The organism is Microbacterium resistens, assembly GCF_031456305.1.
GTDB classification, from domain to species: Bacteria; Actinomycetota; Actinomycetes; order Actinomycetales; family Microbacteriaceae; genus Microbacterium; species Microbacterium resistens_A.
In genome coordinates, this window is record NZ_JAVDUM010000017.1 from 1 (window position 1) to 102,795 (window position 102,795).

Here is a 102,795-nt window from a genome sequence, read left to right on the forward strand (position 1 = left end):
CGAACAGGAGAGCATCCCCGAACTCATCGCGGCATAATCAAAACAGCTGACCTCGCCGGTGTTGACAATCTCCACCACTCAGAGGGACGCCACCGGTCTATGGGATCTCTCGCCGATCCCAAGGTTGCTTTCACCCTGCACCTAGACACGGACGAGCCGATACAATCTTTCAGCTTTTCGTTACTCACTCGTTATCCGGTGAGTGCAGGTTCCCTCACACTTCCCGAGACGCTGGACTGCACCTTGTCGGACTCGGCGGCGCACCAGTCCTCGTCGACTTTGACCGCAATGCCAACGGTATCGGGCGCCCGGCGCGGGATAAGCACGGCGCAGGCGCGTCGACCTCACCCAGCCCAAACACGCAGAAGCATGATGTCGACGATGCCCGTCGCCACTTGAGTTGCAGACGTTCAAGATGCAGGCGGCCAACTTGATGGGGTTCAGGAATTGCCACATCGCAACTGCCTGACGGTCGGATAGCGTGCTCGCACAAGTCGCGACCGCGAAGAATGTCGTAGTGATCATCACCTCCAGGCTCGCGGTGCGGCGTCGAGCTACCTGAGGCACGCGTTGGCCCTCCCATGCCAGCAATGTGGGTCGGCCGCGGCGGTTGGCTACGGAATCTGCAGCAGCTGCGGCCGGCCCTTCGTCACCGGGATCTAGCCGATCAGCTGCTGACGCTTAGAACGCACGCTTTACCGTCAGCGACCCGAATACGCACGTCCGGAGTCCACGCTTTGTCGCTCCCCGAAGCCAAACCGGGAACGCTTAGCGTCGCGACGAAGTAGTCGCCATCTGAGTCGGACGGTGGGTCAGAATCCACCGGCACCTCTCCGATGGTGTACTTGTAAGCCTCTTCTCGCCTGTGGTCGAAGGTGCCGCTACCTTCAATGCAGGGCGGCTTTTGTGCCTTTCCGCCTGGGACGAAGCGGTACGGGAGCCGGTCGTCTCGCTGGCTCACGGGTTCGATGAGGGGATCAGCATCGTCGCAACACTGCGCAGCGGAACCATCACGGACACACGCCCTGCCGACGAGTAGACAGGAGCGGCATCCGACGCTCCTGGCGGGCCTTCTCACGGGGCCGACCGTTCGGACCAGAGGCGGATCCGCTCCCCGTCCAGGCCGAGGAGGATCATGCCCGACTCGTCCGTGCGGAGGATCCGGGCGCCGACATGACGAAGGATCTCCAGGGTCTCCCGCCGTGGATGTCCGTAGTCGTTCCCTGCCCCGACCGAGACGAGCGCGACGGCTGGGGCCAGCGCCGCGTAGAGCGCCGGATCCTGATCGGCGCTCCCATGATGGGCGACCTTGACGACGGCATATCCATGAGGGTGCACTCGCCGCCCGAGCACGGCCTGCGACTCGGCGGACATGTCCCCCAGGAAGATCGACCGGGGAACCCCTCCGCCCTCGACCTCCAGGACGACGCTCAGGTCGTTGCCCGGCGGGAAGGCCGGCTCGACCCGCCGCGGCCAGAGCACCCGCCAACGCGCCTCGCCGAGCAGACCTTCCTGCCCGGCTGCCGCCGCGGTCACCCGTGCACCGCCTTCGCTCAGACGGCGCAGCAGTCGCTCGTCCTGCGCGCCATCGGGCGGACCGTGCCTGACCTCATCCACCCGACCGGTCAGCGCGGGCGCTCCGCCCGCATGGTCCTTGTCGAAGTGCGTGAGGACGAGCAGATCGACTCGGGCGAGGCCGAGATGGGCGAGGCATCTGCGCAACAGCTCCGGATCGGGGCCGGTGTCGATGAGCAGCACCCGACCTGAGCTCCGGACGAGCACGGCGTCCGCTAACCTGAACGGTATGCACACACGCCAGACCGCCCGCCTCCGGGCCGTGCTCTACCTCCGCCTCTCCCGAAAGGCTGAGGCCTCCACCTCAATCGTCCGGCAGAACGAGGAGCTTCTGGCACTCGCCGAGCGCGAGGACTGGGACGTGGTCCTGACGCTGACCGATGATGGCAAGAGCGGCGGGAAGCAACGCGCGAACGCCCAGCATGCTCTAGCCATGCTCCGGCGCGGCGAAGTAGATATCCTAGCCGTCTACGCCGTAGACAGGTGGTCCCGCATGGGCATCGGCGAGGCTGGCCCGATTATCGCTGCCGTAGACGCCAGCGGCGGACGCTTCGTTGCGGCACGCGAGTCCATCGACTCCGGCGCGGACCCTGACTACTGGAAACTCCGCCTGGCCTTCTCCCTGGACACCGCCGAGAAGGAGCGCCGCAACACCATCGCCCGCGTCAGCTCATCCCAGCGCTACCTCAAGGAGCAGGGCTACTGGGAGGGCGGGCGCGTGCCCTTCGGATACGCTGCCGTCCCGCACCCTGAGAACCCGAGCAAGCGCACCCTGGTCATCCGCGAGCGCGAGGCCGCCATTGCCCGGGAGCTGGCCCAACGGCTGGCAAACGGCGAGCTACCGAGCCACCTGGCAGTGGAGCTGACGGACCGGGGCGTCCCGACCGCGACCTCCGGCTATAGGCGCGCCGAGACACTGACGATAGCCGGACGGCCCCTGCCCTCCGACCTGGACACCGAAGACCGCGGCTTCTGGCACACGCAGAGCGTCCAGAGCATCATGACCGGAGACACCCTCCTGGGCCGCCGTCACGAGTGGGTAGTGGATCGCTCCAACGACGAGACCGGCACGCCCCGCGAGAAGAAGACCGCGCTCCGAGTCATGCGTGACGCCTCCGGTGCGCCCCGCCAGTGGTGGCCCGCGATCCTCACCCCCGCCGAGCTGGAGGCCATCCGCGCCCACGTCAACAACCCCGACGACCGTGGGAAGTACCGCCCCAGAGTCGCTCAGCGCCAGAAGGCAACGCGCTTGCTCTCCGGGCTAGTCGTGTGCGCTACTTGCGGATCAAAGCTCTACGCGGTCAACCGGCGCATGCAGGACGGCCATACCCGTCGGGCGGACTACCGCTGCAATGAGAACACCTCCAAGTGCCGCGAGAAGGCCACCATCGGCGCAGACATCCTGGAGGCCTACGTCATCGCCGACCACCTGGCCGAGTTCGGGGACCTGGAAGTGTTCACCGAGACGACCAAGAACGATGCCCTGGCCACCCACGAGGCCGCGCTGGCCGACGTGCTGGCTGCCATCCGAGAGGCAACGATCCTCCTCGCCGAGGATGCCACGCCCGACCGCTTCACGGCCCTCCAGTCCCTCCAGGCGCAGCGCGACCACCTCCTGGCGTCTCGGCCGCCGACGGAAGCCGTCTATGTGCCTACAGGCCGTTCGCATGCCGAGGAGTGGGCGACGGCGGTGGCTGACGGCGACATCGCCTACCAGCGCGACCTCCTCAGCCAGCACTACCAAGAAATCCGTATCACCAAGGGGCGGGCAGCCATAGAGACGCGCGTCTCACTGGTCGAGCATGTCGTCCGAGACCACCCCTACGTAGAGGATGACGACCTCTATACGGGCGCGTAGACCCCGCACGCCCCCTCGCCGACGCTGGAAACGCCGTAAGGAGTGCGCCTGACGCCGCGACGGTGCGCCGGAGGGGATGCCCATAACGGTCCGGTCACAGCCGTAAGGCTCCTTACGAGCCGCGCTACGATCACTAGTCTGACGTTCTGACGGAACTACCGTCATTTCTCTATCCAGCTTCTAGGTTCTCTCTCTCTCAAGGCTGGATAGGGATATGACGATAGTTCCGTCACTCCGTCATACCCTCCCTACGTCCCAAGCAACCGGAGATTGCAGCGCCATGCCAAAGAGGCCACCCCACCCACCAAGTCCCGCCCACTCCCTCGCACGCCCGGTCCCTTCATGCCAAATCTGAACGCAGTAGAGGAAGCCGCCCGGGACCACGTCTACCACCTCCGGCACCGAGAGTTCCCCCTGCATACCCACGGCCCAGAGGACTACATCCAGACCCCACTCCTGAGAAACCTGGACCACGCCCTGGCTGCCCTGCTGGAGCACCTGACCGACATCGGGGGCGGGGTTGAGGGCATCACCAACACCTTTGCCATCCTCGCGGACCACGCCATGCGCCTCCCTGGAGCCGCGCTCGCCGCCGCCGAGGATTGGACCCCTGCCCTGGAACTGGCATACTCCTCGCTCCGCTTCGAGGACCTCCTAGGCAGCACCCAGCCAATCCCGATCCTCCGACTCTGAGTCGGGGCCTTCGGGCTCCCGCTTGCGTAAGGAGCCTTGCGCATGTAGTCTGCTATACATGCCCGCCGCAGCCACCACCTTCCAACGGCGTCGTCTACTTCACCGGCACCAATGGCCGCCGCTACGGCCTCAACCGCCTGGACCACCTCCGCTTCGCCTGACTATATCCCCACCACGCAAGGAGCCTTCCGTGAACACCCTCCCCGCTGCCTCCACCTGCCGCGTCCTGGTCACCGTCCCGATCCCGCTCCACCGCGACACGGACGACGACCTCCTGGAGGAGTCGCGCGAGCGCCGCGTCCATCACGACCCCCGCCCTGCCCTCCGCGACCCGCTCGCCTCTCCGGCGTACCGCGCCCGCTTCGGTGCTAGCTGGCGTGCCGAGCAGCGCGGGACGCGCCACCTCAAGGCGGCGGTGGCATGACCTCCAACTTCACCCCCACCTCCATCTCTCACTACCCCGAAGGGCACACCGTGACCATCTCCACCCAGATCATCGACATGACGCCCGAGCAGGCTGAGCGCCTACTGGCCGCGAACGTACGCAATCGAAACGTCCGCCCGGACACTGTCAAGTTCCTGGCCGCACAGATGAAGGCGGGGGCGTGGAGGCTGACCCACCAGGGTGTCGCGGTCGCCACGGACGGGGTCCTCCTGGATGGCCAGCACCGCCTCTACGCCGTCGTGGAGGCGGGTGTGACCGTCCCCATGCTCCTGACCACCGGCATCGTCCCCGAGGCCATGACCGTCGTGGACACCGGCGCGCGGCGCTCCTTCGCCGACGTGCTCAAGATGAAGTTTCCCGACCTGACCATGGTCGCCAGCGTAGCCGCCGCCACTGCCGTGCTCGCCAAGTGGGACCAGGGCGCACGCGGGGCCGAGCTGACCCACGGGGGGCTGGCCACCAAGTACCGGCTCAGCCACGCCGCGCTCCTGGCGTACTACGAGGAGCACGCGGCCCACATCCAGCACTGCGTGACCCTCGCCAACCGAGTGCGTAAGAGTCGCCCGAGCTGGAAGTGCCCGAGCACCGTTTACGCGCTCATCATCCACATCTTCGAGGGGCTGGACATCGCAGACGCCGCCGCCTACTTCGAGCACCTCCGCTCAGGGGCGGGGCTGGACTTCGACCACCCGATCCTGGCCGCCATCCGTTGGGCCGACCGCCTGGAGAGTGCCCGGGACAAGAAGCCGGGGGCCGACGTATGGGCCGCCATCTTCATCAAGGCTTGGAACAAGTACCGCGACGGCGACAAGTGGACCATGGCCATCTACCGCAAGGGCGGCGCGGCCGCCGAGACCTTCCCGGAACCCCGATGACCCAGCCCACCGCTCCCCGAAAGGCCTTCACATGACCCGCCCGCCCCAGACCTTCTACACTTCCGACCTCCATCTAGGCCACGACAAGGTTGCCGCGATCCGGGGCTTCGAGTACCCCGGTGACCACGACGAGGCCCTGGCGCTCAACTGGGTAGCCAACGTCCAGCCCGAGGACACCGTCTACGTCCTGGGCGACGTCACCGGCACGAGCGCAACGGCCAAGGTAGAGGCCGCTCTGGGGGTGCTCACCCGCCTCCCCGGCAAGAAGCACCTGATCGCGGGCAACCACGACCCGGTCCACCCGATGCACCGCTCCACCTTCGCCAAGTGGTTCCCGCGCTACGCCGAGGTCTTCGAGACGATCACCCCCTTCCTCCGTCGGCGCATCGGCGGCCACGAGGTGGCGCTCTCGCATTTCCCCTATGCCTCCTACGGCGAGGGGCCGCACCGCGGCGGGACCAAGGCCAGCCGACACAACCAGTGGCGACTCCCGGACCTCGGTCTCCCGATCATCCACGGGCACACACACCAGCCCGAGCGCGAGCACATGGAGGGCGGCGATAACCACCGCCTGGAGTTCGACGGGACCCGCTCTTACTACGTGGTCCGACCCTCCCGCGGCATCCACGTCGGCGTAGACGCCTGGGACTTCGCCCCAGCGCCCCAGGAGGCCCTCATCGCGATCCTGGACGGCTGGGCCAAGGCATGACCAAGCGCTGGTTCCGCCTCCCCGAAGACCCACCGCTGGGCTTCTACGTCATGGTCGCCCTGGCCCTGTTCGTCTACTTTTTCCTCCCCTTTCCTGAGAGGACCCACCCATGACCCACGCCAACAGCCCAGATGACGCCCTGCCCGTCCACGCCGCCATCGCCCGCGCGGTCGCCGACTACCGGCGCATCTTCCCCGCCCCGCTCCCCCTCGCGCCGAACCTCACCCTGGCCGTTCGGGCGCTGGCCGAGCGCGACGCCCTGGCCGCCAAGCTGGCCGCCGTCGAGAAGCTCGCTGAGGGCTGGGACTCCCGGCGCGCGCTCTTCCGGGCGCAAGGAGCCTACGAGGCGGCGGGCTTCCTAACCCGTGTCATCACCCAACTCCGCGACATCATCACGCCTACCGAAAGGACCCCCGCATGACCTACCCCATCACCCTCACCAACACCGCTGCCCCTGTCCTCGCTTGGGCCGACGAGTCCACCATCGAGGACGCCGCCCTCCAGCAACTCCGCGACGTCTCGGAGCTCCCCGGCCTCCACGGCCTCCGCGTCATGCCCGATGTCCACTTCGGAAAGGGCGCGACCGTCGGCTCCGTCATCGCCATGGAACAGGCCCTCGCCCCGGCTGCCGTCGGCGTGGACATCGGCTGTGGTGTAAACGCCGTCAAGACCTCCCTCCACCTGGAGGACCTCACCGCCACCGACCTCGCCAAGCTCCGCTCCCGCTTCGAGTCCGTCGTCCCCGTGGGCTTCGCGGCGCATGACTCCATGCGCGACTCCCGAGAGGCGCTGCCCTCCCGCTTCGCCACGGCGGCCTACGGCCTCATGGGCCGCTTCGGGAACCTCCACGCCGACGTGGTCAGCATGTACCGTCGCGCCGCTGCATCCCTGGGCACCCTGGGCGGCGGCAATCACTTCATCGAGCTGACGACCGACGACGACAACGCCGTCTGGATCACCCTCCACTCCGGCAGCCGTGGCATCGGCAACCAGCTCGCCCAGCGTCACATGGAGGTCGCCCGAGACCTCCCGGCCAACGCCGACCTCCCGCCGCACCTCCGCGAGCTCTCGCTCTTCTACACGGGCACGCCGGAGATGGACGCCTACCTCCACGACCTCCGATGGGCGCAGGAGTACGCCATGCACTCGCGCACGATCATGATGGAGCTCGTCAAGCGCGAACTCCGGTCCTACTTCGACTCACCCACAGGGCGCGTAGGGCACATCGTCACCTTCGGCGACGAGATCAACTGCCATCACAACTACGTCTCCACCGAGGTCATCGACGGGCGCGAGATGATCGTCACCCGCAAGGGCGCGATCTCCGCACGCTCCGGCGAGCTGGCGCTGATCCCGGGCAGCATGGCCACCGGCTCCTACATCGTCCGCGGTCTGGGCAACCCCGAGAGCTTCTACAGCGCCTCCCACGGGGCCGGACGGAAGATGTCCCGGACCAAAGCGCGGAAGACGTACACCGCCGCCGACGTGGCCCGCACCATGCAGGGCATCGAGGCGCGCACCGACGAGGGCGTGGTGGACGAGATTTCCCTGGCCTACAAGGACCTGGACTCCGTCATCGCCGCCCAGCGTGACCTGGTCCAGCCGGTGGCGCGCCTCCAGACCATCCTGTGCGTGAAAGGATGACACCATGAGCGTTGAGGTCAACGTCCGCGAGGCGGAACTCCTCCGCGACGCACTCACCGCCTTCCTAGAGGAACGCTCGCCAACCTAAGCGAGACGCCCCGCCCACTCTTCGGAGAGGAGCGGGGCGATTTCGTTGCGGTCAGGATCGGATCAAAACTATACAAACCGGATTTCCGTGTGTATAGTTTTCTACATGAGCACCCACACCATCACCACCGCCGCCCGCCGCATCGCCCGCGAGGTCAACGAGACCCCGACCACACTGGAAATCCGATTCAACGCTGACGGCTCGGTCTACAGCGTGAACCCCAAGGGGCTGTGGCCCGCGGAGGGGCCGGACGTGTACTTCCTGCGCTTGCAGGGCCGCAAGGGCCAGACGGCGCTGTCGCAGGCCCGCGCACAGCTTCTCATCGACACGATGGCCGAGGCTATCGAGAAGACCGACGACGCCGCGTCCGCACGTCTCCTCGCCGAAGACCTCGTGCACGAAGCCGACTTCGAGGCCGGGCGATGACCACTTCCGTCCCCGCGCACTACCGGGTCACTATGGATGTCGCCCTCGCGGCGGCCTCCCTGGTCCGGTGGGACCTGGAGTCCCACGGCATTGACGCGGACTTCATCCTAGGCATGCCACTCAACACGGTAGGGTGGGCCACCACGCTTCCCTACTCCGGCGCTGACTCCCAGGCGACGCTCCGCGGCGCGGCGTATGCCGCCCATACCGTCCGCCTGTGGGTCCAAGAACAGCCGGACCCCCCGAGCTGGGAGCCCGCGCTTGAGAAGGCCAGGTATGCCATCAACAGCGCCGCACCTGAGGCGCGACGGTCCGCGGGGCTTGACCTCCGGCGCGCCACGATAGGCGAGCATCTGCACGTAGAGGCCACGCGAGCGGCCGAGGGCGTAGGGCAATGGCTCATGGCCTCCCAGGCGGCCACGTACGTCGCAGCAGCCGCGAAGGTCGCGCGCTGGGTAATGCGTCGCCCTCCCGTACACACAGAGGGACAGCCGAGTCCGCTCAGAGATGCCTGGTACGCGGCGCATGGAGGTACGGTGCTTCGCGGGCTCAGCACCCACGCCCCGAGCGGAGCCGGACGCCCGTCCATCGAGAGTAGCGACATCCGCGCCGCCCAACGCTTCCTTGCCCAGCGGACCATGGCAGCAATCACCCCCACGCGGACCCGTCTCGCAAAAGACGCTGGCGTGACCCGAGTGACGCTAAACGCCTGGCTGGGTGGCTAACTCCCACTTGGGCAGTCCATCACCCCCAGGCGCACTCCTCCTCGACACCAACGAGAGGAACACCCCCCCATGACCAGCACCACCAACCGCCTGACCCTGACCGATAAGGATGACGACGCGCTCGACATCGAGAACATCGTTGACCCCGCGAACGGGGCCGCCTTCCTGCGCACGAGCATGAGCGGGGTATATCTCAGCGCTCAGCAGGTCCGCCAGCTCATCAACCGACTGGAGCCGCACGCTGCACCGGCCCGCGCGGCGCTGGACGTCTTCAACGACTACCCGCTGGGCCAGGTCTTCACCCGCAGCGATGGCAACCTTCGCGTGAAGGTCTCCAGTACGCACTACTCCACTATCCGAAGCAGCGCGGGCACGCCCCCGACCTACCTGGCGTCCGTCTTCCTCACGGACCAGCCCGAGGACATTATCGAGGCAGTCAGCGCGTGAGCGCACTGGCCGAGCGGCCCGAGCCGCCACAGCCTGGTTCCCTCGCCTCCAGCCCCCTGGACAAGGCGCTTACCGCCATGCAGAGCGCCCCGTGCGACCCGGCCAAGGAGACGCCCGCGGACTACTTCGCCCGCATCGTCACGGCGCGCTCCCTGAACGCGGCCCGCGGCGAGGGGCTGAGCATCCACGCCGCCGTCGGGGCCATGGGTCGCCAGCTCGTGGCCATCGCGGCGCTTCTCCCGGTGCTGCCCTCCCCCGAGGACCTGGAGGCTGAGCTGGCCTTACTGGACACCATCCCGACAGGCGAGGAGCCCAGCCGATGAGCGTCACCTACCGGCGCTTCGTGGTGGCCCCTGACGGTGTCGTGACCCTGTGCGTTTACACGCTCCTCCTCCTCTAAGTCTGGGCAGCCAGGCCCACTACTAAGTGGGAGAGGAAAACCCTCTTTCAAACCCCCGCCGACTGGGCGCGTTGCTACTGATAACGGCCCAGCGCGGGGCCCATCTCTCTTCGTCTAATGGCAAGACACCGCGCTCTGGCCGCGGCAATCGAGGTTCGAGTCCTTGCGGGAGAACCACGCATCAGAGCGCCCCCGTTGCCAAAGACCCCGCCCCCGGTTGAGACAAGCTCCCGGGGCCGGGGCCTCCATCTTCTATCCGCCCCCGTGTTCGAGACCCACCCCCCCTATCTCCACGAGGGCCGCCCCCGGATCAGTGCTACCCGCCTGGTCACGGGGGCTTTTCCGTACCCTCAAGGAGGCCGCCCATGGGATGGGAGACCAGCACCCGCAAGGACGAGCTGCCCTACGACTGGCAGACCAGGCGCGTCCGCGTGCTCCGACGTGACAACTACCGTTGCCAGGCTCGCGACTCGCAGGGTCGCAAGTGCGGACACCCTGCCAACCAGGTGGACCACATCGTGCGAGGCAGCAACCATGACGAGGACAACCTGCAAGCCCTCTGTCGCTGGCATCACGACCGCAAGAGCAGCGCCGAGGGGCATGAGGCCCAGCAACCGCGACTCAAGCAAGCTCGCGAACCCGAGCCACATCCAGCCTTCCGGCGCTGACCTCAGCCCAGCGCCCGGTCGCCGATCCGCTGAGCACCGACAGCACCCTGGGGAGGGACTCCCCCTACCCCCTCACCTTCCCTCCCGGAGGGGCATAGCGTCTGTCAGTGCGCGCGAGTTCCAGGGTTTACACGCTGTGAGCTTCCTGGGAGTTGCCACCCACTAACCGCCCCCTGCCGCTGGCCTGCATCGCCTTTCGAGGCACCGTTTCGCCATGCCGGGGTCTTCATCCGCCCCCGTTTACACGCGCCAAGGAGGTGCAGCCGTGCCCGGACCTGTCCCGCAGCTCGCCCATCAGCGCGAGCGCGACACCAAGCGCCGCCAGAACGGCAGCACCGCCCTGGTCGATGACGGCCAGCTCCGCGGTCCCGAGTTCCCCTACGACATCATCGAGCACCCGCATGCCGCCACCGTCGAGTGGTGGGACACCTGGCGACGCTCGCCTCAGGCCTCCATCTTCCAGCCCACCGACTGGCAGACACTCAAGCGCGCTGTCCGCCTCCAGGACGACACGATGACCGCGCCACGCGCCTCCGCCGCTGCCATCTCCGAGCTGCGGCTGATCGAGGAGCGCCTGGGTGCGACCGTCGTGGACCGTCTCCGCGCCAAGCTCACCATCGTCCAGCCCTCGCCAGTCGAGGCGCTCGCCCCGGTGACTCCGATTGGCGCTGGCGGCCTGGCCGACCGCATGCGTCGCCCTGCCGACCCCACCCCTGCCCCTGTAGAGGACAAGCCTCCCTTCTGATCTACCTGGCCCTCTCACCGCCGAGAGGACCACCATGGCACAGCCGCCACGCTCCGACCCCGTCCTGACGGTCGAGCCGTTCCCCTTCAAGGCCGACGGCACGCCCGCCATCCCCACGCTGGGCATCGGCGTCATTGAGCACATCGAGCACTACCTGATCCAGCCTGACGGCGACGGCGCTGGGGACCCGTTCCGCCTCACCGTCGAACAGCTCAACTTCGTCCTGTGGTTCTACGCGATCGACAAGGATGGCCGCTTCATCTACCGGCGCGGCATCCTCCGGCGCGCCAAGGGCTGGGGCAAGTCCCCCTTCCTCGGCGCGCTCGCACTCGCCGAGCTGACTGGCCCCGTGCGCTTCGGCGGGTGGGACACCTGGGGCCGCCCTGTCGGCGTCGCCCACCCCATGCCCTGGATCGTGATTGCCGGTGTCTCCGAGACGCAGACCGAGAACACCATGGCGGCCATCCGATCCATGGCCGAGGGATCGGACTTCTTCGAGGACTTCGGGCTGGACGAAAACAGCATCGGCAAGACCCGCATCCTTCTTCCCACGGGCGGCAAGATCGTGCCCGTCACGGCCAACGCCGCCACGCAAGAAGGCGCGCGCCCCACGTTCGCCATCATGGACGAGACGCACCACTGGACCGACTCCAACGGTGGGGCCAAGCTCGCTCGCGTCGTCCGGCGCAACCTCGCCAAGGTCAACGGGCGCGGCATCGAGACCACCAACGCCCACGGTCCTGGTCAGAACAGTGTCGCCGAGCGCTCCTACCTCGCCTGGCTCGCCATCCGCGAGGGCCGCACTATCTCCGATGACCAGGGCATCCTCTACGACTCCCGCGAGGCTCCCAGCGACATCGACCTGGCCGACCAGGCCGCCGTACTCCATGGCCTCCGCTGTGCCTACGGCGACGCGGCCCGCCTGGGAGACGACAACCCCGAGGGGCGGACCGACGGCTGGGTGGACCTCACCCGCATCCTCGCCGAGGTCTACGACCCAGACACGCCCCCCGAAGAGGCGCGACGGTTCTACCTCAACCAGATCGTGGCCGCCGCCGACTCCTGGATTGCTCCCGTCGAGTGGCACGCCAACCGCAACGACACCACGCCTCAGCTCACGCTGGCCGACCCCAACCGGCGCAGCTCCCAGGGCGACACGGTCACCCTGGGCTTCGATGGCTCGCTGACAGACGACTCCACAGCGCTCGTCGCCGTGCGCGTCTCCGACGGCTCCCCCTGGCTCCTCGCCATCTGGGAGAAGCCCGAGGGGCCTACCGGCGTTGGCTGGGCTGTCCCTAAGGAGGACGTCCGCGACGCCGTCTCCTGGGCGTTCGCCCACCTGGACGTCGTCGCCTTCTTCTCGGATGTCGCCTACTGGGAGACGGACGTGGACGCCTGGCGCGACGAGTACGGCGAGCGACTCCTGGTCAAGGCCACGACCCGGCACGCCATCGGCTGGGACATGCGCGGGCACCAGATGGATACAACACGCGCCGTCGAGGCGCTGCACCGCTCCATCACGGACCACGAACTCCCCTGGACCGCTCACGAGCTGGCCACCGGCTCCAGCACAGGTCTCCAGGCCCACGAAATCCTCACTCGACACGTCCTCAACGGACGACGCCGCATCAACCGCTGGGGCGTCTACTTCGGCAAGGAAACCCGCGAGTCCCCCAAGAAGGTGGACGCCCTCGCGGCGCTCGTGCTGGCCCGCATGGCCCGCTCCCGCGTCCTTGCCGACGGGCACCTCAACCGCCGCCGCAAGCGCGTCGGGAAGCTCATCGGCTTCTAGCCACCCATGCAAGGCCCTGGTGTATGCGCGCCCACGCGATAGGGACATGACTCCCTCAAACCACACGCACCGGGGCCTCTCACCCCCTAGCTCCGAAAGGCGGCTACATGGCCATCACCCCAAAGCTCGCCGAGGAGCTGGACAAGAAGCTCCAGACTGACCTCGCCAAGGATGCACGACTGGGCAAGCCCAAGCGGTACCTGGACGGCGACCACGACGACGCCTACATGCCGCGTGGGGCCAAGAAGGAGTATCAGCACCTCGCCAAGCGTGCCATCACCAACTGGCTCCCCCTGGTCAGCGAGACCTTCGCCCGAGACCTCTTTGTGGAGGGCTACCGAACCCCCAAGAGCACCGACGACGAGACCGCCTGGACGCACTGGCAGAAGAACGGCCTGGACGCCCGCCAGACCATCGCCATACGCGGCGCACTGGACTACGGCGCAAGCTACGTCCTGGTCCTCCCCGGCGACAACGGCCCCGTCATCAAGCCACTTTCCCCGCTTCGCTCCATGGCCTGGTACGCCGACGAGGACGACGAGTGGCCCCAGCAGGCGGTCCGCCTCCTGGGTAAGACCGCCGACGGCAAGGGCCGCCTCCTGGAGGTCTACGAGGGCAACGAGGTTGTCCCGTTCGAGGTCACCGAGGACGGCAAGTACAAGGCCGGTAAGTCGCTCACGCACACCCTGGGTCACGTCCCGTGGGTCCGCTTCCGCGACCGGCTGGATGGGCAAGCCCGCGGCCTCATCGCCCCGCTGATCCCCCTCCAAGACCGTGTAAACGAAATCAGCTTCGCCACCCTCATCGCCATCCAGTACGCCTCCTTCCGGCAGCGGTGGGCCACCGGCCTCTCCATCCCTGTGGACGAGGACCCGGACTCCCCGAACTTCGGTAAGCCCGTGGAGACGTTCGAGGCAGCAGTGAACCGGCTCTGGGTCTCCGACTCGCCAGAGGCCAAGTTCGGCGACTTCGCCCAGACCGAGCTGAGCGGACATCACACCGCCTACGAGAACGCCGTGAAGACCCTGGCAGCCATCGGGCAGATGTCCCCCAACGTGATGATGGGCGACATGGTCAACGTCTCCGGCGAGACGCTCCTGAACATGCAGCACTCCACGCGCCGCAAGCGCACCGAGCTGGAGACCATCTTCGGCGAGAGCTGGGAACAGGTCTTCCGACTGGCCGCACGCGCCAACGGCGACGCCGAGCCAGCCGAGGACGCCCAGGTCCGCTGGCGCGACGCTGATGGCACCAACCTGGCCGCCACCGTGGACGCCCTGGGGAAGATGACCCAGATGCTAAACGTGCCTGCGGAGGCCCTGTGGGAGAAGGTCCCCGGCATCACCGAGCAGGACCTCCAGCGCTGGCGCGAGCTGGCCGCAGTCGATCCCATCACGGCCCTAACGGCCGAGCTGGAGCGTCAGTCCACCCTCCCCGGACAGGCAGCAGCCGCGACCACCGCAGCACCCGCCGCGGAGGACCCCGCCAAGGTCAAGGCCAAGGCTGACGCCTTCGGTGCCCTTGTCCGCGCTGGCGTCTCCGGCGAGTCTGCCGCAGCACAGGCAGGCCTGGACGGTGTCGAGCTGACTGGCGCTGTGCCCGTATCGCTCCGCCTACCCACCTCTGAGGCCACGGTCCTGGAGGACGCCTAACCCACTGAGAGGAGCGTGTCATGGCTACCAAGGCCGCAACAGCCGTTGCCATGGCACGCTCCCACCAGCTCGCCCAGGTCCGGCAGGCCGCAGCCGTCCAGGCCGCGCTCGCCGCGCTCTGGGACGAGACCCTGGACCCCACCGACATCACCAAGTCCTTCCTCGCGTTCCGCGAGAAGGCCACCCCGATCATTGGCACGGGCCGAGTCCTCGCTGAGCGACAGGCAACCACCTACTACCGGAACCTCCTGGCCTGGAAGGGCCTGGACACCTCCGACCTGGCCGACCTCGCCAAGAAGACCTACCCCACGTCCGCCATCCAGGCCTCCCTCTCCGGCGCAACCGGCAAGCACCTGAACAAGGCCTACTTCCTCAACGCCAAGGGCCTCCCGAACAGTGCCGTTCTCGCCCAGGCCAAGGCCGACATGCTGGGCAGCGCCAAGCGCCAGATCATCAACGCCTCGCGCGATCACCTCATCGCTATCTCCAAGGCTCACAAGAAGATCAAGGGCTGGGCGCGCGTCTCCGACGGTAACCCCTGTGGCTTCTGTGCCATGCTCGTTGGCCGCGGTCCCGTCTACTCCGAGGACACCGCCAACTTCGATGCTCACGACCGCTGTGGATGCTCTGTCCGCCTAGTCACCTACGACGAGGAGGACGGCGGCTGGACCGAGGATGCCAAGGCCTACCACTGGGCCTACGAGAACGGCTACCAGGACATCCGCCAGCTCTCCGCAGCGGACCTCTCCGCGATCAACGCCGTCCGTCGAGCAGCAGGCCAGCGCCAGAAGACCTCCGCGCTCATCTCGGCGCGCTGGGTCAACGGCTACACCTCAGATGACATCCTCAAGCTCTACGCCGACGACCTGGCCACCAAAGCGGCCGAGGAAGCCGAGGCCATCGCCCGCACCGCAGCAGCCGCTCAGAAGGCCGTGCAGCAGGCCAAGCTTCTCCAAGCCATGCAGGCCAAGCTCGCTGCCCAGGCGGCCAAGGAGGCCGCTGAGAAGGCTGCCCGAGAGGCAGCGGCCGCCGCAGCCAGGGCAGCCGAAGAGGCAGCCGAGAAACTCCGCAAGAAGTGGTTGAGCAAGCCCGCCCCTAAGGCCCCCGTCAAGCCGTCCGCGCCTACCCCCGTCGGCCCCTCCGCCTTCAACTCCTGGACCCAGAACTCCAAGGCCAAGTTCGCGGACTACGCCGCCAAGACCGGCAACCCCAAGAACGACTTGACCAAGTCGAACAACTGGAGCTACTTCCTCCGCGTCATCGAGCAGCACGACCTCAGCGCCTTGGACTACCTCAAGGCCAACCACTACGTGGACGACGCCCTCTACGCCGAGGCCCTGGCAGCCATCAAGGTCGCCAAGAGCGTCCCGGATGCCGCGCGAGCTGCCTTCGAGAAGGACGCCCGCCTCTTCGGCCGCCGCAGGCGGACCTACGAGAGGAACCTGGCCGACTGGAAGGCCATCAACGGCATCACCTCCTCCCAGAAGGGCATGGACGGCGGACTCCGGCACGCCACCAACTCCGAAGGCACCGACTGGGCCAACAAGAACGTCCCCCGTGCCCCCGAAGGCAAGGGACGTGGTGCGGCCAGCGTCTACTCCGGTGGCTCCTACCGACCATGGAACGGCAACCTTCGCCGCGGCAAGGGCACTCCTTCCGGCGACTGGGTCGAGCAGACCAAGCACCTGGACGAGGCCATGCAACCGATGCCCGAGGATGTCATTGTGCGCCGCGGCTCCGGCCTGGACGCCTTCGCCGACGCCCTGGGCATCCGACATGGCTCCATCCCACCTCATGACCCCAGGGGGCTCGTGGGGTCGATCCAGATGGACTACGGCTACATGTCAACGTCAGTAGGCCAGACCGCCGCCTTTGGTGGCGACCTGGCCCTGGAAATCAAGGTCCCGGCTGGCTACCCGTCCATCTGGTTGTCCCCTGACTCCAGCTACCCGAGCGAGCGCGAGCTTCTTCTGGCGCGAGGCACACGTCTCTTCATCCACTCTATGGAGCGCAAGAACGGCGTCTGGCACGTTCAGGCCGAGGTCATCCCCCTGGACGACGACGGCAAGGGATGGGTCTCAATGCCCCGCACCACCTGACCCTAGACTGACCCCGAGAGGAGGCCGCATGGCCGAGCGCACCTGGGATGATCCCGAGTTCATCGACGTTTACACGCCGCCCCGCTGGCCGACTCTCCCCGAGACCGGCACCGCCTACGTCTCCGTCGCGACGCTCCCGAGCATTGGACCCGTCGGCTTCTTCGCGTACACGCCGGACGCGCTGGGCTTCTTCGCAATCCACCAGGACGACGAGGCAGCCCAAGGCGTCCACCAAATCGTGGACGACGAGCTGGCCCGCATCCTCTCCGAGGGGGGCACCACCCGCGACGCCCGCGACGCGGTCCTGGCCTCCGCCCTCTTTGACCCCGAGGAACGCATGGAGCTGGCAGACCTCTTCGCCGCCATCCGTATGGCCTGGGGGCTCTAGCTCCTCAGACCACCCACCTGTAAGGCCCTCAGACCCGCGCTGAGGGCCTTTCTCGTGCCCTGGCCACATCAGGGCTCAACCAGCCTTTCGCCACGCTAAGAGCCGCGCGCAAGGCTACTCCCTCATGTCCAGGCAAGGCCCTGGCATCCACAACGTCCAAGGAGACGCAACCACCCATGCCCGACGCCCAGAACCCCGCCCAGCCCGAGCCTGTCACCGAGCCGTCCAAGGAGACGACCGACGAGCAGACCCACCCCTGGGGCGAGGACTTCGACGCTGCCACTGCCTGGCGCGCCCTCACCTCCGCCCGCGACGCCGAGAAGGCAGCCAAGGCCGAGACCGCCGCCTTCAAGAAGGCCGAGCAGGAGAAGGCCGACGCAGAGCTGACCGAGCTGGAGAAGCTCCGCAAGGACTTCGCCGAGCTCAACGCCGAGAAGACCGCCCTTGCCCGCACGACCCAGCTCAACGAGCTGGGCCTGGACAAGGCGCTCCACGGCTTCATCTCCGGCGAGACGCCCGACGCCATCGCCGAGCAGGTCGCGGCCCTCAAGGCAGCACTGGGCACAGGCAAGCCCGCCGAGGAGGACCCGGCCCCCGAGCCCCCAGCGACCCGGCCCAAGCCTCAGCTCACCCCCGGCCAGGGCGGTGACGACAAGAGCGAGACCGACCTGGACGCGCTCGTGAAGTCGCTCCTCTAAGCCATCTCCCTCATCCCCTTCGTCCCGAAAGGACACCCACCATGGCTACTTCCACTGGACACACCTTCGACTACGACGCCGCACAGGTCGCGACCGTTGCCGCCAAGCTCGTGCAGGAAGACTCCTATCTCTCCGCGCTCGTGAGCCGCAACTACCAGGACGAGTTCCTCGCCCCGGGCACCGCGGGACGCCCCATCAAGGTGAAGTACCCGACCGTCCTCCTGCCGCGCGAGCGCAACATCAACGACGTGACGACCAGCATTGAGCTGGACGCCATCGTGGAGGCCGGGACGACCCTCAACCTGGACAAGAAGATGGTCTACAGCGCGGTCCCGCTGTCCGAGGAGGACCTGAACCTCAACCTCACGGATTTCTCCGGCCAGGTGCTCCGCCCGCAGGCCAAGGGCATCGCCGAGGACATCGAGGACCGAGTCGCCGCAAAGCTCCTGAGCGTGCCCAAGGCAACGGGCCTCCCGGCGTACGACGCGGCCAACCCGATCACGTACTTCCTGGCCATCCGCAAGAAGCTCCGTGACAACGGCGTGCCGCTGGAGGGCCTCAACATGGCCGTCGGCACCCAGGTCTACATGGACCTCCTGAACGCCAAGGCCATCCAGGATGCCTCCCAGTCGGGCAGCACCACGGCGCTCCGCGAGGGCAACGTCGGCAAGGTAGCGGGCTTCACTCTCATCGAGCACACGCGCCTGGACGACAACGAGGTGATCGCGCTCCACCGCGACGCCGTCACGCTCGTGACCCGTGCGCCGGCTGTCCCTGCTGGCGCGGCCTTCGGCCAGGCCATCAACGAGGGCGGCTACTCGCTCCGCTACATGCGGGACTACGACGCCGACAAGACCGTAGACCGCAGCATCGTCGCCACCTTCGTCGGCGTGGGCTTCCTGCCGACCTTCAAGCGGACCGTCAACAAGACGACTCGCGCAGTGACCTTCACCGAGCTGGAGAACGGCGGCATCATCCACGTCCCGGACGTGACCGCTCCGTAAGCGACGGCCTGAGCGAGGGGGTCTTCCACCGCGGGAGGCCCCCTTTCCCGTCCCCCCGCCGACCATCTGGAGCACTAATGACCGCACCTCTCCCGCCCTCTCTGGCGGACCTCGCCCTCCGCATGGGACTGGAGGCCATCGACCTGGACGAGGGCGACACGCGCGCCCGCCTCCAGGCAGCCCTGGATGACGCCACCGCCCTCGTCCTCGCCGAGGTCGCCCCCACTCTCGCCGACCGCTGGACCGCCGCCGCTCCGAGCCTCATCCACATCGTCATCCGCACCGCCGCTCGCCGTGCCTTCGAGAACCCCCGCGGCATCCAGCAGGAGACGCTTGGCGAGCACACCGTGGGCCTCACCGACACCTCCGGCGTCTTCCTGACCGCCCGCGAGCTGGCCCTGATCCGCAAGGCCTCCATGGGCCGTTCCGGCTCCGCTGGCGTTGTCGGCAGCCTCCGAACACCGAGCGCCTATGGGGACGGCGCATGATCCCCGACCCCGAGGACCTCGCCGCCACCATCTACGTGCCCGTGGTGGGCTCCCGCCCTGTCCCGTTCCTGGCCGTAGGCGACCCGCCGCTACCTGGTCTGGGGGACACCTCCTAATGCTGACCATCGCACGCGCCCGCGCCGACCGCCTCCGCATCGTCCGCGGGACGCCCGCCCTGGACTCCTACGGCGAGCCGACCAGCAAGTGGGCCTTCGACCTGTCCACCGCTGTCCCGCTCTCCCGCGCCCGTCTGGCCCGCCCCTCCTTGGCTGTCCAGGAGATCGAGGGTGTCCACCTGGGCGAGCATGACGCCGCCCTCCTCATCCTCCGGCGCTTCACAGACCTGGCCGGGAAGTTCCTAGTCCTGGACCGCGACGGACACGCCTGGCGGGCCGTCTCTGATCCTGTCCCGCGCGACTCGCTCGCGTCCGGAGTCCTGACCGCGGTCCACATGACTCGTCACGAGGTACGCCGATGAAGCCCAAGATCAAGCTCCACTACCCCGGCATCCGCGCCGCAGCGCTGAACAGCCCCGGCGTCCGCAAGGAGGTCGCCGCCTTCGCCGACACGATGGCGAGCCGCCTGGCTGGCCGTGTCATCGCTCACGACGGCCCCGCCAACATCGCCCGCGACGCCTACCGAACGGATCGCGTAGGCGAGGGCGTGACGATCGCTCACCCCGGTGGCGTCGCCCTAGAGGCCGAGCACGGCTACCTCACTTCCGCCGCCCGCTCCGTGGGCCTGTCCGTTGGGCGCAAGAAGTGAGCGCCCTAGCCATCCGCTTCTCCGATCCGCAGCGGGCCACGCGGGACGCACTCCGCGTCCTCCTCCCGCTGTACGGGCTGGACGCTTCCGTGTCCATGTCCCGCCCGGACCTGGCCACTGGCGTGCCGCTGTCCCGTCCACACATCCGTGTCCGCTCCGGCGTCCCTGTCCGCAGCTCCCAGGTGTCCGCCTCCGCGGATGTCCGCTTGACCGTCTTTGCCGTGGACGAGGGGGCCGCCATGTCCCTGGCCGCCGACGTGGAGGCCGTCCTTCTCGCCGAGCTGTCCACCGATGACCTCCTGGGCTTCGGTGCTCTCTCCGGCCCCGTCCCCGGGACGGACACCGACACGGGCCGCCCCATCGCGTTCGTGTCCCTCTCCGCGCGGCTCCGTCCGCACCACCTCTCCCGAAAGGACTAACCAATGGCTGGAAACGCCAAGAACACCGCCCAGTGGGCGGGCGCAGATGTCTACATCACCCGTGACCCGAACGTGGCCGCGCCTACCGACCTGATCGCCCCCTGGGCACTCGGCTGGGCTGTCGTCGGCCTCCTGGACGGCGAGGAGGGCTTCACCGAGGAGCGCGAGGACGAGACCTCCGAGCGCTTCGCCTGGGGAGGCATCCTCGTCCGCCGCTCGAAGTCGAAGCACAAGCGCACCATCCGCTTCGTCGCGCTGGAGGACAACTCCACGACCTTCGGCCTGGTCAACCCCGGCTCCGACCGCGAGTCGCTGAACGGCACCCGCCGCAGCGTCGTCAAGGTCCCGGTCGCCGGTGACCGCTTCTCCATCGGCTTCGAGACCCGCGATGGCGACCGCAAGAAGCGCCGCGTGGTCGAGACCGCCGAGGTTCAGGAGGTCGCCGAAATCAAGGAGTCCGAGACCGAGCCGACGGTCTACGACATCACTGTCGTGATCTTCCCGGACGCTGACGGCGTCCTCTACACGGACATCGAGACCGACCCGGAGTACGTCGCCCCTGCGGGCGACTGACCCACACCGCACCTGAGAGGGGCGTCCCGCGCGGGGGCGTCCCTCTTCCTTCTTCCCCCGCGCATACCCAAACCCACTCCCATCCGCGCTAAGGAGCGTTTACACAGCATGGCCGCACGAAAGACCACCAACCCCATCGCCGCAGAGGCAGCCCACTCGCTCATCGAGTTCGAGTACGACGACGAGACCTACGCCGTCGTCCCCACCAACGACTGGACGCTGGACGCCCTGGAGGCCTTTGAGGATGGCAAGGTCCTCACCCTCCTTCGCCACGTCCTCGCCGAGGGCGGCTACGCCAAGTTCCGCCAGACCCACAACGGCGTGGGCGACATCCAGGGCTTCATGGCGGCCCTCCAGAAGGCCCAGGGCATCGCGGGAAACTGACGCAGCTCGCCGCCCACCTCCGCTACCGACGCGACGCCGTAGAAGCCGACCTCCAGCGCTTCTACGGCGTCGAGCTGTCGGGGCTGTGGACGGGCGAGCTTTCCATCCGCCGCCTCTCGGTCCTGGTCGATCAGCTCCCAGCCGAGGCGGCCCTGCACCGCGCTGGCCTCCCCAAGAGCGCCTTCGGCTACGGCGTGGACTCCTTCCTCCTCATGGACCTCTTCCACGCCTTCACCGGCAAGCCCCACCCGCACCGTCCCAAGGCCGAGACCCGCGCCGAGCGCTACGCCAAGCTCCGCGCACGTCTAGAGGCCCAGAAGGAGCGCCTGAACCAATAGGAGACCCGACCCATGGCCGAGAACGTCGGTTACGCCACCCTCAACATCATCCCCTCCGCAAAGGGGTTCGGGAAGGCCCTCTACGGCGAAATCAACCCCGCCATGGATGCCTCCGGCGCAGCGGGTGGGACCAAGCTGGGCAACGCTCTCAAGAAGGCAGCTGGTCCCCTCTTCGCTCTCGCTGGGACCACCGCTATGGGCGCGTTCATCACCAGCGCCGTCTCCAAGGCCGGTGACCTGGAGCAATCCGTCGGGGCTATCGAGTCTGTCTTCAAGGGCAGCTCCGCCCAGATGCTCCAGTGGTCCGAGGACGCTGCACTCTCCACGGGTCTGTCTGAGAACGAGTTCAACGAGTTGGGGACCCTCATCGGCTCCCAGCTCAAGAACGCCGGGACTGCCATGGAGGACCTGGCACCTAAGACCAAGGACCTAATCACCCTGGGCGCTGACATGGCGTCCATGTTCGGTGGCACGTCCAGGGAGGCCGTCGAGGCTCTCTCCTCCGCCCTCAAGGGCGAGCGCGACCCTATCGAGCGCTACGGCGTCTCGCTGACCCAGGCCGCCATCGACGCCAAGGCGGCCGAGATGGGCTTCGAGAAGGTGGGCAACACCCTCTCCCGAGAGGCGAACGCCGCCGCCACGCTCGCGCTCATCATGGATCAGACCGCGGACGCTCACGGAAATTTCGCCAAGGAGGCCGACACCTACCAGGGCATCCTCCAGCGCCTCCGCGCGAGCTGGGAGAACATCAGTACGACCATCGGCCAGGCCTTCCTCCCGCTCGCCTCCATGGCCGCTTCTCTCCTCCTGGAGATGATGCCGACCGTGCAGGGCCTCGCCGAGACCTTCCGCATCTGGGGCCACGAGGCGTCCACAGCCTTCACTGTCGCGGGCGGCGGACTACCTGGCCTACAGGCCGCTTTCGGCTCGCTCCTGGGCAACGTGCTCGGCCTGGGCGGTGGCTTCGGCGAGCTTGTCGGCAAGGTCATGGACGTAGTCGCTCAGCTCTCCCCGCTGGGTCTGGTCTTCGAGGCGCTCCTGCCTGTCCTCCCGCAGCTTGTGGCCGCGCTCCTGCCGCTCGCCGCCGCGTTGGGCCAGGCTCTCGCTGCCGCGCTCCCTGCCATCATCCCTCTGGTCAACCTCCTGGCCTCCGCGCTGGCCGCCATCATCCCGCACGTCACCAACTTCGCGACTGGAGCCATCGAGGTCATCACGGCCATCGTGGACTGGGGCGTAGCTAACGCTGACTGGCTCAGCGCCATCGGCATCGCCGCGGGCGTCATCGGTGGCGTCGTCGTCGCCGTCAAGGCCTTCCGCGCCGCGCAGCTCCTCCTGACCGCCGCCACCTATGGCAGCCAGGGGGCCATGCTCCTGGCCGGGAACAGCGCCAAGATTTTCGGCGTGGCCGTCAAGGCCGTGGGCGCAGCGCAGAAGATCGCCACGGCGGTCCAGTGGGCGTTCAATGCCGCCCTGGCCGCCAACCCCATCGGCCTCATCGTCACGGCCATCGCGGCCCTGGTCGCCGGTCTCGTGTGGTTCTTCACTCAGACGGACCTTGGGCGCGAAATCTGGGAAGGCTTCATGACCTTCCTCTCCGAGGCGTGGACCAACATCGTCAACTTCGCCACGACGGTCTGGGGTGCGCTGGCCTCCTTCTTCACGGACCTCTGGACGACCGTCTCCGGCATCTTCACCGCCGCCTGGGAGGGCATCGTCTCCTTCCTGACCCCGGTCTTCGAGTTCATCGGCGCCCTTATCCAGACCTACATCGACGTCTGGGTGAACATCTTCCTGGTCCTCGCTGCTGTCCTCAAGGTCGTCTGGGACGGCATCGTGGCAGTCGTAACGACGGTCTGGAACGCCATCGTGGCCTTCGTCACGCCCATCGTGGAGGGCATCGCTAGCTTCATCGGCGGAACCATCGAGAACATCCGCGCCGCCTGGACGCTCATCTGGACCGCCATCCAGACCGCGTTCGAGAGCGTATGGAGCGCCATCGTGGCCTTCCTGTCTCCTGTCATCAACGGCATCCGGGACACGATCAACGGCGTAGTCAACGGCATCCGGGCCGTCTGGGAGAACGTCTGGGGCGGCATCAGCTCCTTCTTCTCCGCCATCTGGAACAACATCGTGTCTGGCGTCACCGCCAAAGTCCAGGAGGTCGCTGGCGTCGTCGGCGGCATCAAGGACATGGTCATGGGTGCCATCTCCGGCATCGGCAACTGGCTCTTGTCCGCAGGCGGCGACCTCATCCGCGGCCTCTGGAACGGCATCAGCGACATGGGCGGCTGGATCATGGACCAGATCGGCGGCTTCCTAGACGGCATCGTCGGCTGGGCCAAGGACGTCCTGGGCATCCACTCCCCCTCGCGCGTCTTCGCCGAAATCGGCGAGTACGTCGGCATGGGCCTCTCCGACGGCATCGACTCGATGACCGATACCGTCGCGACCTCCGCCAAGGGCCTGGCTCAGGCGGCCATCGACGCCGTCGATGACCTCCCGCCCATGGCCATGGACGCCCACGTCAATGGCTCCGCCTCCGTCTCGCGCGCCATCCCAGAAGGCGGCATGACGGGGTCCGTGTCCCGTCTGGCGGACGAGTTCGCAAACGGCACGGGCTACGACGGCCCCCCGATCACCATCAACAGCAACGACCCCGACCTTGTCGGCGCAGTCGTCGCTGACAAGCTCCGCAGGAGGTAACCCCATGCGCGTAACGATCCAAGGCCGCGCTCTGTCTGACGGGCGAGGCTTCCGCCTTTCCCGCCGCGACGAGTGGTGGCTGGCGGACGAGGGCCTGGACGGCTGGTACGAGCCGCCCACGCCGCGCGCCGAGTCCGAGCCCGTTCCCGACGGACACGGCGGCTACTGGCCGGGGCGTTTCCTCCTCAGTGCTCGCACTCTCACCATCCGCGGCCTCCACGCATCGGGCACTTCCTCGCTCGCCCGCGTGGAGGCCGACGACTGGCTGGCGTCGCTGGACGGCGAGCTGTCCATAACCGTCGAGGATGAGCACGGCGTCCGCGAGGTAACCGGCTTCATGTCGGCAGCCCCGAGCATCTACCAGGCCGACTCCCGCACCGTCGCCTTCACCCTCTTCATCACCGCCCCGGACCCCATCAAGTACGGGGCCGTGGCAGCGTTCGGCAGCGACTACGTCGATAACGCGGGCCGCACCGCCGTGCTCCCCTGGCGCATCACCGCGACGGGGCCTGTATCCCACCTCCTGGTCACCCTGGGAGGACATCGCATCCGCTGGGTTGGCACGACGTCCGGTCTAACCATCGACACGCGCACCGGCACGGCGACGACCTCCACGGGGGCCGACGTGACTACCGGACTAGTAGAGGACGACATCCCCTTACTCGCCCCCGGCCTGACCCCCATGGCCATCAGCTCCGACGCCTCGAGTGTCCGTGTGGAGGTACGTCCAGGATGGCGCTAAGAGTCCTCGCCTTTGACACCGTGACAGGTGATCGCATCGTCCGGGTCCCGGGAGATTTCACCTACGAACTCCCGTACAACGACGACTACGGTTCGATCAGGCTCTCCTCTCCCTGGACCCGCGAGGCCATCCGCCTCAAGGTCTGGCAGCGCACGCACGCGGCGCGGACCATCTTGGCGGTCATCGACGGCAACCGCGTCATCTGTGCTGGGCCGATCACAGACCGATCGCTCAGCACCGACGGCTACACCCTCAACGCCGCCGCGTCCATCTGGCGCGCATTGGAGGACCGTCTGGTGCTCAATCCTGCCCTCGCCACCTCCTTCGCGGACGGCGAGGTCCTGATTGACGAGGACAACCCCGCACCGCAGTGGTACTCGCAGACCACCGGCTCCTATAGAGACATCGCCGCCGACCTCGTGGCACTCGCCCAGACATGGGGGCCTCTCCCCATCACGCTCCCCGAGCGCGAGGGCGGCGTACACGTCCGCACGTACAACGGCTGGGAGTTGCACACCGTCGCCTCGCGGCTGGCCCTCCTGACCAACGTCATCACCGCCCCCGAACTTCGCTTCGTTCCCTCGCTCCGACCTGACGGCGGCATCACGTTCACCCTGGAGGGTGCCCCTGAGCTCATCGCCAGGGTCCACCGATGGGACACAACGCTGCCCCGCCAGGGCGTCGCGTTTACACGTATCACCGAGGACTCCGCGCTCCTGGCCTCCGATGTCTGGGCCTTCGGTGGCGGCTCTGAGGACATCGTCCTAGCGGCGCGCTCAACGACCCCCGCACTCACAGAACTGGGTTGGCCGGTCATGCAGATGGCGCTCACCAATCAGTCCTCCATCTCCAACCTCCCCGCCCTCAAGGCGCACACCGACGAGCGCGCAGCTCGCGGCACGACCACCCCTGAGGTCTACGAGTTCCGCGTCCAGCGCGCCCACGCACCTCAGCCAGGCGACTGGGCCAACATCCGCCTACGCCACCCGGCCTACGGCATGCAAGAAGTCCCGCTAAAGGTCCTCTTCGTTTCCGGCAACTCCGGCGACTGGCTCACTGTGAAAGGACGCCCCCGCAATGGGCTATGACCCCGCAGATACCGACCCCTACATCATCGTCCGCCGCCAGATGGAGGCCGATACCGCCGCTGCCCGTGAAGCTGCCGTGCCCGGAGGTACTGCCTCGTTCCAGGTTGTCCGCAAGCTCCGCGGCCAGGTCGAAGAACTCCGCAACATCCTCATCCGCATGCCCTTCACCGATGGCCGCCAGGTCGATGAGGCCGGATGGACCGCCACCACTCCGGCGTGGGTGACCGTCGCGGAGGCGACCATCCCCCGCCCGGGTGACAAGACCCGCGCCGTCGTGTCGGCCTCGGCATCGGTCACCGCGCTCGCCCCAACTACCGAGTGGGGAGCCGCGGCCTTCGACGTGCGTCTAGTCGTCAACGGCGTGAGTTCCGCAGAAATGCCAGGCACCGTCGAGGCCCCAGGCGTCCAGTACCAACGTTGCTCGGCATACCCGTCCTTCGTCCGAGAGATTGCGGGCCTCGGTGGCTCTGTGACCGTCCTACTCCAGGTCCGGGGCTTCACGTACGACGCCTTCCCCGCTCAGAACCGTGCCTCGCTCTCGGTGACCTCCGGCTTCTCCACCGTCTGAAAGGCACTCATGTCTGTACTCTCCCCGGGCCTTGCCCTTGGCGACGTCATCCTCATCCGAGGCGTCACCAACGAGTGGGCCGTCCTCTGGGAACACTCCACCGACGGCATCACCTTCGCGCCGAAGAACCTCAGCGGTTGGACCGCAACCCTCGTTCTCCGGTCGCCTCTTGGTGAGACCTGGCTGTCCGTTCCGGCCTTCCCCTCAGTGAACGGCACGACCGTCGCCCGAGCTACACCCGCACACCTAGCGGCCCCCGAGTGGGCCGCCCGGTCGGGAGGTTCCTGGGCACTCACTCTTACCGACCCCACCGGGCGCGTCGAGCGTCTCGGCCAGGGCTACTTCCATTTGGAGGCCTAATGCAGGTACTCGACCGTAAGACCATCGGCATCCCCGGCCCCGCCGCGGATGCTTCCCCTGAGCTACTCGCCGCAGCCGAGGCACGCGCAGCGCGGGTAGTCGAGAGTCTCGACTTGCCCGGTCAGACGGTCGCCACCGTCGCGACCGCGATGACCCAGGCCGACATCCCCGGCAAGGTCGCCACCGCTGTCACCGCCCAGGACATCCCTGGCCAGGTCGCCGCCGCGGTCGTCCCCGGCGTGGCCGCCGCGCTGGCCGCGGACGCCGAGCTTGGCGCTACCGTCGCCGCACTAGCCGACGGGGCCGTAGACGTGGCACTGGCCGACGCCCGAGTAGTCACGGGCGGTGCCGTCGCCGGAGTGTCCGCAGACATCGCCTGGGGAGACCCCACCGACAAGATCCCCGCAAACGACAAAATCCCCGCAGACGACCGTTTCCCCGCCGCAACAGGCGGGACGATCACCACCAAGACGTTCCCTGTGCTGGACGGTGACGGACGTATCTCCGAAGCCGTACTCCCCGACTCCGTACCGACGCTCACGGACGGCCTCCTCGCTGAGGACCTCTTCCCCGACTCGGTCCCCATCCTGGACAACGGGAAGCTCCCGGCGAGCATGTTCACGCCGTCCGATGACCGACCGGCTTGGGCGTCTACGAAGGGCGCGTGGGATAGTGCGCTCTCCCTGTACAACGCTGGCCCCGCAAACCTCCTCCGCACCCGCGCCGCCCGAGCGGCAGCCGCAGCCGGAGACGGTGAGTGGGACATCGCGATCCTCGGCGACTCGATCCACCAGACCGGAGGTACCCCCGGCGGCAGGGCCTTCGTACCCTACTCGATCCCCACCCGCCTCGCACGCCTCCTGCGAGAGTCCGGCTTCCGTGACGGCGGGGACGGCACCGTCACCCCGTGGGACAACCTCACCACCAGCGGCTCCGCCTGGCAGGACCAGCGGCAGAAGTTCGTACCCGGGACCGGGACCATCGAACTCGTCGCCAGCGGCGTCGCAGGCAAGGGCGCACGGCGACTCACCGGAGACGCCTACTGGCAGGTCACCGTCACCAACGCTGACCGCTTCCTGATCCGCGGATCGGTCGCGGCGTCCCGCTCCACCATCGTCATCGACCCGGACACGTCCGCGACCTCGCTGACCTGGGCCGCGTCCACCGACGACACCGGGGCGGACATCCCCTGCCTCCCGGACCAGCCCGCAGGCATGCGGGTCGGCCTCATCGAGGGGCTCACACCGGGACCGCACACCATCCGGATCAGCGGCAACGCGGAGGGCCTCGTCGTCTTCGGTGTCGATGCCCGCGTCGGCAACCCCCGCCCCGTGAACAACGGCAACCCGACCCTCACGACCGGAGTCCGAGTCCACTCACTCGCCCGCGTCGGCGTGACGCTGGCCGGGATCGCGTCCACCGGCCTCGCCCTCAACGGTGCCGTGCGCATGGTGCGAGCCCACACGCTCCTCATCGCAGCCGGGGTCAACGACTGGCAGGGCGGTGGGCGCTCCTCCTACCGAGACGCTCTCCGGAGCATCCTTGACGCCCAACTCCCCATCGGCGATGCAGTGATCGTGCTGACCCCCCACCCGAACATCGACCCGGCCGACCCGGATCACCCCGCCTACCCGCTGTCGCCCGCGGCACCGGGTGGCAGCTATCCCCTCGCCGAGCAGATGCATGACGCATACGGGATCGCGGACGAGTACAACGTGCCCGTCCTGGACCTCGCGGCGCTGTTCGTGGACTTCGCCCACTCGCGCGCCATGTACCCGACAGGCGATGGCATCCACCCCAATGACACGGGTCGCGAGCTGATCGCCCGCGCCGAGTCACGCACCCTCCTCTTCTGAACGTAAGGAAAACACATATGGCTCTGCCCACCGACTACGTCGCCAGCGACCCACGCTCGCTGTCCGCAGCCGTCAACGCGGCCAACGCGGGCATCAACACTGCCATCGAGGGCACCGGCTGGCGCGACCTCACCGGCTCCCTCATCAACGGATGGACCGCCGCCGTCTTCAAGCTCCGGAAGTCGGGGTCCCAGGTGGATGTCGTCGTCCAGGACCTCTCCGGCGTTGCCGCGACGAACGATACCATCATCAACCTCGGCAGCGCTTTCGGCGTGGATATCCCCAGCGGGCCCTTCTTCCCGATCATGACCTTCATCGGCAACGCTGTCGCCGCCGCGCCCCTTCGGGTCACCTCCACCGGGCAGCTTTCGTCCACCGGGAGGGTCGCCAGCCTCCGCGCCGTCACCTCCTGGCCCGTCAACACCGTCAAGCCGACTTCCCTCCCCGGAGTCGCCGCATGAGCTACGCAAACGGTGAAATCCCCCTCGGCGCGTTGATCCGCGTGCCTGGACAGGAGGAAGCCGACGCCTGGCTGTCCGCCGCCACCTGTGCCCGCTGGCTCGCACTAAAGCGCCACGTCTACAACACCTGGGGCGTCATCATCTGGATCGTCCCCGGATGGAACGCCTACCGCCCCCTCCCGAACCAGGAGTACGCAAAGGCCCAGGCGTGCGCGGAGGGGCGCTGCCAGGACGCCGCCGACCCTGGCACGTCCTCCCACGGCGGCAGGTACATCCAAGAGGGCAGCCCCCGCAACGGCCAGGCGGCCCTCGCAATCGACGTCGGCGGGTACGAGGCCCTGGACCGCGGCGACTGGTACGCCGCGTGCCGAGCCTTCGGTTTCGAGCCAGGCTTCTTCGACTGGGAGCCCTGGCACATCATCGACTGGGACCCCCAGATCGGCACCCCCGGCCCCGCCGACCCCACCCCTAACCCCACGAGTCCTGAGGAGGACGAAATGACCGCAACCTACATCAACGTGCTCGGTGCCGCAGGCAAGCGCAGGGGCGGCACCTACGCCATCATGCGCTCCAACCCGCCCCAGAGCCAGCTCTTCGCCCGCTTCGTGAGCGAGTCGATGACCCCCGGCGTGCCGACAATTGACACCGACCGGGCGCAGGCCGAGTGGGACGGCACGCTCCCCGGCCTCGCCTGACCCGGAGCGCCCTATGACGACAACCGGCCCTACCCCGGCGTCCACCGTCATCACCCTCCGGGAGGTCTACGACGTGGTCATGGAGGTCCGCGACTCCGTCGCCGTCGTCCCCGCCCAGGGCGAGACCCTCAAGGACCACGAGGCGCGCCTTCGCATCCAGGAGGCCCGCAAGACGGTCAGCCCCCGCGACCTGTGGACCGGCATCGCCACCGCAGCCGCCGCGGGGGCGGCTCTCGCCTCCATCTTCCGTGCCATCTTCCCGTAAGGAACGCCAATGACCAACCACATCACGCGGGCGCAGCTTCGCGAGACCAACCAGCGCCCCCTCTTCACGGCCCGCTTCTGGGCTGACATCGCCGAGCGCGTCATTACCTCCGCGGCGGGCGGTGCACTCGCCGTCGTGACGCTGGACGGCTTCAACCTCATCGCAGGTGATACGCCCATGGCCATCGCCATCGGCGCGGGCACCGCCGCGCTCATTTCCCTTTTCAAGGGCGTGGCCGCAGCGGGCGGCGGCACAGGCTCCGCCTCCCTCGTCCCGAGCGTGTAAACGTACTGACCCCCTACCCCCAGGTAGGGGGCCTTTCGGCGTTTCCGGGCACCTCAGTACCTACAGGCGCACTCCTCGCTGACGTCCACCGAGAGGAGCGCCGCCATGGCGACCGACACCTACCCCATCGACCACCCCACCACCCCAGGCCGCTACGAGGCCGAGAGCTTCCCACTCAGCAGCAGGTATGACCCCTACGAGGTCACCGAGGACGGCAACCTGCACGAGGTCAACAGCGGCACGCTGAACCCGGTTGAGGACTTCGAGCGCTTCCACTTCGAGCGGAAATACGGCCCCTTCCGGCGCATCGACGCCGACGGCAACCCGCTGCCCATCACGCCCCACGTCATCGGCCTTGTGGGCAAGAAGCGCACGGGCAAGGACACGACCGCCCGCGCGCTCGCCGAACACGGCTACACCCCCGCAGCCTTCGCCGATCCGCTCCGCGACATGGCCCTGGCCATCGACCCCGTTGTGGGTGCTGATCGGCGCGGGGACTTCATCCGCTACTCCGACGCGCTCGCCACCTACGGCTACGAGGAGGCCAAGGAGCGCTTCCCCGAGTTCCGCCGCTTCCTCCAGCGCCTCGGAACCGAGGGCGTCCGCGAGGTCCTGGGAGCCAAGTACGGCCTCCGCGACCTCATCGGCGACGACCTCTGGATTGTCCTCGCCGAGCAGCGTATCCAGGCCGCCGACATCCCCCTGGTTTTCACGGATGTCCGCTTCCCCAACGAGGCCGCGCTGATCGAGCGCTATGGCGACACCGTCCGCATCGTCCGCCCGTCCCTCCCGGCGTCCACCGACGAACACCCGAGCGAGACCGCCCTGGACAACTACGACACGCGCGAGACGCTCGTGAACGACTCGACCCCCGAGGGCCTGGCCGCTACCGTAGACGCCCTGCTTTCCCGTCTCAAAGGCTGATCACCTGGAACCCCTCAGTCACTCAGACTGGGGGGTTTCCTTGCGTATAGCGCCTTACGCAAGGAGGCCCCGTGCGGTACGGTGACGGCATGTCTACTTCGTTATCCCCCTCTGTGGAGGTCCTCCTACAGCGCGCGGCCGAGGGCTTGCGCGCATACATGGCCACCGACGGCCCCGCCCGCACTCTCGCAGCCAAGGCCGCCGCCGAGGCGCTGGTGGAGGCGCGGCCCCTCTTCCAGGCCCGGGATGGCTCCCCTGACCTCTTAGGCCGCTCCTCGGCGTATCGCGCCTTTGTCACCCAAGCTCAGGACGAGGCGGGGGTGCCGCGCGACGACCGCGCCAGCGTCCAGGCTGCCATCCGCTATCACGTCTCCCCGCTCCTCCGCGAGCGGTACGCCGAGGAGGTGGAGGCGTTGGGCCTCTCTGCTGGATCGTCCGTTGAACGGGGACGACGCCGAAAGGAACGCGACTCGCGCGTAGTCACCCTCTTCGCTGGCGGCTCCGAGCTATCCGACGCCGCTGACCTTTCCCTAGTCGCCAACCTGGCACGCCTAGGTGTCTCGCGGGTCGCCGGATGGCCGACAGGGACGTCCGAGCACCAGCGAAAGCGCATCCGGGAGGAGTTCGAGAACCTCGCCGCGGCCGTCGCCGGGGCACTGGACCGCCTCTCCTGACGAACTGACGTACAAACCGTCATATCTCTAACCAGCTTCTAGGTTCTCTCTCCTCAAGGCTGGATAGGGATATGACGGTTTTTGCGTCATATCGCCACCCCCTCCGCCCCCTCTCGCCCCTACTGGGCACTCCCCTGCCATCAGGCCCACTCCTCAACGTCCCATCACCAAGACGTAAGGAGGGCCCCGGCCCCATGACGACACCCAAAGTCAAGACCCTGAGCCGCGCCGCTGGCCGGTTCTACGTGGACCCCGGGAACGGCACCAAGCATCCCGGCGTCACGTCCGTCCTCAAGAACATCAACAAGGACTACCTCCAGCACTGGGCCTCCAAGCTCGTGGCCGAGGAGGCTGTCAACAACCTGGACGAGCTGATCCCCCTCATGCGGCGAAACCCCGAGGCCGCTATCGACATGCTCAAGGGGACGCCCCGGCGCTTCACTAAGAAGTCCGCCGACGAGGGCACCGCCGCGCACGACATCTTCGAGCGCATGGCGGGCGGCGAGGACGTCAAGTCCCGCTTCCTGCCCGAGTTCCTCCGTCCCTACCGCGACCACTTCGCCGAGTTCCTCGACGTATGCCAGCCCGAGTACCTCGCCATGGAGGAGACCGTCTGGAGCGACAAGTACGGCTACGCCGGGTCCTTCGACGCCAAGGCCATCATCAACGGTCAGACCATCTGGCTGGACAACAAGACGACACGCTCCGGCGTCCACGAGGAAGTCGGACTACAACTCTCGGCCTATCGCTTCGCCGAGTACATCATGGCCCCCGACGGCACCCGCACGGACAACGACCCCGGCGACGGCGCTGCCGTCCTCCACGTCCGCCCCGAGGGCTGGCACCTCACCCCCGTCCGTGCCGACGAGACCATGTTCGAGATGTTCCTGGACCTCCGCCGCGTCTTCGAGTGGGACGACCTCAAGCGCTCCGTCGTCTCCACCCCCGTCGCCAGCGGCCCCGAGGGGGCCAAGCTCGTGCGCCGTTACCGTACCCCGAACGCCCAGACAGGAAACACCCTCCGCCCATGAACATCCGTATCGAACTCGACACCGAGCTGACCAGTGCCCGAGACGCCGCAGCGCTACGCGCCCTCGCCGACGCCATCGACCTGGCTCCTGACCCGGCTCCCGTGACACCCAAGACGCCCGACCGCACGGAAGCACCGCGACCCCGCTTCGTGGAGGTCATCGACAGCGTCGGGGACCACGGCATCCGCGACGCCTCGACGGACGAGGTCGCTGACTTCCTGGCGCGCCCCACGAGCAGCGCCCACGCCGAGCAGCGCTTCCTGCACCTCCGCGCCCAGCTCGCAGCGCTGAACGCTGGCTCGCTCGCCCCCGAGGACGTCACACTCAGCCCAACCAGCTCCACCACTATCGACTGGGTGAAGCTCGGCGACGGCTACCCGCCCTACACGGAGGCGACCGCGTGACCGCCTCCGCCGCAGTACGCGACGCCCTCACCCAGGCCCGCGACAACGCCCAGCGCACGGCTGACTCTCTCGCCCTGGATATCAACTACCACGAGCGCGAGCTGGAGCGCCTCCGAGACCGGCGCTCCCGTGCCCTCAACGACCTTATGGACCTTGAGGCCGAACTGGAGGGCGACTCATGACGGCATCCATCGGCACCTCGGACACGGACGCTGACCTCTTCACCCTCTACGTCTCCGGCCCCATGACCGGCATCAAGGACTGGAACTATCCCGCGTTCACCGACGCTGCCGCCGAGCTTCGCGCCTGGGGCTTCAACGTCATCAGCCCTCACGAGCTGGACCAGGACGCTGGAGTAGACCCCAACACCGAGTGGACCGGGGCCATGCGCCGCGAGGCCATCGCTCGCGACGTGGAGGCCGTGGCCAAGCTCGCCGACGGCGTCGCCGTATTGGACGGCTGGCCCGAGTCCTCCGGCGCACGCGCTGAGGTCGCCGTGGCTACCTCCATCTCCCTCCCCATCCAGACGATCCACGAGTGGGTCGCAGAAGCCCGAAAGGATGCAGCCGCATCATGAACACCCAGCACCCTCTCCAGCGGGCCTACCACTTCCGCCAGCCCCATGTCCTCGTCTCGCTGACCCCCGCAGACGTGGACGGCAGCCTGGAGGCCGACACCCTGGACGAGGTCCGCCAGCTCCGGCGCGGGCTGATCACCGCCTTCTCCGAGGTCTCCAAGGCCATCCGCAGCGAGAAGCGCCGCCTCCGTCGCGAGAAGCGCGAGACCAGAGACATCGCCCGGGCCGCCGCCTACGCCGAGGCCGCCCCCAACGGCGTCCCTCGCGGGGCCTCCGTCATCGACATCCCGGAGGCCCACGAGTGACCGTGGACCTCTCCCCGGGACGCCTGGGCAACGCGCAGCCGCCATACCTCACGGTCATACCCGGGCGCTCCTCGGTCCGCGACAAGCTCCACGCCACTCGCGGGCAGGCGACCGCCGCACTCGCGTATCAGATGGAGGGCTACTACCCATCCGACAAGGCACCGCGCGCCGGAGCACTGTACGGCTGGGACGGCACGACTTGGGCGCTCATCTGGTCCTGCCAGCGCGGCGACGATGTCACGGGCCGCCCGTGGAAGGCTGCCGTCCTGGAGTGGGAGGCCACCCGATGACCCCTGCTGACCTCATCTGGCTAGCCGGGCTCCTGGAGGGTGAAGGTGCCTTCGACCTCCACCGGACCCGCTACCCGCGTATCCGCCTCCAGATGACCGACCGTGACGTGGTCGCGCGAGCAGCCGACCTCATGGGCACGACTGTCCGAGCATCGCTCAAGCGGCCCCCGGCATCCACCACCTGGAACGCCGAGGTATCGGGCGAGCGAGCCGCCACCATCATGGCAGCCCTGCTCCCCTACATGGGCGCGCGCCGCTCTCGGCGCATCGGCGACACCCTCGCCGGATATGCCTACTACAAGGGCCACGACCGCCCGAGCCTCCCAGGGCCGAACGTCACGCCCATCCCCCTCCGCGAGGCCGCCCCGGCAGCCATCGCAGCCTGACCGCGACTGTGCAGGTAGGCGTCAGACCGTATCCAATGCCGGTCAACAAACAGTAACCGGGCCGTGACGAGGCTCACCCTGCACCCAAGGCCCTCTCCCGCTCTCCGCGAGCTGGAGGGGGCCTTCTGTCATTTCTGGGCAGCGCCGGGCACCTGGGCGCACTCCTCTTCGACCAACAACCAACAACGAGGAGGTCCCATGGACTACCCGCTCATCCTGCCCACCGCCCCCGGAGCATACGAGACCGAGAAGCTGGGCGACCGCGCACAGCTCAGGATCAACAACCAGGGCCAGGGCGCGACCACCGTCAAGCGCCATGGTGTCGAGTACACCCACCCCATCCTCAACCTGGCCGCCTGGGCCGCCGAGTACGGCCCGTTCCGTGCGCTGGACAGCGACACCGACCCCGAGCCGACGGACCCGGAACCGCTCGCCGAGTGGGAGCTGGAGCTTCTGAGGGGCGACGACGAGACCGAGACGGAGTCCGCCGAGACCACTGAGGAGGCCGCAGCGTGAACGCGACCACCGAGGATCGCGCGCCGATCACCACCGGCATCTACCACGACCGCGATGGCGACATCTGGGCCGTGCTCCAGGACCAGTGCGCCGTCGGCCTGGCCGACCATGCCGCAGGTCCGCCGACCTCCGGCGAGTTCGTCGCCATGGCCTTCCGCCCGGTCCCCGTGGACGCCCTCTCCGAGGATTTCGGCCCTCTCACCCCCATCCACCTCTTCCCGGAGGCTTCCGCATGAGCGACGCCAAGAGCTACTTCACCGCTGTCCTGGCCGTCCACGAGACGACGACCACCGACCAGGATGAAAAGAGCCTGGACACCTACGGGCGGACGGTCCGCACCGTGACTAAGCCGGTCAAGACCTCCCACGAAGTGGTCAAGATCCAGCTCCGGGGCAGCACGCTGGCGGAGGTCGCCGCCAAGGCGGGGAACGTCCTGGGAGCCATGGAGGGCGCTCTGTGACCCGCTCCGAGACCCAGCCAGACGACCTCGCTCCTGGCGTCTACCGCGACTTCGAGGGCGACCTGTGGGCCGTGGACCGCAACGGTATGGCCGTGGTCCTGACCGACCGCACCCAGGCCGACCTCTTCGACCAGCCACTCATCATCCCGGCCAACGAGCTTGGCGGCGGCATCCCCGCTGACGAGGCCCACGCCGCCTACAAGCTTCGCCTCCTTCTCCCCTTCTGAAAGGCCCCAGCATGACCGAACGCACCTTCTCCCCCGTCAAGCTCGCGGACGTCCGCGAGGGCGACACCATCCGCATCTCCAAGGGCGACGCCGTCGTGGTCGCACCCGTGCGCAACCACTCCCGCTACGGCCTCTACGTCGATGTCCCGGGCATGAGCGTGTCCAGCGACGCCGTCGAGCTGGCCGAGATGGCCGACGCCGACGGCATCACCCTGGAGCGCGCCGACCCGGCGCTCCCGACCGAACCGGGCTTCTACCGCGGACGCGACTGGAGCGACGGCGCCCCGGCGCTGGGCTACCACCTCAACGCACGCGGCGAGTGGCGCGTCCTCTGGTCCATGGGCGCCCCGGAGCTGCAACCCCCGATCCTCAGCGACCTCCCCCTGATCCGCCTCACCAAGGAGACCGAACGATGACGCTGCCCAAGATCAACCCGTTCCAGCGCGCCATCCTGGTCGCGCTCAACCGCCTGGACAAGCACGTCTACGCGGGCCAGGAGACTCCCACCGAGCGCGCGCAGCGCCGCCGCCAGGACCGTCTGGAGGCGGCCATGGCCATCCCCGGCAAGTCCCGGAAGGCTCGCCGCGCGGTCAAGTACGCGACCAAGTCCATCGAGCGCGCCGCCTACCGCCGCGCAGTCAAGGAGGCCGCCAAGTGAGCGCGCCCCGCTTCCGCCCTGGCACGGTCACCAACTCCATCGGCGAGACACGCCGCGCCGTGGTCGATACCGAGCACCAGCGGGCCGCCACGTTCCACGCCTATGCCTACATGGTCGCCGACATCGCCGAGACCTGGAGCGCCGATCACGACGAGGCCAAGGACTTCGAGTTCATGCCCTACGCCAGTGTCATCCTGGACGACCTCACCCCGCCACTCCCGGGCATGGTCCTGGAGCGCATCGCGAACATCGACACCAACGAGGACTACTCCGAGGACTGGCAGCGCGACGTGGTCACCGACCCGGCAGACGCCACGGTCATCACATCCAAGATCGCTGATCAGGACCCGGCGCTCCTGGGCACACCCGAGGAGCTGCACAAGGTCATCCTGGACATCGACCTCCCGGCGCAGCTCATCCCGTCCACGACCCCGGGCCACTTCCATCTCTACATCGACAAGGAGGTGCCGTGGCGTCGCCTGGAGACCCTCCTGTACGCGCTCGCTGACGCGGGCGTGATCGAGAAGGGCTACGAGGGCGCGAGCGTTGCCCGCGGCCACACCGCCGCCCGCCTCCCCTGGGTCAAGAAGGCCAGCCCCACCGCCTCCACCGATACCGAAAGCGACCCCATCCTGTGAAGCTCAAGACCCGCATCTCCGCCGCCCTCGCTGCCGTCGCCGTCTCCGCGCTCGCCCTCACTGGGTGCGGCATCCAGTACAGCGAGGACACGACCGGCTGTCTCGTGACGGACAAGTACGTCACGGTCTCCAACAAGGCCTCCCAGAAGATGATCGCCAGCTCGTGCGGCGTCTTCACCGTCGAGGATGAGCTGTCACAGGGCCAGTGGAACTCCGCCGACCTGTACGCCGCCCTGGAGGTGGGCAAGGTCTACGACTTCGAGGCCTACGGCTTCCGCAACGGCTTCCTGTCGGCGTTCCCGAACATCGCCGCCGCCATGGAGGTGACCGAGAAGTGACCCCGGACGAGTGGCTCAACAAGGCCGACTATGAGGGCGGCATCCTCTCCGGTCTGGAGTACGGCCTGACCGAGGACGATATCGACGCCGCCGCCCACCCGGAGTTCCACGCCCAGGTGGTCGCCATCCGCGCGGTCTTCGTCGTACTCCGGCGCATGATCGACCAGCTACCGGCGTCTTTCGAGGTGGACGCCGAGTGACTCCCGACGACCACTCCGCGCTCCTGGACGCCTACGAGCCGGATGACCCCAAGCTGTACGCCCTCCTGGAGGCCGCATGAGCACACCCGACCTGTAGCCCCCCTCTCCTCAGAAGGCCCCTGCCCTCGCCCTCGCCCTGGTCCGGCGAGCGGCGGGGGTCTTTTGTGTTTCCGCCTCCAATCTGCTATGGGCACCACCCGCCACCTGGGCGCACTCCTCCTTGTCACTCCGACACGCCCCCCTGACCGGGGTCTACCCAACCTGACAAGGACAGACACACCACATGGCACTCAAGATTTTCGGAACCGACCCCGAGAACCAGCCCAAGCCGCGTCAGCGCTTCTCCGATGACTTCGTGGGCCAGGTCCACTCTGGCTACTCCCTGGACGGCCAGCCCGCCTCCCTGGAGGAGTGGCGCATCACGACCGGCGACCCCGACGTGGCCGAGCGCGTCCACGAGCTGTTCGGCGGCGAGGCTCCCGAGGAGTGGGAGACCAAGTCCGAGCGCAACCTTCAGGCGTTCACCGACGCCACCGCCATCGACGTCATCGTGGAGAGTGCCAAGGCCATCCGCCAGCGGATGATCCTCTGGGGTCGCGACCGCAAGCCGGTCTACATCTCGGATGGCGAGTTCATCCTGGACGACGCCGGACACCCGACCGAGGAGCGCGACCCGGACGCGGACCTCACCTTCCAGGAGCGCAAGGACAAGAAGGCCTACGGGGCGAACCCGTCCGCCGAGCTGACCTTCCGCCTGGCTGAGGACCCGAACCTGGGCCTCTTCGTCCTCAAGTCCAACTCGTGGGGCCTGGCGCACTTCCTCGCCGCCGAGGACATCGAAAGCCAGATCGAGAACGTCGGCGGTCCGGCGCTCCTCCGACTCAAGCTCGTGCCGGTCTCCTTCAAGGCCAAGACGGGCGAGCGCAAGGGGAAGATGGTGAGCTACACCGCCACGGAGATCGAGGTCCTGGGCGCAGCACCGGTCATCGACACCGAGGTGGCAGCGTGATCCTGGCCAAGGGCATGGGCGCGGCGTTCGTTGCGATCATGGTGCTCGCGCTGGTGATGTCGCTCGTGCTGTACGTCGGCGTGCCGGTCCTGCTGGGCTTGCTGATCTTCCCGGCGCTGGGCTTCACCGGCCTGGCGCTGACGGGAGTGGTCGCCGTTGGCGTCGTCGCGTGGTGGCTCATCATCGGTCTCCTCCGCGCAGCGTTCAAGTAACCCCGACCCCATCCGCCCCTGTCCTGGCTTTTCATCGCCAGGGCGGGGGCCTTCGTCGTCTCTGAAAAGGACCCCATGCTCTACCCCCCTCTCATCACCGTTTACACCAAGCCCGAGGACGCGCGCCCCGCGTGCCAGCAGTGCAACGCCACCAAGCGCAAGCTGGACGCCCTCACCACCGACGGCGCGCTCCGCCGCTATCTCAGCGTGGACGTGACCGACCCGGCCAACGCCTCCGCCGTCGCCATGCTGGAGGCCCGCGGCGTCCGCCAGACCCCCTACGTCATCGTCACCCAGGAAGAGGGTGGCGTGGGCACGACCGAGCTGGACGCCTGGGGCGGCTTCGTCCCCGACAAGCTCGTGGAGTGGGCACGATGACCGCCGCCCCGCTCCTGATCCTAGCGACGACCATCTCCGCGGGCGTCGCCTACGCCGAGGTGCTAGGCGTGGTGAACTACCGCATCGCCACGCCGCTGAACGCCGCCAGCGTCCAGGGACTCGTCGTCCGCGCTGTCGTCGTCTCCCCGGAGGTCGCCCGCATCATCGCCCGCGAGACGGTCCAGAACTACATCAGCCCGGGCGCGCACTCTCCGGCGACGCGCGCCTTCGACACGGCGAACCGCAACGCCTCCAAGACAGGAGCGCCGCGTGGCTAACGCCGCCAAGCGCAAGGGCACCGACTATGAGTCCGCCGTGGTCAAGTACCTCCAGGAGCACGGCATCCCCGCGCGCCGCGTCGCGCAGACCGGACAGCTCGATACCGGCGACATCCACGGCATCGACCCCTTCGTAGGCCAGTGCAAGGCCTACAAGGACATCGCCTCCGCGCTCCGCGACGGCGTCGCGGGTGCCAACGTCCAGGCCCCGCGAGCTGGCCAGCCCTACGGCATCGCCTTCATCAAGCGACCCGGAAAGCCCATCGCCGACGGCTACGCGGTCATGGACCTCTCCACCTTCGCGCGGCTCCTGTCCGCGCTCCAGGTCCCGGGCGGCGTCTGACCTCACCCCCTGGCCCCCGACCTCACTCCGAGGCGGGGGCCTTCGTCGTCTCTGGGCAGCTCCGCCCCTCCGGGCGGTATCTCCCCCTGGCCCCGCCCCTGGGTACCGCCAAGCACCCAGGCCCACTCCTCAGCGACCTACCGAAAGGACCCGCTTATGCACCTCCCTGACCTCCTGGAGAAGCTCTCCGATGTAGAGGAGACGACCGACGGCTACCTGGCGACTTGCCCCGCCCACAACGACTCCCACGCCTCCCTCCGCGTCACCGTTTCCGAGGCAGGCAAGGTCCTCGTGCGTTGCCGCGCCATGTGCGACACGCCCGCTGTCATGTCCGCCATCGGCCTGACCATGCGCGACCTCGCCCGGATGACCCCTGGCGACGAGGTCCCGCGCAACGTCAAGGCCACGTCCGCCATCGCCGCCTCCCCCGCTGCCATCGCCAAGTTGGCCGTGACCCTGGACGCCTACCAGGCCACCCTCGCCACCGCCGAGGCGTTCGGCGACTCCTACGAGGGCGAGCTGAACGCCGCACGGGACGCGCTCCTCTACGCCGAGCACCGCTTCGGTATCAACGCCACCGACGCCGAGCGACTCGGCCTGGGCTTCGTGGACAACATTGGCGGCGGCCCTCGCCTGGTGGTACCTTTCCGCACGCCCGACGGCGTCGCCCGCGGCTTCCAGGCCCGCGCCCTGGAGAAGGACGCCGCCGTGCGGTGGCTGGGACCGAAAGCTCCCGAGGACGGCTCGTGGTCCCCGCTGGGCTACTTCCCCGGCGCATCCGGCTGGGATGAGGTCCTCATCTGCGAGGGTCCTGGCGACGCCCTGACCGGCGCGACTCTCGGCTACGACACCATCGGCATCGCTGGGGCAGCCCGTGTAAACAACCCGGCCATCCTGGACGAGGTCGCGAGCTGGATCGGCGACCGTGAGGCCGTCATCGCGGGCGACGGGGACCCGGCTGGCCGCCGCTTCTCCGCCACCCTCGCCGAGGGCCTCTCCAAGCGCGACATCCGCGTCCGCGTCCTCAGCATGGCCGACGGCCTGGACCTCACGGACTGGCGGCGCAATGACCCGCAGGGCTTCTCCCGCGATGTCATCCGGGCCATCACCCAAGCCAAGCCGGTCAAGTCTCGGGAAGCGGCCCTCCTCGCCTGGGACGAGAGCACCTACGCCCTCTCAGACCTGGGCGGCGCGCGCTACCTCCGCGACTACCTCAAGTCGCGCAGCTCCGGCGTGAAGTACACCTCCGAGGCTGGCTTCCTACTCCTGGAGGATGGCGTCTGGCGCATTGACGATCGGCAGTCCGTCCGCACCCACGCGCAGGCCGTCGCTGACGTCGTCAAGCGGTTGGCCCGAGAGGCCAATAGCGCCAAGGAGGCGGGCGGTACCGACGAGGAGCGCGACCGCGCCAAAGCCCGCGCCGGTCGCTTCACCCGCTACTCCCAACACGTCCAGACCTCCCGCGGCATCGACTCCATGCTTCGGGAACTCCAGGCCGTGGAGGGCGTCCCGTCGTCCATCAACGACTTCGACCAGCACCCGGACCTTCTCGCCGTCAACAACGGCGTGATCGACCTCCGCGCTGGCGAACTCCGCCCACATGACCCGGGCCTCCTTCTCTCGCGCAAGGTCTCGCTGACCTACCATGCCGAAGCCAAGGCCCCGCGCTGGGAGGCGTTCCTGGCCGAGGTGTTCCCGCGCGACCGGGCCATGCCGGACTTCATGCGCCGCCTGATCGGGTACGGCATCACCGGCCACACCACCGAACAGTGCTTCGTCATCCACCTGGGCAAGGGAGCGAACGGAAAGTCGGTCTTCACCGACACCCTCACCGAGGTCTTCCGCGAAATCACGACCACTACCCCCTTCTCCACCTTCGAGTCCAAGCCCTCCGGGGGCATCCCCAACGACTTGGCGGCCCTCAAGGGCGCACGCCTGGTCATGGCTTCCGAGGGCGAGCAGGGCAAGCGGATGGCAGAAGCCATGCTCAAGCGCGTGACGGGGCGCGACCTCATCGCCGCCCGCTTCATGCGGCAGGAGTTTTTTGAGTTCCGGCCCGCCTTCCTCCTCCAGATGGGGACCAACTTCGAGCCGCAGTTTCGCGGCCAGGACGAGGGCCTCTGGCGGCGCGTCAAGCTCGTGAACTGGGAACGGTGGTTTGCACCCCATGAGCGCGACGCCCGCCTGGGCGACAAGCTCCTGGAGGAGGCCGAGGGCATCCTGGCGTGGGCCGTCCGTGGCTCCGTCGAGTGGTACGCCAACGGCCTAGGCGACCCCGCCACCGTACGCGAGGCATCCAAGCAGTACCGCGACACCTCGGACATCCTCCAGGGCTTCCTCCCCGGCGTCTTCGAGCTGGCCGACGAGGAGCACAAGGTCAAGGGCGCTGATCTCTGGGCCGCCTTCCAATCCTGGGCCGAGGAGGAGAACCTCCGGGACCTCCAGGGCTGGAGCCGCCGCGCCTTCTACGGGGCTCTCAAGGAGCGCGGCATCCACGTCCGCAAGGAGGCCGTCGGCCAGGTCTTCGTCGGCGTCAAGCGCACGCCGCGCGTCTCAGCCCACCCCGAGCAGGCCGCCCCGGAAATCGCCCGGGCAGGAGTGGGCACCCAGGCGCACTCCTCTGCAACACCCATCACGGGCGCGGACCTCTCCGCGCTCTGACCCACTCGGCCCCGTCGCCATACCCGTAAGCCCTCCTAGAGGCCATGTGGCGGCGGGGCCATGCCCAATCACATCTCAACGTCTGGAGCATCGCAATGCCCGTTTCTCGTACCCGCGTCTGCCCACTGTGCGACTTCGAGAAGGCCACCCCCAGCGCCTTCCGCGACCCGGGCGAGACCGGCGCTGGCCGCCCGCCCAAGGTCTGCCACGAGTGCCGGACCAAGCATGTAGACCTCCAGCTTCACCAGCAGGCGAACGTTACGCGCCGCTTCGAGAACCGCGAGTACCGCCGCTCCCTCGCCGCGCGCTCATCGCTCAGCGTCCTCCTTGACCGGTGGGCCGCCCACCCTGACGACCGGAAGACCTGCCCTCCCATCGGCGGATGTGGTCGCCGCTTGCACGTCTCCAACTTCCACACCAACGCCCACCAGAAGGACGGCTTGGCACCCATCTGCCGACGGTGCGCCGCCGACGCCCGCACCCTCCGCGACTCCTGAGAGGCAGCAATGCAGACCTACCACTACACGCTCGCCGGGGAGGAGTGCATCATCCACTTCCCCGAGCGCCGGGCCGAGCTAGCCGCTTACCGGCGCTTCCTCGCCGAGGGCGACAGGGTCTTGTGCATCGACACCGAGACCTCCGGCCTGGACATCTACTCCCCCGGCTACCAGGCCCGCCTCTTCCAGATCGGCAACCGCCGCGAGGCCTGGGTCCTCCGCTGGGACCTCTTCCCCAAGGTCATCGAGGACACCCTTCGGCAGGATCGCCACTTCACCGCGCACAACGCGCCCTTCGACCTCAAGGTAATTGACCGCCACGGCGGCGTTCCTTTGGAAGTCCTCGCCCCGCGCGTCTTCGATACCCGCATCTTCGCCCACCTGATCGACCCGCGGTCGCAGCACGAGGGCGGTGCAGGCCTGTCGCTCAAGCCGCTGTCCGCGATCTACGTGGACGAGACGGCCCCCGACACCGCCGAGGGCCTCAACGCCGTCTTCCGCACGATCAAGCATCCGGTCACCGGCAAGCCCTGTACCAAGGACAACGGCTGGGCCTACATCCCCATCGACCACCCAACCTACGTCCTGTATGCCGGTCTCGACGTGCTCCTGGGCCGCCGCCTCTTCGATGAGCTGGCCGAAATCATCAAGGGGATGGGCCTCTCCGACCTGTCCACCTTCGAGCACCACTTCCAGGGCCTCATCACGACCATGGAGCGCCGGGGCGTCCTACTGGACGTGCCCTATGTCGAGAAGCTGGATGCCCGCCTGTCCGATGAGGCCGACCACTTCGGCACCGTCGCCAAGCGCTACGGCGTCGAGAACGTCAACTCGACAGTCCAGGTAGCCGAGGCCCTCGCGGCCATGGGCGAGGAGCTGACCAAGAGAACCGACGGCGGCGCGCTGGCCGTCGGCAAGGACGTGCTCATGCCCCTGGCCGACCTGGACCAGGACTGGAATCTCCGCGAGTCCCGCAAGCCCAACCCCCTGGCGGACGCCGTCCTCCGGGCCAAGCGCGCGGGCAAATGGCGCAAGAGCTACGTCGAGGCCTTCTTGAACCTCAAGGACTCCGACGACCGCCTCCACGCAGGCATCGGAACGCTCCAGGCTCGCACTGCCCGCATGAGCATCTCGCGCCCGCCGCTACAGCAGCTCCCCTCCGGTGACTGGACGATCCGGCGGGCCATGATCGCCGACCCCGGCAAGCTCATCATCGCCAGCGACTACTCCCAAGTGGAAATGCGCGTCCTGGCGGCGCTTTGCCAGGACAAGACCCTAGTAGAGGCCATCCTGTCCGGCACCGACCTGCACGACTTCACCGCCGCACGAGTCTTCGGCCCGGACTTCACCAAGAAGCAGCGCAAGATCGCCAAGTCCATCGGCTTCGGCAAGGTCTACGGCGGCGGGGCGGCCACGGTCTCGATGCAGACCGGCGTCCCAGAGGCCGACGTGAGGCCCGCCATGCTCGCCTATGACAAGACCTTCCCCGGCATCAAGCGCTACGGGGCGCGTCTCCAGTCCCGGGCCAAGTACGGCAAGCGGGAGGTGGTCACGGTCTCCGGGCGACACCTTCCGCTGGACCGCGACCGGCTCTATGCCGCGACCAACTACGTCGTCCAGTCCACGGCGCGCGACCTCCTCGCCCAAGCCATCGTGGACATCTTCGACGCGGGACTGGGAGACACCCTTCTCCTCCCCGTGCATGACGAGCTGATCGCACAGGCCGACGCTCACGAGGCTGAGGACGTCATCCGCGAAATCGGACGCCTCATGGACAGCACCTTCTACGGCATCCCGATTGTCTCCGACCCAGAGGTGTACGGGCGCTCGTGGGGCAGTGGCTACGGCGTCCCCGCCGAGCTGGACGCCGTGTAAACACACTCATCTGAAAGGAAAGTATGGACACCCCCACCACCGCCGAGGCCATCCGCACACTGGGCGAGAGCGTCACCGAGTTGGCCGACGCCCTGGCGCACGCCGAGGAGGTCCAATGGCTCCAACCCGCTGGACCCTCCACGCGGCAGGAGACTCCCGAGAAGGGCAAGGGCGGCATCTCCAACCCGACTGCCGATACCACCGCCGACGCCCGCCGTCTCCGCGTCCGCGCCGCCGTCATCACCGCCGAGCTGGAGGTGGCCAACATCCACTCCCGGGCTGTAACGGCTGCCAAAGAACTCCGCGCAGCGGTCACTGACTGGGCCGGGGTCCGCGCTTAGCACGTACTGGCGACACGCCCGCCCGCCACAATGTCACGCAAGGTTCTTTGCGCACGTATGCTAGCCCAAAGCGCCACGCGTGACTCCCTAGCGCGATACCCAAGCGTCAACCACGCCCCCGCTGGGGCGCTACTCGCCATGCCCTCAGCGTGCCAACTTCACGCAAAGCTCCTTCCGCACTGATACCCCGAAAGGCTCGCCAATGCCCTCCTTCACCACCACCCTCCGCGAGGTCTTCGACGCCAAGCTGGCTCCCTTCCAGCAACTCCCGCTGGAGGACGAGCTGGCGCTGATCACCGAGGCCCAGGGCGGCTCGGAGGAGGCCAAGCTTCGCCTCCTCCGCCAGTACGCCAACGGCCTTCGCGCCATCGCCGCCCGCGAGCACGCACGGGCTGGAGGGCGCGACGCGGGCGAGGACCCCGAGGAGACCCGCGCCAACGTCCTAGTCGCCTTCATGGAGGCGCTGGCCGCATGCGACGGCACCACCCGCATCGCCGCCCGCCTCAAGGGCGCAACCATGGAGGCCGCGAACGCCTACCACCTCCGCAGCACCTTTTCCGTACCAGCGCGCACACGCTCGCGCTACTTCCAGGCGCTTCGTGAGGCTGGCGCGAACGGTAGCGCCGAGGACAAGGCCGTGGAGCTGGGCATGTCACGCGAGGTCTTCCGCCAGGTGCGATCCGCCTTCGCCTCCGTCTCCTACGAGGCACTCAGCGACGACGGCGTCGGCGAGTTCACAGGTAGGGGGCACGAGGCGGAGATGGCCCCCCTCACGGGCGAGCGAAGCTACGCGACCACCGAGGACCGGCTGACCCTGGCGCGCGCCTACGCCGCCGTGGACGAGCCCACCCTGGGCGTGATCGAGGACGCCTACGGCTTCGCCTTCTACGACGACGACAGCACACCCGAGTCGCCTGTACGCGACCGCGACCCCTTCGCAGGTTTCGACCCCATCCCCGACACCCAGATTGCCCACCTCCGCGGGATGAGCCGCTCCGGCGTCCAGCGCAAGCGGACCGAAGGGCTGGCGGCCATGCGTGTGGCGGTGGGGGCATGAAACCCGGCCCCCTCCCCCGGGGCCTCGCCGAGCCGCAAACACCCGATCTTGCGTGGGGCCCCTTTGCGCAAGCCTCCTTTCGTGTGCTACTGTTTACACATGCACACGGAAACCGCCCTCACCCTCCTCATCGCCTGCGCCAAGCGTGCCCCCTTCGCCGCCACTGGCCACGGAGCAGCCAACCAGCGGGCGCGCGGCCTGGTCAACGGTCACATGGTGGAGGTCAGCGTCCGCGGCGAGCAGGTCCGAGTGAGCATTGACGGCTCCTCCAAGCTCATCAACCGCGACTACGCCTACGACGTACTCACCGGAGCTGCCTCCCTTGACGAGGTCCCCGTCGAGTGGTTCCACGCCGCCTAACTCTGACCACTCCACGCAAGCCTCCTTCCGAAAGGGCACACCATGACCATCAACTTCTCCACCCGTGAAGAGTGGCTTGCTGCCGCCGTCGAGGCGCTCCGCCCCTACTTCGCCGAGCACGGCGCGGACATCCCCGCCGTCCGCGTCTCCGTCGGCTGGCCCAAGGGCCGCAGCGGCAACAACCAGGCCATCGGCCAGGCATGGGCCAAGGAGGCAGCCGCCGACGGCGTCGCCCAGGTCTTCATTTCCCCCGTCCTCGCCGACGCCGTCGAGGTCCTCGCCGTCCTGGTCCACGAGCTGGTCCACGTCTGGGACGAGAACGCCTCCGGCCACCGCGGCCCCTTCGCCAAGCTGGCCAAGGCCATGGGCCTGGAAGGCAAAATGACCGCCACCGTCGCGGGCGACGCCCTCAAGGACAAGCTGGCGCTCATCGTCATCGAGCTGGGCGACTACCCCCACGCCGCCCTCACCCCGTCTCTCTCCGGCGTCAAGAAGCAGGGCACCCGGATGCTCAAGGTCGAGTGCGCCGAGGGCAGCGGCTACCTGGTCCGCATGACCAAGAAGTGGCTGGACGAGTTCGGCGCGCCTAAGTGTCCATGCCACGACGCGACGATGGACGCCCCCAGCACCGAGGACGGCGACGAGTGAACCCGGACACCCTCTCCCCCGAGGTGGGGCTGCCCCTGGCTGCCCTCCTCTGGGCGGCCCTCGCCCTCCCCTACTTCGCCCGATGGAACCGCGCCCGACGTAGTTTGCGTAAGGAGACTTGCGCAAACCCCCTTACGTCGATATGGTTCTATACATGAACACCGCAGCCGCCGACATCGACCTCTTCGCCGTCTTCGTCTCCCTCGCGACCACCTCGCTCACCGCCGAGCAGATCGCCGCGAACGATGCAGCCGCCGCCGAGGAGGCCGCCCGCGTCGCCGCTCGTGAGGCACAGGCCGCCCGCATCCTCGCCGCCCGCGAGGCCACCAAGTGTGGGCGCTGCAACGGCACCGGCTACATCTCCCAGTACGCCTACAACGGCGGCACCTGCTACGGGTGTGGCGGCTACGGCGTCACCGCCTGAACCACCCCAGACTCTCCACGAAAGGCCCACCAATGACCGCGCCCATCGTCACCCACCACGCCCGTCGCCCGCACCCGCCCGAGGACCTTGCCGAGAAGGTGGACATCGCCGACGCGCTCGCCGCCGCTCGCGGGATCGCCACCCTGTGCGCCCCCGGCCAGCTCTGGGAGCGCGTCGCCGAGCGCACGCCCACCGGCACGACCCGCGCCGACCGCCGCGCCCGCTGGATGGACCTCAAGCTGGAGGCATCCACATGACCTTCGCCGCAGTCGCCCGAGAGGAGTATGCCAAGGAGCCGAGCCGGTCCGCCTTCTCCAATCACGTCCTTCCCTTCGATCTCGCCCGCAAGCTGGGCACCAACCGCGCCGCCAAGGCCGAGCTTCGAGCCGCCGCCCGCATCGCCGAAAGGACCCCCGTATGACCACCTCCCGCGTCCAGCCGGACTCCCGGCCTGTGCTCATCGTCGCTACGGTTACCACGGCCCTCCTGGCGGCCGTCTCCTTCCTCCTCTCCTTCAACGGACTGGCGGAGGCCGCGAGCTGGGCGAACGTCCCCGACTGGCTCGCCTGGGCGCTGCCCGCCTACGTGGATGGCGCGATCCTGGTCTACACGGTCGCCGCCCTGGTCTTCCGCTCGCGCGGCGACGACGCCCGCCTGGAGTGGGCAGCGCTCGCCCTCTTCGCGGCGCTCTCCGTAGCCGCCAACGGCGTCCACGCCTGGGCCACCGCCCCCGGCTGGGTCCAGGTCGCGCTGGGCATCACCCTCGCGGCTCTCGCCCCAGTCTCGGTCCTCCTGACCACCCACACCATCGCAAAGCTGATCGTGGCCCCGCCCACGCCCGAGGCACCCAAGCGCCGCGAGGGGCAGCGCACCACGTTTGCCGTCGTGGACGAGGCCCATACCTGGCCCGCGCGCCGCGCTGCTGTCCTGGAGCACGCAGCGGCCAACCCCGAGGTAGAGCCGGACCACTCCCGGCCCGCCCCGCTCCACGAGCTGGCCGAGACCCACGGCGCGCGGGCTGTCTTCGCGTCCGCCGCCGACCGCAACGCCCGCATCCACGAGCTGGCCGCCGAGGGCTGGAGCCTCCGCACCATCGCCGCCGAGGTGGGATGCTCCAAGTCCAACGTGGCCCGCGTCCTGGGCAAGCGTCCTGACGCGGATGACCCGGGCGACACTGCCGACCGGGCAGCCTGACCGCGCCAGGCTAGGCTGGCGGTACCTCAAGCCCCGAAAGGCCTGCGCATGTCCGAACCCAAGTCCACTTTCGCCGACCGCCTAGCCGAGCGGAACGCCGCCAGCGCCGCCAAGGCCGCCGACAAGGAGGCCGCGCGCAAGGCCGCCGAGCGTGAGCGCTTCGCCCGCGGCTACCCCGAGATGGCCGCAGCCGCAGCCGCTCGCGAGGCCGAGCTAGGGCGCGAGCTGACTGCCGCAGAGATGACCGAGGTGGGCGCGTCCATCCGTACCGGCGTCCCGCTTCCCCCCGTGGACCAGGTAGCCGCCACGCCCCGGGACCTTCCGATGCACGAGCACGCAGCACAGGAGGCCCTCGCCGCGGACCTCCGCGCCGACCGACTCGCCCGCGAGGGGGACGCCGCCCTCAACGCCGAGGTAGCCAAGTACGCCCGTCAGGGCTACACGGTCACCGACCGCGCTCCCGGCCAGGTCATCCTCCAGCGCAAGAAGCCCATTGGCCTCTTCTACATCCTGGTCATGATCCTCCTGGCCGTGACCATCATCGGCCTCATCCTCCTGTTCCCTATCCTTCGCATGGTCAACCGCAAGATGGAGACCATCGTCCTTACCCTGGACACCACGGGCCGCGTCAAGACCCGCAAGTCCTGACCCCAGCCCCAGCCCCTCGCGCCACCTCCGGCGTGGGGGGCTTTTCGCGTTTACACGGCATCTATTACGCAAGGAGCCTTGCGCAAGCCGCCTTTCCCCTGTATAGTCATTTACATGAACAACCCCAACATCTCTCGCGAGGACCTCCCCCGCTTCCGCTTCTCCCGCCACGCCCGCGAAGTCATGGCGCGCCGTCAGGTTGCCGAGGTGGAGGTGGCCCGCGCCCTGGTCCGAGGCTCCAGCCACACGCACGACGGCCTCCAGCGATACGTCCACGCGGGCCTGTGCGTTGTTGTTGACCTGTCCGCCGAGGTCATCGTGACGATCCTCCTGGCCCGCTCCGACCAGTGGACCGACGAGGACGCCCGCAACCGCTAGCCACCGAGGAGGGGCCCCGCAAGGGGCCTCCCCTCCTGTATCCTGAAATGTTCACCTCCACCGAGATGAGAGCACCGTGACTGCCATGACCACCGAGAACCCCGCCGCCCGCCGTAACGATGAGTTCACGCGCCTGGAAAACTACACTGAGGAGCCGCTGCCCAGCTTCTCTCCGCTGACCGCAGACTACCCCGCCGAGCGCGCCGCCCAGCTCTACCCCGTAGACCTCCACGATGGCGTAGACCTCAACGGCAGCGTTCGCGAAGCGTACCGACGCGGCTACGACGACGCCCTGTCTGCCGCCTCCGAGTAGCCACCCCCTAGCCCCCGTCCGCCACTCCGGCGCGGGGGCTTTCGCGTAGGTGTAGACCGCTCAGGCTGGCGTCCCCCTGGCCGATGTCGCAGGCGGCGATCGACCAGTCACCGGGGCGGGTGAGCGGCGCCATCGGTCCGTCCAGCGCCGCCCACGCACCGCCGAGGCCGAGGGCCGTCGAGACCACGATCCCGGCGGCGAGCGTGATCGTCGCACGTCGTCGGCCGCCAGGGCGATGCGGGATCAACAGCCAGGCCGTCGCGATGCTGAGCACCGCGACGACGACGGCCGCGAGGAGTCCGGCGGGGATACCGACCGTGGCGAGAGGCAGCGCCGCCGTCGTCTGCGCCGTCGCCGCGATCCATGCGGAGGGCAGCCAGGCGCACGCCACGAGCAGATCGGCGAGCGGTGGCACCGGCATTGCGAGGCAGGCGAGCATCCCGAGGATCGTCGCGACCGGTGCCGCCGGCTCGGCGAGCAGGTTCGCGATGACCCCGACCAACGACTGCCGATCCGCGAACAGGGCGATGATCGGTCCGCACACGAGCTGCGCCGAGAGCGGGACGGCCAGCACGAGAGCGATCCCTCCGGGCATCCAGCGCCGAAGCCCCCGCGCAAGCGGTGGCGCGAGCACGATCAGGCCGCCTGTCGCCACCGCCGAGAGCGCGAACCCCGGTGACGCACCCAGCCAGGGGTCGGTGACCAGGAGCACGGTGACGGCGAGGAGCAGCACCGGCAGCCCGGCACGGGGCCGTCCGAGCAGGAGGCAGGTCATCGCGAGCCCCGACATGGTCGCCGCCCGGACGACGCTCGGCTCCGGCGTCACAAGGACCACGAAGCAGGAGAGCGCGATCCCCGCCCCGACGACGCGCAGTGCCCGTCCTCCGCCCAGGAGCGCCACCAGCCAGAACGCCGCCGCGGTGACCAGGGCGCAGTTGCTGCCGCTGACAGCGGTGAGATGGGAGAGCCCGCTCGCGACCATCGCCTCGTCCAGGTCGTCGTCGACCGCGCGGGTGTCGCCCACCGCCAGCCCGGGAAGGAGCCCGGACCCGGGCGCAGGCAGCGTCAGCGCCCGTTCGACGAATGCACGGCGCACACCGGATGCGGCCCTCGCGATGGGGTCGCCCTCGGACACGATCTCCGCCCGCGCCCGGACGAACAGGACCAGGACCGCCCGCTCCCCCGGATCCGCGGCCTTCGCCTCCGCGACGACCCGGATCCGCATGCCCGGCTCCACGGCGGCGGCTCCGTCGCCTGCGAGCCCCACCCGCACCGGGACCCGCCAAGGGCGAGGAGCACCCGGGGACCCGATCGAGGACGTCTCCGCATCGAACCACAGCCGACCGTCGGCGCCGTTGCTCGGAGAGGACACCACCACGACCTCGCCGGAGACGGCCCGCCCCTCCAGGCCGCCCGCGGCCTCACGGACCGGTGCCGCGAGAAGCGCCGTCGCAGCGACCGCACCCGCCACCGCCGCGCCTACGAGGACAAGCCCGCCGACCGACGCGACACGCGATCGCTCCGCCCGTCGCCTGCCGCGCGACACCACCAACAGGCTTCCGATGCCCACCGCGCACGTGCACACGCACGCCACGACCCAGACGGCTGCCCCCGGAGAGAACACCACGACGAGCGCCACCGCCCATGCCGTCACCGCGATCGGCACCATCCGGAGATCCCGCGAACGGACACGTTGATCCCACTCCATCGGCATGGATCGACGCTAGGACTCGCAACAGTGTCGCGCGTCCCTCCCCGCCGACCTCGGGGAGAACCCGCCGCACCCCGCATCCGTGCAGGGAGACGGCTCCCTCACACGGCGACATCCCGCGGAGATATCGCCGTCCCGTCCGGCTCCGGAGCCATGTTGTCCGGCGCATCACTCCTCATGCGCTCCCGGAGTGCCGCTTGATCACCGATGACGCGGAGCTCGGGTGTCGCCCTCCTCATCCCGTATGACCGCCGCGGCCTGACGGGCCGCGCCGAGGGCGACGTACTCCCCCGGCTCCGGCACGACGACGGGGACCCCGAGCACCTCGGGCGCGATCCTCCGCACCGCCGCTGACTGCGCGCCTCCGCCGATGAGGAGGGCGCGTTCGAGGGGGACGCCGAGTCCCCGGATGGCTCCGACGCCGACGGCCAGACCGCCGAGCATCCCCTCGACCGCGGCGCGGGCGAGATTCTCCCGTGTCGCGGAGGCCAGGGTCATCCCTGTGAGCGTCGCCGTCGCGTCGGGCAGGTTGGGGGTGCGCTCTCCTTCGAAGTGGGGGATGAGCCGCAGCCCACCCGCCCCGGCGTCCGCGGTGAGGGCGAGGCGGGAGAGCTCCGTGTGATCGACGGCGAGCAGGCCCGCCACCGCATCGAGGACGCGTGCGGCGTTGAGCGTCGCGACGAGCGGGAGGAAATGCCCGCTCGCGTCCGCGAAACCGGCGACGGTCCCCGTCGGATCCACCGTCCGCTCCTCGCTGACGGCGAACACCGTCCCGCTCGTGCCGATCGAGATCACCACGTCGCCGACTCCCGCGCCGAGACCGAGAGCGGCACCGGCGTTGTCGCCCGCACCGGGGGCGACACGACGCCCGGCGGCATCCGTCACTGCGTCGCGAGGACCGAGCACCCGCGGCAGGGCGACGTCACGGCCCAGCGCGGCCTCGGCCAGCGCTCGATCGTAGTCTCCCGTCTCCGGGTTCCAGTACCCCGTCCCGGAGGCGTCGGAGCGGTCGGTGACGAGCTCGTCGAGCGCGGCATCACCCGCCCCGAACCCGCGCAGGCGCCAGGTGAGCCAGTCATGAGGGAGCGCGACCGCCGCGGTCTTCGCGGCGTTGACCGGCTCGTTGTCACGCAGCCATCGCAGCTTCGTGAGGGTGAAGGACGCCACCGGCACGAGCCCCGTGCGCCGTGCGAGCTCTTCGGCACCGTACTCGGTGACAAGGTCAGCCGCAGCGCCCGCCGAGCGGGTGTCGTTCCAGAGCAGGGCGTCGCGCACCACCGCGCCCGAGGCGTCGAGCGCGACCATCCCGTGCTGCTGTCCGCCGATCGACCATGCCGCGACGTCGTCGAGGCCGCCCGCCTCGGCGATCGCGGCCTGCAGCGCACGCCACCACGCCTCGGGATCGACGCTGGTCCCACGCGGGTGCGGAGCACGCCCGGTCCGCACTACGATCCCGGTCTCGGCCTCCACGATGACGACCTTGCAGGATTGCGTCGAGCTGTCGACGCCCATCACGAGGGTCATTCCGATGTCCTGTCCGCGGCGACGTCCGCCGCACGTGCTCCGATGCTCTGAGCCGCGCCCCTCCGCGCAGCGCGCGTCCCGATCGGAACACACACCGCGCGGAGAGGGGCCTCGTCATCGACGATCAGAGGCTATCGCGCGCCCAGCAGGTGCTCGGTGGCCAGCTGCTGCAGCCTCACGAAGCCGAAGCCCTTGCCGCCGAAGTAGGCGTCCGCGTCGAAGTCCTCATAGGTGCTCCGGTCCGCGACGAAGGCGTCATAGCCCTCGCCCTCCCCGAAGGTCTTCTGCGCGAGCTCAGGAAGACGGGCGGCCGACAGCGCCTCCTGCACCTCGGGATCGGCACGAAACGCCTGGGCGCGCTCCTTCAGCAGGAGGTAGGTCCGCATATTGGCGCTGGCCGACTCCCACACGCCGTCCTCGTCCTCGGTGCGCGAGGGCTTGAAGTCGAAGTGACGAGGCCCGTCGTAGCTCGGGCCGCCCTGCGCTCCGCCGTTCTCGAGCAGGTCGACCAGGGCGAACGCGTTGTTCAGGTCCCCGTGGCCGAAGACGAGGTCCTGGTCGTACTTGATCCCGCGCTGGCCGTTGAGGTCGATGTGGAACAGCTTTCCGTGGAAGAGCGCCTGGGCGATGCCTGCGGCGAAGTTCAGCCCCGCCATCTGCTCGTGCCCGACCTCGGGGTTCACTCCGACGAGCTCCGGTCGCGCAAGCGTCTCGATGAAGGCGAGCGCGTGCCCGACCGTCGGCAGCAGGATGTCGCCACGCGGCTCGTTCGGCTTCGGCTCGATCGCGAATCGCAGATTGTAGCCGCGGCTCACGACGTAGTCGCCGAGGAAGTCCACGGCCTCGCGGTAACGCTCCAGGGCGAGACCGATGTCCTTCGCGGAATCGTACTCGGCGCCTTCACGGCCGCCCCACATGACGAAGGTCTGCGCCCCGAGCTCCGCGCCGAGGTCGATCTGGCGCAGCGCCTTGCGGATCGCGAATCGACGCACGGCACGGTCATTGGACGTGAATCCACCGTCCTTGAAGACGGGCGCGCTGAAGAGGTTCGTGGTGACCATCGGGACGGTCAGTCCGGTATCGGCGAGCGCGCCCTTCAGCCGATCGATCTGGCGCTGACGCTCCGTCTCCGAGGCCTCGAAGGGGAAGAGATCGTCGTCGTGGAACGTGAGGCCGGAGGCGCCGATCTCGGCGAGCTTCTCCACGGCGTGCACCACGTCCATCGCGGGACGGGTCGGCCCGCCGAACGGGTCGGCGCCGGTGTATCCGACGGTCCAGAGCCCGAAGGTGAACCGGTCGGCGGGGGTGGGCGTAGGCATGTTGCTCCTCCAGGAAGGGATATTTGTTGCTCTTCACAACCTATTACCGTTCAGTCGCTCCGTCCACACCCGATCTCGACTCGCCTCCGGCTGATGACGCGCTCCGCGCGCCGGTTCGGCGAATCCTGACCCCCTCTCCTAAGGTGAAGGCGTGTCACGCACCGAGGGGACCCTGGAGGGCGTCCGCCGCGCCAACCTGTCGCGCATCCTGCGCATGGTGCACCGAGAGGGGCCGCTCTCCCGCGCCGCGCTGACCGACGCCACCGGCCTCAACCGGTCGACCATCGGCGCGCTGGTCACCGACCTCACCACGGCCGGACTGGTGCAGGAGAACGCCCCGGACGCCCACGGTCGGGTCGGCCGCCCCTCCCCCAACGTCGCCGCGACAGCAGCGCCGGTGGCGGTCGCCGTGAACCCCGAGGTCGATGCCGTCACGATGGCCGCGATCTCCCTGGACCGCACGGTGATCATCCGAGAGCGCATCGACGTCGAGGGTCTCGCCGCCCCGGACGAGACCGCACGTCTCGTCGCGGAGCGCATCGCGTCCTGGCGCATCGGCATCCTCGAAGACCGACGCATCGCCGGCCTCGGGGTCGCCCTGCCCGGCCTCGTCCGCTCCCAGGACGGGCTCGTGCGACTCGCCCCCCACCTGAACTGGAGGGACGCGCCGCTCCTCGAGGCGCTGTCGTCGGCGACAGGGATACCGTCGGTCATCGACAACGATGCGACCCTCGGCGCGCTGGCCGAGAGCCTCTACGGCGCCGCCCAGGATGTGCATGACAGCGTCTACCTCAACGGGGGCGCGAGCGGCATCGGCGGCGGCATCGTCATCGACGGACGCCTGGTGCACGGAGCACGCGGCTACGCCGGCGAGATCGGCCAGAACCACCCCAGCATCGCATTGCCGGCCGATCGTCGCGCAGGAGCGAACGGAACCCTCGAGGACGAGGTCAGCCGCGCGCGCCTGCTCGCTGCGGTGCGCATGCACGGCGCCGACGATCCCACCCTGGCATCGGTCATCCGCGCCTCCGCGGCCGTTGACGTCACCGCGGAAGTCGAGCGCCAACGTCGGATCCTGTCGACGGCGCTCGCGAACGTCGTCAACGTCCTCAACCCCTCGGTCGTCGTGCTGGGCGGCTTCCTGGCGACGCTGTTCGACCAGGATCCCGACGGCTTCGTCGCGGAGGTGGCTGCGCAGGCGATGCCGATGAATGCAGAAGGCCTTGCGATCCGCACCGCTGCGCTCGGCGAGGATCGCCTGCTGGTCGGCGCCGCGGAGATTGCGTTCGAGGCGCTCCTGGAGGATCCGCTCACCCCGGGGGCACCCTGGCTGCCCACGGAATGAGCGGAACGAGCCGAATGAGCGGTGTCCGACGAACGGGCCTATGCCGCTGAGGACCCGCCCTCCGGCGCGATCCGGACGAGCATCTTCCCCGTGTTCGCACCGCGCATCATGTCGAGGAACGCGTCCACCGTGCGCTCGATGCCCTCGACGATCGTCTCGTCGTAGGCGATCCGCCCCTCCGCGAACCAGCCGGCCATCTTCTGCTGGAACTCGGGGGCGAGATCGAGATACCCGGCCAGGGTGAATCCGCGGAGGGCGAGCCCGCGCGTGATGATGTTCGCCATGTTGTCCGGTCCCGGCGTGGGAGCCGTCGTGTTGTAGCCCGCGATCGCCCCGCACAGCGCGGCCCGCCCACCATCGTTGAAGACGTCCAGAGCGGCCTCGAGGTGGTCGCCTCCGACGTTGTCGAAGAAGACGTCGATCCCGTCCGGAGCCGCGGCGGCGAGCTGGGCCCGCACATCGCCGTCCTTGTAGTTGAAGGCCGCGTCGTACCCGTACTTCTCGGTGAGCAGGGCGACCTTCTCCGGGGTGCCCGCCGAACCGATCACGCGAGCCGCGCCGAGGAGCTTCGCGATCTGCCCCACCGCGGTGCCGACGGCGCCTGCCGCACCGGACACGAAGACCGTGTCGCCCGGCTGGAGGTGTGCGATCGCCGTCAGCCCGACATAGGCCGTGAGCCCGGTCATCCCGAGGATGTGCAACCGCAGCGAGAGCGGAACCCCCGGCATCTCGGGGACGGCGCGGAACGTGGACGCGTCAGCCTGGATGACATCGCTCCATCCGTGCTGGTGGAGCACGATCGCGCCGACCGGCAGCTCCGGCGCGTTCGACACGACGACCCTGCCGATCGCGCCACCCACGATCCGCTCCCCGAGAGCGTACGGCGCCACATAGCTGCGGACATCGTTCATGCGGCCGCGCATGTAGGGATCGACCGACACGTACTCGTTGCGCACGCGCACCTCTCCCTCGCTCGGGGCCGAGTACTCGACCTCGACGGTGCGGAAGTCATCGTTCGTCGGCCAGCCGGTGGGCCGCGCGGCGAGCTGGATCTGGGTGCTGACGGTTGAGGGCATGGGGACTCCTTCTCGATGAATGCAGGCAGCAGCGACGAACCGATCACAGGGGCCGACCGTCACCGATGCGACCACGCAAGCGCTTTCTGTAACGTTCGTTCCAGAGTATACTAGACCGATCGTTGCAGAATGGAGAAATCGTGGCTCGTACCGTGGGGTTCGATCGCGAGCGCGTCATCCGCGCCGCGCGCACGGTCTTCTGGTCGTCCGGGTACGAGAGCGCATCCGTCCCCGATCTCGAGGCCGCCACGGGGCTCAGCCGCTCCAGTCTCTACAACAGCTTCGGGTCGAAGCGCGGTCTGTTCGAGGCCGCGGTCGAGAGCTATCTCGATGAGGTCATCCGACCTCGCCTCGCCCCTCTCACGGCCGACGTCGTGCATCCGGCGGCGATCGTCGACTACCTGGAGGGTCTGCGGGCAGCGCTCGACGACACCGGCTCGATGTCGGCGACCAGCGGCTGCCTCCTCATCAACGCAGCGGGTGCTCCGATCGCGAACGATCCGGAGGTCGCACGAGTGATCGCCGACTATCGCCGGGAACTGCAGGACGCCATGACGCGCGGCGTCCTCGCCGCGCACGCGGGCATGGCAACGCCCAAAGACATCCGGCGCCTCGCCGAGTCCACGACGGGCATGGTGATCGCCGCCCTCGCTCTCGCACGGATCGATCCTGCGCACGCCAGAGTCACGGTGGACACGGCCCTCGAACTGGTCACCGCACCCATGGCGGGCTCAACGCCTGCCGGCGTCAACGCATAAGGGACGTCAAAGCGTTGGGAGCGAGCCGGCGCTGCGGATGACCGCGGCCCCTGACCGGCCTCGCGCCCAGGCGTCGAGGGGTCAGGGGCCGCGCGGCCGTCAGCTCACTCGTGAGCGGCGACGCTCGCGAGTTTGCGCCAGGCGAGGTTCGCGAGCGCCGCCGCCTGGTCGCCGAGCACCGCATCGTCGAAGTACACGCGCGGCGAGTGGTTGAACTCCGCCGTGGCGACGTCGATCTCCGGCGGCGTGCTGGCGAGCATGACGAAGGTGCCGGGGACCTCGTTGAGCACGAAGGAGAAGTCCTCCGACCCCATCCCCGGATTGGGCATGGTCTGGACGCGCTGCTCGCCGAACTGCTCTCCCAGCCAGGCGAGCGTCTCGGCGGTCGTTCGGTCGTCGTTGATCGTGACCGGGTAGACGACCTGGAAGTCGACCTCGGCCGTGCAGCCGTGCGCCGCCGCGATGTGCTCGGCAAGACGCGGAGTCTCCTCCTGCAGCCGCGCGACCGACTCCTCCGAAAGGGTGCGGACCGTGGCGTTCAGCGTCGCGGTCTCCGGGATCACGTTCACCGCCTCGCTGCCCTTCAGCTGCGTCACCGAGAGAATGATCGGGTCGAAGGCGTTGAAGCGTCGGGTGACGAATGTCTGCAGCGCCAGCACGATCTCTGCGGCGACCGGCACGGGGTCGAGGACCTGATGCGGCTGCGACCCGTGACCCCCGCGGCCGCGAACGGTGATAGTGAGCTGGTTGGATCCGGCGCACGCCGCACCCGAACGCGTGACGAACAGACCTCGGGGCCCGGGGGCGACGTGGATCGCGTAGGCGGCGATCGGCTTCTGCCCGTTCACGTCCAGCAGACCCTCGTCGATCATGATCTTCGCGCCGCCATAGCCCTCTTCTCCGGGCTGGAACATGAAGATCACGTCGCCGGCGAGTTCGTCGCGGTGCGCGGCGAGAAGCCGGGCAGCCCCGACCAGCCCTGCCGTGTGGAGGTCGTGGCCGCACGCGTGCATGCGACCGTTGGTCGACGCGAAGTCGAGCCCCGTCTCCTCGGCCACGGGCAACGCGTCCATGTCGCCGCGCAGCAGGACGCTGGGCCCGGGCTTGGCGCCGTGGAGCACCGCGACGATCGAGGTGAGGCCGGCACCGAGCGTGATGTCGAGGCCGAGCGGCTGGAGTGCGTTCAGTACCCGCTGCTGGGTCTCCGGCAGCTGGAGGCCCAGTTCGGGCATGGCGTGAAGGTCCCGACGCAGGGCGACGAGCTCGGGAAGGATCGCCGATCCTTCGGCGGTGAAATCGGGGGCAAGCATGGGAACTCCCTGATGTAGTGGTCGTTGAGGGGATGAGAGGTGTCAGCGCGCGGCGGTGTCCGCGAGGGCGGTGTCCGAATCGGACTCGGTGTCCTTCGGCAGGACGAGCACCGCGATGAGGCATACGACGAAGGCGGCTCCGGAGAAGATCCAGATCGCGAAGTATCCGCCGATCGAGGAGAACCCCGCGCCGGTGACCATCGCGGCACCGAGCATGGCGGCGAAGATCGCGCCGGCGAACGATCCGCCCAGCGTGCGCAGCGAGTTGTACACGCCTGCTGCGATGCCCGTGGAATGCGCGGGGGCGAGCTCTGCGAGTCGCGCCGGAAGGGAGCCGAGCAGGAGTCCGTATCCAAGGCCCTGGACGATCGCCGCTGCGATGTATCCGCCGAGGCTGCCGTGCAGGGGAAGGAGCAGGAAGTTGCCGGCCGCGGCCAGCGCCGCGCCGGTGATCATCACCGTGCGGATGCCGATCCTCGATGCCAGGACGCTGAAGAGCGCTGCCCCGACGGTCGCCAGGATGGTGACGATCCCGATGACGAGCGAGGTGACGGCGGCGTTGGCCGCGAACCCGTACCCTTCGACGTCCGGGCGGGCGCCGAGGAATGTCGACATCGGGGCCTGTCCGCCGAACATCACCATGCCGAAGCAGAGCGCGGCGAGGTACAGCGGCCCGACCCGGCGGGAGACGACCAGTCGGATGTCCACGGCCGGCGCCTTTGCGCGGAGCTCCCAGACGACCCACAGTACGAAGGCGACGAGCGCCGCACCAAGGGTGAGCAGCGTCGACGGGGCGAGGAATCCGACCGAGCCGACCAGACGCAGCCCGAAGAGCGCGGCGATCATGAACACGGCGATGCCCGCGAACCCGACATAGTCGATCCGCGTGGCCGTACGCGTCGAGGACTCGGGAACCCTGAAGAAGACGGCATAGGCCGACAGCAGGACGAGCGCGCACGGGGCGAGCATCGTGATGGTGATGCTCGGGGAGATCGCGGAGATGCCACCTGCGGCGAACGTGCCGAGAATGGCTCCCCCGGTGAGGAACGTCACGAGCAGGCCGATCGACTTACGCGCCTGCTCCCCCGTGATGCGGTTGTGCACGAGCGCGATCTCCAACGGCAGCCATACCGCCAGCGGGCCCACGAGCACCCGTCCGATGAGCACGATCGGATAGCTGGGAACCAGCGCGGTGAGCAGGGTTCCGACGAGGACGGAGATGATCGCGATCCGGAGAACGCGACGATGTCCGAAGATGTCGCCGAGTTTCGAGAGCAGGGGGACGGAGACCGCGGCGGCGAGGGTCTGGATCGTGAGGAACCAGGTGATGTCGGCGTCGGTCACCCCCAGATGGATCGAGAGGTCTTTGAGCAGCGGCGGGTAGAAGCCCTGGGTAAAGCCGCTGGCAAGTTCGCAGAAGATCAGGAATCCCACGACGGTGCGGGCGCGGGTTCCGGCGATCGGGAGGCCGGTGGTCTGGGGGTGGTTCACGGAGTCTTCATCTCTGGAGTCGGTGAAGCGGAGGGGTGCGTATGAGCGCGTCGATGACGCCCCGATAGTCGTCGGGGGTGAGGTGGTGGCCCTTGACTGTCTGGTGGTACAGGGTGAGGCCGGCAACAGTGTCCAGGATGATGTCCAGTGCTGCGTCTTCTGGGAGTTCTCCACGGGCGATGCCCCGTTCGAGAATGCGGATGCCGATATCGCGTCGCTGGGTGAGGAAGCTCTCCCAGATCAACGGGAAGACGTCGGGGTCGAAGAGGACCAGACCGATGGTGCGCGTTCCCGATTCGGATTGGGTGCTCTGGTTCTGCAGCGCGTGGGTCAGGAGATCATCGCGCACGGACCCCGTATCAGGGGGCGTCCCCAGGGCCGCGACGTCGACCACGGCGGCGGCGACCAGTGCGGCCTTGTCGGGGTAGCGGCGATAGACCGCGGACTTCCCGCACCCCACCTCGCGCACGACACGGTCGATCCTCAAGCCGGCGTAGCCGTCGCGAACGAGCATCTCGCGCGTCGTCGCGAGGATCCGCGCGGTGAGCTCCTCATCCGCGGGCCGCCCCATCGCGTCACCGGTCTTCGACATATCGCGAACTTATGGGACGAACCGTCCCGAAGTCAACGTCTTCTGGGATGACGGCTGCGTAACGATGAGCCCGGCACAGGCGCCATGGCTCCCCTCGCCGCAGCCTCCGCGGCCGGGTCAGGCAGCCGTCATCCGGCAGCCGCCCTCGGCATGATGCGCGGATTCTCCACATCGGCATAGTCGATGACCAACGAGGCATGCGACGCAGGGGCGCATTCCGTCAAGTAGATCCGTTGCCCTTCGACATAGCGTCTGTTCTCCGGTGCGGATGGGATCGGAGACGTCCCATCGCGGTGGGACAGGCGTCGTACCGACTCAGCGAAGGGAACGTCGAGGAACAACGAGAAGTCCCATACCTCGCGAAGCTCGGGACGATGAAGGAATATCCCGTCGACCACGACGATCGATCCCGTCCGAACGGGCAGTCGGGGTTCGGTCAGAATCGCATCCGACTCAAGATCGTGAGATGCCGATAGGAACGTTCCCGTGCCGGCGCGAAATGGGTCTACGACTGCTTTGCGAAATGCCTCATAGTCGTATGAATCCAACCAGAACCCCTTCGCAGAGCGGCGCCCCCGGTGATATCGCACCGCGCGGTCATGATGGAATCCATCGATCGAGATCCGCTCCACCGGGGCCAGCGACGCAAGGCGGGTGCCCAGCTCGTCCGCGAGGACGGTCTTTCCTGCACCATCCACCCCGTCGATCCCGATCAGTACTGCCGGCTCTCCCTCCTGCGGAATCGGCAGTGCCTCGAGCAGGGAGAGAAGGAACCTCTCGCGCACGCTCGCCATGTCACGCCTCCCCCTCCAACACGGTGGACATCCGCTGTGCTTCTTGCATGTCGACCGCTATTGGGTCACGCGCCCCGGCTTCGTCATCCACGTACCGCCGGCCAAGACCACAAAGACAATGACGCCCAGTACCCACGCAACCCAAGTAGCTCCGCTGCCACGCGCCACCGTCCAGCTGACGATCAACGCACCGATCACGATAATCGCGAGAACAAGGACATAGCCGATTGCCGCACCGGTGCGAGGCACCGACAGGTTGCGCCCCGCCAGCTTCCCGGCGAAGAAGCCGAGCACACCGATCACGAGAACTGCTACGACGAGAAACAAGCCTGCAGCCTGCTGCGGCAGAACTCCAAAGGCGATCACGCCAGCCCCGCCGACGATCCCGATAGCCGGGTAGTACCAACCCGGGGCGCCGTCCTTCACATTCGCCGGCGTCGAGGCGGAGCTTCTATGAGGTTCAGATGGAGAGGCTTGCATGGGTGTAGCCAACGCCCCGCCTCGCTGCGGTGTCAATAGGACCCGTGCCGACCCTCCGAAGAAGGCGAGGAGACTTCGCCGTCACGGCGGCTGTAGGAGTCGCTCGGCGAGGCCGGACGCGGCGCACCCTGCCGCCGTTCAGCGTGCTGCGCAACCGCTCAGACGGCCTCGACCGTGAGGTGGCTGCGCTGTTCGACGAGCGGGCAGGTGAAGACGTCCCGTTCTCCGAGGCCGACCCGATTGATGTAGCGGACGACGATCGCGTAAGAGGCGAAGAGGCCCACCTGCGTGTAGGGGACGCCGTGCTCGTTGCAGTAAGCGGAGATCATCGGGGCCGCGCGCCGGAGGTGCGGGCGGGGCATCGACGGGAACAGATGGTGCTCGATCTGGTAATTGAGACCGCCCATCGCGATGTCGAGGAACCGGCTGCCCTTCACGTTCCGGCTCATCATGACCTGCCTGCGGAGGAAGTCCAGCGTCATGCCCCTCGGGACCAGCGGCATCCCCTTGTGGTTGGGAGCGAACGACATGCCCATGTAGACGCCGAACAGTCCGAGCTGCACCGCCAGGAAGACGAAGGCGATCCCCGGCGAGAGCACGAGGAAGACCAGCAGGAAGAAGCCGGTGAGCCGAACCCCGAGGAAGGCGATCTCCACCCAGCGCCTGCGGAGGTGCTCCCGGGCCATCACGCGGTGGATCCCCGAGAGATGGAGGGAGACGCCCTCCAGGAGCAGGATCGGGAAGAAGAAGAGACCCTGATGGCCGCGGAGCCACCCGGCGATCGGACCGCGCGGGGCGTCGCGCTGCGCGGGGGTGAGCGCGATCACGGGCAGCTCGATGTCCGGATCCGCGCCGTCCTTGTTGGGATTGGCGTGATGGCGCGTGTGCTTGTGCTGCCACCACCCGTAGCTCATCCCGACGAGGAGGTCTCCGAGGATGAGGGAGATCCAGTCGTTCCACTTGCCGGAGACGAAGATCTGACGGTGCGCCGCGTCATGCCCGAGGAAGGCGATCTGCGTGAAGACGATCGCGAACCCCGCGGCGGTGAACAGCTGCCACCAGGTGTCACCGATCCACACGAACACGAGGATGCCCGCCGCGAGCACCAACGGCATCGCGATGAGCTTCGTCCAGTAGTAGCCGTACCGCCGGCGGAGCAGCCCGCTCTCGCGGACGCGCCGGGCGAGTTCGGTGAAATCGTTGACACCGGACGGCGAGGCGGCACGGCCCGCCGGACGGCCGGTCGTCCGGATGGCGTTCATCGCGTCCTCCCGGCCGGGCCGTCCGATGTCGCTCCGCCCTCGTCTGCCCGCCCGGTGAGCTGAGCGAGATCGTCCTCCGACATGGCCGCCTCATCGGCGGGCCCGGAGGATCCCTCCTCACGGAGGAGGGTGGGGGAAACGGAGCCGTTGGGCTCCGGCCCCGGCATGCCGATATCCTCATCGGCGCGTTCTGTCCTGGCGTTCATGAATCGACGTTACGCCCCTCGTCTGTACGCCTCACAGGTTCAGACGGGGTCCGGCGTTTCCTGCCCCGGACCGGCCGCTGGGGCCGCGCGACGCTGCGGCGGGCGAGGCGGCTCCATCGCCGCCAGGAGAGCGGCGACACGGACATGGGCGACACGGATGCGCTGATCGTCCACGCCGTACGGGATCCAGAGCGTGCCGTCATGGACGAGGCCGCCGCAGGTGTAGACGACGTTCGGGACGTAGCCGCCGGCGACGTCCGGCGGATCGATCAACGGCGCAGGAAGAGCACCGATGACCTGCCGGGGGTCGTCAAGATCCAACAGCAGCGCCCCGATGCTGTACGCCCGCATCACGCCGACGCCGTGCGTGAGGACGATCCACCCCTGCGCGGTCTCGATGGGCGATCCGCAGTTGCCCGTCTGGACGATCTCCCACAGATCCTGCGGCGAGCGCAGCGGCTCCTCCGCGCTCCAGTCGAGTCCGTCTCCGGATCGTGCGAGCCCGATCGACTCGCCATCGCCTCGGGTCAGCGCGAGGTACTCCCCCGCGACCGGCCGGGGGAAGAGCGCCATGCCCTTCGTCCGCGCCGGTGGCCCGATGAGGCGATGCACCGAGAAGGAGCGGAAGTCGTTCGTCGTCAGCAGCCGTGAGGAGATCGACCTCCCGTCGTAGGCCGTGAACGTCCCCCGGTAGGCCGGTCCGTCCTGAGCGCTTCGGACGAGCCGGAGGTCCTCGATCCCCTGCCGTTCCTCATCGGCGACCGGGAGCAGCACCCGCATGCTGAGATCGCTGTCCTCCGGGAAGTCCGCACGATAGGCGGAGTCGGCGACGATGCGCATCGACTCCAGCTGTGCGCGGGCGCGGGGATGGTGGAGGTAGGGCGCGCGGAGCTCCTGGACGGCCTGCTCGACCGTCGCGCTCCCGAATCTCTCAGGAAGGACCTGTGCGATCGACCGCACCAGCTCGTCGGTGCCGCCGTCGTGTTCGAGCGCGCGGAGGAAGTGGTCCCTATCCCAGTCGCCCTCCTCGATCGCAGGGAGGCACGGCGGGGTCTGCCGGGGCAGGAACTCCCAGACGTGTCCGGGACCGATCAGCGCCTCGCAGAACTGGATCGAGGAGAGATGCCCCTCCCCGATCGAGCGCAACGAGACCAGCACACGCAGTCGTCCCGGAGCGAGACCGGACTGATCTGGATGGACCACCGCGCTCGGATTGCAGAGCGCGGCGCCCTCGATCGCATGCTCCGCGGTGAAGGCGGCGCCCAGGACCAGGGCGGCATCGTCTGCGAGGTCGCCCGCGTCGGGTGGCCGGACGACGGCTCCGTTGGCGAGAAGGCCCGCGAGGAACGACGGGCTCCTGCCTGCGGCCCTGGTCCGCAGGCGGCGCGCGCTGTCGGCGAGGACGTCCGGTGGCAGGGAGAGCACTCGATCGAGCACGGCCTGCGTCCGGGACCCTCCCCCCGGTGTGCGCTCCCCCGGGAGGAAGAGACGTGCCACGACCCGCTCCCTCATCGGCGAGAGCTCGGCGTGTGCGTCCACGGCCAGCGCGGTCACGTCAGCCACCCCCCGGCGAGACGGGCGCTTCGGTGCGCGCCGAGGACGGCGAGCGTGGACTCCGCTCCCCGGTTCTCGTTGCGCCCCGCCTGTTCGAGCCCGTCGTACCCGGCGCCGGTATCCGGATCGAACATGGCCGTGCCGGCGTCGTTCCGGCCGACGAACCATCCCCAGACACGGATCGCCTCCTGCGCCCAGTGCCTGTCGCCGGTGGAGACCAGCGCGCTCAGACACGCCTCGGCGATCGCCGCGGGCTCGATCGGCTGCTGGTCCCCCGTGCGGCGTCCGTCGTCGCGGTCCTCGCCTCCTGGGCCGACGAAGGCCAGAAGCCCGGAGCGGCCCGTCTCCAGATCCAGGAGCGTGCGGAGCATCGTGAGTCCGTCGTCCGTCGTGTCCTGCCATCCCAGCGCATCGCCGCCCGTGATCAACGCGGTGCAGAGCGCGCCGTTCGCGTAGCGGAGCCGTTGCTCCGGCCAGAGCACGCCGCCGTCCTCGGGTCTCGGGATCCTCCCCAGGCACTCGATCAGCACCCTTCGCGCGGCGGTCGCACCGGGATGCGCCACAAGCACGTCGGCGGCCCCGATCGCCGCGAAGGCGCACGCCCGCACGTCGGGCGAGCTCCCCGCGGCTGCCCGGAGGAAGACGCGGAGCGCGCGCGCTCGAACCCGTTCATCGCTCCCGTGCCGGGCGGCGACGCCGGCCCCGTAGACCGCCCGCCCCCACCAGTCTCCGATCGTCGGTCGATCCGTCCACATACCGTCGGCGGACATGCGATTGTGAACGCGGCCGCCACGGACGACCGCCCGCTCAAGGAAGGACAGCGACAGCTCGATCAGCTGTTCCCGCTGTCGCCTCTCGGCGGGATCCGTCGGTCGTGGCTCCCGGACGAGGACGGCCAGAACCCGCGCGGCATCGTCGGTGCAATAGCCGTGTTCGACACGCGGACGGTCTCCGAGGGCGTGCTCGTAGATCCCGTGGGCGCCGGCCAGAGCAGTCAGGTGCGTGAGCGGCATGGACGGGGACGGCATCGGCGAGGACCAGTCGGGGAGGACAGCGAGATCGGCGAGGCCGGCGTCGATGATCGGCGAGGCCGTCATCCTGCGACCTCCATCGGCACGCTCAGCTCGGCGGACAGGGCTCGATAGCGATCCGCGACCGAGGCCCACCCGCTGAACGCCTCCGTCTCGGTCTCCCGTGCCCTCGCCGCCCCCGCTCCGGCCGTCCCCTGGAGGATCGACAGGATCGCCGCAGCGATCTGCTCCGGGCTCTCGTGGTCGACGAGCAGTCCCGCGCCGGCGGTCAGCAGCTCGACGGCGTGCGGGAACCTGGTCGCGATGACGGGCCTGCCCGCCGCGACCGCTTCCACGAGAACTCCGGAGGTCGTCTGCTCCCGGGAGTCATAGGGCAGCAGCACGATGTCCGCGTCCACGACGTCGGCGGCGAGCTCGTCCGACTCCCGATATCTGCCGTCGATCTCGACGAGCTCTCCCACGCCCAGCTCCTCCGCCAGCGCCCACAGCGATCGGCGGTACTGCTGGCCGCTCTCCATGACGACCTTCGGGTGGGTCTGACCGAGCACCCGGTAGCGGGGAGCGTGCCCGGCGTCCTTGAGCGCCGCGATCGCCCGGATGCCCCACTCGATCCCCTTTCCGGGTCCGAGCAGCCCCCATGTCAGGACGGTCGACCGATGCGGTGCCGGGGACGGGCGGGGAAGAGCCCAGCGATCCACCCCGTGCGGGATCAGGCGCAGGCGGGACGACGGGACTCCGTAGCCGTCCTCCAGCAGCCGCGACCCGGCCGCCGTCATCGCGACGACGATGTCGGTCCGGTCCACGACCGCGGCAATGACCGCTCGCTGGTGGACGCTCGGCTCGGTGAGGACCGTGTGCATGACCGTGACGACGGGGCGTCGGACGAGGGCGAGCAGGTCGACCACCTCTTCCCCGTCCCGGCCGCCGTAGATCCCGTACTCGTGCTGGACGATCACGACGTCACAGCGGTTCAGCGCCTCCGCCGCCCGTCGCCGACTGTCCGCGTCCCCGGGATGCAGGATGCCCGCGATCCGCAGGCGGACGCCAGGGAGGGAAGGGCCTGTCGGCACGCCGTCGTCCACCCGGACGATCACCGACTCGTCGTCGTGGTTCATCGAGATCGCCCCGGCCAATGCCGCCGTGAACGTCGCCAGACCGCATCTCGTCGGCGGAAAAGTGTTGAGAAACCCGAACCGCGTCATCGTGCGCGCCCTCCATCCACGCTCACGCCGTGGCGGTGAGCTGATGGCGAGACGTCTGCCGATCGGCACCTCCCGCGGAATCGCGGTCCCGCGATCCGGTCAGCGGCCCTGAGGATCGATCGATCCGTCGCCGCTGTTGCCCTCAGACTACGCGCATCCCCTGGGACCGCGGCCCGATCCCCGGAAGACGACGGGCGGAGCCCCTTCGGATCGGCGCCGATCGCGGTCCGCGGCGCGGGTATGCGATTATTCCTGAGATCGTGATCCAGGAACGGAGGTGAGACCCATGTACGCAGTATCCGCAACGGGTGCTCCCCCGCAGGGACCGATCGCGCGACTGAGGTAGTCGTCGTGGGGGAGCGCCGACAGGCACTTGACGAAAGACGACTCCCATGAACACGACACCTTCTTCGACTCTCCACTTCACCGCATCGGCCTCGACCGACGGCCTCGACGGGCGTGCCCTGGTGCTCGCCGGCGCGGGCGCCGCGGGCAACGCCTGGCAGCTCGGCCTCATCGCCGGGCTCTCTGACGCGGGCGTCGATCTCACCGACGCCGACCTCATCATCGGGACGTCCGCGGGATCCACGGTGGCCGCCCAGATGACCAGCGGGACCCGGCCGGCGGACCTGTACGCGGCCATCGTCGCCGAGACTCCCCCGACACGCCCCACCGGCGCACGCCCCTCCGGTTCCGGCGCACGTCCGTCCGGCCCCGGGCCGAGCGGCGGTCGTGCCCCTCACCTCTCGGGGCCGGCCTACATGGCCTGGTCGGACGCAATCATCGCCGCGTCCGAGGATGCCGCCGACATGCGGCGCAGAATGGGCGCGGCCGCGCTCGAGCGGGATCAGTCCGACGGGGCTGACGGCGCACGCTGGCGCACGGTCGTCGCAGCCCGGCTTCCGCGGCACGAATGGCCCCGACAGCGGATCCTGATCCCCGCGGTCGACGCCAGGACCGGCGAGCCGGTCGTGTTCGATCGTGACAGCGGCGTCGAGTTGGTGGACGCCGTCGCCGCGAGCACCTCGGCGATGATTCCCTACCCCATCGGGGAGCGCCGCTACATCAACGGGGGCTATCGCCGCAGCTCGAACGCCGACCTGGCGGCCGGACACCGGAGGGTGCTCGTCCTGGAGCCGTTCGGCGGACGATCGCGGAGCCCGCAGCGGTGGGGAATGGACCTCGCGACGCAGGTCGCCGAGCTGCGGGCAGGAGGCAGTGAGGTCGAGACCGTCTTCCCCGACGCCGGCGCGGGCGACGTCTTCAATGCCAACGCCCTGGATCCATCGACGCGTCTGCCCGCCGCACGGGGAGGGTATGCGCAGGGCCGTGCGCTCGCCGCAGGGCTGACCGACCTCTGGCGGTGACGCCGCGCCCGCGCACTCGGGGGCGCGACGGCTGAGCGCTCAGAAGAGCTGATAGGCCCCGACGAGGCCTCCGACCAGCAGCATGAACAGGGCGACCACGAGCCCTCTGACGAGCACTCGCTTGAAGTGATCGCCGAGGTTCACGTTCGCCAGGCCGATCAACAGCAGGAACGAGGCGACGAGGGGACTCGACTGGTGCAGCGCCTGACCGACCAGCGACGCGCGAGCCATCTCGACCGGGGCGATGCCGTAGTGCCCGGCGGTCTCGGCGAGCACGGGAAGGATGCCGAAGTAGAAGGCGTCGTTCGTCATGAGGAACGTGAACGGGATGCTGACCAGGCCGGTGATGGTGGCCATGAACGGCCCCAGCTCGGAGGGGATGACCGAGACGAGCCAGTTCGCCATCGCATCGATCATCCCCGTGCCGCTCATCACCCCGGTGAGGACCGCCGCGGCGAAGACCATGCCGACGACGCTGATGACGCTGTCGGCATGCGCCTTGATCTGGGCCGACTGCTCCTTGATCCTGGGGAAGTTGACGATGAGCGCGATCGCCGCTGCGGCCATGAAGATCAACGCCGGCTCGACGACGTCGAGGACCAGGACCACCATGACGGCGACGGTGAGGACGAGGTTGAGCCAGATCAGCCTCGGTCTTGCTTTCGGCCGGTCGCCGAGGTGGCCGGCGTCGTCGATCTCGCTCTGGAAGTCGTTGGCGATGACCACGGAGGAACCTGTTCTGGGAGGCTCCTCGACATCGACGCGCAGCGTTCCGATGCGCCGTTGCTCGGAGCGCCCCAGGAGGAAGGCGAGCACCAGAACGGCGCCGACACCCGCGAAGATCGCCGGGGCCATGGGCACGAAGATGTCGATCGGCGAGACGCCGAGGGCCGCAGCGGCACGAGCGGTCGAGCCGCCCCATGGCACCGTGTTGAGCACGCCGTTCGCCAGCGCTGCCACGACGGTGAGAACGACGGGACTCAGCCCGAGCCGCAGGTAGAGGGGAAGCATGGCCGACGTCACGATGATGAACGTGGTCGAACCGTCGCCGTCGAGCGAGACGATGCTGGTCAGCAGCGCCGTGCCGACGACCAGGCGCACCGGGCTTCCCTTGACGAACCGGAGGATCAGGCGGATCAACGGATCGAACAGGCCGACATCGATCATCGTTCCGAAGAAGATGATGGCGAAGAACAGGAGCGCGGCCGTCGGCGCGAGCTTCAACAACGACTCGATCACCATGTCGCCGAGACCGAGGCCGGCTCCCGTGAAGAGGCCGAAGATCAGCGGGACGAGGATCAGCGCCGCGATCGGCGTCGCCCGCTTCGTCATGACGAGGAACATGAAGACGGCGATCATCAGAAAGCCGAGGAGGACGAGCATCGTTGCTCCCTTGGGTCAAAGTCGGGACGGTCACAGCCGGTTCGATTTGGTTAACTTATACCCGTAGGTATACCTAAAAGCAAACTAGAATGGAAAGATGAGTGAGCACCTTCCGTCGCCCGAGGCCGCGCCGACCGACCTCGCGTCCCGCCGGGAGCAGCCGCACGTCGGGAAGACCGAGCAGGTCTACCGGTATGTCCGCGAGGCGATCGAAGCCGGGACCTTCGCCCCGGGGCAGGCACTTCCCGAATCCGTTCTCGTGGAGCAGACCGGGGCCTCTCGAACCCCGGTACGAGAGGCCCTGCGCCGATTGGCGGCGGACCAGCTCGTCGAGATCTCACCTCGGCGCGCGCCGATCGTCACACGCCTGTCCCTCCGACAGGCACGATCGCTGTTCGACTACCGCCGTGTGCTCGAACCGGCGGCGGTGCGCTCGATCGTCGCGCGCCTCGGCGAGGAGCCCGCGCTCGCGGCGCGGTTCACCGCGATCGGGGAGGGCTTCGACGGACTGGTCGATCAGCCCTACTCCCCCGCGTTCGCCGACCGCTTCTCCGAGCTGACGAGATCGTTCGATGAAACGGTCGTCGAGTTGACGCCGAACGAGTATCTGGCCCGGGCAATCGTCGATCTGAGGCCGCACGTCTCGCGACTGCGCCGCATCGCCCACGCGGATGTCGGCCGGCTGGCGGAGTCCGTGCGCGAGCACATCGAGATGTGCCGCGCGATCGTCGACCGCGATGCCGACCGCGCCGCAGCCGTCTGCACGCACCACCTGTTCCACGTCGACCAGGCGATCTTCGCGGCGCTGCTCTCGTCCTCGCGGCAGTCGGCCGCCCCCGTCGACATCGAGGCGTGAGCCGACCTCACCGCTCGTCGATGATCCGCGTGCCGGTGACGACGATCTGCGACCCGGGAACGACGTCGCGCTCGACCGACTCCTTCCACGTCGCATAGTGCGGCGCCTGGCGGTGCTCGTCGAGGAACGCCGACGCATCCCGGTAGACCTCATAGAACGCGTACCTCCGCGCTCCGGCGTCGAGCTCGACCACGTCGAAGTGCACGCATCCCGGTTCGGCAGCGGTGTGGGCCGCATTGCGGGCTATCGCCTCGAGAAACGACTCGACGCGTCCTTCCCTGACCTCCAGAGTCACCCAGACACTGAACATGTGATCCTTCCGATGTCGCATAGGTATACCTTGAAGTGTACGCTGACTTCGATCAAGTCATGGCGAGCTGCGACGGAGAGGTTTCACAATGCACACGGCTTCCCCCTTCGACACCCGGATCGCCCCGGAGGCATGGCTTCGGTTCGCCTCGGATGTCCTCCGCGCCCACGGTGTCCCCGGCGCCGATGCCGATCTGGTCGGCGACAGCCTCGTCCAGGCCGACCTGTGGGGTCATCAGTCGCACGGCCTGCTCCGCCTGCCCTGGTATGTCGCCCGTGTGCGCTCTGGGGCCATGAGCGCCGTGACCGCCCCCGCCACGCTCGTCGACACCGGCAGCCTCCTGCTCCTGGACGGCCGGGACGGAATCGGTCAGGTCCTCGCCGAACGGGCAAGGATCGAGGCCGTCGCCCGCGCGCGGGAGCACGGCATCGGCGCCGTCGGCGTGCGGAACTCGAACCACTTCGGCACCGCAATGTACTTCACGAGGCGGGCCGCGGAGGACGGATGCGTGTCGATCCTCACGACCAACGCGTCTCCCGCGATGGCCCCCTGGGGTGGCAGGGAGAAGCGCATCGGCACCAACCCGTGGTCGATCGCCGCCCCATACGGTGACGGAGTGGTCGCGCTCGACATCGCGAACACGGCGGTGGCCAGGGGCAAGATCTACCTCGCCAGACAGCGAGAGGAGCCGATCCCGCCGACCTGGGCCCTGGCTCCGGACGGCTCGCCCACCACCGATCCCGCGGAGGCGGTGCACGGCATCATCCTCCCGATGGCCGGCCACAAGGGATACGCGATCAGCTTCATGATGGACGTCCTCTCCGGAGCGCTCACCGGCAGCGCCGTCGGCCGCGGCGTCCACGGCCCCTATGAGGCCGATGAGCCCAGCGGCGCCGGCCACCTGTTCCTCGCCATCGACATCGAGTCGCTCGGCACCGCGGAGGACTTCCGCGGCCGCGTGCAGCAGATGGTCGACGACGTCCATCACACACCGCTCGCGCCGGGTTTCGACCGCATCTACTACCCCGGCGAGATCGAGGACCAGAACGCCGCGGAGAACGTCGCCGCCGGCGGGGTGGTCCTCCCGAGGAACACCTGGGACGAGCTCGCCGCCCTGTCCGCCGATACCGGAGTCACTCTCCCGCCCCTCACCTGACGTTCGCCCGCATACAACCCCGACCGAGGAGGCAGTCATGCCCACATCCGTCAACCCCGCAACCGGCGAGGCCATCGCCGATCACACCCTCCACACCGCCGCCGAGATCGATGCCGCGCTCAGGGACGCCGTCACCGCACAGGAGGCCTGGCGCGAGACACCGTTGCCCGTGCGCACCGCGCTGCTGACACGCATCGCCTCAGTGCTCCGCGAGGGCGTGGACGAGTACGCGCAGGTCATCACCGCAGAGATGGGCAAGCCGATCACGGAGGCCCGCGCCGAGATCCTGAAGTCGGCGAAGACCCTCGACCACTATGCGGAGAACGCCGCGCGCTACCTGGCCTTCGAGGAGATCCCCTCCGATGCCGCCGAGTCCGGCGTCGTGTTCGATCCCCTCGGCGTCATCCTCGCGATCATGCCGTGGAACTACCCGTTCTGGCAGTTCTTCCGCTTCGCCGCCCCCGCCCTCGCAGCCGGCAACGGAGCGATCCTGAAGCACGCCGCCAACGTGTCCGGAAGCGCCCTCCTCATCCAGCGGATCATGGAGGATGCCGGCACGCCACGGGGACTGTTCTCGGCGCTCATCATCGAGCCCTCCGAGGTCCGTGGCCTCATCGAGGACCCCCGCATCGCAGCGGTGACCCTCACCGGATCGACGGAGGTAGGCGCGATCGTGGCTTCTCAGGCCGGCGGAGCGCTGAAGAAGCAGGTGCTGGAGCTGGGCGGCTCGGACCCGTTCATCGTCGCGGCGGACGCCGACCTCGACGCCGCGTCCACGGTCGCCGTCAGCTCCCGGTTCAACACCACGGGACAGTCGTGCGTGAACGCCAAGAGGTTCATCGTCGACCAGGCCGTCGCCGACGAGTTCGTGGAGCTGTTCGCCACGAAGGCTGCAGCCCTCGTCGTGGGCGACCCGACGGCGGAGGACACGCAGATCGGTCCGATGGCTCGCGAGGGGCTCCGCCTCCATCTGCACGACCAGGTGGAGCGCACCGTCCGGGCCGGCGCGACGGTCGTGCTCGGCGGTCGGGTCCCTGACGGCCCCGGCTTCTTCTATCCGCCGACGATCCTCGATCACGTCCCGCCCGAGAGCGCCGCGTTCACGGAGGAGACCTTCGGCCCGGTCGCCTCCGTCACCAGGGTCTCCGGCATGGACGAGGCCATCCGCTACGCCAACGACAGCGACTACGGCCTGGGGGCGACGCTCTTCACGCGGGACGTCGAGACCGCGAGGCGAGCCGCACGGCGCATCGACGCCGGAGCCGTGTTCATCAACGGGCAGGTGGCGTCGGACCCCCGGCTCCCGTTCGGCGGGATCAAGCGCTCCGGCTACGGCCGAGAGCTCTCCGGCTTCGGCATCCGCGAGTTCGTCAACATCAAGACCATCTGGATCGGACCGGTGAGCGACCGATGATCGAGACGGAGAGGAGCGCGCAGCCCGCCCTCGTCCTCCGACCGGACGAGCTGCCGACGAAGAACCGGGGCGGCGGCGCGCGCACCGTCCCGCTCGTCACGTATGGGCGAGGGGCGACGACCTACCTCAACGGGATGACGGTCTTCGACCCGGGAGCCCAGATCGGGCACCACGTCCACAACGTTGCCGAGTCCGTCATGGTCATCGACGGAGAGGCGATCGTCGACATCGACGGCCATCGCATCCGGCTGAACACCTACGACACCACCTTCGTGCCGGCCAATGTGCCTCACCACTTCGAGAACGCGTCGACGCGGAATCCGATGCGGATCTTCTGGACCTATGGCTCGATCGACTCGACCCGCACCCTTCTCGCTAGTGGCGAGCACGGCCGCATCGACGACGAGGCAGCCGACTCCGCGGGGCCGTCTGCCGCGGAATCGGTCACCGAACTCGCTCTTCTGCGGATCACGCCAGGACGGGAGCGGGAGTTCGAGGCCGCCGTCGCAGATGCCGCGTCCCTCTTCCAGACCGCGCACGGGGCCCGCACGTTCACCGTGGAGCGCTCGGTGGAGCTCCCCTCGGTCTACCGCCTCCTCGTGCGCTGGGAGACGATCGAGGACCACCTGGTCGGATTCCGGGACTCCCCCGCCTTCCGGCAATGGCGCGATCTCGTCGGCGACTTCCTCGAGGCTCCACCGGAGGTCGAGCATCTGAGGAACGTCCTCACGGCGTTCTAGGCAGATGGCGCGGCGCCGAACCCATGCCCCGAGGGCCGCAGCGTCTCGTCATCGCTCGCGCTGTCGTATCGGTCCTGCGCATCGAGGACCTCCTCCACGTGCGACTCCGCCCACTCCTGCAGCGCCTGCAACGGCACGGAGAGGGTGCGGCCGAGAGCGGTGAGCGCGTACCGGACGTGTCCGTCGGCCGAGGGGAGGCGCTGGGTCATGCCGTCGCGCTCCAGGGCACGGAGGGTGTCGACGAGCACCTTCTTCGATATCCCCTCGACGCGGCGATGGAGCTCGCCGAACCGCATCGGCTCCGCATCCAGCAGCACGACGATCATGGCCGTCCATTTGTTGGCGATGCGGGCGAGCGAGGCCCGCGACGGGCAGCTCGCGGAGAACACCGTCCACTGAGCGGTCGCCCGCCCATCCTCCCCGGCCGCAGCGCCCTCCCCGGCCGCAGCGCTCACCTCGGTCACAGCGCCCACCTCGGTCACAGTGTCTTTCTCTGTCACAGCGTCCCTCCCGGGGTCACGGCGTCTGGTCACGATGAAGTAACCGCCCCCTCGCCGACATGCTGGACTCGGCGCTCGTTCGAGACGCCAGACTACCGAGGATAGAGGAGCGCACATGTCGGCGATCGATGTGGTGGAACGGTACGGCGCGGCGATGGCCGCTGGGGACATGGACGCGCTCGCGGCGACGTTCGCGGCTGACGCCGTGTGGCATCAGCCGGGCCGGAACCAGCTGTCCGGCGCGCACGTGGGACCTGCGGCGATCATCGCCCATCTCGGGCGGTTCATGGCGCTGAGCGCCGGCACGTTCGCGCTCGAGCCCGAGTCGGTCACGGCGAGCGGCGAGCTGGTGTCCATGACGGTGCGGTTCACCGCCCGTCGTGAGGGGCATCCCGACCTCGCCCAGCACGGCGTCGATGTCTTCCTGATCCGGGGCGACCGCATCGCGGAGGTCTGGCTGATCAGCGAGGACCAGGACGGGGAGGACCGCTTCTGGGGCGCCGCCTGACCTGGACAGCCGGCCGACGCGGGGCGCCTGCGGCGCTACCCCGTCGCGCCGGCTGCCGGCAGCCATTCCCAGCTCTGGCCGTCTCCGCATCGGAAGAACTGGAGCGGATGCCCGGCGCCGTCGGAAGACGGCGCGCCCATGACGCTGACGGAGGGCTCCCAGGTCGTGGGCGTGAAGCCCGCGAGGTTGGCGCTGGACTTCGGATAGGTGGCCGTGAACTTCCCGTTCCTCAGGGAGGCATCGGTCCGCAACGGCTCCTCCTTGCTCCCCGCGTCGCCGTGAGCGCCGGTGAAGGACAGATCCCCCTCGTAGTAGAGCGTCGTCAGCGTCCTGGTGCCCGCGCCCTCCGGCCCGTCGAAGGCGACGCTCAGCGTCAAGATGCTGTCGGAGGTCAGGCGGGTCGACCGATCGAAGAAGTCACCCGTGAAGGTGACGACATAGGCGTCCGCCGTCTCCTGGACCTGCGCGGTGTCGAGATGGCCGAGCGTGGTCACGGCGCCGTCCGTCGCACCTTCGGGGACGTTGTTGAAGGTGCACGTCGCCGAGCCCGGCTGGACGATCAGTCCGGCGTCCGCGCGACGCTTCTCCTCCGCCGCCGCGCGCTCCTCCGCTTTCGCCTCGCGGAGCTCCTGCAGCGAGAGCGGCTTGTATGTGCGCTGCAGGGTCGGCTCCGCCGGCGTCCCGCACCCCGTGACGCCGATCCCCACCGCCGTGAGCACGACGATGAGGCCCGAAATTCGCTTGAGCATGATCCCCCCGGATGTCTCCTCGGGCGGCACGGCTTCGCCCTGCAACGCCCCCTCTGCATCGTAGTCGAGTCGGGTTCCCTTCGTTGTGTCGTGTCTTCCACAAACCCCTGGACAGCAGGAAATACGCCACAAGATGGACGAAAGGCGAACCGTGGTGGACGAAAGACGAACCACGCGTGAATCCGGCATGCCGTCAGAGCCTTCCGATCACACGCGAACCCGGTCTCGGATCCCCGCGAGCAGCTTCTCGCCGATGCCGGGGACGGCGAGCAGATCGTCCACCGCCGTGAACCTGCCGTTCTTCTCACGCCATTCGATGATGCGCGCCGCCAGAGCCGGCCCGATCCGCGGCAGGCTCTCCAGCGCGGCGGAGTCCGCGGTGTTCAGATCGACCGGCGCGCCCTCACTCCCGCCCCCGACGGCGGAGGAGACAGCGGAGCCGGACGGAGGCGCCGGGCCGGCCCCGGCCGCCGCGACGACGATCTGCTCGCCATCGGCGATCACCCTGGCGAGGTTCACGCTGCGCAGGTCGGCCGTGGCCGTGCTCCCTCCGGCCGCCGCCAACGCCTCGGCGACCCTGGCACCATCGTCCAGGCCGTACAGCCCGGGGCGGGCCACCTCGCCGAGCACGTGGACGTAGACCTCCCCCGCCGACCCGGTTGCCCTCGGCGACGGCGTCGCAGACGCCCCGCCGAGAGGGATGTCCTCGACGCCCCCGACCTGCCCTCGCCAGAGCCCGACACCGACGACGACCGACAGGACGACGAGTGCGAGCACGATCGCCGCACCGATTCCCAGCTTCCACCGGGGCCGCACGACACCGGTGCCGATGAGGGGCGCAGTGTCGATGAGGGGCACCGCGTCGGATGGATCGTCCGAGGGAGGGGGCATGTCCCGAGGTTAGGAGGCGTGGGCCGCGACACGGGGGCGTCCGCCGCGGTCCGCGGACAACCCGACGAAGGCGTCGCCTGTGCAGGACGTCGAGTCAGTAGCCTTGAGCGGTGCCGATTCTGAACAAGGACATGACGCTCTGCATCTCGCTCTCGGCGCGGCCGAGCAACAACGGAACGCGATTCCACAACTTCCTCTACGAGGCGCTCGGCCTCAACTGGATCTACAAGGCCTTCGCACCGACCGATCTGACGCAGGCCGTCTCCGGCGTCCGCGGGCTCGGCATCCGCGGCTGCGCGGTCTCGATGCCGTACAAGGAGGAGGTCATCGCCCTCGTCGACCGGATGGATCCGTCCGCGTCGGCGATCGACTCGGTGAACACGATCGTCAACGACGACGGCGTCCTCACCGCCTACAACACCGACTACACCGCGATCGCCCGGTTGATCGAGAGGGCATCGATCGACCGGGCCGCGACCGTGCTCCTGCGAGGGTCCGGAGGCATGGCGAAGGCGACGGCCGCGGCATTCCGCGACGCCGGCTTCCGGAACCTGACCATCGTCGCCCGGAACGAGGCCACCGGTCGCGGACTGGCCGAGCTCTACGGCTTCTCCTGGCGCCCCGAGCCCGGCGATGCCACCGCCGACGTCCTCGTGAACGTCACGCCCGTCGGCATGGCTGGCGGGCCGGACGCCGATGAGCTCTCCTTCCCGCTGCCGACGATCGATGCGGCATCGGTCGTGTTCGACGTCGTCGCCCTCCCCGCAGAGACACCGCTCGTCGCCGCCGGACGGGCTCGGGGCAAGACCGTCATCAGCGGGGCGGAAGTGGCGACGATCCAAGCCCTGGAGCAGTTCGTGCTCTACACCGGGATCCGGCCGGACGACGCGCTGGTCCTCGCCGCCGAGGAGTTCGTCCGTACGGCCTAGAGTCGCATCCATGCCCCGACCCACGCTGCTCGCCGTCTCGCACGGCACGTCGGACGTCGACGGCGCGCACGCGATCGCCCGGTTCGTCGATCGGATCGCCGCCGCGCTTCCCGACGTCGATGTCCGTGCCGCCTTCGTCGATGTGCAGCAGCCGGACGTCCGCGATGAGCTGCCGACGATCGCTGGCCCCGTCGTGATCGTCCCCCTGCTGCTCTCCAGCGGCTTCCACGTCCATCATGATCTGCATGGAAGCGCCAGGGAACGACCGGACGCGGTCGTCGCCGACACGATGGGCCCCGATGCCCGCCTCGCCGAGGTGCTCGCAGAACGCCTGCCACCGGTCCTCGCAGGCCCGGTGATCCTGGCCGTGGCCGGCTCCCGCGATCCGCGCTCGTCTGCGGACGCCGAGGACATGGCAGCGCTCCTCCAGGAGCGGCTCAGCCGCCCCGTCTCCCCCGCCTATCTCGCCGCCCGCCGCCCCGACCTGCCTACGGCCCTTGCCACGGACCCCGAGGCCGTCGTCGCCACCTACCTGCTCGCCTGCGGCTACTTCTTCGACCTGGCCGCGCGCCAGGCCCACGATCGCACCATCGCCCTCCCGCTGCTGGACGGCGGACCGGTGCCTCGGGAGCTCGTCGACCTCATCGTCGCGCGCTACGAGGACGCCGTGATGCGAATGGGCTGACCCGCAGGCACACATCGCCGCGTCGCACCAGAGCGGAGCGCCGATCCCTCGGCCATATGACGCCGTGTGACGCCGGCTGACGCCAGATGTCGTCACACTTCTTGCCCGCTGTCCAAGAACCCTAGGTTGAGGCGAAGCCGTCCTAGGGAGCAGCTCAGATGACAGACACGCATCCAGCGCAGAGCCGTGGTGCCCGCACGCGCACCCATCGGGCGCCCACGAAGCCCCACGGTCAATGGGCGGTCGACGGCAGCGAGCCCCTGAACGCGAACGAGGAGTTCAAGCTCGCCGACGGCGGACTGAACGTGCGCGAGCGGATCGAGACCGTCTATGCGCACGGCGGCTTCGCCTCGATCGATCCGACGGACCTGCATGGCCGCTTCCGCTGGTGGGGCCTATACACGCAGCGCAAGCCAGGGATCGACGGCGGCCGCACCGCACAGCTCGAGCCGCACGAGCTCGAGGACGAGTACTTCATGCTGCGCGTCCGCATCGACGGCGGCCAGCTCACCACCCGCCAGCTGCGCGTGATCGGCGGGATCTCGACCGAGTTCGCCCGGGACAGCGCCGACCTCACGGACCGTCAGAACGTGCAGCTGCACTGGGTGCGGATCGAGGACGTCCCCGAGATCTGGCGCCGGCTCGAAGAGGCCGGGCTCAGCACGACGGAGGCTTGCGGCGACGTTCCCCGCGTGATCCTCGGCTCCCCCGTCGCCGGCATCGCCGCCGACGAGATCATCGACCCGACCCCGCAGATCCGGGAGATCGCGGAGCGCTTCATCGGCGACCCGACCCTCGCAAACCTGCCCCGCAAGTACAAGACCGCGATCACCGGGCACCCGAGCCAGGACGTGGTCCACGAGATCAACGACTGCGCGTTCGTCGCCGTCGAGCACCCCGAGCTGGGCATCGGCTACGACCTCTGGGTCGGCGGCGCCCTCTCCGTCGTGCCGCGCCTCGGCGAGCGCCTGGGCACCTTTGTGGCGCCGGAGCGCGTCGCCGAGGTCTGGCACGGGATCACCCGGATCTTCCGTGACTACGGCTATCGACGCCTCCGCAACAAGGCACGCCTGAAGTTCCTCCTCGCCGACTGGGGCGTGGAGCGGTTCCGCGAGGTGCTGGAGACGGAGTACCTGAGCGAGCCTCTGCCCGACGGACCCGCAGCCCCCAAGCCAACAGGCCTCGGCGACCACGTCGGCGTGCACGCGCAGAAGGACGGCCGTTTCTACGTGGGCGCCGCAGCCCTCGTCGGGCGCGTCTCGGGCGGCACACTGACCGCTCTCGCCGATCTGGCCGAGGCCCACGGATCCCGGCGCGTCCGCACGACGCCGTATCAGAAGCTGCTCGTGCTCGACGTGCCAGGGACCGAGGTGGAGAACCTCATCACGGGTCTCGACGCGATCGGCCTCTCGGCCAGGCCGAGCCTGTTCCGCCGCGGCACCATCGCCTGCACCGGCATCGAGTACTGCAAGCTCGCGATCGTCGAGACCAAGGCCAACGCCGCGCAGGCCATCCACCAGCTGGAGGACCGCCTCGGCGCGCTGGAGCCGGAGATCGGGCGCCCGATCACCCTGCACGTGAACGGATGCCCGAACTCCTGCGCCCGCATCCAGACGGCGGACATCGGCCTCAAGGGCCAGCTGGTCTCGATCGACGGCGAGCAGGTGCCCGGCTATCAGGTGCATCTCGGCGGGGGTCTTGCCGGGCCCGATCGCGAGGAGGCGGGCCTCGGCCGTACCGTCCGCGGGCTCAAGGTCCCCGCCGACGGCATCGCCGACTACACCGAGCGCGTCATCCGCCGCTATCTGACCGATCGCGAGGAGGCGGAGGGCTTCGCGCAGTGGGCGCACCGGGCCGATGAGGAGGCACTGCTGTGAGCACGTCCGTCGCCATCCGCTCCGCGCGGCCCGCCCGCCGCTCGGCGGAGGAGCTGCGGGCGATCGCCGAGCGCGGTGCGGCCGAGCTGCGCAGCCGCCGGGAGCACGAGGCCACCCCCGCGGAGGTCGTGGCCTGGGTCGGTGAGAACTTCGCCGTCGCGCAGGCGGCCGTCGCCTGCTCCATGGCGGACGCGGCGCTGCCGCACCTGGTCGCGCAGAGCCTCCCCGGCGTCGACGTGCTGTTCCTCGACACCGGCTACCACTTCGCCGAGACGACGTTCACGCGCAACGAGGTCGAGCGCGAGCTGGACGTGCGCATCGTCGATGTGAGGCCGGAGCAGACGGTGCGGGAGCAGGACGCAGAGTTCGGGAAGGACCTCTTCGCCCGCGACCCCGGCCTGTGCTGCGCGCGCCGCAAGGTCGAGCCTCTGCAGCGCTCCCTCGGCGAATACGAGGTGTGGTTCACCGGCGTGCGCCGCGAGGAGGCACCGACCCGAGCGGAGACGCCTCTGATCGTCTGGGACGAGCGCAACGGGCTCGTCAAGGTCAACCCGGTGGCCGCATGGAGCTTCGACGACCTCATCGACTATGCCACCGTGCACGCCGTGCCGGTGAACCCCCTGATCGCGAACGGCTACCCCTCGATCGGCTGCGCGCCCTGCACCCGACCGGTCGCCGCCGGTGACGACCCGCGGTCCGGCCGGTGGGCCGGACTCGCCAAGACAGAATGCGGACTCCACCTATGAGCACGATCGTGACGTCGCCGGCGACCGCCCTCTCCGCCCTCGACCAGCTCGAGGCCGAGGGGATCCACATCATCCGCGAGGTCGTCGCGGAGTTCGAGCGGCCGGTGCTGCTGTTCTCCGGCGGCAAGGACTCCGTTGTCGTGCTGCATCTCGCGGCGAAGGCGTTCGCGCCGGGCGCGGTGCCGTTCCCGGTGCTGCACGTCGACACCGGTCACAACTTCCCGGAGGTGATCCGGTTCCGTGACGAGACCGTGGCGCGCCTCGGGATCGGCCTGGAGGTGGCACGGGTGCAGGACTACCTCGACGACGGCCGGCTGGCCGAGCGTCCCGACGGCACCCGTAACGTCCTCCAGACGCAGCCGCTGCTCGACGCGATCGCCACGGGGCGGCATGATGCGGTGTTCGGGGGCGCGCGCCGGGACGAGGACAAGGCCCGCGCGAAGGAGCGGATCATCTCGCTCCGTGACGAGTTCGGGCAGTGGGATCCGCGCAATCAGCGCCCGGAGCTGTGGAGCCTGTACAACGGCCGCCACCTCCCCGGCCAGCACGTGCGCGCGTTCCCGATCTCCAACTGGACCGAGCTCGACGTGTGGAGCTACATCGAGCGCGAGGGCATCGGACTGCCGCCGCTGTACTACGCGCACGAGCGTGAGGTCTTCCGCCGCGACGGGATGTGGTGGGCCGTCGGCGACTTCTCCCTGCCCCACGCCGGCGAGGAGGTCGAGCGTCGGGTGGTCCGGTACCGGACCGTCGGCGACATGAGCTGCACGGGGGCGGTGGAGTCGGATGCCGCGGACACCGCGTCCGTCGTAGCCGAGGTCGCCCGTTCCACCCTCACCGAACGCGGAGCGACCAGGGCCGACGACCGTATCAGCGAGGCCGCCATGGAGGACCGGAAGAAGGACGGGTACTTCTGATGAGCGAGCTCACCACCCCGACGACCGTCGAGCCGGCGGAGCGCGGCGAGAGGCCGACGAAGACCCTGTTCCGTTTCGCGACGGCGGGATCCGTCGACGACGGCAAGTCGACCCTCGTCGGCAGGCTCCTGCACGATGCGAAGGCGATCCTCGCCGACCAGCTCGAACAGGTCGCGGCGACCTCCCGTCTGCGCGGCTTCGCGCACGGCGACTTCGACTTCGCCCTCCTCACCGACGGCCTGCGGGCCGAGCGCGAGCAGGGCATCACGATCGACGTCGCGTACCGCTACTTCGCGACCGACCGGCGCAGCTTCATCCTCGCCGACTGCCCGGGCCATGTGCAGTACACCCGCAACATGGTCACGGGCTCCGCGACCGCCGACGCCGTCGTCGTGCTGGTCGATGCCCGCAAAGGCATCGTCGAGCAGACCCGCCGGCACCTCGCCGTGGTGTCGCTGCTGCGGGTCGAGCACGTGGTCATCGCGGTGAACAAGATCGACCTGATCGGCTACGACGAGAGCCGGTTCATCGAGATCGAGCTCGAGGCGGCGCGGGTCGCCGATCAGCTGGGCCTGCATCGCATCCACGTCCTGCCGGTGTCCGCGCTGGACGGCGACAACATCGTCGACCGCTCCACGCACACCGACTGGTATGGCGGGCCGACGCTGATCGATCTGCTCGAGACGTTGCCGAGTACGTTCGACGCGGAGCGGACGACGGCCCCCTTCCGTCTCCCCGTGCAGCTCGTCATCCGCCCGCAGGGCGGGCTCTCCCCGGCCATCCCCGACGAGCAGGCCGAGCAGTACCGCGACTACCGCGGACTCGCCGGCCGCATATCGACCGGCTCCGTGCGGGTCGGCGACCGCGTCGAGGTGTTCCCCGGCGGACACGGAACGACCGTCACCGGCATCCGCGTCGCCGGAGTCGAGGCGGACAACGCCGCGGCACCGCAATCCGTGGCTCTGACGCTCTCCGACGAGCTGGATGCCGCACGTGGAGCGCTCATCACCGCCGCGGGCACCGCCCCGGCCGGGCGACGGGAGGCCGTGGTCGAGCTGTTCCAGCTCGACCCGCGCGAGGTCGCCGCGGGCGACAGAGTCCTCGTCAAGCACGCGACCGCGACCGTGCAGGCCCGGATCCTCGCGGTGCTCTCGCGCCGCGAGCTGGAGACGCTGTCGCACGAGGACGCGTCGGTCCTGCGCGTGAACGAGATCGGGCGCGTCCGTCTCCGCTTCGCCGTGGATCTGCCGCTGGAGCCGTACGCCCTGGACCGCGCCGGCGGCTCACTGCTGCTGATCCACCCCGCCGACGGCGCGACGCTCGCCGCGGCGACGGTCATCGACGAGCCCTGACCCCACCCCGACCCGACCTGCACCACCTGTCGCAGCACCGAACGCTAAGGAGGCGAACCGTGAAGATCATCACCCGTACCGTCACGACACTCACTGCTCTGGGACTCACGGCGGCGATGCTGGCCGGTTGCGCGCCCGCGGCCGCGACCGAGGGAGCCGCGGGCACGAGCGAGCCCCTCGACGAGGTGCGTCTGGGCTACTTCGCCAACGTCACGCATGCGCCGGCGCTGGTCGGGCTCGCCGAGGGACTGTTCCAGGACGCCCTCGGCGACGTCCCGGTGAAGACCGAGGTCTTCAACGCCGGTCCGGCGGCGATCGAGGCGCTCTCCGCCGGCGCGATCGACGCGACCTACATCGGACCGAACCCGTCGATCAACACATTCATCCAGTCCGGCGGCGCCTCGGCGCACATCATCGCCGGTGCCACCTCGGGCGGCGCCGCGCTGGTGGTCCGCGACGGCATCGACACCCCGTCGGACCTCAAGGGCGCCACCATCGCGACGCCCCAGCTGGGCAACACGCAGGATGTGGCACTGCGCAGCTGGCTCGCGAAGGAGGGGTTCCAGACCTCGACGTCCCACGGCGGCGACGTGACGGTGACCCCCACCGAGAACGCGCAGACGCTCACCCTCTTCCAGGACGGGCAGCTCGACGGTGCCTGGCTGCCGGAGCCCTGGGTCTCGCGACTGGTCGTCGACGCCGGAGCGCACGTGCTCGTGAACGAGGCGGATCTGTGGCCGGACGGCGCCTTCCCGACCACCGTCCTCCTCGTCCGCGCGGAGTTCGCCGAGAAGCACCCGGACGCCGTCCGCGAGCTGCTCGAAGGCCACATCGCCTCGGTGGCCTGGCTCGATGCGCACGCGTCCGAGGCGCCCGCCGTCATCAACGCGAAGCTGGAGGAGGCCACCGGAAAGAGGCTCTCCGACGACGTGCTCGCACGGGCCCTGGAGAACGTGACGTTCACCGTCGATCCGGATGCGGCGACGTTCAGGACGCTCGTCGAGAACGGACGCGCCGCGGGCACGCAGAAGGAGGGCTCGATCGACGGGCTGTTCGACCTGCGCGCCCTGAACGCGCTGCTCGAGAAGGGCGGAAAGGACCCCGTCTCCGCCGCCGGTCTCGGGGAGGAGTGATGAGCGCGTCCACGGAGAGGATCGCGCCGGCGGAGGCGACGGGCGCCCGGCTGACGCCGAGCTTCGACAGCGTCGCCCCGCTGGCCGCTCCGGCACCGGCCCCCGTGCCCGCCGTGCGCATCTCCCACGTCACGAAACGCTACGGCGCCGGTCCCATCGTGCTCGAGGACGTCTCGCTCGACATCGCCCCCGGCGAGTTCGTGTGCCTGCTGGGCGCCTCCGGATGCGGCAAGTCGACGCTGCTGAACCTCATCGCACGCCTCGAGCCGGTCACCGCCGGGGAGATCGTCACCCCGGCGGGCGGCGCGGCCGTCATGTTCCAGGACTCCGCGCTGATGCCGTGGCTCACCGCCCGCAGGAACGTCGAGCTCGCGCTGCAGCTGCGCGGCGTCCCCCGCAGAGCCCGCCGGGAGGAGGCGGAACGCCTGCTCGGCACGGTGAACCTGTCGGAGGCCGCGGAGAAGCGCCCGCACGAGCTCTCCGGAGGCATGCGTCAGCGGGTGGCGCTCGCTCGCGCCCTCGCCCAGGACCGCTCGGTGCTGCTCATGGACGAGCCGTTCGCGGCCCTCGATGCGATCACCCGCGATCTGCTCCACGAGGAGCTCGAACGCGTCTGGCGCACCACCGGGCGCACGATCGTGTTCGTGACCCACAACGTGCGGGAGGCCGCGCGTCTCGGACAGCGAGTCGTCCTGCTCTCCAGCCGCCCCGGCCGCGTGGCCGGGGAATGGCGCATCGCCGCGACCTCGGGCCGGCGCATCGAGTCCCCCGAGGTCGCCGCGCTCGCCACGGAGATCACCGCCGAGCTCAGGAAGGAGATCCGCCGCAATGCCGCCTGAGATCGCACCACCTGAGACCCCCGCGCCGACAGAGCTCGACGAGCTGCGCACGCTCTCCGCCGGCCTGGACCGGCTGCAGTCCGACACCGACGCGGGCGGTGCCCGTTGGCGGGGCACCCTGGCGAAGGCCCTCCCGCCGATCCTGCTCCTGCTTGTCCTGCTCGCGGCCTGGCAGGCCTACATCGTCATCGCGAGCCCTCGTCCGGACAAGGCCCCGAGTCCGCTCCAGGTCGCCGTCGCCCTCGGGGATGCGTGGACGTCCGGCCGCCTTCAGGAGGCGGTCCTCACGAGCCTCGAACGCGGCGTCATCGGCTTCGTCGTCGCGATCGTCGTCGGCACGCCGGTCGCGCTGCTCCTCGCCGAGTGGAGGCCGCTGCGGCGTGCCGCGGGGCCCCTCATCTCGGGCCTGCAGGTGCTGCCGTCGGTCGCCTGGGTGCCCGCCGCGATCATCTGGTTCGGGCTCTCCGACGCCACCGTCTACTTCGTGATCCTGATGGGCGCCATCCCCTCGATCGTGAACGGGCTGCTGTCCGGCATCGATCAGGTGCCCCCTCAGCTGCGCAGGGTGGGCACCGTGCTCGGTGCGAGCCGCTGGCAGCTCGCCCGCGCCGTGGTCCTTCCGGCCGCCCTCCCCGGATACATCGCGGGCCTCAGGCAGGGCTGGGCCTTCTCCTGGCGATCGCTGATGGCCGCCGAGATCATCGCGATGGGTGGCTCGATCGGCTTCGGCCTCGGCTCGATGCTGCAGCAGTCTCGCGAGCTCGCGGATCTCGCCGGCGTGCTGGGTGCCATCCTGCTCATCCTCGCCATCGGCATCCTGATCGAGCTCGTGCTCTTCGGGCCGCTGGAACGGCGGATGCTGCGCCGCCGTGGTCTCACGCTCGGAGCAGCGGCGTGAGCGGGGAGGTGACGCTCGTCGGTGCGGGCCCGGGGGACGCGGGCCTGCTCACCCTGCGCGGCCTGCGGGCGCTGCAGGAGGCGCACGTGATCGTCGCCGATCGGCTCGGCGCACGCGCCGTGCTCGAGCAGCTGGCCGCCGAGGGCGTCCGCATCGACGCCGAGGTGATCGACGTCGGCAAGCTCCCCGGCCACCATCCGGTGCCGCAGGACGGGATCAACGACCTGCTGGTCCGCCTCGCCCGCCAGGGGCGCCGTGTCGTCCGCCTCAAGGGCGGAGACCCGTTCGTGTTCGGCCGCGGTCGCGAGGAGCAGCTGTTCTGCGAGGCAGCCGGGGTGTCCGTCGAGGTCGTCCCCGGCGTCACCAGCGCCGTCTCGGTGCCCGCCGTCGCCGGCATCCCCCTCACGCATCGCGGCGTCGCCCGTTCCTTCACCGTGGTCAGCGCCCACGAGCAGATCGACCGCATTCCCGGCGGATCCGACCACACGGTGGTGCTGCTGATGGGCGTGAGCACGCTCGGGCACTCCGCGCAGATCCTCGCCGACGGCCTCCGCGGCGCGGACTGCCCGGTCGCGATCATCGAGGACGGCTTCGGCGAGGACCAACGGGTCACCATAGGCACGCTCGGCACGATCGCCCATCTCGCCGCGGTCCGCCGGGTGCGCTCGCCCGCGGTGATCGTCGTCGGCGACGTCGTCTCGCTGAGCCCCGACTCCGCGGACGAGATCGCACAGCCCGCTGCGCCGCCGGCGGATGCCGTCGCCCCGCGCCGCTGGGCGGACGCGATCGATGCCGGCCTTGCCGTCGACACCGGACTCGTCCGGGTCATCGAGCGCACGCTCGCCCTCCGTTCCCGCTGAGCCCGCCCACCGAAAGGCGCTCCTCGCCATGTCCTCCTCCCGTCCCTTCCCGTCCGTCGCGGCGTCGCGTCACGGGGGTCTCCTCCGATGACGTATGTGATCGCTCTTCCGTGTGTCGATGTGAAGGATCGTGCCTGCATCGATGAGTGCCCCGTGGACTGCATCTACGAGGGCGAGCGGTCGCTCTACATCCATCCCGACGAATGCGTCGACTGCGGCGCCTGCGAACCCGTCTGCCCCGTCGAGGCCATCTACTACGAAGACGACCTCCCCGACGAATGGCAGGACTACTACAAGGCCAACGTCGAGTTCTTCGAAGAGATCGGCTCACCCGGCGGCGCCGCCAAGGTCGGCGCCTACGCATTCGACCACCCGGTGATCGCCGAGGTCCCCGCGGCGGACGGCGCCGATGACTGAGCCGGACCCGTACGACGTGCTCGTCATCGGCGGAGGCCCCGCCGGGCTCTCCGCCGCACTGAACCTCGGACGCTCGCTGATGCGCGTGCTCGTCGTGGACGCCGACCGCCCCCGCAACGCCGCGACGCTGAACTCCCACGGCTTCCTCACCCGCGACGGCGTGCCGCCGCACGAGCTGCGCCGCCTCGCGCGCGCCGAGCTCGGCACCTACCCGAACGTCGAGCTGCGCTCCCGGATGCGTGTCGGGTCGCTCCGGAGGTCCGACGACGGGTTCACGGCCGGCATCGGCAGGGCCGTCCCCACGGAGGTCGTCTCCGCACGCTCGGTCCTGGTGACGACCGGCCTCCACGAATCCCTCCCCGATGTGCCGAACCTCCGCGGCTTCTACGGGATGAGCCTGTTCAGCTGCGCCGCCTGCGATGCCTGGGAGCTCCGTGGGCGCCAGCTCGCCCTCATCGGCGAGTCGTCAGACCTCGCGGACCGCGCCCGTCTCATCCTGCGGTGGACCGGACACCTGACGGTGTTCACCCACGGGGCCGACGTGATCACCACCGCGGAGGAGGCCGAGCTGGCGTCCGCCGGTGTGAGCGTCCGCCGATCGCGGATCGTCGAGCTCGTCGGTGAGCGCGGGAGGCTCGAGGCGATCCGGCTCGCCGACGGCGCCTCCCTCGCTGTCGACGGCGGATTCGTCCGACCGGCCTGGCAGACGGACCTGTCGTTCCTCAGCGGCTTCATGCCCTCGGTCGACGCCGCAGGGCACCTCGTCACCGACCACTCGGGACGCACCGACGTCCCCGGGCTGTACGCGGCGGGGGATGCCGCGGCTCCGGGCCCGCAGCAGCTCATCGTCGCGGCCGGCGCCGGCGCGCGTGCCGCCGCCGTCATCGTCCACGACGCCATCGGCATCGCGACCGCCCACTGACCGACAGGCCGACACGCGCCGGGTGGGGTGCCGGAGGCCTCAGCCGCCGGCCAGCGCCGCTCGCAGCGCCTCGGTGTACGGTCCCGCGAGACGGTCGTGTCCCGCTTGCGAGAGATGCACATCGTCCTTCTGCGCCGCTCCGTAGTCGCTGATCCAGCCGGCCACCGAGATCGTGCGGCAGCCCAGTCGGCCCGCCTCCGCGAGCACGATGTCCTCCATGCCCCGGCGCCGCTCATGACCGGCGTCACGACGGCTCATCACTCCGTCGATGACGATCGTCGTGTCCGGGTAGGCCTGGCGGACCAGGTCGACGAGCCGCCGCATCCCGTCCAGGACGGCGTCAGGCGACCGACGCTGCGACGCGTCGTTCCCACCGAGCGTGATCACCACCAGGCCCGGATGCCCCTCGGGCAGCAGCACCCGATGCGAGGCGACGCCGTCGGTGACGCTCGTTCCGAGCGATCCCGACACGGCCGCGTAGCCGCCACCGCCGTACGCGCGCTCGACGATCGTGCCGAAGCCGTTCCCGTGCACACCCTGCTCCACCCAGGAGTTCCCGTCGCATTGGGAGTCGCAGAGGAGGATCGCCGTCGAGGCGTCGACCGGCTCCGCGCTGTAGAGGACCCCGTCCCGCTCGATGGTCTCCACCCGCTCGAACGCCGTGTGGGCTCCGCGCGCATCGGACCACAGGTCTCTCACGGGCCACCCGAACCGTGCGGGCAACGCCGCGAACGCCTCGAACGCCTTGGGCGGCACCGCCCAGGTGCCCCCGGCGGGCGAGGTGACCAGCACCCCGCCGGAGAAGGTCTGATACCAGCCGTCCAGGATCGCGGTCCTGTCGCCGACCGGCAGGCCGAGCTCGCCGTCCGCACCGCCCAGCTCGGCGTATCTCGTCTGGACGTCGCCGCTGGCGGCATGGACGCTGCCGTCCCCATCGGCGCGATAGAGCACACCGTTCTGGAAGGACTGCCGCACGCCGCCGCTCACCGGCGACGCCTCCTCGATCGGGAAGCCGAGCTCCCCGCCCTCCGCGCCCCGAGCGGCGTAGGCGGCGAGGATCCCGTCCCGGACCACGACCGCGCCCGTGGCCGGCGACCACCAGATCGCTCCGCCCTGGAAACGCTGCACGCGCCCGTCGCCGGCGGCGCGATCCTCGGCGATCGGATAGCCGAGAGCCCCGTCACCGGCGCCGGCGTCCCGATAGGCGTCGGCGATCTCGGAACGGACCGCGAGCGCGGATCCGTTCCGGACGTACATCGTCCCCTCCTCGAACGCCTGCCGTCGTGTGCCTCGGTCGTCGCGGTCCTCCGCGGAGAGCGGGAAGCCGAGACCCCCGCGATCGCTGCGGTTGCGCAGCCAGCCGATCCACATCCGGTCGCGCACCGCGACGGCCTCGTCGTGCCTTGCGAAGATCCCGCCGCGCTGGAACTCCTGCCAGCGCGCGCCCGCCTCCCCCTGCTCGGCCGCCCGCGGCAGTCCCATCGCCTCGACCGCGCCGAGCACGCCGAACGTCTCTCCGATGCCGTCGTCGCGGACGATCTGGGCGCCGGTGGCGCGCGACCAGTAGACCGATCCGTGCTGGAAGCTCTGCGTGCACACCCCGCGGCCGCAGTCCTGGGCGCTCCGCGCGGAGCCGAGCTCCTCCTGATGCCCCTGCCAGAGCTGACCGATCGAGCTGCGGGTGTCGACCGTCGCCGCCAGCTGACCGAGCATGACGACGGTCAGCGCCGCAGCGGCGATGCACACGCCCAGGGCCGCGAGGACGCGGCGGGACGCGTTCGCAAGACGTCCGCCCTGCCTCCTCAGCCCCCCAGCCATCCGATCGCCAGGACCGCTCAGCCCTTGACGGCGAAGCTCACGATCTTCGGCGCACGCACGATGACCCGGATGATCTCCTTGTCCGCGAGCGCGCGTTGGACCTTCTCGTCGGCACGCGCGAGCGCCTCGAGCTCGGCCTCGCCGATGCGGGCGGGCACCTCGAGGGTTGCCCGGACCTTGCCGTTGACCTGGACCGCCGTGGTGACGGTGTCCTCGACGAGGAGCACGGGGTCCGCCTGCCGCCAGGAGACCAGGCCGACCGACGGCTCGTGGCCGAGGATCTCCCACATCTCCTCCGCGGTGTGCGGCGCGATGAGGTCGAGCATCACCGCAACCGTCTCCGCCGCCTCCCTGACCGCGGGATCGGCGGCGCCGGCGCCGCCGTCGATCGTCTTGCGCACCGCGTTCACCAGCTCCATGAGACGCGCCACGAGGACGTTGAACTTCGTCTGCTCGACGAGCCCAGGAGCATCGGCCAGCAGCCGGTGGGTCGTCCGCCGGAGCCCCGCGTCACCGCCGTCGAAGACGACGCCGACGGGCGCTGCCACGTCCTGCGCGATGCGCAGCGCACGGGAGAGGAACTTCTGGGCTCCGGTGGTCGAGACGTCGTTCCAGTCCTTGTCGTCCTCCACGGGACCGGCGAAGGCCAGGGCGACGCGGAGCGCATCGGCGCCGTACGCGTCCAGCTCCTCCTGGAACAGCACCAGGTTGCCCTTGCTCTTGGACATCTTGGTGCCGTCGAGGATGACCATCCCCTGGTTGATCAGGCTCGAGAACGGCTCCGTGAAGTCGATCAGCCCCATGTCGAACAGCACCTTGGTGATGAACCGCGCATAGAGCAGATGCAGGATCGCGTGCTCCACCCCGCCGATGTACGAGTCGACGGGCGCCCACCGCCGCGCCTCGTCCGCGTCGAAGGCGACATCGTCGCGCTGCGCGGAGAGGAAGCGCAGGAAGTACCACGAGCTGTCCACGAAGGTGTCCATGGTGTCGGGGTCGCGGAGGGCGGGCTCCCCGGTCGTCGGGTCCACCGTGCGGACCCAGCTCTCGGCGGCGCCGAGCGGAGAGGACCCCTTCGGGGCGAGGTCGAGGCCCTCGACGGAGGGCAGGCGCACCGGGAGCTGGTCCTCCGGCACGGGCACGATGCCGCCGTCGGTCGTGTGCAGCATCGGGATCGGCGTGCCCCAGAACCGCTGCCGGGAGATCAGCCAGTCGCGCAGGCGATAGTTCTTCGCCGCCCGCCCCGTCCCCGCTGCCTCCAGGGACTCGATGGCGCGCGCGATCGCGTTCCGCTTGGAGAGCCCGTTCAGCGGGCCGGAGTTGATCATCCGGCCGTCGCCGGTGAGGGCGATGCCGGTCTTCGACGGGTGCTGGTCATCGAACGCCTCGGCCGTGTCGATCGGCACGCCCTCCTCGTCCACCTCGATCACGGGCATCGCCCCGGTCACCGGAGCCGTCGTGTCGACGACGACCGTGACCGGCAGGTCGAAGGCGCGCGCGAAGTCGAGGTCGCGCTGGTCGTGCGCGGGCACGGCCATGACCGCCCCATGTCCGTAGTCGGCGAGCACGTAGTCGGCCGCCCAGATCGGGAGCTTCTCTCCGTTGACGGGGTTGATCGCGTACTGCTCCAGGAACACACCGGTCTTCGGGCGGTCCGTGGACTGCCGGTCGATGTCGGTCGCCTTCTGCACCTGCGTCAGGTAGTCCTGGAACCGCTGGCGCACGTCCGCCGGCGCACCGGCGGCGAGCTCGGCCGCGAGATCGGAGTCCGGGGCCACCACGAAGAAGGTCGCACCATGCAGCGTGTCCGGGCGCGTCGAGAAGACCGTCACCGGGGCGTCCCTGCCCTCGATGCGGAAGTCCACGTCCGCACCGATCGAACGGCCGATCCAGTTGCGCTGCATCTGCAGCACCTTGTGCGGCCAGCGCCCCTCGAGCTGGTTCAGATCGTCGAGCAGCCGGTCCGCGTACTCGGTGATCCGGAAGTACCACTGCGTGAGGTTCTTCTTCACCACCTCGGCGCCGCACCGCTCGCAGCGGCCGTCGACGACCTGCTCGTTCGCGAGCACGGTCTGATCGTTCGGGCACCAGTTGACCGGGCTCTTCTTGCGGTACGCCAGTCCCCGCTCGTGCAGCTTCAGGAACAGCCACTGGTTCCAGCGGTAGTACTCCGGGTCCGAGGTGTGCAGCACCCGGCTCCAGTCGAAGGAGACCCCGTAGGACTCGAAGCCGGCCTTCTGCTGGGCGATGTTCTGGTAGGTCCACTCACGGGGGTCGGCCCCTCGGCGGATCGCGGCGTTCTCGGCCGGCAGTCCGAACGAGTCCCAGCCGATGGGGTTCAGGACGTTGTGCCCACGGTGACGCCAGAAGCGGGCGACGATGTCGGAGTAGAGATAGTTCTCCGCATGGCCCATGTGCAGGTCGCCGGACGGATAGGGGAACATCGCCAGCACGTACTTCCGGGGGCGCACGTCCGTCGCGTCGCCCGCCTGGAACGTCGCGTTCTCCGCCCAGTACCTCTGCCACTTGGCCTGAAGCGCGTGCGCCGCCAGGGGCTCATCGACGGAGGAGGCGGTGGACGACGGGTTCTCAGACAACGAACGACCTATCTCTGCGAAAGACGGAACGGCCAGGAAGGCGGGGATATCCCAGGTTATCCCAGCCGACTGACAGCCCTCGCGCCTATTCTCAAGCCGTGGACGACATCCTGCTCTGGATCCTGGACGCCGTGCAGTCGGTCGACCCCGTTCTGCGAACCCTGCTGGCCGGCATCGCGATCATGCTGGAGACGAGCATCCTAATCGGACTCGTCGTCCCGGGCGACACCGTCGTGATCGTCTCCTCGATGGGCGTCAGCTCCGTGTGGGAGGGCGTCGTCCTCGGCGCCGTGGTCGTGGTCGGCGCGCTGATCGGCGAGAGCATCGGCTTCTGGCTGGGCCGGTGGCTCGGCCCGCGGATCCGTCATTCGTGGATCGGGCGGAAAGTGGGCGAGCACAACTGGGAGCGCTCGGAGCGCTATCTGCAGCGTCGCGGCGGCATCGCGATCTTCCTCTCCCGCTTCCTGCCGGTGCTGCACTCGCTGGTCCCGCTCACCGTGGGGATGAGCGGCTACGCCTATCGCCGGTTCCTCGCCTGGACGGCACCGGCCTGCATCCTCTGGGCGACCGCGTACGTCAGCGTCGCCTCGCTCGCCGCCGGCAGCTATCGGGAGCTCTCGCAGCAGGTCCACTTCGCCGGCTACGTCTTCGTCGGCGTCATCGCCGCGTTCCTCATTGTGATCCTGGTCGTGAAGAAGGTCCTGGAGAAGCGCGAGGAGCGCCACATGGTCCTCGATGCCGAGGACACCGCGTCCGGCGTCCTCGACTGATCCCCTGACGTGAAAGACTGGGGAGGATGTCCCCCTCCCGCCACGGATCCGAACGGATCCACTGGTTCGCCCGCCTGGAGCACCGCTTCCACGCGTGGCGCGAGAGGCGTGCCCGCAGGCGGGGACGGACCGCGACCGTCCTGCCCTTCCCGGGATACGGCGGGCCCGGATGGGTCCGCGTCCTCGGGCGGGTCCTCATCGTCCCGCCCCGTCGCCGCACCGCGACCGGCGAGTTCGCGAGCGTCCGCGGGTGGCGGAGCTTCGTGGGCATCCCGGTCAGCTTTTCGACCGTGCAGGTCACGATCGGCGGCCACGTCCACGATGTGACCGCGGACCGAGGCGGCGTGATCGACTGCCGTATCGAGGCCGACCTTCCGGCCGGATGGCAGACCCTCACGATGTCCGTCGAGGGCCAGGAGCCCATCGAGGCCCGCGTCTTCGTCGTCCCGGGCGACGTCACCTTCGGGGTCGTGTCCGACGTCGACGACACGGTGATGGTGACCGCGCTGCCCCGTCCGCTGATCGCGGCGTGGAACTCCTTCGTCGTCGACGAGCACGCCCGGATCCCCGTGCCGGGGATGGCCGTCCTCCTCGAACGGGTGCGACGCGAGCAGCCGGGCTCGCCCATGATCTACCTCTCGACCGGCGCCTGGAACATCGCCCCCACCCTGACCCGGTTCCTGACCAGGCACCTCTTCCCCTCCGGCGCGATCCTGCTCACCGACTGGGGCCCGACGCACGATCGCTGGTTCCGCAGCGGACGCGAGCACAAGCTCACCAACCTCCGCCGCCTCGCCGCCGAGTTCCCTCATGTCCGCTGGCTCCTGATCGGAGACGACGGGCAGCACGACGAGGCCATCTACTCGCAGTTCCTCGCCGAGCATCCGCACGCGGTGGCGGGCGTCGCCATCCGTCGTCTGCTCCCCGCCGAGGCCGTCCTCGCCGGAGGCAGGACGACCGGTGGCGACGATCACTCCGAGGGGTCCGTACCCTGGGTGAGCGCCGAGAACGGGGCGGGGATCCTGGAGAAGCTCGCCGAGGCCGGGGTCATCCGCTGACGGAGCCGCACGCCATGCCCTCGATCCGCACGACGCTTCCCGCGGAGGACTGGCGCGCCCGCGCGGCCGCCCACGAACGACGTGCCGACGAGCTCACCGCGGCCCATCGCGAACGCGCCGCTCGCGGCGAGCAGCATCCGGTGTGGGACTTCCTCTTCACCTATTACTCCTACCGTCCGGCGCGGCTCCGCCGCTGGCACCCCGGCGCCGGGATCGCGCTCGCGGATGCGCCGGACCGGATCCCCTGGCGGTGGTACTCCCCGGGGCCCGACCCGGGGGTCGTCGTCCCGGACGCCGCGGCCTTCGCCGCGGACAAGCCCGAGCTCGCCGCGCTGATCGAACGGATCCTGTCCCGCACCGCTGCCCGTCCCGGTCAGTTCGGCTGCTTCGGTCTGCACGAGTGGGCGATGGTCTACCGCGCGGACGCGCATCGGCACCCGGCCCCGCTCCGGCTGGGCCCTGCCGGGACCGATGAGGTCGTCGAGTCCCACGACCTCCGCTGCACGCACTTCGACGCATTCCGGTTCTTCACGCCCGAGGCGGTTCCCCGGAATCGACTCGCGCCGACCAGAAAGGACCAGCCCTCGTTGGAGCAGCCTGGTTGCCTGCACGCCGGCATGGACGTGTACAAGTGGGCGATGAAGCTCGGCCCGCTGGTGCCGGGCGAGCTCCTGCTAGACGCCTTCGAGCTCGCGCGGGACATCCGCCGCCTGGACATGGAGGCGGCCCCCTACGACCTCTCGGCCTGGGGCGTCGTCCCCGTCCCGATCGAGACCGCGGAGGGCAAGGCCGAGTACGTCCGCCGTCAGCGCGGATTCGCCGACCGGGGGAACCTCCTCCGCCACGCCATCCTCCGCGCCTGGCGAGGGGCCCCGGCGGACGAGCTCGTCCCCTGATCGCCGGGCACGACGCCAAACTCCGCGCCCGCGCCGTTCGGCCTGCTCACGCGGCGGGCCGGCATTCCGGACAGGGCTGCCAGCCGGGCGGGGACGCCGCCATCCGCAGCCGCAGCTCGGCCACCCTCGTGGCGGCCTCGGCGAGACGGCCCGCGGGCAGCGCTCCGCTCTCCACCGCCACCGCGATCCCCTCCGCAATGCGCGACGCCGTCCCCGTGTCGGAGCCGACGACCATGAGCACCAGATCGCTGCCGGCGGCGAGCGACGCCACCGCGTCCGCCACGGGATCGGCGTAGGCCGGGACCCCGGAGGAGACCAGCATCCCCAGGTCGTCCGTCACGACGACCCCGTCGAAGCCGAGCTCGTCCCGGAGGATCGTGTGCCACGCGGGCGACAGGGAGGCGGGCAGTGGATCGACGGCGGTGTAGGCGAGATGGCCGAGCATCACGAGCGGTGCGCCCGCCTCGATCCCCGCGATGAACGGGGGCGCCACGGAGGAGCGCCATTCGTCGAGCGTCATCGGCGTGCGGGGGATCATCGAATGCGAGTCCCCCTCGGCCGCGCCGTGCCCGGGGAAGTGCTTGAGGGTCGAGAGCGCGAACGGCGCCTCGCCCCGGACCGCCGCGTCGACGCGCTCCGCCGCGGCAGCGGGCGTCGTCCCGAACGCGCGCGAGAAGATGAACGACCCCGGCCCCGACGCCACATCGGCGACGATCCCGAAGTTCACGCCGATGCCCGCGCGGGCGAGAAGGGAGCCGCGAGCGGCGAACGCCTCCTCCGCCGCCGCGGGCTCGGTGCCCTTGAGCGTGTCGGCACCCGGCAGGAGATCCCAGGGAAGCCGGGTGACGTCTCCGCCCTCCTCGTCGACGGCGATCAGCGGAGGGAACCCGGGGTCGGCGGTCAGCGCGGCGGTGATCGGGCGCAGCTCCCCCTCCGTGCCCGGGATGTTCGCCCCCATCAGGAGGAAGCCGCCGAGCCCGCCGGACATCGACGCGGCGAGGACGACCGGATCGGTCGTGGGCACGTGCCCCATCACGACGCTGGCCGCCTGCTGCCGCAGGTCGAGCGCGGCCACGCGGGAGGCCGCCTCCTCGGCGAACGACGAGTCCTCCGCATCGACGACCTCGACCCGCGCCGCGGAGGCGTCCGCCGAGGCGGGCGACCACGGTCCGATGACGATCGCCGGGAGCACGATCGCGAGCAGCATGGCGCCCGCCCGTCCGATCCTCCGCATCCGTCCAGCCTAGGAGCCGGCGCCGACGTTCCTGCGCGGACCGGGCGAGGCCCTACGATCTTTCCTGATGTCCCCCACCACCCGCTCCCCCGATGCCGTGCTCGGCGACCTCGGCGCACTGCTGCTGGACGCCGGGCTGTCCGTCACCGATGTCCGCGGAACCCTGGAGCAGGTCGCCGCTGCCGCCGCCCCCGGGATCGAGCTGACCTTCGCCGTCCTGCCGCAGCAGGTGCTCGTGAGCCGTGTCGGCCTCGCCGGGGCGACCACGATCGGCACCACGGTCGGCACCGCCCTCACTTTTCGCCAGGCCGCGCACGCCAGCCGGCTCGCCCGCCGGCTCGAGACGGGGCGGATGGATCTCCGCACCGCTCCGGCCCACATCGATCGCATCAGGGCGATCCGGCGCCGAGCACCCGGTCTCCAGCGCGTGCTCGGCGGCGCGCTGCTCTCCGCCGGGCTGGCGACGCTGTTCCGCTGCCCGTGGTGGGCGGTGCTGCTCTCCTTCCTGGTCGGCGCGCTCGTGAGCGCCGTCATCGTCGCCACCGACCGCCTGCGCGCGGCGGCGGCCGTGGTCCCGTTCGTCGTGGCGTTCCTCTCCACCGTCGCCGTCGGTGCGGTCGCAGCCGCCCTCGATTTCGGGACCGTCCCGCTGTTCGCCGTGTGCGCCCCGGTGGCGATCCTCGTGCCAGGGGCCCTCATCACCAACGCGCTCCTCGAGCTCACCGCCGCGGACATCGTCGCCGGCGCCTCCCGCCTCGTCTACGGCATCATCATGCTGGCGTTCATGGCCGCGGGCATCTTCGCCGGCGCCGCGGTGACGGGACTACGCGTCGATCCGCACTCCGCCGCGCTGGTCGGCGAGACGGCGCAGGTCACAGGTCACGGCGGCTGGGAGGCGGTGCCGCCGCTCTGGCTCTCCTGGGCCGGCGTCGTCGTGCTCGCCATCGGGATCGGCCTGAGCTTCGGCGCGGGGTTCCGGCTGACGCTCGCGACCGTCCTCGTGATGACCTCGACCTACGCGACGTTGATGCTGCTTACGCCGATCACGGGCAGCACGGTGGCCACCGGCATCGCCGCGGCGCTGCTCTTCCTCGCGGCCCGGATCCTGGAGCGCATCGCCTCGGCGGTGCCCGCGACCGTGTCTTTCCAGCCGGCGTTCCTCCTCCTGGTCCCAGGCACCGTCGGGCTGGTCGCGCTCGCCTCCTTCGACGCTCAGGCTCTGGCCGCCGCGCCCCTGATCTTCGTGAGCCTGTGTATCGGGACCAAGATCGGCGCGCTCATCGCGGACGCGACGCGGATCTCGCAGCCGGCGCCCGCGGGGTGACGGGGCGAGCAGACCCGGCGGACCGGGCGGATCCGTTCAGGGCCGGGGCAGGGACTCGGTGTCGATGACGAACGCCTGCGGATGTCCCGGCAGATAGCGGACCGTCACCGGCGCGCCGCCCCAGCCGACGGAGGCGTTCGCGTCGGGGTAGGCGGCGGATGCGAAGAACGGGTTCTCCAGCGTGTACCGTCGGCCGTCGCTCGCGGTGAACGACACCCAGTTCCCCTCCACGGTGGCCGTCGCCTCAGTGCCGTTGGCATGGATGTACGCGCTCGTGACGGGCACGTTGCAGAGACCGAGGACGCCGAGCACTCCCCCGGCCGCGACGATCGCGAAGAGGAGACGGAACGCCCATGCGCGCAGATGCCCGCCCACCCGGCGCAGGGAGTCTCCGCCATCCGTCTCGACAAGTCCCTCCCTGGCGCGCACGGCGGCCAGCCGGTCCCGACCCGCCGGGCGCCGGAAGGCCAGGGCGATCAGACCCATCATCGAGAAGCCGGCCACGAAGACCATCGCGTAGCCGTTGCGGACCGGGAAGTTCGCGAGCCAGATCAGCGTGTCCATCATCAGCGCCCCGCCTCCTTCTCGATCGTGATCGCCACGGTCCGCGGATCCTCCCGGCGATAGAACGCCCAGATCGGCGACCCCACCTGAAGGCGTCCGATCGCCTGCGGGTAGACGAACACCGTGGTGTCCGCCTCCCAGGACTCCCGGCCATCCGGGGTGAGGAGCACGCGCAGCGCGAGCTCGGACTGTCCCTCCCGGCGTCTCCCCGTCGGTCGGACCGCGAGGACGGCCGCGGGCACCTGCTCCCCGGTCGTCCGCGCACGCACCTGGGTCGGATCGATCAGGCCTTTCGCGATCCGCCAGTCCAGCAGCGCCGTCGCCACCTCCGGCTCTCGCGGGTCCGCCATCGCGACGCTCCCGTGGTTCTCCGGATCGAAGCGCACCGGGAGGGGTAGTCCCGCCCCCAGCATGCCCTGTTCCTGCGGCGGGACGAGCGTCCGCAGCTGTCCGACGAAGTCGCCGCCGGTGTCGGGGCTCACCCGGATGAAGATGTCGTACTGGGGCACGTCGTTCACCGTGAGGCCTGTGGCGCCCACCTCGACGATCGTGCCGACTCCGACCCGCGTCCGACCGCTGCGCACACGGAGGCGGCGACGAGGCCCGGCCAGCGACCCGAAGGTCAGGAGGAGCCCCCAGAACGTCCCGGCGAGGATCGGCACGATCAGGGTGTCGCCCGTCCAGGACAACAGCGACTGGCGTTGATCGACTCCGAAGAGCCCCTCACCGACCCAGATGAGCAGAACGGCCGACAGCGCCAACCAGACGACCATCCCGATGGCTTTGAGCATGCTCACAGATTAGTCAGGGCCCGTGTGCTGCTCCACCCGGCCAACCGTCGTGCTCAGCCCGCCCCGCTCGCTGCTTCCACGGAGACCCTCTCCTTGCCCATCGCGGGCCCCGCCTGCGTGGAGAGGAAGCGCTGGACACCGCGCGCCGCCGCGCGTCCCGCTCTGTTCGCGCCGATCGTGCTCGCCGACGGCCCGTACCCGACGAGCTGGATACGCGGATCGATCACGGCCGTCGTGCCCCGGCCGCTTCGGTCGAGCTGGATACCGCCGGCTGCGCTCCGCAGGTGCAACGGGGCGAGGTGCGAGATCGCCGGGCGGAACCCGGTCGCCCAGAGGATGACATCGACGGGCTCGAAGGAGCCGTCCGCCCAGCGGACGCCATCGGGCTCGATCGTCGAGAACATCGGCCGTCGAGCGTCGTATGCGCCGAGACGTGCGGCCTCCTGCTCCTGGGGCCGCAGCATCAGTCCGGTGACGCTCACGACGCTCTGCGGAGGCAGTCCCTGAGCCACGCGCTGCTCCACGAGGGCGACCGCCGCCGCTCCCGCCTCCGGGGTGAAGTCGTCGGTCCGCCAGACCGGCGGCTTCCGCGTCATCCACAGCGTCTCGGTGATCGGAGCCAGAGCCCCGAGGAACTGCACGGCGGACGCCCCGCCGCCCACGACCGCGACCCGCTTCCCGCGGAAGTGCTCCGGCCCCGGGTAGTCCACAGTGTGGAGCTGCTCGCCGAGGAACGTCTCCATCCCCGGGTAGTGCGGGAGGAAGGGCTGCGTCCATGTGCCGGTGGCGTTCACGAGCGTCCGTGTGCGCCACTCGCGGGTTCCCGCCCGCACGACGAGCACTCCGTCCCGGTCCTCGACCTCGTCGACATGAACGGGACGGATGACCGGCAGATCGTTTTCGGTCTCATAGCGCGAGAAGTATGCGGGGACGGCCGTGTTCGCCCGGCTCTCCGTCCGCGGAGGCGGCGTGTCGCCAGGAAGCTCGGCCACGCCGTGGACGTCCTTCATCGTGAGCGCGTCCCAGCGGTGCTGCCACGCACCGCCCGGCGCATCGTTCGCGTCGAGCACGATGTGGTCGATCCCCATGCGCCTCAGGTGGTAGGAGGAGGAGAGTCCGGCCTGGCCGGCGCCGATCACGATGCTCTGGAGGACGTTCACGCCGGATGCAACGCCCGCCCCGCCGTCGGTGTTCCGCGGCAACACGCCCGGTGTCGTCGAAGGCCCGCACCGATTCGCATCCTCAACTCGGGCTGTAGTAAGCTGAACGGGTTGTCGCGGAGCTCCGCAGACAATTCTGGGCCTGTGGCGCAGCTGGTAGCGCACCTGCATGGCATGCAGGGGGTCAGGGGTTCGAGTCCCCTCAGGTCCACAATGTGTTGAGTCGCGGCATAGATGACAAGTTATGAGAAAGAGCCCGGCCATCGGCCGGGCTCTTTCTCGTTGTTGCGCCAGTAGTTTTTGGTGGGGTTGAT

General features: G+C 69.2%; 122 protein-coding genes and 2 tRNA genes. 98 read left to right on the forward strand and 26 right to left on the reverse strand.

Translation table 11 applies throughout. The features are described 5' to 3' along the window. Positions 1–1,074: 1,074 nt before the first annotated feature. Positions 1,075–1,812 carry a ComEC/Rec2 family competence protein gene (locus tag J2Y69_RS16445; protein ID WP_310022773.1) on the reverse strand — a complete coding sequence of 246 codons (738 nt, stop codon included), beginning with the start codon at positions 1,810–1,812 and terminating at the stop codon, positions 1,075–1,077. On the opposite strand from J2Y69_RS16445, the gene J2Y69_RS16450 reads away from it, so the two are divergent. From J2Y69_RS16450 to J2Y69_RS16810, 73 genes are all read left to right on the forward strand, one after another. Further along, entirely contained in the window at positions 1,805–3,433 is a 1,629-nt protein-coding gene (locus J2Y69_RS16450; protein ID WP_310022776.1) for a recombinase family protein, read from the forward strand. The genes J2Y69_RS16445 and J2Y69_RS16450 overlap by 8 nt on opposite strands. Before the next feature lie 342 nt (positions 3,434–3,775). Next, the gene (locus J2Y69_RS16455; RefSeq protein ID WP_310022777.1) at positions 3,776–4,126 is read left to right on the forward strand and encodes a hypothetical protein; all 351 of its coding nucleotides are present in this window, start codon (positions 3,776–3,778) and stop codon (positions 4,124–4,126) included. 190 nt (positions 4,127–4,316) lie between these two features. Next, positions 4,317–4,550 (forward strand): hypothetical protein, encoded by a 234-nt coding sequence (locus tag J2Y69_RS16460; protein ID WP_310022779.1) that lies wholly within the window; start codon positions 4,317–4,319, stop codon positions 4,548–4,550. After that, complete coding sequence (locus J2Y69_RS16465; protein WP_310022781.1) at positions 4,547–5,446, forward strand: hypothetical protein; 900 nt, start codon at positions 4,547–4,549, stop codon at positions 5,444–5,446. Before J2Y69_RS16460 ends, J2Y69_RS16465 begins: the two co-directional genes overlap by 4 nt. A 31-nt stretch (positions 5,447–5,477) precedes the next feature. Next, positions 5,478–6,155: a metallophosphoesterase gene (locus J2Y69_RS16470; RefSeq protein ID WP_310022783.1), complete on the forward strand. Its 678-nt coding sequence runs from the start codon at positions 5,478–5,480 to the stop codon at positions 6,153–6,155. 109 nt (positions 6,156–6,264) lie between these two features. Further along, positions 6,265–6,576: a hypothetical protein gene (locus J2Y69_RS16475; protein ID WP_310022785.1), complete on the forward strand. Its 312-nt coding sequence runs from the start codon at positions 6,265–6,267 to the stop codon at positions 6,574–6,576. After that, a complete protein-coding gene (locus J2Y69_RS16480) occupies positions 6,573–7,799 on the forward strand; it encodes an RtcB family protein (RefSeq protein ID WP_310022786.1) in 1,227 nt (408 codons plus the stop codon). The genes J2Y69_RS16475 and J2Y69_RS16480 overlap by 4 nt, the downstream gene beginning before the upstream one ends. 193 nt (positions 7,800–7,992) lie before the next feature. Beyond that, positions 7,993–8,313: a hypothetical protein gene (locus J2Y69_RS16485; RefSeq protein ID WP_310022788.1), complete on the forward strand. Its 321-nt coding sequence runs from the start codon at positions 7,993–7,995 to the stop codon at positions 8,311–8,313. A gap of 794 nt (positions 8,314–9,107) precedes the next feature. Then, the gene (locus tag J2Y69_RS16490; RefSeq protein WP_310022790.1) at positions 9,108–9,485 is read left to right on the forward strand and encodes a hypothetical protein; all 378 of its coding nucleotides are present in this window, start codon (positions 9,108–9,110) and stop codon (positions 9,483–9,485) included. Then, the gene (locus J2Y69_RS16495; RefSeq protein ID WP_310022792.1) at positions 9,482–9,808 is read left to right on the forward strand and encodes a hypothetical protein; all 327 of its coding nucleotides are present in this window, start codon (positions 9,482–9,484) and stop codon (positions 9,806–9,808) included. Before J2Y69_RS16490 ends, J2Y69_RS16495 begins: the two co-directional genes overlap by 4 nt. 180 nt (positions 9,809–9,988) lie before the next feature. Further along, a tRNA-Gln gene (locus tag J2Y69_RS16500) sits at positions 9,989–10,062 on the forward strand. 188 nt (positions 10,063–10,250) lie between these two features. Beyond that, positions 10,251–10,553 (forward strand): HNH endonuclease, encoded by a 303-nt coding sequence (locus tag J2Y69_RS16505; RefSeq protein WP_310022794.1) that lies wholly within the window; start codon positions 10,251–10,253, stop codon positions 10,551–10,553. 265 nt (positions 10,554–10,818) lie between these two features. Beyond that, positions 10,819–11,298, forward strand: coding sequence for a phage terminase small subunit (locus tag J2Y69_RS16510; RefSeq protein WP_310022796.1), 480 nt, complete (start codon positions 10,819–10,821; stop codon positions 11,296–11,298). 34 nt (positions 11,299–11,332) lie between these two features. Further along, the gene (locus J2Y69_RS16515) at positions 11,333–13,090 is read left to right on the forward strand and encodes a hypothetical protein (RefSeq protein WP_310022797.1); all 1,758 of its coding nucleotides are present in this window, start codon (positions 11,333–11,335) and stop codon (positions 13,088–13,090) included. A 107-nt stretch (positions 13,091–13,197) separates the two neighbouring features. Then, the gene (locus J2Y69_RS16520; RefSeq protein ID WP_310022799.1) at positions 13,198–14,742 is read left to right on the forward strand and encodes a phage portal protein; all 1,545 of its coding nucleotides are present in this window, start codon (positions 13,198–13,200) and stop codon (positions 14,740–14,742) included. A 20-nt stretch (positions 14,743–14,762) separates the two neighbouring features. After that, complete coding sequence (locus J2Y69_RS16525; protein ID WP_310022801.1) at positions 14,763–16,841, forward strand: VG15 protein; 2,079 nt, start codon at positions 14,763–14,765, stop codon at positions 16,839–16,841. Between the two features lie 28 nt (positions 16,842–16,869). After that, positions 16,870–17,229 (forward strand): hypothetical protein, encoded by a 360-nt coding sequence (locus J2Y69_RS16530; RefSeq protein WP_310022804.1) that lies wholly within the window; start codon positions 16,870–16,872, stop codon positions 17,227–17,229. A 176-nt stretch (positions 17,230–17,405) separates the two neighbouring features. After that, the gene (locus tag J2Y69_RS16535; RefSeq protein WP_310022806.1) at positions 17,406–17,927 is read left to right on the forward strand and encodes a hypothetical protein; all 522 of its coding nucleotides are present in this window, start codon (positions 17,406–17,408) and stop codon (positions 17,925–17,927) included. A gap of 41 nt (positions 17,928–17,968) precedes the next feature. Then, positions 17,969–18,931, forward strand: coding sequence for a P22 phage major capsid protein family protein (locus J2Y69_RS16540; protein WP_310022808.1), 963 nt, complete (start codon positions 17,969–17,971; stop codon positions 18,929–18,931). Positions 18,932–19,008: 77 nt separating this feature from the next. Next, entirely contained in the window at positions 19,009–19,419 is a 411-nt protein-coding gene (locus J2Y69_RS16545; RefSeq protein WP_310022810.1) for a hypothetical protein, read from the forward strand. Between the two features lie 115 nt (positions 19,420–19,534). Further along, complete coding sequence (locus tag J2Y69_RS16550; protein WP_310022812.1) at positions 19,535–19,897, forward strand: hypothetical protein; 363 nt, start codon at positions 19,535–19,537, stop codon at positions 19,895–19,897. Then, on the forward strand, positions 19,894–20,184 hold the full coding sequence (locus J2Y69_RS16555) for a hypothetical protein (protein ID WP_310022814.1): 291 nt from the start codon (positions 19,894–19,896) through the stop codon (positions 20,182–20,184). Before J2Y69_RS16550 ends, J2Y69_RS16555 begins: the two co-directional genes overlap by 4 nt. Further along, positions 20,181–20,603 carry a hypothetical protein gene (locus J2Y69_RS16560; protein WP_310022817.1) on the forward strand — a complete coding sequence of 141 codons (423 nt, stop codon included), beginning with the start codon at positions 20,181–20,183 and terminating at the stop codon, positions 20,601–20,603. The genes J2Y69_RS16555 and J2Y69_RS16560 overlap by 4 nt, the downstream gene beginning before the upstream one ends. Positions 20,604–20,606: 3 nt before the next feature. Further along, the gene (locus J2Y69_RS16565; RefSeq protein ID WP_310022819.1) at positions 20,607–21,176 is read left to right on the forward strand and encodes a phage tail tube protein; all 570 of its coding nucleotides are present in this window, start codon (positions 20,607–20,609) and stop codon (positions 21,174–21,176) included. 108 nt (positions 21,177–21,284) lie between these two features. Further along, on the forward strand, positions 21,285–21,560 hold the full coding sequence (locus J2Y69_RS16570) for a hypothetical protein (RefSeq protein ID WP_310022821.1): 276 nt from the start codon (positions 21,285–21,287) through the stop codon (positions 21,558–21,560). A gap of 194 nt (positions 21,561–21,754) precedes the next feature. Then, entirely contained in the window at positions 21,755–21,898 is a 144-nt protein-coding gene (locus J2Y69_RS16575; RefSeq protein WP_310022823.1) for a hypothetical protein, read from the forward strand. Positions 21,899–21,910: 12 nt separating this feature from the next. Next, positions 21,911–24,601 (forward strand): hypothetical protein, encoded by a 2,691-nt coding sequence (locus tag J2Y69_RS16580; RefSeq protein ID WP_310022826.1) that lies wholly within the window; start codon positions 21,911–21,913, stop codon positions 24,599–24,601. Between the two features lie 4 nt (positions 24,602–24,605). Beyond that, a complete protein-coding gene (locus J2Y69_RS16585; RefSeq protein WP_310022827.1) occupies positions 24,606–25,343 on the forward strand; it encodes a hypothetical protein in 738 nt (245 codons plus the stop codon). A 20-nt stretch (positions 25,344–25,363) separates the two neighbouring features. Next, the gene (locus tag J2Y69_RS16590; RefSeq protein ID WP_310022829.1) at positions 25,364–26,431 is read left to right on the forward strand and encodes a hypothetical protein; all 1,068 of its coding nucleotides are present in this window, start codon (positions 25,364–25,366) and stop codon (positions 26,429–26,431) included. Beyond that, positions 26,421–26,999 carry a hypothetical protein gene (locus J2Y69_RS16595; protein ID WP_310022830.1) on the forward strand — a complete coding sequence of 193 codons (579 nt, stop codon included), beginning with the start codon at positions 26,421–26,423 and terminating at the stop codon, positions 26,997–26,999. The genes J2Y69_RS16590 and J2Y69_RS16595 overlap by 11 nt, the downstream gene beginning before the upstream one ends. Positions 27,000–27,008: 9 nt before the next feature. Next, positions 27,009–27,359: a hypothetical protein gene (locus J2Y69_RS16600; RefSeq protein ID WP_310022832.1), complete on the forward strand. Its 351-nt coding sequence runs from the start codon at positions 27,009–27,011 to the stop codon at positions 27,357–27,359. Between the two features lie 113 nt (positions 27,360–27,472). Beyond that, positions 27,473–29,215 (forward strand): SGNH/GDSL hydrolase family protein, encoded by a 1,743-nt coding sequence (locus tag J2Y69_RS16605; protein ID WP_310022834.1) that lies wholly within the window; start codon positions 27,473–27,475, stop codon positions 29,213–29,215. Between the two features lie 17 nt (positions 29,216–29,232). Further along, a complete protein-coding gene (locus J2Y69_RS16610; RefSeq protein ID WP_310022836.1) occupies positions 29,233–29,676 on the forward strand; it encodes a hypothetical protein in 444 nt (147 codons plus the stop codon). Then, positions 29,673–30,371: a M15 family metallopeptidase domain-containing protein gene (locus J2Y69_RS16615; RefSeq protein ID WP_310022838.1), complete on the forward strand. Its 699-nt coding sequence runs from the start codon at positions 29,673–29,675 to the stop codon at positions 30,369–30,371. The genes J2Y69_RS16610 and J2Y69_RS16615 overlap by 4 nt, the downstream gene beginning before the upstream one ends. 13 nt (positions 30,372–30,384) lie before the next feature. Further along, positions 30,385–30,636, forward strand: a complete 252-nt coding sequence (locus J2Y69_RS16620) for a hypothetical protein (protein WP_310022840.1) — start codon at positions 30,385–30,387, stop codon at positions 30,634–30,636. 9 nt (positions 30,637–30,645) lie between these two features. Then, on the forward strand, positions 30,646–30,921 hold the full coding sequence (locus tag J2Y69_RS16625) for a holin (protein ID WP_310022842.1): 276 nt from the start codon (positions 30,646–30,648) through the stop codon (positions 30,919–30,921). Positions 30,922–31,026: 105 nt separating this feature from the next. Continuing rightward, positions 31,027–31,845 (forward strand): nucleoside/nucleotide kinase family protein, encoded by an 819-nt coding sequence (locus tag J2Y69_RS16630; RefSeq protein WP_310022844.1) that lies wholly within the window; start codon positions 31,027–31,029, stop codon positions 31,843–31,845. Positions 31,846–31,934: 89 nt separating this feature from the next. Further along, the gene (locus J2Y69_RS16635; RefSeq protein ID WP_310022846.1) at positions 31,935–32,519 is read left to right on the forward strand and encodes a hypothetical protein; all 585 of its coding nucleotides are present in this window, start codon (positions 31,935–31,937) and stop codon (positions 32,517–32,519) included. A gap of 194 nt (positions 32,520–32,713) precedes the next feature. Then, a complete protein-coding gene (locus tag J2Y69_RS16640; RefSeq protein ID WP_310022848.1) occupies positions 32,714–33,550 on the forward strand; it encodes a hypothetical protein in 837 nt (278 codons plus the stop codon). Then, positions 33,547–33,954 (forward strand): hypothetical protein, encoded by a 408-nt coding sequence (locus J2Y69_RS16645; RefSeq protein ID WP_310022850.1) that lies wholly within the window; start codon positions 33,547–33,549, stop codon positions 33,952–33,954. The genes J2Y69_RS16640 and J2Y69_RS16645 overlap by 4 nt, the downstream gene beginning before the upstream one ends. After that, positions 33,951–34,136 carry a hypothetical protein gene (locus J2Y69_RS16650; RefSeq protein WP_310022852.1) on the forward strand — a complete coding sequence of 62 codons (186 nt, stop codon included), beginning with the start codon at positions 33,951–33,953 and terminating at the stop codon, positions 34,134–34,136. The genes J2Y69_RS16645 and J2Y69_RS16650 overlap by 4 nt, the downstream gene beginning before the upstream one ends. Beyond that, positions 34,133–34,531, forward strand: coding sequence for a DUF4406 domain-containing protein (locus J2Y69_RS16655; RefSeq protein WP_310022853.1), 399 nt, complete (start codon positions 34,133–34,135; stop codon positions 34,529–34,531). The genes J2Y69_RS16650 and J2Y69_RS16655 overlap by 4 nt, the downstream gene beginning before the upstream one ends. Next, complete coding sequence (locus J2Y69_RS16660) at positions 34,528–34,836, forward strand: hypothetical protein (RefSeq protein WP_310022855.1); 309 nt, start codon at positions 34,528–34,530, stop codon at positions 34,834–34,836. Before J2Y69_RS16655 ends, J2Y69_RS16660 begins: the two co-directional genes overlap by 4 nt. Then, positions 34,833–35,126 carry a hypothetical protein gene (locus J2Y69_RS16665; RefSeq protein ID WP_310022857.1) on the forward strand — a complete coding sequence of 98 codons (294 nt, stop codon included), beginning with the start codon at positions 34,833–34,835 and terminating at the stop codon, positions 35,124–35,126. Before J2Y69_RS16660 ends, J2Y69_RS16665 begins: the two co-directional genes overlap by 4 nt. Next, complete coding sequence (locus J2Y69_RS16670; RefSeq protein ID WP_310022858.1) at positions 35,123–35,512, forward strand: hypothetical protein; 390 nt, start codon at positions 35,123–35,125, stop codon at positions 35,510–35,512. The genes J2Y69_RS16665 and J2Y69_RS16670 overlap by 4 nt, the downstream gene beginning before the upstream one ends. 198 nt (positions 35,513–35,710) lie before the next feature. Further along, entirely contained in the window at positions 35,711–36,028 is a 318-nt protein-coding gene (locus J2Y69_RS16675; protein WP_310022860.1) for a hypothetical protein, read from the forward strand. Further along, entirely contained in the window at positions 36,025–36,264 is a 240-nt protein-coding gene (locus tag J2Y69_RS16680) for a hypothetical protein (RefSeq protein WP_310022861.1), read from the forward strand. Before J2Y69_RS16675 ends, J2Y69_RS16680 begins: the two co-directional genes overlap by 4 nt. Next, entirely contained in the window at positions 36,261–36,488 is a 228-nt protein-coding gene (locus tag J2Y69_RS16685; RefSeq protein WP_310022863.1) for a hypothetical protein, read from the forward strand. Before J2Y69_RS16680 ends, J2Y69_RS16685 begins: the two co-directional genes overlap by 4 nt. Next, positions 36,485–36,715, forward strand: coding sequence for a hypothetical protein (locus J2Y69_RS16690; RefSeq protein ID WP_310022865.1), 231 nt, complete (start codon positions 36,485–36,487; stop codon positions 36,713–36,715). Before J2Y69_RS16685 ends, J2Y69_RS16690 begins: the two co-directional genes overlap by 4 nt. Positions 36,716–36,726: 11 nt before the next feature. Then, positions 36,727–37,131, forward strand: coding sequence for a hypothetical protein (locus J2Y69_RS16695; RefSeq protein WP_310022867.1), 405 nt, complete (start codon positions 36,727–36,729; stop codon positions 37,129–37,131). Beyond that, the gene (locus J2Y69_RS16700; RefSeq protein WP_310022869.1) at positions 37,128–37,373 is read left to right on the forward strand and encodes a hypothetical protein; all 246 of its coding nucleotides are present in this window, start codon (positions 37,128–37,130) and stop codon (positions 37,371–37,373) included. Before J2Y69_RS16695 ends, J2Y69_RS16700 begins: the two co-directional genes overlap by 4 nt. Next, positions 37,370–38,011, forward strand: a complete 642-nt coding sequence (locus tag J2Y69_RS16705; protein ID WP_310022870.1) for a hypothetical protein — start codon at positions 37,370–37,372, stop codon at positions 38,009–38,011. Before J2Y69_RS16700 ends, J2Y69_RS16705 begins: the two co-directional genes overlap by 4 nt. Then, positions 38,008–38,349 carry a hypothetical protein gene (locus tag J2Y69_RS16710; protein WP_310022872.1) on the forward strand — a complete coding sequence of 114 codons (342 nt, stop codon included), beginning with the start codon at positions 38,008–38,010 and terminating at the stop codon, positions 38,347–38,349. The genes J2Y69_RS16705 and J2Y69_RS16710 overlap by 4 nt, the downstream gene beginning before the upstream one ends. Continuing rightward, on the forward strand, positions 38,346–38,549 hold the full coding sequence (locus J2Y69_RS16715) for a hypothetical protein (RefSeq protein WP_310022874.1): 204 nt from the start codon (positions 38,346–38,348) through the stop codon (positions 38,547–38,549). Before J2Y69_RS16710 ends, J2Y69_RS16715 begins: the two co-directional genes overlap by 4 nt. A gap of 283 nt (positions 38,550–38,832) precedes the next feature. Continuing rightward, positions 38,833–39,558 carry a recombination directionality factor gene (locus J2Y69_RS16720; protein WP_310022876.1) on the forward strand — a complete coding sequence of 242 codons (726 nt, stop codon included), beginning with the start codon at positions 38,833–38,835 and terminating at the stop codon, positions 39,556–39,558. Then, positions 39,555–39,770, forward strand: coding sequence for a hypothetical protein (locus J2Y69_RS16725; protein WP_310022877.1), 216 nt, complete (start codon positions 39,555–39,557; stop codon positions 39,768–39,770). The genes J2Y69_RS16720 and J2Y69_RS16725 overlap by 4 nt, the downstream gene beginning before the upstream one ends. Positions 39,771–39,845: 75 nt before the next feature. Continuing rightward, complete coding sequence (locus J2Y69_RS16730) at positions 39,846–40,148, forward strand: glutaredoxin family protein (protein ID WP_310022879.1); 303 nt, start codon at positions 39,846–39,848, stop codon at positions 40,146–40,148. Further along, the gene (locus tag J2Y69_RS16735; protein WP_310022881.1) at positions 40,145–40,426 is read left to right on the forward strand and encodes a hypothetical protein; all 282 of its coding nucleotides are present in this window, start codon (positions 40,145–40,147) and stop codon (positions 40,424–40,426) included. Before J2Y69_RS16730 ends, J2Y69_RS16735 begins: the two co-directional genes overlap by 4 nt. Beyond that, positions 40,419–40,769, forward strand: a complete 351-nt coding sequence (locus J2Y69_RS16740; protein WP_310022882.1) for a hypothetical protein — start codon at positions 40,419–40,421, stop codon at positions 40,767–40,769. The genes J2Y69_RS16735 and J2Y69_RS16740 overlap by 8 nt, the downstream gene beginning before the upstream one ends. 156 nt (positions 40,770–40,925) lie before the next feature. Beyond that, on the forward strand, positions 40,926–43,430 hold the full coding sequence (locus J2Y69_RS16745) for a phage/plasmid primase, P4 family (protein ID WP_310022884.1): 2,505 nt from the start codon (positions 40,926–40,928) through the stop codon (positions 43,428–43,430). A gap of 95 nt (positions 43,431–43,525) precedes the next feature. Beyond that, entirely contained in the window at positions 43,526–43,927 is a 402-nt protein-coding gene (locus tag J2Y69_RS16750) for a hypothetical protein (RefSeq protein WP_310022886.1), read from the forward strand. Between the two features lie 9 nt (positions 43,928–43,936). Then, positions 43,937–45,802: a DNA polymerase gene (locus tag J2Y69_RS16755; RefSeq protein ID WP_310022887.1), complete on the forward strand. Its 1,866-nt coding sequence runs from the start codon at positions 43,937–43,939 to the stop codon at positions 45,800–45,802. 23 nt (positions 45,803–45,825) lie between these two features. Beyond that, positions 45,826–46,143 carry a DUF7169 domain-containing protein gene (locus J2Y69_RS16760; protein WP_310022888.1) on the forward strand — a complete coding sequence of 106 codons (318 nt, stop codon included), beginning with the start codon at positions 45,826–45,828 and terminating at the stop codon, positions 46,141–46,143. A gap of 202 nt (positions 46,144–46,345) precedes the next feature. After that, a complete protein-coding gene (locus tag J2Y69_RS16765) occupies positions 46,346–47,200 on the forward strand; it encodes a hypothetical protein (protein ID WP_310022889.1) in 855 nt (284 codons plus the stop codon). A gap of 99 nt (positions 47,201–47,299) precedes the next feature. After that, positions 47,300–47,560: a hypothetical protein gene (locus tag J2Y69_RS16770; protein ID WP_310022891.1), complete on the forward strand. Its 261-nt coding sequence runs from the start codon at positions 47,300–47,302 to the stop codon at positions 47,558–47,560. A gap of 42 nt (positions 47,561–47,602) precedes the next feature. Beyond that, a complete protein-coding gene (locus J2Y69_RS16775) occupies positions 47,603–48,208 on the forward strand; it encodes a hypothetical protein (RefSeq protein WP_310022893.1) in 606 nt (201 codons plus the stop codon). 154 nt (positions 48,209–48,362) lie between these two features. After that, complete coding sequence (locus tag J2Y69_RS16780; RefSeq protein ID WP_310022895.1) at positions 48,363–48,632, forward strand: hypothetical protein; 270 nt, start codon at positions 48,363–48,365, stop codon at positions 48,630–48,632. Positions 48,633–48,664: 32 nt separating this feature from the next. Further along, positions 48,665–48,889 carry a hypothetical protein gene (locus J2Y69_RS16785; protein WP_310022896.1) on the forward strand — a complete coding sequence of 75 codons (225 nt, stop codon included), beginning with the start codon at positions 48,665–48,667 and terminating at the stop codon, positions 48,887–48,889. Then, complete coding sequence (locus J2Y69_RS16790) at positions 48,886–49,053, forward strand: hypothetical protein (RefSeq protein WP_310022898.1); 168 nt, start codon at positions 48,886–48,888, stop codon at positions 49,051–49,053. The genes J2Y69_RS16785 and J2Y69_RS16790 overlap by 4 nt, the downstream gene beginning before the upstream one ends. Next, positions 49,050–49,826 carry a DUF2637 domain-containing protein gene (locus J2Y69_RS16795; protein WP_310022900.1) on the forward strand — a complete coding sequence of 259 codons (777 nt, stop codon included), beginning with the start codon at positions 49,050–49,052 and terminating at the stop codon, positions 49,824–49,826. The genes J2Y69_RS16790 and J2Y69_RS16795 overlap by 4 nt, the downstream gene beginning before the upstream one ends. 48 nt (positions 49,827–49,874) lie before the next feature. Next, on the forward strand, positions 49,875–50,474 hold the full coding sequence (locus J2Y69_RS16800; RefSeq protein ID WP_310022902.1) for a hypothetical protein: 600 nt from the start codon (positions 49,875–49,877) through the stop codon (positions 50,472–50,474). A gap of 114 nt (positions 50,475–50,588) precedes the next feature. Beyond that, on the forward strand, positions 50,589–50,852 hold the full coding sequence (locus tag J2Y69_RS16805; protein ID WP_310022904.1) for a hypothetical protein: 264 nt from the start codon (positions 50,589–50,591) through the stop codon (positions 50,850–50,852). Between the two features lie 76 nt (positions 50,853–50,928). Then, positions 50,929–51,165 (forward strand): hypothetical protein, encoded by a 237-nt coding sequence (locus J2Y69_RS16810; protein ID WP_310022906.1) that lies wholly within the window; start codon positions 50,929–50,931, stop codon positions 51,163–51,165. A gap of 7 nt (positions 51,166–51,172) precedes the next feature. Here the strand turns inward: J2Y69_RS16810 and J2Y69_RS16815 are convergent, their stop codons facing one another. The 3 genes from J2Y69_RS16815 to xylA form a co-directional block, all read right to left on the reverse strand. Then, a complete protein-coding gene (locus J2Y69_RS16815; protein ID WP_310022908.1) occupies positions 51,173–52,879 on the reverse strand; it encodes a ComEC/Rec2 family competence protein in 1,707 nt (568 codons plus the stop codon). A 198-nt stretch (positions 52,880–53,077) separates the two neighbouring features. Beyond that, positions 53,078–54,400 carry a xylulokinase gene (locus tag J2Y69_RS16820; protein WP_310022910.1) on the reverse strand — a complete coding sequence of 441 codons (1,323 nt, stop codon included), beginning with the start codon at positions 54,398–54,400 and terminating at the stop codon, positions 53,078–53,080. Between the two features lie 131 nt (positions 54,401–54,531). Beyond that, positions 54,532–55,719 carry a xylose isomerase gene (gene xylA, locus J2Y69_RS16825; protein WP_310022912.1) on the reverse strand — a complete coding sequence of 396 codons (1,188 nt, stop codon included), beginning with the start codon at positions 55,717–55,719 and terminating at the stop codon, positions 54,532–54,534. A gap of 151 nt (positions 55,720–55,870) precedes the next feature. Between xylA and J2Y69_RS16830 the strand changes: the two genes are divergently transcribed. Then, a complete protein-coding gene (locus tag J2Y69_RS16830; RefSeq protein ID WP_310022914.1) occupies positions 55,871–57,064 on the forward strand; it encodes an ROK family transcriptional regulator in 1,194 nt (397 codons plus the stop codon). 38 nt (positions 57,065–57,102) lie between these two features. Here J2Y69_RS16830 and J2Y69_RS16835 read toward each other — a convergent pair whose 3' ends face one another. After that, complete coding sequence (locus tag J2Y69_RS16835; RefSeq protein WP_310022916.1) at positions 57,103–58,140, reverse strand: NADP-dependent oxidoreductase; 1,038 nt, start codon at positions 58,138–58,140, stop codon at positions 57,103–57,105. Positions 58,141–58,280: 140 nt separating this feature from the next. Between J2Y69_RS16835 and J2Y69_RS16840 the strand changes: the two genes are divergently transcribed. Then, positions 58,281–58,898 carry a TetR/AcrR family transcriptional regulator gene (locus J2Y69_RS16840; RefSeq protein WP_310022918.1) on the forward strand — a complete coding sequence of 206 codons (618 nt, stop codon included), beginning with the start codon at positions 58,281–58,283 and terminating at the stop codon, positions 58,896–58,898. 104 nt (positions 58,899–59,002) lie between these two features. On the opposite strand, the gene J2Y69_RS16845 is transcribed toward J2Y69_RS16840, so the two are convergent. The 10 genes from J2Y69_RS16845 to J2Y69_RS16890 all read right to left on the reverse strand — a co-directional run bounded on the left by J2Y69_RS16845 (position 59,003) and on the right by J2Y69_RS16890 (position 68,733). Then, the gene (locus J2Y69_RS16845) at positions 59,003–60,208 is read right to left on the reverse strand and encodes a M20 metallopeptidase family protein (RefSeq protein ID WP_310022920.1); all 1,206 of its coding nucleotides are present in this window, start codon (positions 60,206–60,208) and stop codon (positions 59,003–59,005) included. A 42-nt stretch (positions 60,209–60,250) separates the two neighbouring features. Then, the gene (locus tag J2Y69_RS16850) at positions 60,251–61,699 is read right to left on the reverse strand and encodes an MFS transporter (protein WP_310022922.1); all 1,449 of its coding nucleotides are present in this window, start codon (positions 61,697–61,699) and stop codon (positions 60,251–60,253) included. Between the two features lie 7 nt (positions 61,700–61,706). After that, positions 61,707–62,291, reverse strand: a complete 585-nt coding sequence (locus tag J2Y69_RS16855; RefSeq protein WP_310022923.1) for a TetR/AcrR family transcriptional regulator — start codon at positions 62,289–62,291, stop codon at positions 61,707–61,709. A gap of 128 nt (positions 62,292–62,419) precedes the next feature. Then, entirely contained in the window at positions 62,420–63,085 is a 666-nt protein-coding gene (locus J2Y69_RS16860; protein WP_310022925.1) for a nucleoside/nucleotide kinase family protein, read from the reverse strand. Positions 63,086–63,142: 57 nt separating this feature from the next. Then, entirely contained in the window at positions 63,143–63,565 is a 423-nt protein-coding gene (locus J2Y69_RS16865) for a hypothetical protein (RefSeq protein ID WP_310022927.1), read from the reverse strand. 158 nt (positions 63,566–63,723) lie between these two features. Then, positions 63,724–64,827: a fatty acid desaturase family protein gene (locus tag J2Y69_RS16870; RefSeq protein ID WP_310022929.1), complete on the reverse strand. Its 1,104-nt coding sequence runs from the start codon at positions 64,825–64,827 to the stop codon at positions 63,724–63,726. Further along, positions 64,824–65,033, reverse strand: coding sequence for a hypothetical protein (locus J2Y69_RS16875; RefSeq protein WP_310022930.1), 210 nt, complete (start codon positions 65,031–65,033; stop codon positions 64,824–64,826). The genes J2Y69_RS16870 and J2Y69_RS16875 overlap by 4 nt, the downstream gene beginning before the upstream one ends. Positions 65,034–65,072: 39 nt before the next feature. Continuing rightward, complete coding sequence (locus J2Y69_RS16880; protein ID WP_310022932.1) at positions 65,073–66,596, reverse strand: glycoside hydrolase family 130 protein; 1,524 nt, start codon at positions 66,594–66,596, stop codon at positions 65,073–65,075. Next, positions 66,584–67,684, reverse strand: a complete 1,101-nt coding sequence (locus tag J2Y69_RS16885; protein WP_310022934.1) for a glycosyltransferase — start codon at positions 67,682–67,684, stop codon at positions 66,584–66,586. Before J2Y69_RS16885 ends, J2Y69_RS16880 begins: the two co-directional genes overlap by 13 nt. After that, on the reverse strand, positions 67,681–68,733 hold the full coding sequence (locus J2Y69_RS16890; RefSeq protein WP_310022936.1) for a glycosyltransferase: 1,053 nt from the start codon (positions 68,731–68,733) through the stop codon (positions 67,681–67,683). Before J2Y69_RS16890 ends, J2Y69_RS16885 begins: the two co-directional genes overlap by 4 nt. Positions 68,734–69,212: 479 nt before the next feature. Between J2Y69_RS16890 and J2Y69_RS16895 the strand changes: the two genes are divergently transcribed. Continuing rightward, positions 69,213–70,187 carry a patatin-like phospholipase family protein gene (locus J2Y69_RS16895; protein WP_310022938.1) on the forward strand — a complete coding sequence of 325 codons (975 nt, stop codon included), beginning with the start codon at positions 69,213–69,215 and terminating at the stop codon, positions 70,185–70,187. Between the two features lie 39 nt (positions 70,188–70,226). Here the strand turns inward: J2Y69_RS16895 and J2Y69_RS16900 are convergent, their stop codons facing one another. Then, the gene (locus J2Y69_RS16900) at positions 70,227–71,570 is read right to left on the reverse strand and encodes a CitMHS family transporter (RefSeq protein WP_310022940.1); all 1,344 of its coding nucleotides are present in this window, start codon (positions 71,568–71,570) and stop codon (positions 70,227–70,229) included. Positions 71,571–71,667: 97 nt separating this feature from the next. Between J2Y69_RS16900 and J2Y69_RS16905 the strand changes: the two genes are divergently transcribed. Further along, positions 71,668–72,426: a GntR family transcriptional regulator gene (locus tag J2Y69_RS16905; RefSeq protein WP_310022941.1), complete on the forward strand. Its 759-nt coding sequence runs from the start codon at positions 71,668–71,670 to the stop codon at positions 72,424–72,426. 7 nt (positions 72,427–72,433) lie between these two features. Here the strand turns inward: J2Y69_RS16905 and J2Y69_RS16910 are convergent, their stop codons facing one another. Then, the gene (locus J2Y69_RS16910; RefSeq protein ID WP_310022943.1) at positions 72,434–72,736 is read right to left on the reverse strand and encodes a putative quinol monooxygenase; all 303 of its coding nucleotides are present in this window, start codon (positions 72,734–72,736) and stop codon (positions 72,434–72,436) included. 88 nt (positions 72,737–72,824) lie between these two features. On the opposite strand from J2Y69_RS16910, the gene J2Y69_RS16915 reads away from it, so the two are divergent. Genes J2Y69_RS16915 through J2Y69_RS16925 form a run of 3 tightly spaced genes read left to right on the forward strand, consistent with a single transcriptional unit; the run spans position 72,825 to position 76,046 of the window. Further along, a complete protein-coding gene (locus tag J2Y69_RS16915) occupies positions 72,825–73,892 on the forward strand; it encodes an Ldh family oxidoreductase (protein ID WP_310022945.1) in 1,068 nt (355 codons plus the stop codon). 37 nt (positions 73,893–73,929) lie between these two features. Then, positions 73,930–75,306 (forward strand): NAD-dependent succinate-semialdehyde dehydrogenase, encoded by a 1,377-nt coding sequence (locus J2Y69_RS16920; protein WP_310022946.1) that lies wholly within the window; start codon positions 73,930–73,932, stop codon positions 75,304–75,306. Next, the gene (locus J2Y69_RS16925) at positions 75,303–76,046 is read left to right on the forward strand and encodes a cupin domain-containing protein (protein WP_310022948.1); all 744 of its coding nucleotides are present in this window, start codon (positions 75,303–75,305) and stop codon (positions 76,044–76,046) included. Before J2Y69_RS16920 ends, J2Y69_RS16925 begins: the two co-directional genes overlap by 4 nt. Here the strand turns inward: J2Y69_RS16925 and J2Y69_RS16930 are convergent. After that, positions 76,043–76,510 carry a winged helix-turn-helix transcriptional regulator gene (locus tag J2Y69_RS16930; protein WP_310022950.1) on the reverse strand — a complete coding sequence of 156 codons (468 nt, stop codon included), beginning with the start codon at positions 76,508–76,510 and terminating at the stop codon, positions 76,043–76,045. The two genes, J2Y69_RS16925 and J2Y69_RS16930, sit on opposite strands and share 4 nt — an antisense overlap. 151 nt (positions 76,511–76,661) lie before the next feature. Between J2Y69_RS16930 and J2Y69_RS16935 the strand changes: the two genes are divergently transcribed. Next, complete coding sequence (locus J2Y69_RS16935) at positions 76,662–77,054, forward strand: nuclear transport factor 2 family protein (RefSeq protein WP_310022952.1); 393 nt, start codon at positions 76,662–76,664, stop codon at positions 77,052–77,054. Between the two features lie 35 nt (positions 77,055–77,089). Here J2Y69_RS16935 and J2Y69_RS16940 read toward each other — a convergent pair whose 3' ends face one another. Both J2Y69_RS16940 and J2Y69_RS16945 read right to left on the reverse strand, forming a co-directional pair. Continuing rightward, positions 77,090–77,803: a hypothetical protein gene (locus J2Y69_RS16940; RefSeq protein WP_310022954.1), complete on the reverse strand. Its 714-nt coding sequence runs from the start codon at positions 77,801–77,803 to the stop codon at positions 77,090–77,092. A gap of 207 nt (positions 77,804–78,010) precedes the next feature. Beyond that, the gene (locus tag J2Y69_RS16945; protein ID WP_310022956.1) at positions 78,011–78,694 is read right to left on the reverse strand and encodes a ComEA family DNA-binding protein; all 684 of its coding nucleotides are present in this window, start codon (positions 78,692–78,694) and stop codon (positions 78,011–78,013) included. Positions 78,695–78,804: 110 nt separating this feature from the next. Between J2Y69_RS16945 and J2Y69_RS16950 the strand changes: the two genes are divergently transcribed. From J2Y69_RS16950 to J2Y69_RS17005, 12 genes are all read left to right on the forward strand, one after another. After that, on the forward strand, positions 78,805–79,623 hold the full coding sequence (locus J2Y69_RS16950; RefSeq protein ID WP_310022957.1) for a shikimate 5-dehydrogenase: 819 nt from the start codon (positions 78,805–78,807) through the stop codon (positions 79,621–79,623). A gap of 10 nt (positions 79,624–79,633) precedes the next feature. Beyond that, positions 79,634–80,308, forward strand: coding sequence for a sirohydrochlorin chelatase (locus J2Y69_RS16955; protein ID WP_310022959.1), 675 nt, complete (start codon positions 79,634–79,636; stop codon positions 80,306–80,308). A gap of 158 nt (positions 80,309–80,466) precedes the next feature. Then, complete coding sequence (locus J2Y69_RS16960) at positions 80,467–82,185, forward strand: nitrite/sulfite reductase (protein WP_310022961.1); 1,719 nt, start codon at positions 80,467–80,469, stop codon at positions 82,183–82,185. After that, complete coding sequence (locus tag J2Y69_RS16965) at positions 82,182–82,931, forward strand: phosphoadenylyl-sulfate reductase (protein ID WP_310022963.1); 750 nt, start codon at positions 82,182–82,184, stop codon at positions 82,929–82,931. The genes J2Y69_RS16960 and J2Y69_RS16965 overlap by 4 nt, the downstream gene beginning before the upstream one ends. Beyond that, complete coding sequence (cysD, locus tag J2Y69_RS16970; protein ID WP_396653124.1) at positions 82,913–83,848, forward strand: sulfate adenylyltransferase subunit CysD; 936 nt, start codon at positions 82,913–82,915, stop codon at positions 83,846–83,848. Before J2Y69_RS16965 ends, cysD begins: the two co-directional genes overlap by 19 nt. Continuing rightward, positions 83,848–85,200, forward strand: a complete 1,353-nt coding sequence (locus tag J2Y69_RS16975) for a sulfate adenylyltransferase subunit 1 (RefSeq protein ID WP_310022966.1) — start codon at positions 83,848–83,850, stop codon at positions 85,198–85,200. The genes cysD and J2Y69_RS16975 overlap by 1 nt, the downstream gene beginning before the upstream one ends. Before the next feature lie 59 nt (positions 85,201–85,259). Beyond that, positions 85,260–86,333: an ABC transporter substrate-binding protein gene (locus J2Y69_RS16980; RefSeq protein WP_310022968.1), complete on the forward strand. Its 1,074-nt coding sequence runs from the start codon at positions 85,260–85,262 to the stop codon at positions 86,331–86,333. 104 nt (positions 86,334–86,437) lie between these two features. Next, the gene (locus tag J2Y69_RS16985; RefSeq protein ID WP_310022997.1) at positions 86,438–87,172 is read left to right on the forward strand and encodes an ABC transporter ATP-binding protein; all 735 of its coding nucleotides are present in this window, start codon (positions 86,438–86,440) and stop codon (positions 87,170–87,172) included. Then, positions 87,162–88,070 (forward strand): ABC transporter permease, encoded by a 909-nt coding sequence (locus J2Y69_RS16990; protein ID WP_310022970.1) that lies wholly within the window; start codon positions 87,162–87,164, stop codon positions 88,068–88,070. The genes J2Y69_RS16985 and J2Y69_RS16990 overlap by 11 nt, the downstream gene beginning before the upstream one ends. After that, positions 88,067–88,930: a uroporphyrinogen-III C-methyltransferase gene (gene cobA / locus J2Y69_RS16995; RefSeq protein ID WP_310022972.1), complete on the forward strand. Its 864-nt coding sequence runs from the start codon at positions 88,067–88,069 to the stop codon at positions 88,928–88,930. Before J2Y69_RS16990 ends, cobA begins: the two co-directional genes overlap by 4 nt. 87 nt (positions 88,931–89,017) lie before the next feature. Continuing rightward, entirely contained in the window at positions 89,018–89,347 is a 330-nt protein-coding gene (gene fdxA, locus J2Y69_RS17000) for a ferredoxin (protein ID WP_310022974.1), read from the forward strand. Beyond that, positions 89,340–90,269 carry an NAD(P)/FAD-dependent oxidoreductase gene (locus tag J2Y69_RS17005; protein ID WP_310022976.1) on the forward strand — a complete coding sequence of 310 codons (930 nt, stop codon included), beginning with the start codon at positions 89,340–89,342 and terminating at the stop codon, positions 90,267–90,269. Before fdxA ends, J2Y69_RS17005 begins: the two co-directional genes overlap by 8 nt. A gap of 39 nt (positions 90,270–90,308) precedes the next feature. Here J2Y69_RS17005 and J2Y69_RS17010 read toward each other — a convergent pair whose 3' ends face one another. Both J2Y69_RS17010 and leuS read right to left on the reverse strand, forming a co-directional pair. Then, entirely contained in the window at positions 90,309–92,087 is a 1,779-nt protein-coding gene (locus J2Y69_RS17010) for a GDSL-type esterase/lipase family protein (RefSeq protein ID WP_310022978.1), read from the reverse strand. Between the two features lie 17 nt (positions 92,088–92,104). Beyond that, entirely contained in the window at positions 92,105–94,684 is a 2,580-nt protein-coding gene (leuS, locus tag J2Y69_RS17015; RefSeq protein WP_310022980.1) for a leucine--tRNA ligase, read from the reverse strand. Between the two features lie 98 nt (positions 94,685–94,782). On the opposite strand from leuS, the gene J2Y69_RS17020 reads away from it, so the two are divergent. From J2Y69_RS17020 to J2Y69_RS17030, 3 genes are read left to right on the forward strand one after another with little or no spacing between them, the layout of a single operon-like run. Continuing rightward, entirely contained in the window at positions 94,783–95,454 is a 672-nt protein-coding gene (locus J2Y69_RS17020) for a DedA family protein (protein ID WP_310022982.1), read from the forward strand. A gap of 26 nt (positions 95,455–95,480) precedes the next feature. Continuing rightward, positions 95,481–96,512 (forward strand): App1 family protein, encoded by a 1,032-nt coding sequence (locus tag J2Y69_RS17025; RefSeq protein ID WP_310022984.1) that lies wholly within the window; start codon positions 95,481–95,483, stop codon positions 96,510–96,512. A gap of 14 nt (positions 96,513–96,526) precedes the next feature. Continuing rightward, positions 96,527–97,408, forward strand: coding sequence for a 3-methyladenine DNA glycosylase (locus J2Y69_RS17030; protein WP_310022985.1), 882 nt, complete (start codon positions 96,527–96,529; stop codon positions 97,406–97,408). Positions 97,409–97,454: 46 nt separating this feature from the next. Here J2Y69_RS17030 and J2Y69_RS17035 read toward each other — a convergent pair whose 3' ends face one another. Further along, the gene (locus tag J2Y69_RS17035; protein ID WP_310022987.1) at positions 97,455–98,642 is read right to left on the reverse strand and encodes a glycoside hydrolase family 3 N-terminal domain-containing protein; all 1,188 of its coding nucleotides are present in this window, start codon (positions 98,640–98,642) and stop codon (positions 97,455–97,457) included. A gap of 67 nt (positions 98,643–98,709) precedes the next feature. Here J2Y69_RS17035 and J2Y69_RS17040 point away from each other — a divergent pair, with 67 nt between their 5' ends. Next, complete coding sequence (locus J2Y69_RS17040; RefSeq protein ID WP_310022989.1) at positions 98,710–99,966, forward strand: threonine/serine exporter family protein; 1,257 nt, start codon at positions 98,710–98,712, stop codon at positions 99,964–99,966. A 36-nt stretch (positions 99,967–100,002) separates the two neighbouring features. Here J2Y69_RS17040 and J2Y69_RS17045 read toward each other — a convergent pair whose 3' ends face one another. The 3 genes from J2Y69_RS17045 to J2Y69_RS17055 are packed head-to-tail and all read right to left on the reverse strand — an operon-like array spanning position 100,003 to position 102,481. Further along, positions 100,003–100,533: a hypothetical protein gene (locus tag J2Y69_RS17045; RefSeq protein WP_310022991.1), complete on the reverse strand. Its 531-nt coding sequence runs from the start codon at positions 100,531–100,533 to the stop codon at positions 100,003–100,005. Then, positions 100,533–101,321: a hypothetical protein gene (locus J2Y69_RS17050; protein ID WP_310022993.1), complete on the reverse strand. Its 789-nt coding sequence runs from the start codon at positions 101,319–101,321 to the stop codon at positions 100,533–100,535. The genes J2Y69_RS17045 and J2Y69_RS17050 overlap by 1 nt, the downstream gene beginning before the upstream one ends. Positions 101,322–101,374: 53 nt before the next feature. Then, the gene (locus J2Y69_RS17055) at positions 101,375–102,481 is read right to left on the reverse strand and encodes an NAD(P)-binding domain-containing protein (protein WP_310022995.1); all 1,107 of its coding nucleotides are present in this window, start codon (positions 102,479–102,481) and stop codon (positions 101,375–101,377) included. A 138-nt stretch (positions 102,482–102,619) separates the two neighbouring features. Here J2Y69_RS17055 and J2Y69_RS17060 point away from each other — a divergent pair. Then, positions 102,620–102,692: transfer RNA gene (locus J2Y69_RS17060), tRNA-Ala, on the forward strand. The last annotated feature ends 103 nt before the right edge of the window (positions 102,693–102,795 follow it).

What these genes read in the sequence shown, in the direction of transcription:
- J2Y69_RS16450 (WP_310022776.1), top strand. Translation starts at nt 1,805, where the DNA reads ATGCACACACGCCAGACCGCCCGCCTCCGGGCCGTGCTCTACCTCCGC.
- J2Y69_RS16455 (WP_310022777.1), top strand. Translation starts at nt 3,776, where the DNA reads ATGCCAAATCTGAACGCAGTAGAGGAAGCCGCCCGGGACCACGTCTAC.
- J2Y69_RS16465 (WP_310022781.1), top strand. Translation starts at nt 4,547, where the DNA reads ATGACCTCCAACTTCACCCCCACCTCCATCTCTCACTACCCCGAAGGG.
- J2Y69_RS16470 (WP_310022783.1), top strand. Translation starts at nt 5,478, where the DNA reads ATGACCCGCCCGCCCCAGACCTTCTACACTTCCGACCTCCATCTAGGC.
- J2Y69_RS16475 (WP_310022785.1), top strand. Translation starts at nt 6,265, where the DNA reads ATGACCCACGCCAACAGCCCAGATGACGCCCTGCCCGTCCACGCCGCC.
- J2Y69_RS16480 (WP_310022786.1), top strand. Translation starts at nt 6,573, where the DNA reads ATGACCTACCCCATCACCCTCACCAACACCGCTGCCCCTGTCCTCGCT.
- J2Y69_RS16485 (WP_310022788.1), top strand. Translation starts at nt 7,993, where the DNA reads ATGAGCACCCACACCATCACCACCGCCGCCCGCCGCATCGCCCGCGAG.
- J2Y69_RS16490 (WP_310022790.1), top strand. Translation starts at nt 9,108, where the DNA reads ATGACCAGCACCACCAACCGCCTGACCCTGACCGATAAGGATGACGAC.
- J2Y69_RS16505 (WP_310022794.1), top strand. Translation starts at nt 10,251, where the DNA reads ATGGGATGGGAGACCAGCACCCGCAAGGACGAGCTGCCCTACGACTGG.
- J2Y69_RS16515 (WP_310022797.1), top strand. Translation starts at nt 11,333, where the DNA reads ATGGCACAGCCGCCACGCTCCGACCCCGTCCTGACGGTCGAGCCGTTC.
- J2Y69_RS16520 (WP_310022799.1), top strand. Translation starts at nt 13,198, where the DNA reads ATGGCCATCACCCCAAAGCTCGCCGAGGAGCTGGACAAGAAGCTCCAG.
- J2Y69_RS16525 (WP_310022801.1), top strand. Translation starts at nt 14,763, where the DNA reads ATGGCTACCAAGGCCGCAACAGCCGTTGCCATGGCACGCTCCCACCAG.
- J2Y69_RS16530 (WP_310022804.1), top strand. Translation starts at nt 16,870, where the DNA reads ATGGCCGAGCGCACCTGGGATGATCCCGAGTTCATCGACGTTTACACG.
- J2Y69_RS16535 (WP_310022806.1), top strand. Translation starts at nt 17,406, where the DNA reads ATGCCCGACGCCCAGAACCCCGCCCAGCCCGAGCCTGTCACCGAGCCG.
- J2Y69_RS16540 (WP_310022808.1), top strand. Translation starts at nt 17,969, where the DNA reads ATGGCTACTTCCACTGGACACACCTTCGACTACGACGCCGCACAGGTC.
- J2Y69_RS16545 (WP_310022810.1), top strand. Translation starts at nt 19,009, where the DNA reads ATGACCGCACCTCTCCCGCCCTCTCTGGCGGACCTCGCCCTCCGCATG.
- J2Y69_RS16550 (WP_310022812.1), top strand. Translation starts at nt 19,535, where the DNA reads ATGCTGACCATCGCACGCGCCCGCGCCGACCGCCTCCGCATCGTCCGC.
- J2Y69_RS16555 (WP_310022814.1), top strand. Translation starts at nt 19,894, where the DNA reads ATGAAGCCCAAGATCAAGCTCCACTACCCCGGCATCCGCGCCGCAGCG.
- J2Y69_RS16565 (WP_310022819.1), top strand. Translation starts at nt 20,607, where the DNA reads ATGGCTGGAAACGCCAAGAACACCGCCCAGTGGGCGGGCGCAGATGTC.
- J2Y69_RS16570 (WP_310022821.1), top strand. Translation starts at nt 21,285, where the DNA reads ATGGCCGCACGAAAGACCACCAACCCCATCGCCGCAGAGGCAGCCCAC.
- J2Y69_RS16580 (WP_310022826.1), top strand. Translation starts at nt 21,911, where the DNA reads ATGGCCGAGAACGTCGGTTACGCCACCCTCAACATCATCCCCTCCGCA.
- J2Y69_RS16585 (WP_310022827.1), top strand. Translation starts at nt 24,606, where the DNA reads ATGCGCGTAACGATCCAAGGCCGCGCTCTGTCTGACGGGCGAGGCTTC.
- J2Y69_RS16595 (WP_310022830.1), top strand. Translation starts at nt 26,421, where the DNA reads ATGGGCTATGACCCCGCAGATACCGACCCCTACATCATCGTCCGCCGC.
- J2Y69_RS16600 (WP_310022832.1), top strand. Translation starts at nt 27,009, where the DNA reads ATGTCTGTACTCTCCCCGGGCCTTGCCCTTGGCGACGTCATCCTCATC.
- J2Y69_RS16610 (WP_310022836.1), top strand. Translation starts at nt 29,233, where the DNA reads ATGGCTCTGCCCACCGACTACGTCGCCAGCGACCCACGCTCGCTGTCC.
- J2Y69_RS16615 (WP_310022838.1), top strand. Translation starts at nt 29,673, where the DNA reads ATGAGCTACGCAAACGGTGAAATCCCCCTCGGCGCGTTGATCCGCGTG.
- J2Y69_RS16620 (WP_310022840.1), top strand. Translation starts at nt 30,385, where the DNA reads ATGACGACAACCGGCCCTACCCCGGCGTCCACCGTCATCACCCTCCGG.
- J2Y69_RS16625 (WP_310022842.1), top strand. Translation starts at nt 30,646, where the DNA reads ATGACCAACCACATCACGCGGGCGCAGCTTCGCGAGACCAACCAGCGC.
- J2Y69_RS16630 (WP_310022844.1), top strand. Translation starts at nt 31,027, where the DNA reads ATGGCGACCGACACCTACCCCATCGACCACCCCACCACCCCAGGCCGC.
- J2Y69_RS16635 (WP_310022846.1), top strand. Translation starts at nt 31,935, where the DNA reads ATGTCTACTTCGTTATCCCCCTCTGTGGAGGTCCTCCTACAGCGCGCG.
- J2Y69_RS16640 (WP_310022848.1), top strand. Translation starts at nt 32,714, where the DNA reads ATGACGACACCCAAAGTCAAGACCCTGAGCCGCGCCGCTGGCCGGTTC.
- J2Y69_RS16645 (WP_310022850.1), top strand. Translation starts at nt 33,547, where the DNA reads ATGAACATCCGTATCGAACTCGACACCGAGCTGACCAGTGCCCGAGAC.
- J2Y69_RS16655 (WP_310022853.1), top strand. Translation starts at nt 34,133, where the DNA reads ATGACGGCATCCATCGGCACCTCGGACACGGACGCTGACCTCTTCACC.
- J2Y69_RS16660 (WP_310022855.1), top strand. Translation starts at nt 34,528, where the DNA reads ATGAACACCCAGCACCCTCTCCAGCGGGCCTACCACTTCCGCCAGCCC.
- J2Y69_RS16670 (WP_310022858.1), top strand. Translation starts at nt 35,123, where the DNA reads ATGACCCCTGCTGACCTCATCTGGCTAGCCGGGCTCCTGGAGGGTGAA.
- J2Y69_RS16675 (WP_310022860.1), top strand. Translation starts at nt 35,711, where the DNA reads ATGGACTACCCGCTCATCCTGCCCACCGCCCCCGGAGCATACGAGACC.
- J2Y69_RS16685 (WP_310022863.1), top strand. Translation starts at nt 36,261, where the DNA reads ATGAGCGACGCCAAGAGCTACTTCACCGCTGTCCTGGCCGTCCACGAG.
- J2Y69_RS16695 (WP_310022867.1), top strand. Translation starts at nt 36,727, where the DNA reads ATGACCGAACGCACCTTCTCCCCCGTCAAGCTCGCGGACGTCCGCGAG.
- J2Y69_RS16700 (WP_310022869.1), top strand. Translation starts at nt 37,128, where the DNA reads ATGACGCTGCCCAAGATCAACCCGTTCCAGCGCGCCATCCTGGTCGCG.
- J2Y69_RS16720 (WP_310022876.1), top strand. Translation starts at nt 38,833, where the DNA reads ATGGCACTCAAGATTTTCGGAACCGACCCCGAGAACCAGCCCAAGCCG.
- J2Y69_RS16730 (WP_310022879.1), top strand. Translation starts at nt 39,846, where the DNA reads ATGCTCTACCCCCCTCTCATCACCGTTTACACCAAGCCCGAGGACGCG.
- J2Y69_RS16735 (WP_310022881.1), top strand. Translation starts at nt 40,145, where the DNA reads ATGACCGCCGCCCCGCTCCTGATCCTAGCGACGACCATCTCCGCGGGC.
- J2Y69_RS16745 (WP_310022884.1), top strand. Translation starts at nt 40,926, where the DNA reads ATGCACCTCCCTGACCTCCTGGAGAAGCTCTCCGATGTAGAGGAGACG.
- J2Y69_RS16750 (WP_310022886.1), top strand. Translation starts at nt 43,526, where the DNA reads ATGCCCGTTTCTCGTACCCGCGTCTGCCCACTGTGCGACTTCGAGAAG.
- J2Y69_RS16755 (WP_310022887.1), top strand. Translation starts at nt 43,937, where the DNA reads ATGCAGACCTACCACTACACGCTCGCCGGGGAGGAGTGCATCATCCAC.
- J2Y69_RS16760 (WP_310022888.1), top strand. Translation starts at nt 45,826, where the DNA reads ATGGACACCCCCACCACCGCCGAGGCCATCCGCACACTGGGCGAGAGC.
- J2Y69_RS16765 (WP_310022889.1), top strand. Translation starts at nt 46,346, where the DNA reads ATGCCCTCCTTCACCACCACCCTCCGCGAGGTCTTCGACGCCAAGCTG.
- J2Y69_RS16770 (WP_310022891.1), top strand. Translation starts at nt 47,300, where the DNA reads ATGCACACGGAAACCGCCCTCACCCTCCTCATCGCCTGCGCCAAGCGT.
- J2Y69_RS16775 (WP_310022893.1), top strand. Translation starts at nt 47,603, where the DNA reads ATGACCATCAACTTCTCCACCCGTGAAGAGTGGCTTGCTGCCGCCGTC.
- J2Y69_RS16780 (WP_310022895.1), top strand. Translation starts at nt 48,363, where the DNA reads ATGAACACCGCAGCCGCCGACATCGACCTCTTCGCCGTCTTCGTCTCC.
- J2Y69_RS16785 (WP_310022896.1), top strand. Translation starts at nt 48,665, where the DNA reads ATGACCGCGCCCATCGTCACCCACCACGCCCGTCGCCCGCACCCGCCC.
- J2Y69_RS16790 (WP_310022898.1), top strand. Translation starts at nt 48,886, where the DNA reads ATGACCTTCGCCGCAGTCGCCCGAGAGGAGTATGCCAAGGAGCCGAGC.
- J2Y69_RS16795 (WP_310022900.1), top strand. Translation starts at nt 49,050, where the DNA reads ATGACCACCTCCCGCGTCCAGCCGGACTCCCGGCCTGTGCTCATCGTC.
- J2Y69_RS16800 (WP_310022902.1), top strand. Translation starts at nt 49,875, where the DNA reads ATGTCCGAACCCAAGTCCACTTTCGCCGACCGCCTAGCCGAGCGGAAC.
- J2Y69_RS16805 (WP_310022904.1), top strand. Translation starts at nt 50,589, where the DNA reads ATGAACAACCCCAACATCTCTCGCGAGGACCTCCCCCGCTTCCGCTTC.
- J2Y69_RS16815 (WP_310022908.1), bottom strand. Translation starts at nt 52,879, where the DNA reads ATGCCGATGGAGTGGGATCAACGTGTCCGTTCGCGGGATCTCCGGATG.
- J2Y69_RS16820 (WP_310022910.1), bottom strand. Translation starts at nt 54,400, where the DNA reads ATGACCCTCGTGATGGGCGTCGACAGCTCGACGCAATCCTGCAAGGTC.
- xylA (WP_310022912.1), bottom strand. Translation starts at nt 55,719, where the DNA reads ATGCCTACGCCCACCCCCGCCGACCGGTTCACCTTCGGGCTCTGGACC.
- J2Y69_RS16835 (WP_310022916.1), bottom strand. Translation starts at nt 58,140, where the DNA reads ATGCCCTCAACCGTCAGCACCCAGATCCAGCTCGCCGCGCGGCCCACC.
- J2Y69_RS16845 (WP_310022920.1), bottom strand. Translation starts at nt 60,208, where the DNA reads ATGCTTGCCCCCGATTTCACCGCCGAAGGATCGGCGATCCTTCCCGAG.
- J2Y69_RS16855 (WP_310022923.1), bottom strand. Translation starts at nt 62,291, where the DNA reads ATGTCGAAGACCGGTGACGCGATGGGGCGGCCCGCGGATGAGGAGCTC.
- J2Y69_RS16860 (WP_310022925.1), bottom strand. Translation starts at nt 63,085, where the DNA reads ATGGCGAGCGTGCGCGAGAGGTTCCTTCTCTCCCTGCTCGAGGCACTG.
- J2Y69_RS16865 (WP_310022927.1), bottom strand. Translation starts at nt 63,565, where the DNA reads ATGCAAGCCTCTCCATCTGAACCTCATAGAAGCTCCGCCTCGACGCCG.
- J2Y69_RS16870 (WP_310022929.1), bottom strand. Translation starts at nt 64,827, where the DNA reads ATGAACGCCATCCGGACGACCGGCCGTCCGGCGGGCCGTGCCGCCTCG.
- J2Y69_RS16875 (WP_310022930.1), bottom strand. Translation starts at nt 65,033, where the DNA reads ATGAACGCCAGGACAGAACGCGCCGATGAGGATATCGGCATGCCGGGG.
- J2Y69_RS16885 (WP_310022934.1), bottom strand. Translation starts at nt 67,684, where the DNA reads ATGACGGCCTCGCCGATCATCGACGCCGGCCTCGCCGATCTCGCTGTC.
- J2Y69_RS16890 (WP_310022936.1), bottom strand. Translation starts at nt 68,733, where the DNA reads ATGAACCACGACGACGAGTCGGTGATCGTCCGGGTGGACGACGGCGTG.
- J2Y69_RS16895 (WP_310022938.1), top strand. Translation starts at nt 69,213, where the DNA reads ATGAACACGACACCTTCTTCGACTCTCCACTTCACCGCATCGGCCTCG.
- J2Y69_RS16900 (WP_310022940.1), bottom strand. Translation starts at nt 71,570, where the DNA reads ATGCTCGTCCTCCTCGGCTTTCTGATGATCGCCGTCTTCATGTTCCTC.
- J2Y69_RS16905 (WP_310022941.1), top strand. Translation starts at nt 71,668, where the DNA reads ATGAGTGAGCACCTTCCGTCGCCCGAGGCCGCGCCGACCGACCTCGCG.
- J2Y69_RS16910 (WP_310022943.1), bottom strand. Translation starts at nt 72,736, where the DNA reads ATGTTCAGTGTCTGGGTGACTCTGGAGGTCAGGGAAGGACGCGTCGAG.
- J2Y69_RS16915 (WP_310022945.1), top strand. Translation starts at nt 72,825, where the DNA reads ATGCACACGGCTTCCCCCTTCGACACCCGGATCGCCCCGGAGGCATGG.
- J2Y69_RS16920 (WP_310022946.1), top strand. Translation starts at nt 73,930, where the DNA reads ATGCCCACATCCGTCAACCCCGCAACCGGCGAGGCCATCGCCGATCAC.
- J2Y69_RS16925 (WP_310022948.1), top strand. Translation starts at nt 75,303, where the DNA reads ATGATCGAGACGGAGAGGAGCGCGCAGCCCGCCCTCGTCCTCCGACCG.
- J2Y69_RS16935 (WP_310022952.1), top strand. Translation starts at nt 76,662, where the DNA reads ATGTCGGCGATCGATGTGGTGGAACGGTACGGCGCGGCGATGGCCGCT.
- J2Y69_RS16940 (WP_310022954.1), bottom strand. Translation starts at nt 77,803, where the DNA reads ATGCTCAAGCGAATTTCGGGCCTCATCGTCGTGCTCACGGCGGTGGGG.
- J2Y69_RS16945 (WP_310022956.1), bottom strand. Translation starts at nt 78,694, where the DNA reads ATGCCCCCTCCCTCGGACGATCCATCCGACGCGGTGCCCCTCATCGAC.
- J2Y69_RS16955 (WP_310022959.1), top strand. Translation starts at nt 79,634, where the DNA reads ATGCCCCGACCCACGCTGCTCGCCGTCTCGCACGGCACGTCGGACGTC.
- J2Y69_RS16960 (WP_310022961.1), top strand. Translation starts at nt 80,467, where the DNA reads ATGACAGACACGCATCCAGCGCAGAGCCGTGGTGCCCGCACGCGCACC.
- cysD (WP_396653124.1), top strand. Translation starts at nt 82,913, where the DNA reads ATGCGGACTCCACCTATGAGCACGATCGTGACGTCGCCGGCGACCGCC.
- J2Y69_RS16975 (WP_310022966.1), top strand. Translation starts at nt 83,848, where the DNA reads ATGAGCGAGCTCACCACCCCGACGACCGTCGAGCCGGCGGAGCGCGGC.
- J2Y69_RS16990 (WP_310022970.1), top strand. Translation starts at nt 87,162, where the DNA reads ATGCCGCCTGAGATCGCACCACCTGAGACCCCCGCGCCGACAGAGCTC.
- fdxA (WP_310022974.1), top strand. Translation starts at nt 89,018, where the DNA reads ATGACGTATGTGATCGCTCTTCCGTGTGTCGATGTGAAGGATCGTGCC.
- J2Y69_RS17005 (WP_310022976.1), top strand. Translation starts at nt 89,340, where the DNA reads ATGACTGAGCCGGACCCGTACGACGTGCTCGTCATCGGCGGAGGCCCC.
- J2Y69_RS17010 (WP_310022978.1), bottom strand. Translation starts at nt 92,087, where the DNA reads ATGGCTGGGGGGCTGAGGAGGCAGGGCGGACGTCTTGCGAACGCGTCC.
- J2Y69_RS17025 (WP_310022984.1), top strand. Translation starts at nt 95,481, where the DNA reads ATGTCCCCCTCCCGCCACGGATCCGAACGGATCCACTGGTTCGCCCGC.
- J2Y69_RS17030 (WP_310022985.1), top strand. Translation starts at nt 96,527, where the DNA reads ATGCCCTCGATCCGCACGACGCTTCCCGCGGAGGACTGGCGCGCCCGC.
- J2Y69_RS17035 (WP_310022987.1), bottom strand. Translation starts at nt 98,642, where the DNA reads ATGCGGAGGATCGGACGGGCGGGCGCCATGCTGCTCGCGATCGTGCTC.
- J2Y69_RS17040 (WP_310022989.1), top strand. Translation starts at nt 98,710, where the DNA reads ATGTCCCCCACCACCCGCTCCCCCGATGCCGTGCTCGGCGACCTCGGC.
- J2Y69_RS17045 (WP_310022991.1), bottom strand. Translation starts at nt 100,533, where the DNA reads ATGATGGACACGCTGATCTGGCTCGCGAACTTCCCGGTCCGCAACGGC.
- J2Y69_RS17050 (WP_310022993.1), bottom strand. Translation starts at nt 101,321, where the DNA reads ATGCTCAAAGCCATCGGGATGGTCGTCTGGTTGGCGCTGTCGGCCGTT.